This window comes from Kitasatospora aureofaciens (genome assembly GCF_001188955.3).
In the GTDB taxonomy this organism is placed as follows: Bacteria; Actinomycetota; Actinomycetes; order Streptomycetales; family Streptomycetaceae; genus Kitasatospora; species Kitasatospora aureofaciens.
The window spans coordinates 1-93,182 of sequence record NZ_JPRF03000030.1 but is presented as its reverse complement, the minus strand read 5'-3'; the positions used below and the strand labels follow the sequence as shown (position 1 = coordinate 93,182).

At 71.6% G+C, this 93,182-nt stretch carries 92 protein-coding genes and 3 pseudogenes; 46 read left to right on the top strand and 49 right to left on the bottom strand.

Going from position 1 to position 93,182, the window contains the following annotated elements; genetic code table 11:
• Window positions 1-151 (bottom strand): acyl-CoA dehydrogenase family protein (locus tag HS99_RS41415; RefSeq protein WP_141763773.1); only part of this gene is annotated, 151 nt, incomplete at its 3' end.
• 207 nt (window positions 152-358) lie between these two features.
• Between HS99_RS41415 and HS99_RS20110 the strand changes: the two genes are divergently transcribed.
• Window positions 359-1,696 (top strand): UDP-glucose dehydrogenase family protein, encoded by a 1,338-nt coding sequence (locus HS99_RS20110; protein ID WP_030290956.1) that lies wholly within the window; start codon window positions 359-361, stop codon window positions 1,694-1,696.
• A 444-nt stretch (window positions 1,697-2,140) separates the two neighbouring features.
• Here the strand turns inward: HS99_RS20110 and HS99_RS44165 are convergent, their stop codons facing one another.
• The 4 genes from HS99_RS44165 to HS99_RS20100 form a co-directional block, all read right to left on the bottom strand.
• Window positions 2,141-2,521 carry a DUF6188 family protein gene (locus tag HS99_RS44165; RefSeq protein WP_141763772.1) on the bottom strand — a complete coding sequence of 127 codons (381 nt, stop codon included), beginning with the start codon at window positions 2,519-2,521 and terminating at the stop codon, window positions 2,141-2,143.
• Window positions 2,522-2,529: 8 nt separating this feature from the next.
• On the bottom strand, window positions 2,530-3,603 hold the full coding sequence (locus HS99_RS44160; protein ID WP_141763771.1) for a putative T7SS-secreted protein: 1,074 nt from the start codon (window positions 3,601-3,603) through the stop codon (window positions 2,530-2,532).
• 6 nt (window positions 3,604-3,609) lie between these two features.
• The gene (locus tag HS99_RS44155) at window positions 3,610-3,876 is read right to left on the bottom strand and encodes a hypothetical protein (RefSeq protein WP_141763770.1); all 267 of its coding nucleotides are present in this window, start codon (window positions 3,874-3,876) and stop codon (window positions 3,610-3,612) included.
• 336 nt (window positions 3,877-4,212) lie between these two features.
• Complete coding sequence (locus HS99_RS20100) at window positions 4,213-4,638, bottom strand: CoA-binding protein (protein WP_030290958.1); 426 nt, start codon at window positions 4,636-4,638, stop codon at window positions 4,213-4,215.
• Between the two features lie 17 nt (window positions 4,639-4,655).
• Here HS99_RS20100 and HS99_RS20095 point away from each other — a divergent pair, with 17 nt between their 5' ends.
• A complete protein-coding gene (locus tag HS99_RS20095; protein ID WP_078938424.1) occupies window positions 4,656-4,901 on the top strand; it encodes a CoA-binding protein in 246 nt (81 codons plus the stop codon).
• A gap of 11 nt (window positions 4,902-4,912) precedes the next feature.
• On the opposite strand, the gene HS99_RS20090 is transcribed toward HS99_RS20095, so the two are convergent.
• The 3 genes from HS99_RS20090 to HS99_RS20080 form a co-directional block, all read right to left on the bottom strand.
• Complete coding sequence (locus tag HS99_RS20090; RefSeq protein WP_030290962.1) at window positions 4,913-6,124, bottom strand: dipeptidase; 1,212 nt, start codon at window positions 6,122-6,124, stop codon at window positions 4,913-4,915.
• Window positions 6,125-6,243: 119 nt separating this feature from the next.
• Window positions 6,244-6,768 carry a 5-(carboxyamino)imidazole ribonucleotide mutase gene (gene purE / locus HS99_RS20085; RefSeq protein WP_030290964.1) on the bottom strand — a complete coding sequence of 175 codons (525 nt, stop codon included), beginning with the start codon at window positions 6,766-6,768 and terminating at the stop codon, window positions 6,244-6,246.
• Window positions 6,765-7,904 (bottom strand): 5-(carboxyamino)imidazole ribonucleotide synthase, encoded by a 1,140-nt coding sequence (locus HS99_RS20080; RefSeq protein WP_030290965.1) that lies wholly within the window; start codon window positions 7,902-7,904, stop codon window positions 6,765-6,767. The genes purE and HS99_RS20080 overlap by 4 nt, the downstream gene beginning before the upstream one ends.
• A gap of 257 nt (window positions 7,905-8,161) precedes the next feature.
• Between HS99_RS20080 and HS99_RS20075 the strand changes: the two genes are divergently transcribed.
• Window positions 8,162-8,740, top strand: a complete 579-nt coding sequence (locus HS99_RS20075; protein ID WP_050366747.1) for a GtrA family protein — start codon at window positions 8,162-8,164, stop codon at window positions 8,738-8,740.
• 109 nt (window positions 8,741-8,849) lie between these two features.
• Window positions 8,850-9,149: pseudogene (locus HS99_RS20070) on the top strand (ester cyclase); the annotation flags it as partial.
• Window positions 9,150-9,226: 77 nt separating this feature from the next.
• Here the strand turns inward: HS99_RS20070 and HS99_RS20065 are convergent.
• Window positions 9,227-10,474, bottom strand: a complete 1,248-nt coding sequence (locus HS99_RS20065; RefSeq protein WP_030290972.1) for a sensor histidine kinase — start codon at window positions 10,472-10,474, stop codon at window positions 9,227-9,229.
• A 63-nt stretch (window positions 10,475-10,537) separates the two neighbouring features.
• Window positions 10,538-11,212, bottom strand: coding sequence for a response regulator transcription factor (locus HS99_RS20060; protein ID WP_030290974.1), 675 nt, complete (start codon window positions 11,210-11,212; stop codon window positions 10,538-10,540).
• A 328-nt stretch (window positions 11,213-11,540) separates the two neighbouring features.
• Here HS99_RS20060 and HS99_RS20055 point away from each other — a divergent pair, with 328 nt between their 5' ends.
• Window positions 11,541-13,049: a peptide MFS transporter gene (locus HS99_RS20055; RefSeq protein ID WP_030290976.1), complete on the top strand. Its 1,509-nt coding sequence runs from the start codon at window positions 11,541-11,543 to the stop codon at window positions 13,047-13,049.
• An 83-nt stretch (window positions 13,050-13,132) separates the two neighbouring features.
• Window positions 13,133-15,151 carry a S9 family peptidase gene (locus HS99_RS20050; protein WP_030553203.1) on the top strand — a complete coding sequence of 673 codons (2,019 nt, stop codon included), beginning with the start codon at window positions 13,133-13,135 and terminating at the stop codon, window positions 15,149-15,151.
• A gap of 29 nt (window positions 15,152-15,180) precedes the next feature.
• Here the strand turns inward: HS99_RS20050 and HS99_RS20045 are convergent, their stop codons facing one another.
• Complete coding sequence (locus HS99_RS20045; protein WP_232543291.1) at window positions 15,181-16,047, bottom strand: XRE family transcriptional regulator; 867 nt, start codon at window positions 16,045-16,047, stop codon at window positions 15,181-15,183.
• A 173-nt stretch (window positions 16,048-16,220) separates the two neighbouring features.
• The gene (locus HS99_RS46840; RefSeq protein ID WP_232543292.1) at window positions 16,221-16,394 is read right to left on the bottom strand and encodes a helix-turn-helix domain-containing protein; all 174 of its coding nucleotides are present in this window, start codon (window positions 16,392-16,394) and stop codon (window positions 16,221-16,223) included.
• A 255-nt stretch (window positions 16,395-16,649) separates the two neighbouring features.
• Here HS99_RS46840 and HS99_RS20040 point away from each other — a divergent pair, with 255 nt between their 5' ends.
• Window positions 16,650-16,838 carry an eL43 family ribosomal protein gene (locus HS99_RS20040; RefSeq protein ID WP_030291248.1) on the top strand — a complete coding sequence of 63 codons (189 nt, stop codon included), beginning with the start codon at window positions 16,650-16,652 and terminating at the stop codon, window positions 16,836-16,838.
• Window positions 16,839-16,854: 16 nt separating this feature from the next.
• Window positions 16,855-17,055 (top strand): hypothetical protein, encoded by a 201-nt coding sequence (locus HS99_RS44150; protein ID WP_030291246.1) that lies wholly within the window; start codon window positions 16,855-16,857, stop codon window positions 17,053-17,055.
• Here the strand turns inward: HS99_RS44150 and HS99_RS48445 are convergent.
• The 6 genes and pseudogenes from HS99_RS48445 to HS99_RS20010 form a co-directional block, all read right to left on the bottom strand.
• Window positions 16,988-17,446 (bottom strand): annotated as a pseudogene (locus tag HS99_RS48445) (hypothetical protein); the annotation flags it as partial. The gene HS99_RS44150 and the pseudogene HS99_RS48445 overlap by 68 nt on opposite strands.
• Window positions 17,447-17,675: 229 nt before the next feature.
• Window positions 17,676-17,987, bottom strand: a complete 312-nt coding sequence (locus HS99_RS20025; RefSeq protein WP_141763769.1) for a hypothetical protein — start codon at window positions 17,985-17,987, stop codon at window positions 17,676-17,678.
• Window positions 17,971-19,491, bottom strand: a complete 1,521-nt coding sequence (locus HS99_RS20020; RefSeq protein WP_046385434.1) for a WXG100-like domain-containing protein — start codon at window positions 19,489-19,491, stop codon at window positions 17,971-17,973. The genes HS99_RS20025 and HS99_RS20020 overlap by 17 nt, the downstream gene beginning before the upstream one ends.
• Window positions 19,492-19,649: 158 nt before the next feature.
• A complete protein-coding gene (locus tag HS99_RS47860) occupies window positions 19,650-19,781 on the bottom strand; it encodes a hypothetical protein (RefSeq protein WP_267885545.1) in 132 nt (43 codons plus the stop codon).
• Window positions 19,769-20,020 (bottom strand): hypothetical protein, encoded by a 252-nt coding sequence (locus tag HS99_RS20015; RefSeq protein WP_030553195.1) that lies wholly within the window; start codon window positions 20,018-20,020, stop codon window positions 19,769-19,771. The genes HS99_RS47860 and HS99_RS20015 overlap by 13 nt, the downstream gene beginning before the upstream one ends.
• Window positions 20,017-20,382: an ATP-binding protein gene (locus tag HS99_RS20010; protein WP_046385433.1), complete on the bottom strand. Its 366-nt coding sequence runs from the start codon at window positions 20,380-20,382 to the stop codon at window positions 20,017-20,019. The genes HS99_RS20015 and HS99_RS20010 overlap by 4 nt, the downstream gene beginning before the upstream one ends.
• 290 nt (window positions 20,383-20,672) lie before the next feature.
• Between HS99_RS20010 and HS99_RS20005 the strand changes: the two genes are divergently transcribed.
• From HS99_RS20005 to HS99_RS19995, 3 genes are all read left to right on the top strand, one after another.
• Window positions 20,673-21,536: a helix-turn-helix domain-containing protein gene (locus HS99_RS20005; protein WP_030553191.1), complete on the top strand. Its 864-nt coding sequence runs from the start codon at window positions 20,673-20,675 to the stop codon at window positions 21,534-21,536.
• Window positions 21,529-21,729, top strand: coding sequence for a DUF397 domain-containing protein (locus tag HS99_RS20000; RefSeq protein WP_030553189.1), 201 nt, complete (start codon window positions 21,529-21,531; stop codon window positions 21,727-21,729). The genes HS99_RS20005 and HS99_RS20000 overlap by 8 nt, the downstream gene beginning before the upstream one ends.
• A gap of 62 nt (window positions 21,730-21,791) precedes the next feature.
• Window positions 21,792-21,992, top strand: coding sequence for a DUF397 domain-containing protein (locus HS99_RS19995; RefSeq protein WP_030553187.1), 201 nt, complete (start codon window positions 21,792-21,794; stop codon window positions 21,990-21,992).
• Between the two features lie 59 nt (window positions 21,993-22,051).
• On the opposite strand, the gene hutI is transcribed toward HS99_RS19995, so the two are convergent.
• From hutI to hutU, 4 genes are read right to left on the bottom strand one after another with little or no spacing between them, the layout of a single operon-like run.
• The gene (gene hutI, locus HS99_RS19990) at window positions 22,052-23,227 is read right to left on the bottom strand and encodes an imidazolonepropionase (RefSeq protein WP_030553185.1); all 1,176 of its coding nucleotides are present in this window, start codon (window positions 23,225-23,227) and stop codon (window positions 22,052-22,054) included.
• Between the two features lie 49 nt (window positions 23,228-23,276).
• Window positions 23,277-24,638, bottom strand: a complete 1,362-nt coding sequence (locus HS99_RS19985; RefSeq protein WP_232543293.1) for a formimidoylglutamate deiminase — start codon at window positions 24,636-24,638, stop codon at window positions 23,277-23,279.
• The gene (locus HS99_RS19980; protein WP_030281058.1) at window positions 24,629-25,810 is read right to left on the bottom strand and encodes an allantoate amidohydrolase; all 1,182 of its coding nucleotides are present in this window, start codon (window positions 25,808-25,810) and stop codon (window positions 24,629-24,631) included. Before HS99_RS19980 ends, HS99_RS19985 begins: the two co-directional genes overlap by 10 nt.
• An 11-nt stretch (window positions 25,811-25,821) precedes the next feature.
• Window positions 25,822-27,492 (bottom strand): urocanate hydratase, encoded by a 1,671-nt coding sequence (gene hutU / locus HS99_RS19975; RefSeq protein WP_030281056.1) that lies wholly within the window; start codon window positions 27,490-27,492, stop codon window positions 25,822-25,824.
• 462 nt (window positions 27,493-27,954) lie between these two features.
• Here hutU and HS99_RS19970 point away from each other — a divergent pair, with 462 nt between their 5' ends.
• The 3 genes from HS99_RS19970 to HS99_RS19960 are packed head-to-tail and all read left to right on the top strand — an operon-like array spanning window position 27,955 to window position 30,932.
• A complete protein-coding gene (locus HS99_RS19970; protein ID WP_030281054.1) occupies window positions 27,955-28,620 on the top strand; it encodes a hypothetical protein in 666 nt (221 codons plus the stop codon).
• An 18-nt stretch (window positions 28,621-28,638) separates the two neighbouring features.
• On the top strand, window positions 28,639-30,297 hold the full coding sequence (locus tag HS99_RS19965; RefSeq protein WP_030281052.1) for an N-6 DNA methylase: 1,659 nt from the start codon (window positions 28,639-28,641) through the stop codon (window positions 30,295-30,297).
• A complete protein-coding gene (locus HS99_RS19960) occupies window positions 30,294-30,932 on the top strand; it encodes a restriction endonuclease subunit S (protein WP_030597239.1) in 639 nt (212 codons plus the stop codon). Before HS99_RS19965 ends, HS99_RS19960 begins: the two co-directional genes overlap by 4 nt.
• A 17-nt stretch (window positions 30,933-30,949) precedes the next feature.
• Here the strand turns inward: HS99_RS19960 and HS99_RS19955 are convergent, their stop codons facing one another.
• Both HS99_RS19955 and HS99_RS19950 read right to left on the bottom strand, forming a co-directional pair.
• Window positions 30,950-31,273 (bottom strand): hypothetical protein, encoded by a 324-nt coding sequence (locus HS99_RS19955; protein ID WP_033350007.1) that lies wholly within the window; start codon window positions 31,271-31,273, stop codon window positions 30,950-30,952.
• Between the two features lie 90 nt (window positions 31,274-31,363).
• Window positions 31,364-32,233: a MurR/RpiR family transcriptional regulator gene (locus HS99_RS19950; protein ID WP_030281045.1), complete on the bottom strand. Its 870-nt coding sequence runs from the start codon at window positions 32,231-32,233 to the stop codon at window positions 31,364-31,366.
• Between the two features lie 228 nt (window positions 32,234-32,461).
• On the opposite strand from HS99_RS19950, the gene HS99_RS19945 reads away from it, so the two are divergent.
• Window positions 32,462-32,890 carry a hypothetical protein gene (locus HS99_RS19945; protein ID WP_030553182.1) on the top strand — a complete coding sequence of 143 codons (429 nt, stop codon included), beginning with the start codon at window positions 32,462-32,464 and terminating at the stop codon, window positions 32,888-32,890.
• A 28-nt stretch (window positions 32,891-32,918) separates the two neighbouring features.
• On the opposite strand, the gene hutH is transcribed toward HS99_RS19945, so the two are convergent.
• On the bottom strand, window positions 32,919-34,502 hold the full coding sequence (gene hutH / locus HS99_RS19940; RefSeq protein WP_094742942.1) for a histidine ammonia-lyase: 1,584 nt from the start codon (window positions 34,500-34,502) through the stop codon (window positions 32,919-32,921).
• Between the two features lie 128 nt (window positions 34,503-34,630).
• Window positions 34,631-35,821, bottom strand: a complete 1,191-nt coding sequence (locus tag HS99_RS19935; RefSeq protein ID WP_030553180.1) for a macrolide family glycosyltransferase — start codon at window positions 35,819-35,821, stop codon at window positions 34,631-34,633.
• A gap of 97 nt (window positions 35,822-35,918) precedes the next feature.
• On the opposite strand from HS99_RS19935, the gene HS99_RS19930 reads away from it, so the two are divergent.
• A complete protein-coding gene (locus tag HS99_RS19930; RefSeq protein WP_030553177.1) occupies window positions 35,919-36,539 on the top strand; it encodes a TetR/AcrR family transcriptional regulator in 621 nt (206 codons plus the stop codon).
• Here HS99_RS19930 and HS99_RS19925 read toward each other — a convergent pair.
• The 4 genes and pseudogenes from HS99_RS19925 to HS99_RS19910 all read right to left on the bottom strand — a co-directional run bounded on the left by HS99_RS19925 (window position 36,502) and on the right by HS99_RS19910 (window position 41,442).
• The gene (locus tag HS99_RS19925; protein WP_030553176.1) at window positions 36,502-36,885 is read right to left on the bottom strand and encodes a hypothetical protein; all 384 of its coding nucleotides are present in this window, start codon (window positions 36,883-36,885) and stop codon (window positions 36,502-36,504) included. The two genes, HS99_RS19930 and HS99_RS19925, sit on opposite strands and share 38 nt — an antisense overlap.
• Before the next feature lie 890 nt (window positions 36,886-37,775).
• Window positions 37,776-39,026, bottom strand: a pseudogene (locus HS99_RS46835) (GGDEF domain-containing protein); the annotation flags it as partial.
• 230 nt (window positions 39,027-39,256) lie between these two features.
• Complete coding sequence (locus tag HS99_RS19915) at window positions 39,257-40,378, bottom strand: adenylate/guanylate cyclase domain-containing protein (RefSeq protein WP_046386475.1); 1,122 nt, start codon at window positions 40,376-40,378, stop codon at window positions 39,257-39,259.
• A 173-nt stretch (window positions 40,379-40,551) separates the two neighbouring features.
• Window positions 40,552-41,442: a biotin--[acetyl-CoA-carboxylase] ligase gene (locus HS99_RS19910; protein WP_030553172.1), complete on the bottom strand. Its 891-nt coding sequence runs from the start codon at window positions 41,440-41,442 to the stop codon at window positions 40,552-40,554.
• Window positions 41,443-41,677: 235 nt separating this feature from the next.
• On the opposite strand from HS99_RS19910, the gene HS99_RS19905 reads away from it, so the two are divergent.
• From HS99_RS19905 to HS99_RS19885, 6 genes are all read left to right on the top strand, one after another.
• Window positions 41,678-43,288, top strand: coding sequence for an acyl-CoA carboxylase subunit beta (locus HS99_RS19905; RefSeq protein ID WP_370863279.1), 1,611 nt, complete (start codon window positions 41,678-41,680; stop codon window positions 43,286-43,288).
• A gap of 29 nt (window positions 43,289-43,317) precedes the next feature.
• Window positions 43,318-43,539 (top strand): acyl-CoA carboxylase epsilon subunit, encoded by a 222-nt coding sequence (locus tag HS99_RS19900; RefSeq protein WP_030281019.1) that lies wholly within the window; start codon window positions 43,318-43,320, stop codon window positions 43,537-43,539.
• 154 nt (window positions 43,540-43,693) lie between these two features.
• A complete protein-coding gene (gene mmpB, locus HS99_RS45075; protein ID WP_167344906.1) occupies window positions 43,694-43,834 on the top strand; it encodes a morphogenic membrane protein MmpB in 141 nt (46 codons plus the stop codon).
• Window positions 43,835-43,881: 47 nt separating this feature from the next.
• The gene (locus HS99_RS19895; protein ID WP_030553169.1) at window positions 43,882-44,481 is read left to right on the top strand and encodes a nucleoside triphosphate pyrophosphatase; all 600 of its coding nucleotides are present in this window, start codon (window positions 43,882-43,884) and stop codon (window positions 44,479-44,481) included.
• Window positions 44,482-44,602: 121 nt separating this feature from the next.
• Window positions 44,603-45,355 (top strand): hypothetical protein, encoded by a 753-nt coding sequence (locus HS99_RS19890; RefSeq protein WP_030281015.1) that lies wholly within the window; start codon window positions 44,603-44,605, stop codon window positions 45,353-45,355.
• Between the two features lie 235 nt (window positions 45,356-45,590).
• Window positions 45,591-47,366: an acetyl/propionyl/methylcrotonyl-CoA carboxylase subunit alpha gene (locus HS99_RS19885; RefSeq protein WP_030281012.1), complete on the top strand. Its 1,776-nt coding sequence runs from the start codon at window positions 45,591-45,593 to the stop codon at window positions 47,364-47,366.
• 102 nt (window positions 47,367-47,468) lie between these two features.
• Here HS99_RS19885 and HS99_RS19880 read toward each other — a convergent pair whose 3' ends face one another.
• Complete coding sequence (locus HS99_RS19880; RefSeq protein ID WP_072655120.1) at window positions 47,469-48,461, bottom strand: DeoR/GlpR family DNA-binding transcription regulator; 993 nt, start codon at window positions 48,459-48,461, stop codon at window positions 47,469-47,471.
• A 199-nt stretch (window positions 48,462-48,660) separates the two neighbouring features.
• On the bottom strand, window positions 48,661-50,175 hold the full coding sequence (locus HS99_RS19875) for an NAD(P)H-quinone dehydrogenase (RefSeq protein WP_030281007.1): 1,515 nt from the start codon (window positions 50,173-50,175) through the stop codon (window positions 48,661-48,663).
• A 98-nt stretch (window positions 50,176-50,273) separates the two neighbouring features.
• Between HS99_RS19875 and HS99_RS19870 the strand changes: the two genes are divergently transcribed.
• The 3 genes from HS99_RS19870 to HS99_RS19860 all read left to right on the top strand — a co-directional run bounded on the left by HS99_RS19870 (window position 50,274) and on the right by HS99_RS19860 (window position 53,561).
• The gene (locus tag HS99_RS19870) at window positions 50,274-50,711 is read left to right on the top strand and encodes a gamma-glutamylcyclotransferase family protein (protein ID WP_030281005.1); all 438 of its coding nucleotides are present in this window, start codon (window positions 50,274-50,276) and stop codon (window positions 50,709-50,711) included.
• Between the two features lie 149 nt (window positions 50,712-50,860).
• On the top strand, window positions 50,861-51,682 hold the full coding sequence (locus tag HS99_RS19865) for a purine-nucleoside phosphorylase (protein WP_030281003.1): 822 nt from the start codon (window positions 50,861-50,863) through the stop codon (window positions 51,680-51,682).
• 160 nt (window positions 51,683-51,842) lie between these two features.
• On the top strand, window positions 51,843-53,561 hold the full coding sequence (locus tag HS99_RS19860) for a phospho-sugar mutase (protein WP_030553167.1): 1,719 nt from the start codon (window positions 51,843-51,845) through the stop codon (window positions 53,559-53,561).
• 66 nt (window positions 53,562-53,627) lie between these two features.
• On the opposite strand, the gene HS99_RS19855 is transcribed toward HS99_RS19860, so the two are convergent.
• A complete protein-coding gene (locus HS99_RS19855) occupies window positions 53,628-54,308 on the bottom strand; it encodes a PH domain-containing protein (protein ID WP_030280999.1) in 681 nt (226 codons plus the stop codon).
• Window positions 54,309-54,475: 167 nt separating this feature from the next.
• Here HS99_RS19855 and deoC point away from each other — a divergent pair, with 167 nt between their 5' ends.
• The 5 genes from deoC to HS99_RS19830 all read left to right on the top strand — a co-directional run bounded on the left by deoC (window position 54,476) and on the right by HS99_RS19830 (window position 59,156).
• Complete coding sequence (gene deoC, locus HS99_RS19850; RefSeq protein WP_030280997.1) at window positions 54,476-55,462, top strand: deoxyribose-phosphate aldolase; 987 nt, start codon at window positions 54,476-54,478, stop codon at window positions 55,460-55,462.
• Window positions 55,463-55,467: 5 nt separating this feature from the next.
• Window positions 55,468-56,949, top strand: a complete 1,482-nt coding sequence (locus tag HS99_RS19845) for an aldehyde dehydrogenase family protein (protein WP_046386471.1) — start codon at window positions 55,468-55,470, stop codon at window positions 56,947-56,949.
• Entirely contained in the window at window positions 56,942-57,847 is a 906-nt protein-coding gene (locus HS99_RS19840; RefSeq protein ID WP_030280994.1) for an aldehyde dehydrogenase family protein, read from the top strand. The genes HS99_RS19845 and HS99_RS19840 overlap by 8 nt, the downstream gene beginning before the upstream one ends.
• 215 nt (window positions 57,848-58,062) lie before the next feature.
• Entirely contained in the window at window positions 58,063-58,470 is a 408-nt protein-coding gene (locus HS99_RS19835) for a hypothetical protein (protein WP_030280991.1), read from the top strand.
• Window positions 58,471-58,517: 47 nt separating this feature from the next.
• Complete coding sequence (locus HS99_RS19830) at window positions 58,518-59,156, top strand: ATP-binding protein (RefSeq protein ID WP_078867159.1); 639 nt, start codon at window positions 58,518-58,520, stop codon at window positions 59,154-59,156.
• 212 nt (window positions 59,157-59,368) lie between these two features.
• Here the strand turns inward: HS99_RS19830 and HS99_RS19825 are convergent, their stop codons facing one another.
• Window positions 59,369-60,334, bottom strand: coding sequence for a SigE family RNA polymerase sigma factor (locus HS99_RS19825; RefSeq protein ID WP_370863277.1), 966 nt, complete (start codon window positions 60,332-60,334; stop codon window positions 59,369-59,371).
• A gap of 272 nt (window positions 60,335-60,606) precedes the next feature.
• Between HS99_RS19825 and HS99_RS19820 the strand changes: the two genes are divergently transcribed.
• The 4 genes from HS99_RS19820 (at window position 60,607) to HS99_RS19805 (ending at window position 63,910) form a co-directional block, all read left to right on the top strand.
• A complete protein-coding gene (locus HS99_RS19820; RefSeq protein WP_030257458.1) occupies window positions 60,607-61,284 on the top strand; it encodes a response regulator in 678 nt (225 codons plus the stop codon).
• A gap of 40 nt (window positions 61,285-61,324) precedes the next feature.
• Window positions 61,325-62,866, top strand: a complete 1,542-nt coding sequence (locus HS99_RS19815; RefSeq protein ID WP_046386472.1) for an ATP-binding protein — start codon at window positions 61,325-61,327, stop codon at window positions 62,864-62,866.
• Window positions 62,863-63,183 (top strand): hypothetical protein, encoded by a 321-nt coding sequence (locus HS99_RS19810; protein ID WP_030280982.1) that lies wholly within the window; start codon window positions 62,863-62,865, stop codon window positions 63,181-63,183. The genes HS99_RS19815 and HS99_RS19810 overlap by 4 nt, the downstream gene beginning before the upstream one ends.
• 106 nt (window positions 63,184-63,289) lie before the next feature.
• Window positions 63,290-63,910: a VanZ family protein gene (locus HS99_RS19805; RefSeq protein ID WP_050366743.1), complete on the top strand. Its 621-nt coding sequence runs from the start codon at window positions 63,290-63,292 to the stop codon at window positions 63,908-63,910.
• 159 nt (window positions 63,911-64,069) lie between these two features.
• Here the strand turns inward: HS99_RS19805 and HS99_RS19800 are convergent, their stop codons facing one another.
• Complete coding sequence (locus tag HS99_RS19800; protein WP_030280978.1) at window positions 64,070-64,717, bottom strand: PhzF family phenazine biosynthesis protein; 648 nt, start codon at window positions 64,715-64,717, stop codon at window positions 64,070-64,072.
• 154 nt (window positions 64,718-64,871) lie between these two features.
• Here HS99_RS19800 and HS99_RS19795 point away from each other — a divergent pair, with 154 nt between their 5' ends.
• Window positions 64,872-65,381: a hypothetical protein gene (locus HS99_RS19795; protein ID WP_050366742.1), complete on the top strand. Its 510-nt coding sequence runs from the start codon at window positions 64,872-64,874 to the stop codon at window positions 65,379-65,381.
• Between the two features lie 76 nt (window positions 65,382-65,457).
• On the opposite strand, the gene HS99_RS19790 is transcribed toward HS99_RS19795, so the two are convergent.
• Window positions 65,458-66,828, bottom strand: coding sequence for a hypothetical protein (locus tag HS99_RS19790; protein ID WP_051835532.1), 1,371 nt, complete (start codon window positions 66,826-66,828; stop codon window positions 65,458-65,460).
• A gap of 380 nt (window positions 66,829-67,208) precedes the next feature.
• Between HS99_RS19790 and HS99_RS19785 the strand changes: the two genes are divergently transcribed.
• Complete coding sequence (locus HS99_RS19785) at window positions 67,209-67,394, top strand: PspC domain-containing protein (protein ID WP_030280974.1); 186 nt, start codon at window positions 67,209-67,211, stop codon at window positions 67,392-67,394.
• 85 nt (window positions 67,395-67,479) lie between these two features.
• Here the strand turns inward: HS99_RS19785 and HS99_RS19780 are convergent, their stop codons facing one another.
• From HS99_RS19780 to HS99_RS19770, 3 genes are all read right to left on the bottom strand, one after another.
• A complete protein-coding gene (locus tag HS99_RS19780) occupies window positions 67,480-67,839 on the bottom strand; it encodes a hypothetical protein (RefSeq protein ID WP_030280973.1) in 360 nt (119 codons plus the stop codon).
• 212 nt (window positions 67,840-68,051) lie between these two features.
• Window positions 68,052-69,209 (bottom strand): adenosine deaminase, encoded by a 1,158-nt coding sequence (locus HS99_RS19775; RefSeq protein ID WP_030553160.1) that lies wholly within the window; start codon window positions 69,207-69,209, stop codon window positions 68,052-68,054.
• Window positions 69,210-69,314: 105 nt separating this feature from the next.
• A complete protein-coding gene (locus tag HS99_RS19770) occupies window positions 69,315-70,283 on the bottom strand; it encodes a LysR family transcriptional regulator (protein WP_078938792.1) in 969 nt (322 codons plus the stop codon).
• A 92-nt stretch (window positions 70,284-70,375) separates the two neighbouring features.
• On the opposite strand from HS99_RS19770, the gene HS99_RS19765 reads away from it, so the two are divergent.
• Together HS99_RS19765 and HS99_RS19760 are read left to right on the top strand one after the other, a co-directional pair.
• Window positions 70,376-71,668: an MFS transporter gene (locus HS99_RS19765; RefSeq protein WP_030280970.1), complete on the top strand. Its 1,293-nt coding sequence runs from the start codon at window positions 70,376-70,378 to the stop codon at window positions 71,666-71,668.
• Between the two features lie 26 nt (window positions 71,669-71,694).
• On the top strand, window positions 71,695-72,249 hold the full coding sequence (locus HS99_RS19760) for a Uma2 family endonuclease (RefSeq protein ID WP_030280969.1): 555 nt from the start codon (window positions 71,695-71,697) through the stop codon (window positions 72,247-72,249).
• Between the two features lie 30 nt (window positions 72,250-72,279).
• On the opposite strand, the gene HS99_RS19755 is transcribed toward HS99_RS19760, so the two are convergent.
• From HS99_RS19755 to HS99_RS19720, 8 genes are all read right to left on the bottom strand, one after another.
• On the bottom strand, window positions 72,280-73,557 hold the full coding sequence (locus HS99_RS19755; protein WP_030280968.1) for a thymidine phosphorylase: 1,278 nt from the start codon (window positions 73,555-73,557) through the stop codon (window positions 72,280-72,282).
• 96 nt (window positions 73,558-73,653) lie between these two features.
• A complete protein-coding gene (locus HS99_RS19750) occupies window positions 73,654-74,046 on the bottom strand; it encodes a cytidine deaminase (protein WP_030280967.1) in 393 nt (130 codons plus the stop codon).
• Window positions 74,043-75,308: an ABC transporter permease gene (locus HS99_RS19745; RefSeq protein WP_030280964.1), complete on the bottom strand. Its 1,266-nt coding sequence runs from the start codon at window positions 75,306-75,308 to the stop codon at window positions 74,043-74,045. The genes HS99_RS19750 and HS99_RS19745 overlap by 4 nt, the downstream gene beginning before the upstream one ends.
• Window positions 75,305-76,459, bottom strand: a complete 1,155-nt coding sequence (locus HS99_RS19740; protein WP_046386284.1) for an ABC transporter permease — start codon at window positions 76,457-76,459, stop codon at window positions 75,305-75,307. Before HS99_RS19740 ends, HS99_RS19745 begins: the two co-directional genes overlap by 4 nt.
• Window positions 76,460-76,462: 3 nt before the next feature.
• Complete coding sequence (locus HS99_RS19735) at window positions 76,463-77,989, bottom strand: ABC transporter ATP-binding protein (RefSeq protein WP_370863280.1); 1,527 nt, start codon at window positions 77,987-77,989, stop codon at window positions 76,463-76,465.
• Between the two features lie 346 nt (window positions 77,990-78,335).
• Entirely contained in the window at window positions 78,336-79,394 is a 1,059-nt protein-coding gene (locus HS99_RS19730; protein ID WP_030280957.1) for a BMP family lipoprotein, read from the bottom strand.
• Between the two features lie 253 nt (window positions 79,395-79,647).
• A complete protein-coding gene (locus HS99_RS19725; protein ID WP_030280956.1) occupies window positions 79,648-80,901 on the bottom strand; it encodes an amidohydrolase in 1,254 nt (417 codons plus the stop codon).
• Between the two features lie 252 nt (window positions 80,902-81,153).
• Window positions 81,154-82,734 (bottom strand): acyl-CoA mutase large subunit family protein, encoded by a 1,581-nt coding sequence (locus tag HS99_RS19720; protein ID WP_030280955.1) that lies wholly within the window; start codon window positions 82,732-82,734, stop codon window positions 81,154-81,156.
• A gap of 168 nt (window positions 82,735-82,902) precedes the next feature.
• Between HS99_RS19720 and HS99_RS19715 the strand changes: the two genes are divergently transcribed.
• The 7 genes from HS99_RS19715 to HS99_RS19685 all read left to right on the top strand — a co-directional run bounded on the left by HS99_RS19715 (window position 82,903) and on the right by HS99_RS19685 (window position 89,916).
• Window positions 82,903-83,658: an SDR family oxidoreductase gene (locus HS99_RS19715; RefSeq protein WP_030280954.1), complete on the top strand. Its 756-nt coding sequence runs from the start codon at window positions 82,903-82,905 to the stop codon at window positions 83,656-83,658.
• Window positions 83,659-83,734: 76 nt separating this feature from the next.
• On the top strand, window positions 83,735-85,381 hold the full coding sequence (locus tag HS99_RS19710; RefSeq protein WP_030553154.1) for an alpha/beta hydrolase: 1,647 nt from the start codon (window positions 83,735-83,737) through the stop codon (window positions 85,379-85,381).
• Window positions 85,382-85,663: 282 nt separating this feature from the next.
• On the top strand, window positions 85,664-86,149 hold the full coding sequence (locus HS99_RS19705; protein ID WP_030280952.1) for a 2-oxo-4-hydroxy-4-carboxy-5-ureidoimidazoline decarboxylase: 486 nt from the start codon (window positions 85,664-85,666) through the stop codon (window positions 86,147-86,149).
• 323 nt (window positions 86,150-86,472) lie between these two features.
• The gene (gene sdhC, locus HS99_RS19700; protein ID WP_033332398.1) at window positions 86,473-86,853 is read left to right on the top strand and encodes a succinate dehydrogenase, cytochrome b556 subunit; all 381 of its coding nucleotides are present in this window, start codon (window positions 86,473-86,475) and stop codon (window positions 86,851-86,853) included.
• A gap of 7 nt (window positions 86,854-86,860) precedes the next feature.
• Window positions 86,861-87,352, top strand: coding sequence for a succinate dehydrogenase, hydrophobic membrane anchor protein (gene sdhD, locus HS99_RS19695; protein WP_030280950.1), 492 nt, complete (start codon window positions 86,861-86,863; stop codon window positions 87,350-87,352).
• Between the two features lie 51 nt (window positions 87,353-87,403).
• Entirely contained in the window at window positions 87,404-89,146 is a 1,743-nt protein-coding gene (gene sdhA, locus HS99_RS19690) for a succinate dehydrogenase flavoprotein subunit (protein ID WP_030553151.1), read from the top strand.
• The gene (locus HS99_RS19685; RefSeq protein WP_030280945.1) at window positions 89,146-89,916 is read left to right on the top strand and encodes a succinate dehydrogenase iron-sulfur subunit; all 771 of its coding nucleotides are present in this window, start codon (window positions 89,146-89,148) and stop codon (window positions 89,914-89,916) included. Before sdhA ends, HS99_RS19685 begins: the two co-directional genes overlap by 1 nt.
• Before the next feature lie 66 nt (window positions 89,917-89,982).
• Here the strand turns inward: HS99_RS19685 and HS99_RS19680 are convergent, their stop codons facing one another.
• The gene (locus HS99_RS19680; protein ID WP_050366741.1) at window positions 89,983-91,614 is read right to left on the bottom strand and encodes a hypothetical protein; all 1,632 of its coding nucleotides are present in this window, start codon (window positions 91,612-91,614) and stop codon (window positions 89,983-89,985) included.
• A 112-nt stretch (window positions 91,615-91,726) separates the two neighbouring features.
• Window positions 91,727-91,984 (bottom strand): SCO4848 family membrane protein, encoded by a 258-nt coding sequence (locus HS99_RS19675; RefSeq protein WP_030280941.1) that lies wholly within the window; start codon window positions 91,982-91,984, stop codon window positions 91,727-91,729.
• A 146-nt stretch (window positions 91,985-92,130) separates the two neighbouring features.
• Here HS99_RS19675 and HS99_RS19670 point away from each other — a divergent pair.
• Window positions 92,131-93,182: D-alanyl-D-alanine carboxypeptidase family protein (locus tag HS99_RS19670; protein WP_211295898.1), on the top strand; the 1,052-nt coding region annotated here is incomplete at its 3' end.

Here is a 93,182-nt window from a genome sequence, read left to right as displayed (position 1 = left end):
CCTCCTGCGGGAAACGCCCCTGCTCGTCCACCTCCGCCGCGAACGGAGCGATCTTCGCCTCGGCCAGCGAACGCACCGCCTCACGGAGCATCTCGTGCTCCTCGGAGATACGGAAGAGATCGAAGTCAGCCGCCCCTGCGCTGCCCGCCATGATGCCTGCCTCGTGGTCCAGTGACCGACGTCCGGACGACGTCCGATCCGAGTCGAATCGCGGTTAACTACCGTTCAGTAGAGATCCTAGGGCTCCGACCTGCGGCTGCCTAGCGTCCTCGGCGTGCGGGCGAACGGTGGCCACCCGGCTCGGGCGGATAGCATCAGGGGCACCCTCTACTGGTCGAACCCGCACTAAGGGGAACCCGTGACCCTCCGCATCTCCGTGATCGGCACCGGCTACCTCGGCGCCACGCATGCCGCCGCGATGGCCGAGTTCGGCTTCGAGGTGCTGGGCCTGGACATCGACCCCGACAAGATCGCCATGCTCACCGCCGGCCGGGTGCCGATGTACGAGCCGGGCCTGTCCGAACTGCTGCTCAAGCACGTGGCCGGCCACGAGGGCTCGACCGGGCGGCTGCGCTTCACCACCTCCGCCAAGGAGGCCGCCGAGTTCGGCGACGTCCACTTCATCTGCGTCAACACCCCGCAGCGCAAGGGCGAGTTCGCCGCCGACATGTCGTACGTGGACACCGCGATCGACGACCTCGCGCCGCACCTGACCCGCCCGGCCCTGGTGGTCGGCAAGTCCACCGTGCCGGTCGGCTCGGCGGCCCGGCTGGCCGAACGGCTGGCCGCGCTGGCGCCGGTCGGCGAGGCCGCCGAACTCGCCTGGAACCCGGAGTTCCTGCGCGAGGGCTTCGCCGTCCAGGACACCCTGCGCCCGGACCGGATCGTGGTCGGCGCCCAGAGCGAGCGGGCCGAGCAGCTGCTGCGCGAGGTGTACGCGGACCCGATCGCCGCCGGGGTGCCGTTCCTGGTCACCGACTACGCGACGGCCGAGCTGGTGAAGGCCGCCGCCAACTCCTTCCTGGCCACCAAGATCTCCTTCATCAACGCGATGGCCGAGGTCTGCGAGGCCGCCGGCGCGGACGTCACCCTGCTCTCCACCGCGCTCGGGCACGACGAGCGGATCGGCCGCAAGTTCCTCAACTCCGGCCTCGGCTTCGGCGGCGGCTGCCTGCCCAAGGACATCCGGGCGTTCATGGCCCGGGCCGGCGAGCTCGGCGCCGACCAGGCGCTGACCTTCCTGCGCGAGGTCGACTCGATCAACATGCGGCGCCGCTCGCGGATGGTCGAGCTGGCCCGCGAGCAGTGCGGCGGCGGCTTCCTGGGCCGCCGGATCGCCGTCCTCGGCGCCGCCTTCAAGCCCAACTCGGACGACATCCGGGACTCCCCCGCCCTCAACGTGGCCGCGCAGATCCAGCTCCAGGGCGCCCAGGTCACCGTCTACGACCCGAAGGCCGTGGACAACGCCCGCAAGATGTTCCCGTCCCTGGCCTACGCCGACTCCGCCCTGGAGGCCGCCGAGGGCGCCCACGTCGTCCTCCACCTCACCGAGTGGGCCGAGTTCCGCGAGCTGGACCCGGCCGAGCTCGGCGCCGTCGTCGCCGAACGCCGCCTGCTCGACGGCCGCAACGTCCTCGACGCCGAAGTCTGGCGCGCCGCCGGCTGGACCTACCGCGCCCTCGGCCGCCCCAGCTGATCCCGGCCCCAGGGCCCCGACCCGCCGGCCCGCCCGGACGCAGACTCCGTCGAACGCGTTCGAACCGTATGCGAAGATCCTCTCTGAGCCGGGAATCGCCCTCCGGCGCGCACGGTTGGGACCGGCATGACGAACTACGGCGACGAAGCGACGGTCCGCGAGATCCCCGTTCGGCCGCCACGCCCTCGTAGCCGACTTCAACGACCGGGCACGCGAACTCCTCACAGCCTGACCGATGACGGAAATACCTTGGGCTCTCTCTCCTACCGAGGAGAGAGAGCCCAAGTTGTTACTGTCGGTCGGGGCCACGGCACCTTCGCGGAGGTTCGACCGGACTGTCCGTCACTGGACGCGATGCTGGAACGGGTCGCCGGATGAACCCAGGGTCCGCCCCGAAACGTCGAGGCCAAGGGCTCTCACTTGCCTCTTATGATTCCAGGCCGCTCAGGGGCGAGCGCGCTCCCACATGACGGTGTCGCCTGATCTCACCGATGCGGGAACGAACGGCCCTTCAGACTTCACATTCAGGTGCCACCCGTTGCTGAACACCACACGCAGCGCACCGCTCTTGAAGCCGACAGCCGACAGGACGCTTGCACCCGTGGTCTGCTGAACCCGTCCTTTGTCACACTGATCGAGTGCCGTGGGGCGGGCTCCTGGAGCCGTCACCGGGCCTTCTGTCCACAGGGCCCCGCAGCCAACGACAACCTCGCCGGATGGCTCAAGCAGGAAACGAAGCTCATCACCCCAGGCGATATCCACCACACGATGGCCCCGCAGCGGGAGGATCCACCGATCAGCAAGTTCACTAATTTCATTCGACATGTGCGCCGCTATTCCTCTGGCAGGTAGTCAAATACATTCCCGATACTGTCATCAGCCGGGCTTCCATCGGGAAGTTTCGGGTAGACTTCCCCGGTACTCGTATCAACGACAACGTCCGGGTTCTTGTTGCCGCCGATACCGCGCCATCCTGGCTTGTTTTTTACTGCGTGAATTGCAAGCTTGATGTCTTTCCGAGAATAGCCCAGTTCCTGGCCGATGGCACCCTCGTTTGACTTGTAGGATCGCGGAACCCCACCGCCACCACCACCGCCGCCACCGCTGTCGGAGTTCATGTTGACGCGGTCCGGGCCAGCCGCATCCTCGGCGATGTTCGACGCACCCATACCCATCAAGCCGACACCAGTTGCGATGGCCCCCGCCGAAACCACGTTCGCGGGCACTCCAATGACGGCACCGACTCCGGTGGCATCCAGTGCGACGCCGAGCACCTCGCCGCCGACACCGAGCGTGGTCAGTGCAAGACCTCCGGCCATCTCGGCAACCGACCCGGGATCGTGCACCATGGCATTGCCGACCGAGGCCAGGTCGCTCACCACTGTCTCGCCGAGGTCCTTGGCGAAATCTCCGGCATCGGAGAAGAAATCACCGATGTCGTCGCCCAGCTGCGACCAGAACCCCGGCTTCGGAGGAGCTAGGTCGCGCGCCTTACCTATGATGGCGCCAGCGGTACCGGCGGCCCCGGCGAGTTGGTTCCGGGCATTCGCCAGCTTGTCGCGAGCAGCCTGCTGGTTCGCTTCGCCGGCGCTCCATAATCTTAGAGCGTCAGTCGCCTCGCCCTGTGCCCAGTCCAGAGTGGATGCATAGCTACCCAGAGCCCCAGCCGCATCGTGGAATGCATCGCCTGCTTGCAGCCATTTCCCGGGTTGGCCGTGGAATACTTTGTGGAAAGCGTCAGCAGCTTCTCCGCTCCACCCATCACTGGTGTTGATGCGACTGAGGCCCTCGCCAGCGATATGAAGGAAATCGCCGTACTCTCGGAGCGCCGACTCAGTATGGGCTATCGATCCGCTATCCCCGGGTATCAGCGCCTTCGGATCGTTCGTTTGCCCGAGATCTGCCACGGCTACTTAACCCCCCGGATCAGTCCCGCTCTTCTGCAGGATTCCATTGAGATCGCCATGCGCCGCCTGTTCCGCATCACTATAGGCTTTCACGCTGGCCGATAGCCTTGCCGAAATCTCCTGGCCGTCCTTCGTGAGATTATCGACACCGCGCTGCCATCGGCTGAGAAAATCACCTAGCGTACCGGCCAGTTCATGATTGCCAATCGCCGACTCGTCATGCGGGATATCACTCACGCGCTGCTTGGCAGCCTTGCCGATCGTGCCGTTCACGCCTGCGGCTGCCTCCCGTAACGCATGGAGGTCAACCCGATACCCTTCAGCCATCTCCACCCCCGTGTCTGGCCGATCGAACGATCCGACTCATCAAATCATCGGCTCATCCACACGACAAGGACTCTGCGTTCGGGTTCGATAACACATCTGCCGACCACGATCTCAGAGCTGTCGTGGCTGCAGCAGGTCGAGTGACACCGCCAGCACCTGAGCGCCACATCGGGCCCTTCCGCCGCTCCCGGCCACAAGCTCCGGTATCGAAGTGCACCTGATTGAGATCAGGAGGCTTGCCAGTCGGAGCGCTGCCGCCAAACCTCCCAAGGCTCGCAAGATCTAACGGCGTTGGCGAGCCAGGCCCAACCGGGGGATCTCGATGGCGGGGCACTTGTCCATCACCATGGCAAGCCCCGCGGCCTGCGTCCGCTCGTACGCCGCCCCGTCGATCACGCCCAGCTGGAACCAGACGGCCTTGGCGCCGATGGTGGCCGCTTCATCCGCGACGTCACCGGCGAGGTCGGACCGGACGAAGACGTCCACGACGTCGACCTCGAACGGGATGTCCGCGAGGGACGCGTACCCCTTCTCGCCGTGGACCGTCTCTGCCTTCGGGTGCACCGGCACGATGCGCTTGCCGAAGCGCTGCAGGACCTCGGCCACGCCGTAGGCCGCCCGTCGCTGGTTGGACGAGAGGCCCACGACGGCCCAGGTGTCACCCAGCTCGGTGAGGATCTTCCGGACCGTCTCCGGGTCGCCGTACATGCCCTGCCTCCTCGCAGCTGAGTACCGAGAACTCACCTCACGCCAGCGCCACTGCTCACCCGGCCATTCCCGACGTGGTGGACGTGTTCGTGAACAGTTCGCTGGCCGGGGAGGTGGCCGACCAGGCGGTGGCGGTCGGGGCGAAGGCTGTCTGGTTCCAGCTCGGGGTCGTCGACGAGGCCGCGTACGGGCGGACCCGGGCCGCGGGGGTCTCGATGGTGATGGACAGGTGCCCGGCCATCGAGATCCCGCGGCTGGGCTGAGCCGTCAGGCCTCAGGCGTCGCCGTCCAGCTGGGCGATGGTGGCGATGGAGGGCCGGCGGCTCGCCCGCAGGGAGGTGGCGACCGACTCGGCGTCGTGCAGGACGCGGACGGCGTTGTGCCAGGTCAGCTTGGACAGGTCGGCCTCCGACCAGTGGCGGCCGAGGAGTTCGGCGACCAGGTTGGGGTATCCGGCCACCGAGTCGAGGCCGTCCGGCAGGAAGGCGGTGCCGTCGAAGTCGCCGCCGATCCCGATGTGGTCGATGCCCGCGACCTCGCGCATGTGGTCGAGGTGGTCGGCGACGGTGGCCGGGGTGGCGATCGGGCGCGGGTTGGCGGCCTCGAAGGCGCGCTGGCGCTCCATGGCCGGCGGGGTGGTGTCCAGCGGGTCGAAGCCGTGGGCGCGCATGTTCTCGTCGGCGGCCCGGGTCCACTCGATGGCGGCGGGCAGGATGAACTTCGGGACGAAGGTCGCCATCGCCACTCCGCCGTTGGCGGGCAGCTGGGCGAGCACGTCGTCCGGGATGTTGCGCGGGTGGTCGCAGACCGTGCGGGACGAGGAGTGCGAGAAGACCACCGGCGCCTCGGTGACCCGCAGGGCGTCCCGCATGGTGTCGGCGGAGACGTGCGAGAGGTCGACCAGCATGCCGAGCCGGTTCATCTCCCGGACGACCTCCTCGCCGAAGCGGGTCAGCCCGCCGGCCACCGGCTCGTCGGTCGCGGAGTCGGCCCACGGCACGTTGTCGTTGTGGGTGAGCGTCAGGTAGCGGACGCCCAGCTCGTACAGGGCGCGCAGGGTGGCCAGCGAGCAGTCGATCGAGTGGCCGCCCTCGGCGCCCATCAGCGAGGCGATCCGGCCCTCGGCGCGAGCGGCCTCCATGTCGGCGGCGGTACGGGCGAGGCGCAGCCGGTCCGGGTAGCGCTCGACCAGCGCGTGGACGAAGTCGATCTGCTCCAGGGTGGCGGAGACCGCGTGGTCGCCGGCCAGCGAGGCGGGGACGTAGACGGACCAGAACTGCGCGCCGACCCCGCCCTCCGCGAGGCGGGCGAGGTCGGTGTGCAGGCGGTCGCTCTGGTCGGCGGCGAGGTCGAGCGCGCCGAGGTCGTACCCGGCCTGCTCGCGCATCGCCCAGGGGAGGTCGTTGTGACCGTCCACCACGGGGGCGGTGCGCAGCAGGGCCCGGGCGGCGGCCAGCGGGGTGGCGGAGTCCGTCTGAGAAGTCATACGGGCTGTTCTACCCCACGGGTCGGCGGCTCTTGCTCGTCGAAGCCTTGCTTGCCGCAGTCCTGCTTGCCGCTGTCCTGCTTGCGCAGTCCTACTTGCGCAGTCCTACTTGCGCAGTCCTACTTGCCGAAGCCGAAGGACGAGGAGCCGGCCACCTTGGCCCGGAGCTTCTTGCCCTTCTCGGTGGCCTGGTTGTTCAGCTCGGCCTGGAAGTCGGCCATCTTCTCGGTGAGCTCGGCGTCGAAGGCGGCGAGCATCCGCACCGCGAGCAGGCCCGCGTTGCGCGCGCCGGCCACCGAGACGGTCGCGACCGGGACGCCGGCCGGCATCTGGACGATCGACAGCAGGCTGTCCATGCCGTCCAGGTAGCGCAGCGGCACCGGCACGCCGATGACCGGCAGCGGGGTGACGGAGGCCAGCATGCCCGGCAGGTGGGCCGCGCCGCCGGCGCCCGCGATGATCGCCTTCAGGCCGCGCCGGTGGGCGTTCTCGCCGTACGCGACCATCTCGCGGGGCATCCGGTGGGCGGAGACGACGTCCACCTCGTACGCGATCTCGAACTCGTCCAGGGCCTGGGCGGCGGCCTCCATGACCGGCCAGTCGGAGTCCGAGCCCATCACGATGCCAACGACAGGGTTCGTCATTCGGTGATCGTTCCTCGCAGGTAGGCGGCCGCATGGCGGGCGCGCTCGCGGACGTCGTCGAGGTCGTCCCCGAAGACGTTGACGTGGCCGACCTTGCGGCCGGGCTTCACGTCCTTCCCGTACATGTGGATCCGCAGCCCGGGGTCGCGGGCCATGCAGTGCAGGAAGGCGTGGTACATGTCCGGGTAGTCGCCGCCGAGGACGTTGACCATGACGGTCCACCTGGCGCGCGGCCGGGGGTCGCCGAGCGGGAGGTCGAGGACGGCCCGCAGGTGGTTCTCGAACTGCGAGGTGACGGCGCCGTCCTGGGTCCAGTGCCCGGAGTTGTGCGGGCGCATGGCGAGCTCGTTGACCAGGATCCGGCCGTCCCGCGTCTGGAACAGCTCGACGGCCAGGTGGCCGACGATGCCGAGGTCGCCGGCGATCCGCAGGGCGAGCTGCTGGGCCTCGTCGGAGAGGGCGGGGTCGAGGTCCGGCGCTGGGGCGGTGACCTCGGCGCAGACGCCGTTCTCCTGGACGCTCTCGACGACCGGGTAGGCGACGGCCTGGCCGCTGGGCGAGCGGACCACGTTGGCGGCCAGCTCGCGGACGAAGTCGACCTTCTCCTCGGCCAGCACCGGGACGCCGGCCAGGAACGGGGCCTGCGCCTCCTGCTCGTCGTCGACGACCCAGACGCCCTTGCCGTCGTAGCCGCCGCGAACGGTCTTCAGTACGACCGGGTAGCCGGTGCCCTCGTCGGCGAAGGCGGTGACGTCGGCCGGGTCGGCGACGATCCGGTGCCGGGGGCAGGGCACCCCGATGGAGTCGAGCTTGGCCCGCATCACGCCCTTGTCCTGGGCGTTGACCAGCGCCTCCGGGCCGGGGCGGACGGCGATGCCGTCGGCCTCCAGGGCCCGCAGGTGCTCGGTGGGGACGTGCTCGTGGTCAAAGGTGATGACGTCGCACCCGGCCGCGAAGCGGCGCAGGGTGTCGAGGTCGCGGTAGTCACCGAGGACGACGTCGGACACCACCTGTGCGGCGGAGTCCTGGGGGGTGTCGGCGAGGAGCTTGAACCGGATCCCGAGCGGGATCCCCGCCTGGTGCGCCATGCGGGCCAGCTGCCCGCCACCGATCATGCCCACCACTGGAAAATTCATGTTGCCCGGGGAAGTCACCCCGCCAGGATATCCGGGCCGGTGGGGGGCCTCGGAGCCGCGGTGGGGCCGTGAGTAGTGGACGCGCGTAGATGTCAACCCCGCACCCGGACGGCTGAGCCGTTCGGTGGGAGCGGGTAGCCTGGACGGCTAGGTCCTCGTCCGCGCGGTCGGATCATGTGCGTGCACGCAGGGCTCAAGGGGTGTCCCCGGCCCAGTGGGACGCCCTTTTTCCCGCAGGTACATGGAGGCCACCCGGTATGGCGACGACCGCAGCTTCGAAACCCCCGCTCGTGCAGAAACTGCGCGGGCTCACGGGCGAGGTAGTGAAGTTCGGCATCGTCGGCCTGAGTGGCGTGGTCATCAACTTCGCCGTCTTCTGGGTCTGCATCAACGGTCTGGGCTTGGCCTCGCTGCGGTCCAACATCGCGGCGACGGTGATCGCGATCGCCACCAACTACCTCGGCTACCGCTACTGGCTGTACCGGGACCGCGACGCCGCCTCCCGCAAGCGGGAGATCACGCTGTTCCTGGTGTTCAGCGGCATCGGCATGCTGATCGAGACCGGCGTGCTGGCCTTCACGGTCTACGTGCTCCACCTGGACTCGCACTACGAGCAGCTGGGTGCCAAGGTGATCGGCCTCGCCGTGGCCACCGTGTTCCGCTTCGTCTCCTACCGCACCTGGGTGTTCACCGCGCTCCCCGAGCCCGAGCCGGCCGCCGTCGCCTCCACCGCCGATGCCGCCCATGCCGCCCATACCGCCGACGGCCAGGAACTGGCCGCCCAGGCCGAGCTGATGCTGGTCACCGAGCAGATCCGCTACGCCAAGGCCGAGTAGGCCCCTCCCCGCCCCCCTTGCCCGGCCCGCCTCCGCGAGAGGACAGTGGTGACCGAGGGCGAGCACGGCCCGTGGACGATCGAGGCCGAGGGGGCCCAGGAGGCGCGCCATGGCGTTCGTCCAGATCATCGACTGCAGGACCGACCGGCTCGACGACCTCAACCAGCTCATGGACAGCTGGGTCGAGGCCACCAACGGCACCCGGACCGCTTCGCACGCGGTGGTCGGCACCGACCGCTCCGACAGCAGGCACGTGGTGGAGATCGTGGAGTTCCCCTCCTACGAGGAGGCGATGCGCAACTCCAGGCTTCCCCAGACCGACCGGATCTTCCGCGAGATGGTGGCACTCTGCGACGCGCCGCCCACCTTCACCGACCTCGACGTGGTCCGCGACATGCAGCTCGGCCAGGGCTCCTGATCGATCAGGCTCCTTACCGGTCAGGGCTCCTCACCGGCCAGGGCTCCCTGATCGGTCAGGCCCGCTGATCAGTCCTGGTGGCTGCGGCCGAGGAAGAGCGCGAACACCGCGGGCTTCAGCGAGAGCAGCTCCAGCCGACCGCCGTCCGCCTCCGCCAGGTCGCGGGCGACGGCCAGCCCGATCCCGGTGGAGTTGCGGCCGCTGACCGCGCGCTCGAACACCCGGTTGCCCAGGTCGGCCGGCACCCCGGCGCCCTGGTCCTGCACCTCGACCACCACCGAGGTGCCGGAGGGCCGCACCCGCAGGGTGATCGTCCCGGCGCCGTGCATCAGCGAGTTCTCGATCAGGGTGGCCAGCACCTGGGCCACCGTCCCCGGGGTGCCGACCGCGGTGACCCCGTGCAGGCCCTCCAGGGACAGCACCCGGCCCTGCTCGCGCAGCGTCGGGCCCCATTCCTCCACCTGCTGCTTGATCACCTCGTCCAGGTCGAAGGCGACGGCGGTGGGGCTGCGCGGGTCGCGCTGGGTGGTGAGCAGCCGCTGGACGACGTCGGTGAGCCGCTCGACCTGCTGAAGGGCGATGGTCGCCTCCTCCTTGACGGTCTCCGGCTCCTCGGCCAGGGCGGTGATCTCCTCCAGCCGCATCGACAGCGCGGTGAGCGGGGTGCGCAGCTGGTGCGAGGCGTCGGCAGCGAGCCGGCGTTCGGCGGTGAGCATCCGGGCGATCCGCTCGGCGCTGGTGTCCAGCACTTCGGCGATCCGGTCCAGCTCGGGCACCCCGTAGCGGCGGTCGCGCGGGCGGGGGTCGCCGGAGCCGAGCCGTTCGGCGGTCTCGGCGAGTTCGGTGAGCGGCCGGGCGAGCCGTTTGGCCTGCCAGACGGCGAGCGCCACGGCGGCCTGGACGGCCAGCAGGGCGACCACGCCGAGCAGCAGGAGGTTGTTGGCGATCTCGTGGTCGACGTCCTCGCGGGACTGCTCGACCGTGACGATCTCGCCGCTGGTGCCGTGCTCGGCGGCCCTCAGCAGGTGGTTCCCGGCCGGGCGGTCGCCGGCCGAGAGCACCGGCTGGCCGGGGATCTGCACCTCGACGTAGCTGCCCTCGGTGACCTGGCTCTCGAAGACCCGGCCTTCCTTGACGCCCTCACCCGCGGCGAGCCGGCTCTCCACCAGGGCGAGCACCCGGACGGCGGTGGCGTCCACCCGGTCCTGGGCCGAGCTGACGATGGTCCGCTTCTCGACCAGGGCGAGCGGCACGCAGAACACCACGACGACCACCAGGACGACGATCAGCAGCGAGTTGATCATCCGGCGTTTCACGCTGCTGCTCCCCGAGGTCTTCCGCTTCATCGGCCGCCGCCCGGCCACGATCTCCGTGCGGGGTTAATTCTTCTCGAACCGGAAGCCCACCCCGCGCACGGTGGCGATGTAGCGCGGGTTCGCCGCGTCGTCGCCGAGCTTCTTGCGGAGCCAGGAGATGTGCATGTCCAGGGTCTTGGTCGAGGTCCACCAGGTGGTGTCCCAGACCTGCCGCATGATCTCCTCGCGGGTGACGACCCGGCCGGCGTCGCGGACCAGGACGCGCAGCAGCTCGAACTCCTTGGCGGAGAGGGTCAGCTCCTCCTCGCCGAGCCAGGCACGGTGGGACTCGATGTCGATCTTCACCCCGTGCGCACCGGTGGTGAGCTGGTCGACGTTGCCGCGCCGGAGCAGGGCCCGGACGCGGGCGAGCAGCTCGGCCAGGCGGAAGGGCTTGGTGACGTAGTCGTCGGCGCCGGCGTCCAGGCCGACCACGGTGTCCACCTCGTCGGCGCGGGCGGTCAGCACCAGCACGGGGCAGCTCTTGCCGTCGGCGCGCAGGCGGCGGCAGACCTCCAGACCGTCCATCTCGGGCAGGCCGAGGTCCAGGACGACGAGGTCGACCTCCTCGGTGAGGCCGGCGGCGAGTGCGGTCGGACCGTCCTCGCGGACGAGCACCTCGTAGCCCTCCCGTCGCAGGGCCCGGGCGAGCGGTTCGGAGATCGCCGGATCGTCCTCGGCGAGCAGCACACAGGTCATGTGGTGATGGTAGTCCGCTCGGGTAAGGCCGTACGCCCTGTGAGGTAGTTCACAGAGCGTGATCGTTATACAAGGCTTCCCAATGGACCAACAGGGTGACACCAACCGGTCGTTCGGCGAAGAATCCCCGATTGGATCTTGAAACCGAAGGAGGACATGCCGGTCTACCATCGATCAATCGGGCAGATCTTCCTGGAACTTTGCCATTCCCATACCTAATGCGTGGCTTTTGTCATCTGATAACGCCAAATATCGCCACGTACAGTGGTTGAAGTTCGTCCGCCGCCACCCCCCTAGGCGGACGCGATCAGGCAAGGAACCACTACTCATGGCGTCTACGACCCTGGACACCGGCGTCACGTCGGCCACTCCTGGCGGCAAGACCTTCCTCGGCCACCCCCGGGGACTCGCCACTCTCTTCATGAGCGAGATGTGGGAGCGCTTCAGCTACTACGGCATGCGCGCCCTGCTGGTGCTCTACATGACCGCCTCCGTCGCGGACGGCGGCCTGGCCATGAAGACGGCCGTCGCCGCCGCCGTGTACAGCGTTTACACGGCCATGGTCTACCTGCTCGCCCTCCCGGGCGGCTGGATCGCGGACCGCTTCCTCGGCGCTCGCAAGACCGTCGCGGTCGGCGGCACGATCATCATGATCGGCCACTTCCTGCTGGCGGTCCCCTTCAGCGCGTCGTTCTTCGTCGGCCTCGCCTTCATCGCGGTCGGCTCCGGCCTGCTCAAGGCCAACATCTCGACGATGGTCGGCCACCTCTACGACGGCCCGAACGACCCGCGCCGCGACGGTGGCTTCACCGTCTTCTACATGGGCATCAACCTCGGTGCCTTCGCGGCCCCGCTGGTCATCGGCACCGTCGGCCAGAGCGTCAGCTGGCACCTGGGCTTCGCCCTCGCCGGTGTCGGCATGGCCCTCGGCCTGGGCCAGTTCCTGCTGGGCACCCGCCACCTGAGCCCGAAGAGCAACGTCGTCACCTCGCCGATCACCCCGGACGAGAAGCGGAAGATCTTCACCAAGGCGGGCATCTGGCTGGCCATCGCCGCCGTCTTCTACGGCGTCGTCGCCGCTACCGGCCACTTCACCATCAACTGGGCGATCTGGCCGCTGTCCATCGCGGGCCTGGCGATCCCGGTCCTGGTCTTCACCAAGGTGAAGCGCGACAAGGACCTCGACGCCAACGAGCAGTCCAAGATGAGCGGCTACATCTGGTTCTTCGTCGCCGCCGCCGTGTTCTGGATGATCTACGACCAGTCCGGCTCGACGCTGAACATCTTCGCCGACGAGCACACCGCGTCCACGCTGTTCGGGCTCAACTTCCCGTCCAGCTGGTTCCAGTCGCTCAACCCGCTGTACATCATGGCGCTGGCCCCGGTCTTCGCCTGGATCTGGGTCGCGCTGGCCCGCCGGTCGAAGAACCCCAGCACCACCATGAAGTTCGCCTTCGGTCTGCTGATGATCGGCGCCTCCTTCATCGTCATGATGCTGGCGATGGCCTCCGCCTCCGGCGACACCAAGGTCACCCCGCTGTGGCTGGCCATGGTCTACCTGGTCCAGACCGTCGGTGAGCTCACCCTCTCCCCGGTCGGCCTGTCCGTCACCACCAAGCTGGCGCCGACCAAGTACGCCAGCCAGATGATGGGCGTCTGGTTCCTCGCCGTCACCGCGGGTGACTGCGTCGCCGCCATCTTCCAGCTGGTGCTGGGCGACAAGATCGTCGGCGGGACCGCGTACTTCGCGGTGCAGGGCGTCATGGCGATCCTCGCGGGTGTCGCGCTGGCGATGTACCGCAAGAAGGTCGTCAAGCTCATGGGCGACGTGCACTGACGTCCGCCCGGTGAAGCTCCGGGGCCGCCGTGGATTCCTGAGATCCACGGCGGCCCCGGCCGTTTTCCGCCTACGGTGCCCGCATGGCCACCGACTCGTTTCCGCAGCAACTTGCCCGCACCAGACGGTTCACCCTGGGGGTCCCCACCCAGCCGGAGCCCTCCGCCGACGGCGCCACCGTCCTGTTCCTGCGCAGCCGGGGCGGCACCGACCCGCTCATCTGCCTGTGGGCGCTGGACACCGCGACCGGTGCGGAGCGGCTGATCGCCGACCCGGGCGTGCTCGGGTCCGCCACCGGCATCGCCTCGTACAGCACCGACGCCACCGGCTCCCTCGCGGTCTTCGCGCTGGACGGCGGGCTGTGGCTGGTCGACACCGTCACGGGTGACGTGCGCCCGATCCCCTCCGCCGGGCGGCCCCAGGAGGTACGGCTCGACCCGACCGGCCGCACGATCGCCTACGTCAGCGGCGGCGCCCTGCGGGTGGTCGGCGCGGACGGCACGGGCGACCGGCTGCTGGCCGAGCCCGAGGCCGAGGACGTCTCGTACGGCCTCGCCGAGTACGTCGCCACCGGGGAGATGTACCGCGACCGCGGCTACTGGTGGTCCCCCGACGGCGCCGCGCTCCTGGTCGCCCGGGTCGACGAGCGCGCCGTCACCCGACTCTTCCTCGCCGACCCGGCAGACCCGCAGCAGCAGCCGCGCGCCATCCGCTACCCGCTGGCCGGCACCGCCAACGCCGACGTCTCGCTCTGGCTGATCGGCCTCGACGGCAGTCGGGTCGAGGTCCGCTGGGACCGCGATGCGTTCGAGTACCTCACCGCCGCCGGCTGGGACGGCCACGGCCCGTACGCCGCCGTGCAGAGCCGCGACCAGCGCACGGTGCGTACGCTCGCGATCGAGCCGGACGGCGCCACCCGGCTGCTCGCCGAGCGGACGGACCCGCACTGGATCGAGCTGGTCCCCGGCCTTCCGGCCCGGACGGCGGGCGGGGCGCTGGTCGACACCACCGATGACGGCGGCACCCGGCGGCTCACCGTCGACGGCAAACCCGTCACGCCGGAGGGGCTGCAGCTGCGGGCGGTGGTCGGGACGGAGGGCGAGGAGGTGCTGTTCACCGCCTCCGAGGAACCTACGGAGACGCACCTGTGGGTCTACCGGCCCGATCTCGGCCTGCAGCAGTTGAGCGACGGCCCGGGCCTGCACGACGGGGTACGGCGCGGCGGCACGCTGGTGCTCACCACCCGGTCCGAGGGTGTCCGTTCCACCGTGCTCCGGGAGGGCCGCCCGCCGCTCGCCCTCACCTCGTACGCCGAACCGCCCGTCGTCACCGCCCGCCCCGAGCTGCTCCGCCTCGGCCCTCGCGAACTGCGCGCCGCGCTCTACCTGCCCACCGGGTATCGCCCCGGCGACGGCCCGCTGCCCGTACTGCTCGACCCGTACGCCGGGCCCGCGATGCAGAAGGTCACCACCGGCGGCGTCTGGCACGAGCAGGTGTCGCAGTGGTTCGCCGACCAGGGTTTCGCGGTGCTGGTCATAGACGGACGAGGCACCCCCGGCCGCGGGCCGCAGTGGGACAAGACGGTCTGGGGTGACAAGGCCGGGCCCCCGCTGGAGGACCAGATCGACGGCCTGCGGGAGACGGCCCGGCTGCGGCCCGGACTGCTCGACCTCGACCGGGTCGGCATCCGCGGCTGGTCCTTCGGCGGCTACGTGGCCGCCCTCGCGGTGCTGAGGCGGCCGGACGTCTTCCACGCCGCCTCGGCCGGGGCCACGCCCACCGACTGGCGCCTCTACGACACCCACTGGCAGGAACGCTTCCTCGGCCACCCCGACCAGTACCCCGAGCACTACGACGACGGCTCCCTCATCGCCGAGGCGCCGAACCTGAGCCGCCCGCTGCTGCTGATCCAGGGCCTGGCCGACGACAACGTCTACCCCGCCCACACCCTGCGGCTCTCCAGTGCTTTGGTCGCCGCCGGCCGCCCCCACGACGTCCTGCCCCTGCGGGCAACCGGTCACCGCCCGACCGACGAGGCCGTGCTGGCAAACCTGCTCCGGCACGAACTGACGTTCCTGCGGCGGTCCTTGGGCCTCTCATGACCGAAGGCCCTCCCGGGCCCGCCGCCCCCCTATGAGACGCCTGTGCGCGCGGCAAACTCCCGCACGCCGGCCACGGCGACCGGCGCGTACAGCAGGTCCGCTGTGAGAGCCCGCAGAGCCGGCCGACGCACCTCCTCCGGGGCGACCTGCTCGGTGAACCGCAGCGACGCGAACGTCTTGCGGTGGTCGCCGAGATGGTGCCACATGCGCGCGCAGTCTGTGCCGTACCGGGCCCGGCGCTCGGTGGTCGGCAGCTGTCCCGGCGCGATCCGCGCCGCGTACGGCACCCCCTCGTCGGGGGTGCCCAGCGCCGTGTGTACGCCAATCCAGTACAGGTCCACCTGCGTGCTGGTGGCGTCGACGGTAAACAGCGGGGTGCTCGGCCGGAACCTGGCGCTGATCACCCGGCCGACCGCATCCGCCGCGCCCGACATGAGGTCGAGGGCGTCGCTTCGGCGCTGCCCGCACGCAGCCGTGTAGGCGGACGTCATCAGCAGGGTCGCCGCCACAGCCCAAGACACGTCGTTTCGGTCCTGGGAGAGCGAGTCAGCGGTGCGACGCAGGAGATCGACGGCGGCGGCCGGGCGTCCTGAACGTCGCATCGTGATCGCCAGAACCCGAGCCGCCTCCCCGTGCACCACCGGATCGCCGCTGGCCTGGGCCGCAGCCAGAGCCCGGTCCGCTGCCGGCCACGCGACGTCGGAGTGAGCCTTCAACGCGAGTTCCGTCGCCAGCACCCAGGCACGGGCCACACACCCATGGGCCTCCTCACGGGACCGGCCGGACAGGGCCTCGCGGGTCGCCTGCGCCGAGCCCAGCAAGCCGGGCGGGAAGTCGCCGAGCTGTCGGTAGCGGGCCGCCGTGAACTGCGCGCGCGCCGATGTCAGCGATGCCATGAGCTGCCGCAACGACGTGGGTTCAGAGGGTTCGGGCTCCTACAGGGCCCCAACGATCCGGGCTGATGCATCCGGGCGCGCGGCAGCAGCGGAGGCGGATGAAAGCGCCCCAGCTGCCGCCATGCCAGCCACGAGCAGCTGCCTGCGGAGCATGGCGTCCTCCTGATCCGGGGTCACATCCTGTGCCAGCGTAGCCGGTCGACCCAGACCAATGGCGTCAAGCGGCAGGTCCAACGCCTGGCAATTCGCAGCAGCGCCTGCTCGGTTGGCCGGAGCGCGCCCGCCTCGACCCGGCTGATCGCCGACGCCGAGTAGCCACACGCGCGGCCCAGCTGGGCCTGAGTCATCCGCCGTGCACACCGAGCGGCCCTGATGAGCACCCCGAGTTGACGTTGACGTGACACGGTGTCGCCCTTCGACTGCGTGGAGTGGCAACCGTATCGACAGGACGCCATCCCCAGGCGGGGTGCGCACGAGGTGTGCGGAGCACGCACACGGCGTGCGGGAGCACCCCGACAGCATCCACATCTGGACCACAGCCGAGTTCCCTGGGTGATGCCCGGCCGGCGCATCTCTGTCACTTCATCCGGAGGGGAGACGCCATGACTACCGTCCTGCTCGACAAGCCCGTCACCGAGATCGAGCCCACCACCACCTCAACGCCCAGTACCCTGCTGGAGCGGGTCTATGAGCCGAGCGCCCGCACCTGCCCGGTCTGCGGATCGGGCGCCACATACCAGACCATGGACGGCCGATGGGGCTGCACCACGTGCGGCTCCACCTGGGCCTGACCCCGGGGAGGACGCGATGGCGGACTGCACGCAGTGCTCCGCTCCTGCGGTGATCGAGGATCTCGACGTGCAGCCGCCACAGCCCTGGTGCCTCGGATGTGCGACCACCCTCGTACGGGCGGGCGATCCGGTGCTCAACTACCGCTCACTCAGCGGCGGGAGTGAATACCAGCGCATCCTGGCCGGTGGCAGCACCCAGGTCCTGCCCTTCGGCTGATCGGCACACCGAAGCGGCCCGCTCCCTGCATGCGGGGAGCGGGCCGCTCACGAAGTCCATGGCCAGCGCTGGTGTACACGCGTCCTCGCAGCGAGGGTGCTGCGAGGACGGCAGCACCCGCCGAGGCTGCCCCGGTACCCGACGGTGGAACCATCGCCAGGATTCCGCCCGGATGGTGCCCGCGATCAGGGAGCCGCGATGCCATCGACGTGAGCGTCAACCCGTACCAGGAAGGGACGACTCCTTCGGGCACTTCGGTGACCCCCAGGCCCGGTATCCGGACCAGCTGTCCGGTCAGGTAGCGCGCGACGTCCGCCCGGCCTGCGAGGTAGCCGTCCAGGCGAGCGAGCTGGTCGTGGGCGATGGCGGCGGCGAGGGGGTGGATGCGGAACTTGAGGCCGGTGCGTAGCCCTGATCCGGGAGCTCACACCGGCTTTCAACACCTCTCGCAAGGTCGACGGCGTCCCTGAGCTCCTGGAGCGTTTGAAGGCCACCTGAGCACGTCAGCACCGGGGCCTCCGGCTCCAGCACTTCCTGGAACACAGGGCGACCCCCTATCCCGGCTGACAGTGGGCGCCCGCGAGGCCCTCGACCTGGGCGGGCGAGGGCCTTCGCGTGTTTCAGTGTTGCTCGCCGCGCTCGGTCGTTCGGCGCTGCATGTCCATCAGCATGGCCAGGGTCTCGGGGTGGACCGTGGGCCCGTCGTCGTCCAGGTCGTCCAGGTCGTCCTCGTCATCATCGTCGTCCTGGGGGTTCTCGCGTGCCTGCGGGAGCAGTTCGTCGTAGCGGGGGTCGCCGGGCTCGATCTTGTGCCAGCCGTCGTAGTAGTACCCCTCCACGGTCCTGCCGCCGTACTTCTGCCAGATGGTCACGCCGTCGGCGTCGAGCATCGGGAACGCGAGGACTTCGTAGGGCTCAGAATGCTCGCTCAAAATACTCCTTCAGGATCTTCGCGGCCTCACGGTCGCCGAATGTGAATTTGGTCAGCTTCTTGGCCGTCCAGTGATTGAAAGCCTCGGCGAAGAACTCGTGCGGCTGGCGGGTGTAGGCGTCGAGCTTCGGGTTTCCGCCGATCCGGTCCAAAACCTGCTGCTGCACATGCTGCCAGTCCGGCTGACGGCTCTTGAAACCGTAGGCCTCGTCAACCGCGTGCCCGAACTCGTGAACCGCGACACTGCTCTTCGTATTGGCGCTCGAATCGATGAGGAGCCTGCGCTCGGTGGGCAGGTACATACCGGGTACGTGTTCCGCGGGTGCGCTGCCGCCCACCGGTTTGACCCCGGCGAGGTGGAAGCCGCCCGGGAGTTCGGTGATGGGCCTGGGGCCGATGCTGATGCCGCCGCCGGGCGCGGCCTTCAGGTAGTCCCAGACGTGGTTGAAGACCTTGGGCGGCACGCGTGCCAGTTCCGTGGTCACCTTGGCGACGCTCGGGTGGGCCTCGACGTACTCGCGCGGGGGCAGCCTGCCGGGCATCGGCAGCTCGACCGGCTTGGCGTGCCTGGGCACGTACGGGGCGCTCTCGGTGGAGCGTGCGCGGGGCCCGGCGGCGCTGCCGACGGCGCCGAGGACGAGGTCGAGGGGCATGACGGGGCCGGTTTTGAAGGCGGTGTCGTAGCCGTAGGTGAGGCCGGCGCCGGTGATCATGCGGCCGGGGACGGTGTCGGCGGCGTTGGCGACCTTGGCGAGGCCCGCGAGGGCGACGGAGGCGTTCTCGGTGGTCTCGGCGGCGGTGGTCACGACGCGGGCGCCGGCGCCGAGGCCGCCCCCGGCGCCGCCCATGATGCCGCCGGTCTCGGCGGAGTCGGCGGCCTCGGTGAGGCTGTAGCCGCCGTCGCCGAACAGCTCGACGCGGATGGGCTGAGCGACCGCGAGGTCGACGGTGATGGCCTCCACCGCGCCGAAGGCGGCACCGACCAGCACGGTGGCGGCGATGGTGGCGATGGCCTCGGACACGGTGACACCGACGGCCGCGGCGGTGGCGACGATGCCCGCGGCGGTGGCGGCGGCGATGTCCGCCGAGATGCTGAAGGTGACGATGGCCAGGGCGGCGCCGACGACGAGGGTGCCGCCGACGATCGCGGCCTCCTCCTCCAGCTTCTTGATCGCCTTGTCGACCTCGTGGGCGAAGTCGCGCAGCGCCTTCGCGAGGGCGCGGCAGGCGTCGGCGGTCTCGGGCAGCCAGCCCTTGCCCTTGCCCGCACTGTCCTTGCCGCCGTAGTACCGGGCCCAGAACTTGCCGAAGGCGTCGATCGCTGGGCCGTGGTTGTTGGCGACGATGGCGGCGGCGGCCTGGTTGGTGGGGGCGGTGACGTTGTCGATGGCGGTGGCCATCGCCTCCCACGCGTCGGCCACCGTGCGCAGCTTGTCCGGGTCGGCGTCCGGCCACCACATGCCGGTGACCTTCTGCACGGCCTTCGCGGCCGCGGACTCACCCATGCGTCACCCCGTACACGTTCACGGAACTCACCACTACGGTGATGAGATCGACGAACCGGCTGACGGGGTTTCACGCGGTGGGCGTGATCCCGCTCACGCGGGGTCGTGATTGCCCGCGAGGCCCCCGGCCTGGGTGGGCGAGGGCCTGCGCGTGGGCGTCAGGACCGGTCGTCGCGGTGCTCGGGGCGGGGCATCTTGAGGGTGGCGAGGACACCGAGGGCGACGGTGGCGATCGCGAGGGCGAGCAGGGCGAGGAGGACCGCACCGACGAAGAACTTCACCGGTGCCACGGCTCGTCCCTCTCCAGGTCTCGGAGGAGGTGGAGGAGGTTGAGGAGAGTGCTCACCGGGGAGTTGCCGAAGTCGATCAGGATGCGGCCGTCGAGGGTCTTCTCGCCGGGCGCGGCGGAGCCCCAGAGGAGGCCGTGCGGGAGGCGCCGGCGGTGCAACTCGCCGAGGAGGGAGGTGATTTGAGTTTCGGTGTAGTCGCGCATCCGGGGGTCTTCCGGGGCGATGGGGTCGCGGGTCACGCGTCGGAGTCCAGCTCGTACCAGGTGGTCTTGCCGCGCTTCTGCGGGTCGACGCCCCAGCGGTCGGTGAGGCCCTCGACCAGCTGGAGGCCCCGGCCGGTCTCGGTGAGGCCGGGGGACGTTCGCGGCTGCGGGAGGGCGTCGCTCTCGTCGGAGACGGTGACGCGGAGGGTCTGGTCGAGGATGGAGAACCAGACGACGGGCGCGGGGGTCGCGCCGTGCCGCCAGGCGTTGGAGATCAGCTCGCAGAGGGCGAGTTCGGCGTTGAAGATGGCCTCGGCGTCCCAGCGGCCGCTGCGGGTCATGGCGTCCCGCAGGGCCTGACGGGAAAGGGTGAGCGAGGGAGTGTTACGGGTGCACACGGGAACCTCCGTGAGGCTGTGGCGTGGGGACAGATGGAGAGGTGATGACGGTCGTCACCGTGAGCCAGACCGGGGCGGCGGTTGCTCTTCGGTGCGCGGGCAGCAGGCGCCTACTGCCCCATACACAGGCATTACTGACGACTCGTCGGATCGAGCTGTGGACGACGATAGCCCATTGGAGCTTAAGGTTAAGCTCAATGCGCGAAGGTTCCCCCGATGGAGTCATCCCCGGATGGCCACCCCTGCGCGCGGCACGGCAGACTGGCGCCTGTACCGGCAGAGAGGACGCCATGGCCAACCGCCAGAACCCGACCCTTCGCCAGCGTCGGCTCGGCGCTGAACTGCGGAGAATGCGAGAGCAGGCCGGCTTCGCAGGCAGCCACCTCGCCCGCTTGCTCGGTGTGACTCCAGCTCTGGTGACGCAGATGGAGAACGGGAAGTCCGCCGTCAGCGTGGAGCGCCTGCACGAGATCGCGGAGGCTTGCATGTGTGCCAACGCGCCCTTGGTTGACGCGCTCGCCGGGATGGCCAGGGAGCGAGATCGGGCCTGGTGGGATGAGTACCGCAACACCCTGACAGCCGCCCCCATTGATGTGGCGGAAATGGAGGGACATGCGAAGAGGCTCAAGAGCTTCAACATCGGCTTCATCCCGGGGCTGCTTCAGACGGTCCCCTACGCCGCTGCCGTTTTCGCGAGAGGTTTCACCCCTCTTCCCGGTCGCGAGGTCGATCGCAGGGTGGGGTTCCGCCTGCGCAGGCAGCAGACTATTCGGTCCGGTGAAACGCCGTACGTGGCACTGGTCCACGAGGCAGCGCTGCGAATTCAGTATGGCGGCCCCGCAGTACTCAAGGAACAGCTCGGTTCCCTCGTCGAAGACTCCCAGCTTCCGGGAGTCTCACTGCGAGTCGTTCCGTTCGATACGGCCGACTTCCCTGGCCCCAGTGAGAACCTGATCTACGCGGAGGGACCGGTGCCGGAGCTGGATACGGTCCAGGCTGACTCGTCCCACGGCTCCCACATCTTCGACTCGCCCGCCCAGTTGGCAGGCTATCGCGCAATCTTTGAGCGCATCGAAGCCGTCGCGCTCCCGGAGAGCGAGTCGCGAGATTACATTCGCTCGATCATGAAGGAACTGAACGACAGGTATGAATAGCTCCGAGTGGCAGAAATCCAGCTTCAGCGAAGCAGCCAGCAACTGCGTCGAGGTGCGCGGACATGAAGGGGTGATCGAGCTCCGGGAGTCCGACGAGGGCGATGTCATCGTCCACACCACCCGCCCGAACTTCGCGGCCTTCCTCCAGGGCGCCAAGGCCGGCGAGTTCGACCACCTCATCACCAACGCCTGAGCGAATCGTTCCGGCGGCCTCTTGCTTCCCGCAAGAGGCCGCCGGTGGCTAGCCTGATTCTCATGACCAGCTCTGCGTGGCAGAAGTCCAGTTACTCAGGATCCAGCAACGCATGCGTTGAGGTTCGGACTGCCAACGCGGCGATTGAGCTCCGCGAGTCCGATGAGAGCGATGTCATCGTGCGCACCACGCCTCACAAGTTCGCCGACTTCCTCCAGGGCGCCAAGGCCGGCGAGTTCGACCACCTGATCGCCGACGCCTAAACAAGAAGCCCCCGCGCCCGCCACCCCGGGGGCGCGGGGGCCGTCTACAGTCCCGGGCCTCAGACCTCCCGGACGCCCTCCCGCCAGACCGCCGCCGTCAGCGGCACGCCCGGGCGGTAGGCGAGGTGGACGTGGGAGGGGGCATCAAGGAGGAGCAGGTCGGCGCGGGCACCAGCAGTGATCACACCGACGTCACTGCGGCGCAGCGCGTGCGCGCCGCCCGCAGTCGCGGCCCAGACCGCCTCGTCCGGCGTCATCCCCATCTCCCGCACCGCCACCGCGATGCAGAACGCCATCGAACTCGTGAAGCTCGATCCCGGGTTGCAGTCCGTCGACAGCGCGACCACCGCGCCAGCGTCCAACAACCTGCGCCCGCTCGGGTACTCGGCCCGGGTGGAGAACTCCGCCCCCGGCAGCAGCGTCGCGACCGTCGCCGAACCCGCCAGCGCCGCGACATCCTCATCTGTCAGGTGCGTGCAGTGGTCCGCCGACGCGGCCCCCAGCTCCACCGCCAGCTGCACGCCCGGCCCGTACGTGAGCTGGTTGGCGTGCACCCTCGGCGTCAGCCCGCGCTCGATGCCCGCCGTCAGGACGGCCCGCGCCTGGTCGCCGTCGAACGCCCCCTTCTCGCAGAACACGTCCACCCAACGGGCGTGCGGCGCACAGGCGTCCAGCATCTCGCCGGTCACCAGGTCCACGTAGCCCGCCGGGTCCTCGGCGTACTCGGGAGCGACGATGTGCGCCCCCAGGTACGTGGTCTCGGGCGTGTGCTTCGCCGCGATCCGCAGCGCTCGGGCCTCGTCCTCGACCGTCAGCCCGTAGCCGGACTTGCACTCGATCGTGGTGGTGCCCTGCCGCAGCGCCTCCCGGACGAACCCGGCCAGGTTCGCCTCCAGCTCCGCATCCGAAGCGGCCCTGGTCGCCGCCACCGTCGTGCGGATGCCGCCCGCCGAGTACGCCTGCCCGGACATCCGGGCGTTGAACTCGGCGGTGCGGTCGCCCGCGAACACCAGGTGGGCGTGCGAGTCGACGAAGCCGGGCAGCAGCGCCCGGCCCTCGGCGTCGAAGCGCTCGTCCGCCGCCGGGGCCTGCGCCGCCGGGCCGACCCAGGCGACGGTGTCGCCGTCGATCACCACGGCCGCGTCGGTGAGCAGGCCGAGCGGCCCGGTGCCGTGCCCGGGGTCATTGGTGACCAGGCTGCCGATGCCCGTGATCACAGTGGTCCTGGTGCTCAAGTCAACGCCTTCCGAAGGGAGTCGGACAAAGGGAGTCGGACAACAGGGTTCAGCAGTCCAGCGCGCCGATCGCGGAGCGCAGCGCCCCCGGCACGTCGGCCACCAGCTGGTGGACGCCGTCCCGGACGACGTGCCGCCCGCCGACCACCAGGTGCCGCACGTCCGCCGCCGAGGCCGCGAACACCGCGATCTCGGCGCCGAGCCGGGGCGGCGGCCCGGCCGTACGGACGGAGTCCAGCGTGATCGCCGTGAAGTCGGCGAGCGCCCCGGCCTCGATCCGCCCGGCCTCGGGCCAGCCCAGCGAGGCGTGCCCGTCCTCGCCACCGGCCCGCAGCAGCGCGTTCGCCGTCCAGTGCCCGCGGGTGCGGGTCCGCAGCCGCTCGTCCAGCTCCAGCGCCCGCGCCTCCTCCCACGGATCGATGATCGCGTGGCTGTCGCTGCCCAGGCTGATCGGGCTGCCCGCCGAGGCGAGCCGGCGGGCCGGGCCGATGCCGTCGGCGAGGTCCCGCTCGGTGGTGGGGCACATGCAGACGGTGGTGGAGGAGTCGGCGAGGAGCGTGACGTCCTCGTCGGTGAGGTGGGTGGCGTGCACGGCCGAGGTGCGCGGGCCGAGCGCGCCGTGGTCGGCGAGCAGCCGCGTCGGGGTGACGCCGTGCGCGGCCAGGCAGGCGTCGTTCTCGGCGGTCTGCTCGGACAGGTGGACGTGCAGCGGCGCCCCGCGCATCGCCGACCAGTGCGCGACGGTGCCCAGCTGCTCGGCCGGGACGGCCCGGACCGAGTGGATGGCAGCGCCGATCCGGGCGTGCTCGCGCGGCTTGAGCGCGTCGGCGCGGACCGCCCAGGCCTCGGCGTCGCCGTCGCTGAACCGCAGCTGCGGGTGGGTGGGTTCGGCGCCGAAACCGGAGGACAGGTAGCAGGTGTCCAGCAGGGTGATCCGGATGCCGGCCCGGGCGGCGGCCTCGATCAGCGCCTCGCCCATCGCGTTCGGGTCGGTGTAGCGGGCGCCGCCGGGCGCGTGGTGCAGGTAGTGGAACTCGCCGACGGCGCTGATCCCGGCGAGCGCCATCTCGGCGTAGACGGCGGTGGCGAGCTCCAGGTAGCTGTCCGGGTCGAGCGCGCCAGCGAAACGGTACATGGTGTCCCGCCAGGTCCAGAATGTCCCGGAGCCGACCTGGACGTGCCCGCGCAGCGCCCGGTGGAAGGCGTGCGAGTGGGCGTTGGCCTGGCCGGGCAGCAGCAGCCCGTCGAGGCGGACGGCGCCGGACGGGCAGGGCCCGCTGTCCGGCTCCACCCGGACGATCCGGCCGTCGGGGCCGGTGGTGATCAGCACGTCCTGCTCGACCACCGGCCCGTTGGGGTGCGGCAGCCAGGCGTACTGCGCCCAGTAGCTCACCGGCACGGTCAATGACACGCCAGGTCCTCCAGTACGTCGGCGAGGGCGGTGACCCCGGCCAGGCAGTCGGCCGTCTCGGCGTGCTCGGCCGGGGAGTGCGAGACGCCGGTGGGGTTGCGCACGAACAGCATGGCGGTCGGGATGGCGGACGCCAGGATCCCGGCGTCGTGTCCCGCGCCGGTGGGCAGCACCGGGGCGTCGAGCAGCTTGGCGAGCCGGTCGCGCAGCGGGCCGTCGAAGTCCACCACCGGGGTGTAGGACTCGCGGGTCAGCTCGACCCGGACGCCGTCGCGCTCGCCGCGCTCGGCGGCGGCCCGCTCGATCTCGGCGACCAGCTCGGTGAGGGTGCGCTCGTCGGCGGCCCGGGAGTCCAACCAGCCGCGCACCAGCGACGCGATCGCGTTGGTGCCGTTGGGCTCGACCGCGACCTTGCCGAAGGTGGCCAGCGCGCCCGCCAGCTTCGCCTTCTTGCGGGCGGCGAGCACCGTGTTGGCGTACGTCAGCATCGGGTCGCGGCGGTCCTCAATCCGGGTGGTGCCGGCGTGGTTGGCCTCGCCGTGGAAGTCGAAGCGCCAGCGGCCGTGCGGCCAGATCGCCCCGGCCACACCCACCGGCTGCCCCTCGGCGAGGTGGCGGCCCTGTTCGACGTGGAGTTCGACGAAGGCGCCGATCCGGGACAGCCGCTCCTCGTCCGCGCCGATCGCGGTCGGGTCGTAGCCGGCCTTCTCCATCGCGTCGGGCAGCCGCACCCCGCCGGCGTCGCGCAGCTCGTACGCGGCGTCGCGGGAGAGCACCCCGGCGGTCAGCCGGGATCCGATGCAGGCCACGCCGAACCGGGCGCCCTCCTCGTCACCGAAGTTGACGATCGCCAGGGGCTTGTCGAACTCGGCCCCGCGGGCGCGCAGTTCGTCCAGGGCGGCGAAGGAGGAGACCACCCCGAGCGGGCCGTCGAAGGCGCCGCCGTCCGGGACGGAGTCCAGGTGCGAGCCGGTGACGACCGCGCCCTCACCGTGAGGATCGCCCAGCCAGGCCCACTGGTTGCCGTTGCGGTCCAGCTCGTACGTCAGGCCGCGGCCGCGGGCCTGCTGCTCGAACCAGGCACGGCACTCGGCGTCGGCGGAGTTCCAGGCGAAGCGGCGGTAGCCGCCGGAGGCGGCGGAGCGGCCCACGGGGAGCAGCTCCGCCCACATCTCTTGGAAGGTCACAGCTCACCCATCGGGACGCGCACACCGCGCTCGGCGGCGACCTCGGTGGCGCGGTCGTACCCGGCGTCCACGTGCCGGATGACGCCCATGCCCGGGTCGTTGGTGAGCACCCGGCGGATCTTCTCGCCCGCCAGCGCCGTACCGTCGGCGACGGTGACCTGGCCGGCGTGGATCGAGCGGCCGATGCCGACGCCGCCGCCGTGGTGGATGGACACCCAGGAGGCACCGGAGGCCACGTTGACCATGGCGTTGAGCAGCGGCCAGTCGGCGATCGCGTCCGAGCCGTCCAGCATCGCCTCGGTCTCGCGGTACGGGGAGGCCACCGAGCCGCAGTCCAGGTGGTCGCGGCCGATCACGATCGGGGCGGACAGCTCGCCGGAGGCGACCATGTCGTTGAAGCGCTCACCTGCCTTGTCGCGCTCGCCGTAGCCGAGCCAGCAGATGCGCGCGGGCAGGCCCTGGAAGTGCACCTTCTCCTGGGCCATCTTGATCCAGCGGGCCAGCGACTCGTTCTCCGGGAAGAGGTCGAGGACGGCCTTGTCGGTCTTGTGGATGTCCTGCGGGTCGCCGGACAGCGCGGCCCAGCGGAACGGGCCCTTGCCCTCGCAGAACAGCGGGCGGATGTACGCCGGGACGAAGCCGGGGAAGGCGAACGCGCGGTCGTAGCCGGCCAGCTGGGCCTCGCCGCGGATCGAGTTGCCGTAGTCGAAGACCTCGGCGCCACGGTCCAGGAAGCCGACCATCGCCTCGACGTGGGCGGCCATCGACTCGCGGGCGCGCTGGGTGAACTCGGCGGGCTTGGCGGCCGCGTAGTCGGCCATGTCGTCGAAGGCGACGCCGACCGGCAGGTAGGCCAGCGGGTCGTGGGCGCTGGTCTGGTCGGTGACGATGTCGATCGGCGCGTCCATCGCGAGCAGCTGCGGGACCAGTTCGGCGGCGTTGCCCAGCACGCCGATGGAGAGCGGCTGCTTCTTGTCGCGGGCGGCGGTGGCGAGCTCCAGGGCGTGGCTGAGGTCCTTGGCCTCGACGTCCAGGTAGCGGTGCTCGATCCGGCGGGAGATCCGGGACGGGTCGCAGTCGATGCAGATCGCCACGCCGCCGTTCATGGTGACGGCCAGCGGCTGGGCGCCGCCCATCCCGCCCAGACCGGCGGTGAGGGTGATGGTGCCCTCCAGCGTGCCGTTGAAGCGCTTGTTGGCGACGGCGGCGAAGGTCTCGTAGGTGCCCTGGAGGATGCCCTGGGTGCCGATGTAGATCCAGGAGCCGGCGGTCATCTGGCCGTACATGGTGAGCCCGAGGCTCTCCAGCCGGCGGAACTCCTCCCAGTTGGCCCAGTCGCCGACCAGGTTGGAGTTGGCGATCAGCACGCGCGGCGCCCACTCGTGGGTCTGCATGACGCCGACCGGCCGCCCGGACTGGACCAGCATGGTCTCGTCCTGCTTCAGCCCCTGCAGCGTCTTCACCATGGCGTCGAAGGAGCGCCAGTCCCGCGCGGCCTTGCCGGTGCCGCCGTACACGACCAGCTTCGAGGGGTGCTCGGCCACCTCGGGGTCGAGGTTGTTCATCAGCATCCGCAGCGCAGCCTCCTGCTGCCACCCCTGCGTCGTGAGTCCCGTCCCCCGCGCCGCACGCACCTCACGCGGCCCGCTCGCCTGCTGCTGCACCATGTCCCGGCCTCTCTGCGGATGGATTCATTCAAGCTCGGTTCGACTGAATATAACTAAACAAGCCACTTTCGACCAGACCCCCGAACAATCCGATCAGCCCCGGCGGCCACCGACCTCCACCCGCGCCCCAGACCCTCGGCCACCCACCCGTTCGGCCTGGCAACGGCGGGCATCGAGCATCAGGAGCGGACACCCGCGCGCATCACGGCGAGGGGTTAACAGATTCGAGCTCACGGCAATGCGCTTGCGGCGTCAGCGACGCGACTGTAGTGTCCGGAAAGACGGGAACGGCACGCACAGGCCGGTGATCCGCCACGGCCGCGCAGTGCCTCCGAGGCGATGCGCCCGAGAAACAGCAGTGCCCCGGGCGGCATGCAGGCAGAGGCGACCCGGGGCTTACTCGACCGAGATTACCAGTCGTCTCCGGGGCTGCAAGGCCTCACCGTCCACTCGGGGGATTCCGTGAACACCGGCGAATGGCCCACCTGGGCAGAGCGCAGCCTCTCGGGAGCGCGCCTGCAGACCTACGCCACGGCGGCCGGTGGCCGGTCTGCGGCGATCCGGTTGTACTGGTGGAACATCGAAGTGTCGGCCGCCTTCTACGGTCCCCTTCACTGTCTTGAGGTGGCCCTGCGCAACGCCCTGCACGGCGCCCTCATGCACAGGTTCGGACGCCCCGACTGGTGGTCGATCGCACCGCTGGACGCTGATGGCGCCCGGCTCGTCTCGGACGCCCAGACCAAGTGCGGGCGGCGGATCAACCACCGACCGGCGACTGCCGACGACGTGGTCGCCGAACTCTCCTTCGGCTTCTGGGTGAAGCTGCTGTCCAGGAGGTACGACCGGACCTTCTGGGTCCCGGCCCTCCACCGGGCCTTCCCACGCGGATCGGGACGCCGGGACGACCTGCACCGGCAGTTCACCACCATGATGCTGTTGCGCAACCGCATCAGCCACCACGAACCGATCCACCACCGCCGTCTGGAAGCCGACCACGCGACTCTCTTCCGCCTCCTGGACCTCCTGAACGCCGACCTGTCGGCCGAGGCGAGGCAGCTGGACAGGGTCCCGACCGTACTGAAGCAGCGCCAGGACACCTGCGCCGGCCTGCGCACCCCACAGTTCTGACCGAAGGTGGTGAGCACCATGCCGGAGGGCACCGCACGATTCATCTCCCGTTCCGGCATCGCCAAGCACGCCGGGGTGAGCCGACCCGCCGTCAGCAACTGGGAAAGGCGCCACCCCGACTACCCGAAGCCGGTGCTGGTAGGGGGGGCCGAGTTGTTCGCGGTCGACGAGGTGGCCGCATGGCTGTCGCCACGTGCGATTCCGGCCAATGCACTCAACTCCGACGAGCGCCCCGGAACCACCTACGGCGACCGGTTCCGTCGATCCGCAGGCATCCGCGAAGAGACGGACGCGCCCGACCCCGCGCTGTCGCGTCGCCTGGCGACGGCGCTGCTGGGCCCACTCGGCGAGCCCTGGCGTCATTCGGGCCGGGAATCCCTGTACCTGGAACTCCTCCTGTCACTCGTCTTCGTTCGTGGGTACGCTCCGACCGAGTGGCGGACTGCCACGTATGACCTTCACCACGGGCGAAGCCCGATCTGGAGCCTGGCCCGGATCCGGGCCGACCTGCTCGGGCCGGAGGGCGACGGATGGGTCGGCGAGGCCGACGGGCCTATCACCGATCCCGAGCGATGGTCTCTGGAGAGGGCCGGCCACCTCATCGAGGAGATCACCCACGCACCCCAGGCCGCCGACCTGTTCGGCCTACTGCTCCAGACCGAGACCGAGAAACTCGGACGGCGCGGCGAACAGCTGGTGACTCCGCCGTCCCTGCGTCGGCTCATGGTCGAGTTGGCGGGCGAGCTCCCGCAGCCTTCCGACATCTACGATCCGTTCTGCCGCTCCGGCGAGCTGCTCGTGGAATTCGGCGGCAAGCCAACCGGGCGCGGCCCGACCGTGGACCTGGCCGTCGCCGAGACCCCGAACGAACGGCACCGCCGGATCGCCGCGATGAACCTGATGCTGCACGGCGTTCCGTTCCGGACCGCGATCGAGCCTTACCTGCCCAGTGAACGTGGGCGGACCGGGCCAGTCGCCTACGACCTGGTCCTGACCAATCCACCATTCAGCATGAAGGCCCGCTACGACGCACGTTTCGCCTGGGAGGACTGGCCGTTCGGCACTCCACCGGAGCGTAATGCGGACTTGGGATGGATCCAGCACGCGGTCCGGTCGTTGACCCCCGACGGGCAGGCCATCGTCGTCATGGCCAATGGTGCGGCCTTCCGCGGGGGCAGGGAGCGCGAGATTCGCGCCCGGCTCCTGTCAGCCGGCGTCGTCGAAGGAGTGGTCGCGCTCCCCCCCGGCCTCTTCAGCTCGACGACCATCGGGGTCTGTCTGTGGCTCCTGCGCCGCCCCTCCGGGGACTCCCCACCGGACGTGTGGTTCGTCGACGCCCGGGAAGCGGGAGAGATGGACACCCGCACGCTGCGCGTACTGACCGAGACGGACGTGTCGGAGCTGGTCGCCGAGTACCGGGCGTGGCGGCGAGCTCCCCACGAGTTCACCGGAACCCGCTCCCCTCGCTGGTCGAGCAGCCGCGCCACCTTCGCTGAGATCAAGGCGGCGGACTTCGTACTCGACCCGGCCAGATACATGCACCGGTCCGGCCCCCCGATCGACCTGGCCGCCACCACGGACCGGCTGCACCGGATCCGCGAGGAACTGGCTCGCCTGCACGTGCGAGCCCAGGAAGTGGACCACCAGGTCGCCCGCCTGCTGAACGGAATGCCATGACGTACAGTGCCGAGCAGCCGATCCCGGCCGACTGGACGACCACGGAACTCGGCGTGCTCTGTGAGATCCAGTCCGGCCCCGGCCACCTCACGAATCCGGCGAGCCGCAGCAACGCCGGCATCCCGTTGCTGCGCCCGATGAACATCGGCTACCGGGGGCAGATCGTCCACGCCGATCTCACTTTCCTGCCCCAGGAGGCAGAGTCGAAGGTCGATCAGTACCGCCTGCGGCCGGGCGACATCGTTTGCGCGCGCACGGGAGATCCGGGGCGGGCGGCCCGCATCACCGATGCAGAAGCAGGCTGGCTGTTCAGCGGCAACCTGCTGCGGCTGCGGCTCCGAGCCCCGGAATGGCAGGGGTACCTGCTGCACTACCTGGGCAGTCCCGTGGCCAAGAACTGGTTCGAACAGGCCAGTACGAGCACCGTCGGCATCCCGAGCGTCACGGTGGCGGCCCTCTCCAAGCTGCCGGTGAACCTGCCGCCCCACGCGCAAGCCGCCGCCATCACGGAGATCCTGGAAGGGCTGTCGGAGAAGATCGCCGTCCACGAAGAGATCGCCCGTACCACCGCAGAGCTGCGCGACCTCATCTCCCCGGCAATGTTCACCGGGGCCATGTCGCCGCACTGGAACTGAGCGCGCCGGTCCTCTCGTCACGCCGCGGCGTCGCCGCCGTCCCAGTCGATGCCGATCTCGGCGAGCCAGCGGCGGTCGGCGGCGTCGGGGGCGGGCGGGGAGGGCGGGCGGGGGATGTTCTGGACCGGACCGAGGCCGTACTTCTCGGCGGCCGCGGTGGCGCGGGCGTCGGGTTCGATGACGCCGACGTGGACGGCGGACTCGTCGCCCGGGTCGAGGACGGTCAGTTCGGGTTCGGGCAGGCGCCGCAGGGTGACGCGGCGTCCGCAGGCGGGGCAGGACCATTCGTCGGCACCCGAGGCCAGGCGGGCGACGAACTTCATCTCGTGGATCACGCGCATGGGCGGCACCCCCTGCATTAGGGGATGCCCGGGTTCGTGGCAAGTACTCCCCCGGCCTCATGTCGAGGCTGTGCTCATTCCAGGCCGCGCCTATTCCAAGAACAGCCCCCGCGCCGCCGCCGCGTGTTCGACCGCCTCCAACCGGGCCTCCGCGCCGGGGAGTTCGTCGCACATGGTCTGCAGCAGCACCCGGCCGAGCATCATCGGCGCGCAGGCGGTGTCGAAGACCAGCCCGGTGCCGACGGCGGCCGGCAGCATCAGGTCGGAGAGCTTGGCCACCGGCGAGAAGGCGCTGTCGGCCACGGTGAGCACGGTCAGCCCGCACTCCCGGGCCACCACCAGGGCGTCCATCAACTCCCGCGGGTAGCGCGGCAGGGCGAAGCACAGCAGCGCGGTGGCACCCGCCGCGGTGGCCTGTTCCAGCCGGTCGGCGAGCATGCTGCCGCCCTCGTCCAGCAGCCGGACGTCCGGGTGCACCTTGGCCGCGAAGTACGCGAAGCCGCGCGCCTGTGCCGAGGCCGCCCGCAGACCGAGCACCGGCAGCGGGCGGGAGGCGGCGAGCAGCCGGGCGGCCCGGATGATCGGCTCGGGGTCGGCGAGCAGTTCGGCGAGGTGGCGCAGGTGCTCGATCTCGGCCAGCACGGCCTGCTGGTGCTCGTTGCGCACGGCGTCGTCCGGGGTCTCCGGTGCGGCCGGCTCGCCCGCGCCGAGTTCGCGCAGCTGCTTGCGCAGCGCCGGGTAGCCGTCGTACCCGAGGGCGACCGCGAAGCGGGTGACGGAGGGCTGGCTGACCCCGGCGAGTTCGGCGACCTCGACGCTGGACAGGAACGGCGCCTCGCCGGCGTGCCGGACCAGCGAGTGGGCGATCCGCCGCTGGGTGGGCGTCAGCCGGTGCCCCTCGAACAGCTGGAGCAGCCGGGCGGAGGGGCCGACGGTACCGGCCTCGTCGGTGGCGGTCATCAGCTCTACCTCCGGATGCGAGCGTTCGGAACGACGACTGTGCAGCAGCGCGCCGCCCCTGGCAAAGACGTCTCGTACGGCGGGACGTCGCACGGACGTCCCCATGATCGGGCACCGGGCCGGGGGCCGGGCACCGGCCTCGGGGTAACCCTGATTTCTCCCTGACCCCGCCCGGATTCCCCCCGCGAACGGATGGACCGGGCCGGCCGGCGGCCCCACGCTACTGGCATGGACACTCGCCAGGACGAACTTCGGCGCGACCTCGACGCCACCCTGCAGGCCCGCAAGGAGCTCGGCAAGGAGTACGAGGAGGAGCTCGTCGACTCCTTCATGAAGCGCCTCGACGCCCGCCTGGACGCCCGGGTGGAGCGTTCGGTGGCCGCACGGCTGGACGACTACGAGCCCGACCACCGGGACAGGGACCGGAGCCGGCGCCACCACCACCGCGGCTGGGCCCCTGGCCGGGCCGGCAACCGGATGGCGGTGGTCTCGCTGGCCTTCGGCATCCCGCTGACCGCGATCGCGAGCAACCCCGGCAGCGGTGGCTTCGCCGGCCTGCTCGCCTGCTGGGCGGGCATCGTCGGGGTCAACTTCGCCGCGGCCCTGGGCAACCGCCGCGACCGGGACGAGCGCCGGACGCGGGGCGACTGGGACTGAGCCCCGGCCGCCCCGCGTCCGGGACAACTCAGGCCAGCGGGCCGGTGACCCGCTCGACCGCCCGCACCAGGTCCCCGGAGGCGACCAGCGCGGCGGCGGCCTCCAGGTCCGGCGAGAGGAAGCGGTCGCGGCCGGCGCCGCCGACCCCCGCCTCACGGGCGGCGGCCATCGCGGCCGCGGTGGCCGGGGCCAGCCCGCCCGAGGCGTCGGCCTGCTGACGGATCTCCAGCGCGCGGGCTGCGGCGGTCAGTTCGACGGCGAGGATGCGGCCGAGGTTCTCGACGGCCTGGCGCAGCTTGCGGGCGGCCGACCAGCCCATCGACACGTGGTCCTCCTGCATCGCGGAGGACGGGATCGAGTCGACCGAGGCCGGGACGGCGAGCCGCTTGTTCTCGCTGACCAGCGCCGCCTGGGTGTACTGGGCGATCATCAGGCCGGAGTCCACGCCCGGGTCGTCGGCCAGGAAGGCCGGCAGGCCGTGCGAGCGGGCCTTGTCGAGCAGCCGGTCGGTGCGGCGCTCGGAGATCGAGCCGAGGTCGGCGGCGGCGATGGCGAGGAAGTCCAGCACGTACGCCACCGGCGCACCGTGGAAGTTGCCGTTGGACTCCACCCGGCCGTCCGGCAGCACCACCGGGTTGTCCACCGAGGCGGCGAGCTCGCGCGAGGCGACCAGCTGGGCGTGCGCCAGGGTGTCCCGGCCGGCCCCGGCGACCTGCGGGGCGCAGCGGATCGAGTAGGCGTCCTGGACTCGCGGCGCGTCGTCCTGGTGGTGGCCGGTGAGGCCGGAGCCCTTGAGCACGGCGAGCATGTTGGCGGCGCTGAGCGCCTGGCCCGGGTGCGGGCGTATCGGGGCGTGCAGCTCGGGGGCGAGCACCTTGTCGGTGCCGAGCAGCGCCTCCAGGGTCATCGCGGCGGTGATGTCGGCGGTGGTGAACAGGCGCTGCAGGTCGGCGATGGCCATCACGAGCATGCCGAGCATGCCGTCGGTGCCGTTGATGAGGGCCAGGCCCTCCTTCTCCAGCAGCTCGACCGGCTCGATCCCGGCGGCGGCCAGCAGCTCGGCGACGGGCTTCTCCACACCGTCCGGGCCGGTGGCGGTGCCCTCGCCCATCAGCACCAGGGCGCAGTGCGACAGCGGCGCGAGGTCGCCGGAGCAGCCGAGCGAGCCGAACTCGCGCACCACCGGGGTGATGCCCGCGTTGAGCAGGGCGGCCATGGTCTGGGCGACCAGCGGGCGGACGCCGGTGCGGCCGGAGGCCAGCGTCTTCATCCGGAGGAACATCAGCGCGCGGACCACCTCGCGCTCGACCGCCGGGCCCATGCCGGCCGCGTGCGAGCGGACCAGCGAGCGCTGCAGCTGGGCACGCAGCTCGGGGCTGATGTGCCGGACGGCGAGCGCGCCGAAGCCGGTCGACACGCCGTAGACGGGGCGCGGCTCGGCCGCGAGGGCGTCGATCCGCGCGCGGGCGGCCGCCATCTCGGCGAGCGCGTCGGGACCGATCTCGACCCGGGCGTTGCCCCGGGCGACGGCCAGCACGTCCTCCGCACTGACGTCGGCCTTACCGACCTGGACCAGCGGAGCGTCGGGGGCCACAGCACTGTGCATATCCATATACACAATCACATCAGGTGAATGGAGATATGACAACAGCTGCCCACCATCCGATCCGGATTCTCCGATGCCCGGATCCGTGCCGCACCCCCGGGGGTCCACTCCCCCCGGGGGGCCGCTCCCAGCGACTAACCCTTCAGCTCGGCCTCGATCAGGTCCACTGCCCGCACGGTGCCACCCTCGGCCCGGCCCGCGGCGGACAGCACCGCCAGCCGCTCGGCCACCGCCGGATCGTCGACCAGCTCCAGCAGCGCGGCGCGCAGCGCCTCCGCGGTGGCCTGCTCGGTGTCCAACCGGCGCGCCACGCCGAGGCCGACCAGCGCGTCCGCGTTGGCGAACTGGTCGACAGCCTGCGGCACGGCGATCATCGGCACCGCGTGGAACAGCCCCTCGCTGGAGCCGCCCATGCCCGCGTGGGTGACGAAGGCGTCCGCCTGGGCGAGCACCGACAGCTGCGGCACCCACCGGTGCACCTCCACGGTGTCCGGCACCTCGCCCAGCGCCGCCAGGTCGGTGTGCCGGCCTATCTGCAGCACGGTGTGCCAGCCCGGCAGGTCGCCGAAGGCCTCGATGCACGCCCGGTAGAACGCGGGCTGGTTGGTGTAGGCCGAGCCCAGCGAGACCAGCAGCACCTTCTCGGCGCCCGCCGGGCGCTCCCACCGCCCCTGGTGGGCACGGTCGCCGAAGCAGGGCCCGACGAAGCTGACCCGCCGCTCGTCCACCCGGTCCGCGTTGGGCTGGAGCGCCCGCGGGACGAGCGCGATGCACCGCTCGGGGCGGTTCTTGAAGGCCTCGACGTCCCGCTGCACCGCGCCGGCCCCGGCCAGCCAGTCGGCGAACCGCCGGTGGTGCTCGGGGCCGCCGGGGCCACTGCGGATCGCCTCGAAGACCTCGGCCAGGTCCTCTTCGCCGCCGTCCCAGCCGACGAAGCTGGAGGACAGCTGCACCACCGGCACGCCCAGCCGTTCGCCGAGCGCCCGCCCGGCGAAGCCCGCGATGTCGTAGAGCACCAGGTCGGGGTGGTCGTCCTCGAAGGCCTCCAGCAGGGCGGACCACATCGACAGCGCGTCGTCCAGGAACACCTCCTGGATCGCCACCGGGTCCTCCGGCCAGCCGGCCGGGTCGTCGGTGAGCGGCAGCGCGGTCGCGTACGGGACGAAGGACGCCCCGGTGGACTCGACGATCTCGCGGAAGGACGGGTCGTTGACGTAACTGACCCGGTACCCCCGGGCGACCAGCTCGGTGATCACGGCGAGGCTGGGGTTGACGTGCCCGTGCGCCGGAACGGAGACCATCAGGATGTGTGCGGGGCGGTTCATGTGCACCTCCGGGGAAAGCGATGAAGACGAGACGTTCCGTCTCGCAGGAACAGTAAGACAATACGTCTCGTCTCGTCATCTCGCATAGACTTTTCCCATGGCCTCCAGAACCGCCCCCGACCCCGCCCGCCGCAGCGAACGCGCCCGCGCCGCCGTCCTCACCGCCGCCGCCGAGCTCGTCGCCGAAGTCGGCTACGGCAAGCTGACCATCGAGGCGATCGCCGCCCGGGCCGGCGTCGGCAAGCAGACCATCTACCGGTGGTGGCCCTCAAAGGGCGCCGTGGTCTTCGACGCCTTCCTCGCCGTCAACCAGCACGAGGGCGGCCTCGCCCTCCCCGACACCGGCGACCTCGCCGCCGACCTGCGGGCCGTCCTGCGCCCCACCAGCGACGAACTCACCGACCCGCGCGCCGACCGCACCTATCGCGCCATCATCGCCGAGCTCCTCAACGACCCGGTGCTGCACTCCGAGTACCGCACCCGCCTGCTGGACCCGCTACTGGAAGTCACCCGCGACCGCCTCCGGGCCGCCCGCGAGGCCGGCCAACTCGCCCCCGACGCCGACCTCGACCTCGCCGTCGAACTGGTCTACGGACCGCTCTACTACCGCTGGCAGTACCGGCTCGGCCCGCTCACCCACGAGCACGCGGACCGCCTGGTCGACGCCGCCCTACGGGCCCTCAACCACCCTGCCGCCAGCGGGACCTCCGACGCCTGACCGCGTACACCGCGAGTACCACCAACAGCACGACCAGCAGCACGGCGAAGGCGAGCCAGCCGAAAACCGCGTCGAGCGCCCGGCCGACCACGCTGCGCCGGGTCTTGCGCTTGTGCCGCGAGGACGCGTGGGTGATCTGATGCGCCCGCAGCCCGACCCGCGCCGTCCGCACAGCCGCCGGACCGGTCGCCCCCGCCGACGCCGTACCGACCTGCCCCGCCGCCCGCACCACCGGCACCACTCGCACCACCGGCACCGCCGACGCGGGCCCGGCCCCCGCCACCCCGCCGCCCAGCACCAGCACCCCGGTCACCGCCGCACCCACCAGCCGTCCGCCCATGGTCACCCCCTGCTCCCCGGTCCAGCCCCGACACCATCCCACCCCGCCCCCCACCAGGACACCCCGTACCCTCAACCGCGACCCAGCCGCGACACCCCGGTCACCGAACCGGCACATCCCCCTCCGTGGGCGCGCGGGCAACGCCCCGCGCGCCCACCAAGCACCCCCCACCCCTCTCACCCGACCAAGGCGAGAGGGACGCGCTGCGGGAGGGGCGGTGGAGGGGGTGGCTGCGGAAGGGGGCGTTGCGGGCGAGCGGCCACCCCCGGAACCGTCCCGGCGCCACCCACTCTCCCGAGAGCCCCCACCCCCGACAACAACCCCCGCCGTCACATCACCGGCGGCGAGGCCGCCCCCGCCAGGGCGACCGCCACCAGCGCCCGCATCGCGCAGGCCGCCTGGCCGAGCGGCAGGGTGGCGTCGTCGGCGAACAGCTCGACCAGCCAGCCGCCCGCCGGGTTCTGGCCGCCCGCCGCGACCATGCCGCGGTAGCCGGAGACGACGAGCATCGCCTCCTCCGCCGGGTCGTTGCCCGCCGCGCCCGCCCGCAGCGCGAAGGCGCCGCCGCGGACGGCGCGGCGGGTCATCGGGTAGTGGCGGAGGTCGAAGACGGCGTCGGGTGCCTCGATCTGGGCGCGCTGGGTCTCGGCGCGGGTGCTGCTGGGGCCGCTGGTCATCCGGTAGACGGCGTGCTGGGAGGTGCGCATCAGGTGGGAGCCCGGCGGGACGTACGAGACCCACCAGCCGACGGCGTCGAGCAGCCGGGCGGAGGTCTCGGCGACGACGACCAGTTTGCCGAGGGTGTCGGCGGGGTGGACGGCCCGGGCGGCCGAGGCCTGGTCGAGGGCCGAGAGCACGGCGGTGAGCAGCTGCCCCGGGTCGGCGCTGTGGGCGGCGCCGCGGAAGCGCCGCCGGTCGGCCGCACCGGCCCGGCCGCCGGGGCCGCGCCGGCCGTCGGCGCGGTGGTGGGGGTCGGCGGCGTCGGCGAGCAGCACGGTGGGATCGGGCGAGAAGCCGGGGCCGTGGCTGCGCCCGGCGACCACCGGGTGGGCGGCGCGGGCGGCCTTGGCGCGGTACTGGGCGGCGTCGGCGAGCCGGAAGAGCCGGTCGGGGGTGGTGACCGGGCCGATGGAGTCCCCGGTGGAGGCGACGCCGCAGGCGACACCCTCGCCCTCGGACAGGGCGAGCGCCCGCGCGCACAGTTCCTCGGCGACGGCGACCACCTCGTCGGCCTTCTGCCCCTCCGCGAGCAGGCAGAACTCGTCGCCGCCGAGCCGGGCGGCGAGGCTGCCGGGCAGTTTGGCGGCGGCCAGGGACAGCTGGTGGGCGAAGCGCTCCAGGAGCCGGTCGCCCATCTCGTGGCCGAGCTGGTCGTTGACCCGCTTCAGCCCGTTGACGTCGCAGACCACCAGCGAGACCACGGTGTTGTCCCGGTTGTGCGCCTCCAGCGCGCTCTCCAGCCGGGCGTCGACGGCGCGCCGGTTGGCGAGGCCGGTGAGCGGGTCGGAGAAGGCGAGTTTGCGCAGGTCGGCGAGGCGCTCGGTCTGGGCGAGCCCGGCGGAGACCTGGGCGGCGAGCAGGGTCGCGTAGTCGGCGTCGGCCTCGGTGAACCCGGGCATCCCGGTCGACCGGGCGAGGTACAGCTCTCCCCAGGCCTGTCCGTGCAGCACGATCGGCGCGACCACGCAGCAGGCCCGGCCGCGCCGGCGCAGCGCGCCGGCGCGTTCCTGGCAGTACGCGCCGGCGGTCGGGTGGATGTGCCCGGTGTACGGCTCGTCGTTCTCGGCGGTCTGCAGCCAGGCGCGCGGCAGCCGTCCGGTGCTCCAGCGCTCCTCCAGGTAGGTGACGATCTCCGGGAAGTCCGCGACCGGGTACGACTCGTCCTCGGGCAGTTCCTCCTCGCCGGGCGCGAGCTCGCCGTGGTTGACCAGCACCCGGAGCCGGCCGGACTCGCGGTCCCATACGGAGACGGCGGCCATGGTCGCGCCGAGCGCCTTGGTGGCCCGGGCGGCGGCGGCGCGGACGGCCTCCAGCGGGGTGAGCGCCCCGGCCATGTCCTGGGCGAGTTCGACCACCGACTGCAGCCGCAGGTCGGGCAGCGGGTCGGAGCGGTGCGGGCCATCGCAGTCGCAGCCGCGGTCCGTCATGATCGCCTCACTGCTCACCGGCTCGCCTCGCTCCCTGTGCTCGGTCCTGCCGGACCCCCACCGGTCGGCCGCACCCGTCCGGCCGCTTGCCCCAAGACTATGGCGATTTCGTTCGGTTATGCCCCGTTTGCCCGGATGGACCCGCACCCGACGGTACGGCTTTCAACCGTTCGGCACCCGTCCGAGGGCCCGGGAACCCGGCCGACGAAGAGCCCTGTGCGCGCCACCCGCTACTCGGCCTTCGTCCGCCGCGACAGCAGCCACGGCTCCACCAGCCCCAGCCCCCGCACCGGCCGCCGCCACATCGGCTGCAGGTGGAACCGCGCCCCCGTGTCCGGCGCGGGCACCGGCAGCCCGGAGGCGGGCATCCCGGCCGCCACCGACAGCGCCTCCGCCAGGCCGGGCCCCTCCGACTCGGCCGGACCGACGCTGCCGTGCTGCTCCAGCGCCGCGGCGAACTCCCCGTCGATCAGCACCGCGTCCTTGGGCGCGATCGAGGTGAGCCGGCTGGCCAGGTTGACCGTGGTGCCGAAGACGTCGCCCATCCGCTGGGTCACCGTCCCGAAGGCCATGCCGACCCGCAGTGCGGGGATGGTGTCGTCCTCGGCCAGCGCCTCGATCAGGCTGAGCGCGATCTCGGCGGCGGTGGACGGGTCCTCGGTGACGTAGAGGATCTCGTCGCCGAGGGTCTTGATGACCCGGCCGCCCTGTCCGGCGATCAGGTCCGAGCAGGTGTTCTCGAAGGTCTCGACCAGCTCGCCGAGCTCCTCCTCCTCCAGCCGCCGCGACAGCCGGGTGAAGCCGACCAGGTCCGCGAAGCCGACGGCGAGCCGGCCGCTGGTGATCTCGTTGTCCTCGGCGGCCTGCACCACCCGGCCGGTGACGGCGGCCAGCTGGCGCCGCCAGACGTACACCAGGAACTGCTCCAGCTCCGGCAGCAGCAGCTCGACCAGCGGGTACGCGACGTCGGCGCGGGTCAGCCCGGGTTCGGCGGACTGGGTGAGGTTCTCCAGGAAGGTGTCCATCTGCCAGCCGGCCAGCCGGGCCGTGGTCTGGCCGGTGGAGCGGGCCACCTGGATCGCCATCGACTCGCTGAGCAGCCCGGACTCGACCAGGCCGGCCAGGCGCCGCAGCGCGATCACGTCGCCGTCGGTGAGCGCCCGGGACTGGCCGATGTCGGGGAAGCCCATGGCGCGCCAGAACCGGGTGGCCAGCTCCATCGGGACGTCGGCGGCGCGCGCGGCCTGGTACGGGGTGTAACGGCGTGGCGCGTCCAGGATCAGGCGTTCCAGTTCGAGCGCGACCGTGGGGTCGTGGTTGCCCGCCGTCCCGCTGCTGCCGTCCTCTGCCACCGGTCCGTCCCCGTGCGGTTGCCGCACTTGCCTCGTGTCCTACCTGTCCGGGCGCACCGTCCGCCACCCGGGCGGACAGTGGCGCGCCTCACACCGCTGCCAGGTGGAATGTTCGCACGGAATCGCGTGATCCGGAGCATCCGCCCGAGTCAAGGAGAGGTGAAGACTGCCGTTCAGCGCGGCTCGGGGCGGACGTGCACCACGTCCCCCGCCCCGACCGCCCGGCGTGCGCCGTCGGCCGTACGGACCACCAGCCGGCCGTCCCCGTCGATCGCCACCGCCTCGCCGGCCAGCTCGTGGTCGCCGGGCAGGTGCACCCTCACCTGGCGGCCGAGCGTGCTGCAGCGGTCCACGTACGCGCGCAGCAGGTCGCTGGCGTGCGGGTCCCCGGCCGCCGCCGTCCACTCGCCGTACAGCCCGGCGAACTCGCGCAGCAGGGCGCGCAGCAGGACGGACCGGTCGGTGGTCGAGGCGCCGGCCAGAGCGAGCGAGCCGGCGGTGGGGACGGGCAGCTCGGCGGCGCGCAGCGAGACGTTCAGGCCCATCCCGACCACCACCGCACCGCCGCTGAGCTCGGTGAGGATGCCGCCGAGCTTGCGCTCCGTGCCGTCGATCACCGCCTGGAGGTCGTTGGGCCACTTCAGCCCGACCTCGACCCCCGCCACCCGGTCCAGGGTGCTGGCGGCGGCCACCCCGACCAGGATCGGCAGCCAGCCGTACCGCTCGACCGGCACCTCCTCGGGGCGCAGCAGGAAGGACAGGAACAGCCCGGAACGGGCCGGGGCGGTCCACTGCCGGTCCAGCCGGCCGCGCGCGGCGCTCTGCGCCTCGGCGACCAGCACCGCGCCCTGCGGCGCGCCGGCCCGGGCCCGCTCGGCGAGGTCGCTGTTGGTCGAGCCGGTCTCGGCGACGACGTCCAGCGAGGTCCAGAGCCCGCCCGGCACGACCAGGTCGCGGCGCAGCACCTCCTGGTCCAGCGGCGGCCGGTCCAGGTCGGTCCAGGGGGACGGTCCGGTACGGCCGAAGCCGCGCAGTCCACTGCGGCGGGGGGTCTCGGGTGTCATGGTGGCAACCCTAGGACCAGCCCGGGCCACGGGCAGGACGGACCCGCAGAGGCGCAGTCCGCACCATCGTCCCGCAGAACGCTCGTTGACACACTGTGTCGATGACCATAACGCCAGGACATGACGGATCGCCCGGCGCGCTGGCTACGCTACGCAGCGGTAGTTCGCAGCGCCGCCCTGCCCTCCTGCGCGGGCCCCGTCTCCGGCCCGCGCGCACTCGAACAGGTCGCGGCCGATGATCAGGGAGAGCCACCGGATGACCGAGGCGCCGTACGACCCCCACACCACCGCCGGCAAGCTCGCCGACCTGCGGCGCAGGCTGGACGAGGCGGTGCACTCCGGCTCCGCCAAGGCCGTGGAGAAGCAGCACGCCAAGGGCAAGCTGACCGCCCGTGAGCGGGTCGTCGAGCTGCTGGACGAGGACTCCTTCGTCGAGTTCGACGAGTTCGCCCGGCACCGCTCGACCAACTTCGGCCAGGAGAGGAACCGGCCCTACGGCGACGGCGTGGTGACCGGCTACGGCACCGTCGACGGCCGTCAGGTCGCGGTCTTCGCCCAGGACTTCACCGTCTTCGGCGGCTCGCTCGGCGAGGTCTTCGGCGAGAAGATCGTCAAGGTGATGGACTTCGCGCTGAAGACCGGCTGCCCGGTCATCGGCATCAACGACTCCGGCGGCGCCCGGATCCAGGAGGGCGTGGTCTCGCTCGGCCTGTACGGCGAGATCTTCCGCCGCAACGTGCACGCCTCGGGCGTCATCCCGCAGATCTCGCTGATCATGGGCCCCTGCGCGGGCGGCGCGGTCTACTCCCCCGCGATCACCGACTTCGTGGTGATGGCCGACCGGACCTCGCACATGTTCATCACCGGACCGGACGTGATCAAGACCGTGACCGGCGAGGACGTCGGCATGGAGGAGCTGGGCGGCGCCCGGACCCACAACACCAAGTCCGGCAACGCCCACTACCTGGCGACGGACGAGAAGGAGGCGGTCGAGTACGTCAAGAGCCTGCTCTCGTACCTGCCGTCCAACAACCTGAGCGACCCGCCGTCCTACCCCGAGCAGGCCGACCTCACCGTCACCGACGAGGACCTCGAACTCGACGTCATCGTGCCGGACTCGGCGAACCAGCCGTACGACATGCACAAGGTGATCGAGCACGTCCTCGACGACGGCGAGTTCCTGGAGACCCAGCCGCTGTTCGCGGGCAACATCATCACCGGCTTCGGCCGGGTCGAGGGCCAGTCGGTGGGCATCGTCGGCAACCAGCCGATGGACCTGGCCGGCTGCCTGGACATCAACGCCAGCGAGAAGGCCGCGCGCTTCATCCGCACCTGCGACTCCTTCAACATCCCGGTGCTGACCTTCGTCGACGTGCCCGGCTTCCTGCCCGGCACCGAGCAGGAGTGGGACGGCATCATCCGCCGCGGCGCCAAGCTGATCTACGCCTACGCCGAGGCCACCGTCCCGCTGATCACCGTGATCACCCGCAAGGCCTTCGGCGGCGCGTACGACGTCATGGGCTCCAAGCACCTGGGCGCCGACCTCAACCTGGCCTGGCCGACCGCCCAGATCGCGGTGATGGGCGCGCAGGGCGCGGTCAACATCCTGCACCGCCGGGAGATCGCCGAGGCCGAGGCGGCCGGCACCGCCGACGAGAAGCGGGCCGAGCTGATCGCCTCGTACGAGGACACCCTGCTCAACCCGTACCTGGCCGCCGAGCGCGGCTACGTCGACGCGGTGATCGCCCCGAGCGAGACCCGTCGGCACATCGTCCGGGGCCTGCGGGCGCTGCGCGGCAAGCGCGAGGTGCTGCCGCCCAAGAAGCACGGCAACATCCCCCTGTAGGCACCATCCCTCTCGGGAGAGAACCAGCCATGTCCCCGATCCACGTGCTGCACGGGCAGCCGACCCCCGAGGAGCTCGCCACCGTCCTGGCGGTGGTCCAGGCCCGGGCCGCCGCCGCGCAGGCCGCCGCCGAGGCGGCGCGCCGGGCCGGCGCCGGCCCGGCCTCCCCCTGGAACGACCGCTCCCGCCTGCTCCGCCCCGCCGTCCGCCCGGGCGTCAACGCCTGGCGGACGTCCGGCTGGGCGCACTAGCCGGCCAGGAGCCGCTCCGGCCCGGAGTGGGAAGCCGGCCCGTCCGGCTTCCCACTCCGGGCCGCTCCACGCCCCCGTCCCGCCGCCTGTTCTGCCCGAAACCTGAGTACGGATACTCAGGCGTCCGGGCCCGCCCGCACCGCACTCTGGACGGGTGCTCTGGTCAGACCCCGAGGACGGGCCCTCGCCCGAGGCCCGTCGCATGCAGCAGCGGATGCAGCGGGCCGGCAAGGTGCTCGCCGCCATCGTGCTGGTGGGCTCCGTGCTGATCATGATCTCCCGGTTCTTCATCTGAGCCGTTTCACCCGAACGGCGGATGGGGCACCCCCTACCCTGGTGGGCATGACCGACCAGCGCGCCCTCGTCCTCGCCTCCGCCTCCCCCGCCCGCCTCGGGCTGCTGCGCCAGGCGGGGCTCGACCCCCGCGTGGTGGTCAGCGGCGTCGACGAGGACGCGATCAGTGCCGCCACCCCCGGAGAGCTCGCCCTCGTCCTGGCCGAGGCCAAGGCGAAGGCCGTCGCCGCCGGGCTGACCGACGGCGAGCTGGTGATCGGCTGCGACTCCGTCCTGGAGCTGGACGGCCGGGCCCTCGGCAAGCCCGCCGACGCCGCCGAGGCGCTGGCCCGCTGGCAGTCCATGCGCGGCCGCGACGGGGTGCTGCGCACCGGCCACTGCGTAATCGACACCGCGACCGGGAAGCAGGCCTCGGCGACCGCCTCCACCACCGTCCGCTTCGGCACCCCCGACGACGAGGAGGTGGCCGCCTACGTCGTCTCCGGTGAGCCGCTGCACGTGGCCGGGGCGTTCACCCTGGACGGCCGCTCGGCGCCCTTCGTCGACGGCATCGACGGCGACCCGGGCAACGTCATCGGCCTGTCCCTGCCGCTGCTGCGCCGCCTGCTCGCCGAGCTGGACCTGCGCATCACCGATCTGTGGACCTGAGGCGCGTTCCCCGGGACCGCACGACCCGCTCCCGGCCCGATCCGTGGACCAATCAACCTGCCGCACCCGCCCGTTGGCCCTCTAAGCTGACGAGCGTTTCGAGCGGGGAGGGAACGCGGCGATGACCGACAGCGTGCTCAACGTGGTGCTGGGCCTGGTGGCCAGCGCCATCAGCGCCGGCCTCGGCTGGCTCGCGCAGGCCCTGCGGCGGAGACGGCGGCTGGAGCGGGTCCGAGCGTTCTTCGGCATGCCGCCCGGGGGCGAGTGCCTGCTGGTGGTGAACCGGCACACCGCCTCGACCAGTGGCAAGAGCGTCTCGCGCAACGATGTGTTCGCCCTCATGGAGCTGGCCGCGCTGATCAAGGAGTGCGGGGCCCAGGCCGACCTGGTCGGCCACGAGGACGTCCGCCAGGGCCTGGGCCACAGGGCCGAGTTCTGCCTCGGCGGCCCGTCCAGCAACGACCGGACGGCGGCGCACCTGGCCTCCTGGCTGCCCGGGGTGACCTTCACGGATGTGGGCGGTAGCGCCCCGGAGCTGTCGCTCGCGGTGGGCGGCGAGGAGTACCGGTACGAGCCCGGGTCCGCGCCCTCCGGCGGCCAGGCCTTCGCCCTGCTCGCCCGGCTGCACCCGTCGCCCGACGGCCGGCCCGCCTTCCTGGTGTCCGGGCAGACCGCGGTCTCCAATCACGCCGCCGTGCGCTTCCTGGTCGCCAACCACCGTCGACTCGCCCGGCAGTACGGCGGGACCGGCACCTTCGCCCTCGTCCTGCGGATCGTCAACCCGAAAGCGTACGGGCCGGACGTGGTGGAGCTCGCCGCCGACGTGACCGCCGAGGCGATGCGGCGCCCCGCGGCCGCCTCGACCGCGGCTTAAGCGGGCTGCGGGAAGGTGTGTTCCATGACACCGTCCCGCCACGCCGCCGGACGGTCACCGACCGTCGACCGCCTCGGCCGCACCGCACCGGCCGCGACCTGCGCAGTCGTCGACGGACCGTGATCGGGGCCCGATTTCTCATCACCGAGCGTGTGGGATAGTTCACAACCTGGGGCTACTCGCCGGTACTGCCCAGGAATCCATAAACTCAACGAGGTTCAAGAAGGGAGCCACAGTGCGCAAGGTGCTCATCGCCAACCGCGGGGAAATCGCCGTCCGCGTCGCCCGGGCCTGCTCGGACGCCGGTATCACCAGCGTCGCCGTCTACGCCGAGCCGGACCGGGATGCGCTGCACGTCCGCGCGGCCGACGAGGCTTACGCGCTGGGCGGTGACACCCCCGGCACCAGTTACCTGGACATCGCCAAGGTCCTCAAGGCCGCCGAGGACTCCGGCGCCGACGCCGTCCACCCCGGCTACGGGTTCCTGTCGGAGAACGCCGAATTCGCCCAGGCCGTCATCGACGCGGGCCTGACCTGGATCGGCCCGCCGCCGCAGGCCATCCGGGACCTCGGCGACAAGGTCACCGCCCGTCACGTAGCCCAGCGCGCCGGCGCCCCGCTGGTGGCCGGCACCCCGGACCCGGTCTCGGGTGCCGACGAGGTCGTCGCGTTCGCCCGGGAGCACGGCCTGCCGGTCGCCATCAAGGCGGCCTTCGGCGGCGGCGGCCGCGGCCTCAAGGTCGCCCGCACCCTGGAGGAGATCCCGGAGCTGTACGACTCCGCGGTGCGCGAGGCGGTCGCCGCCTTCGGCCGCGGCGAGTGCTTCGTCGAGCGCTACCTGGACAACCCGCGGCACGTGGAGACCCAGTGCCTCGCGGACAAGCACGGCAACGTGGTGGTCGTCTCCACCCGTGACTGCTCGCTGCAGCGCCGCCACCAGAAGCTGGTCGAGGAGGCGCCCGCGCCGTTCCTGACCGAGGCGCAGAACGCCGAGCTGTACCGCGCCTCCAAGGCCATCCTCAAGGAGGCCGGCTACGAGGGCGCCGGGACCTGCGAGTTCCTGGTCGCGCTGGACGGCACGATCTCCTTCCTGGAGGTCAACACCCGCCTGCAGGTGGAGCACCCGGTCACCGAGGAGGTCACCGGGATCGACCTGGTCCGCGAGATGTTCCGGATCGCCGACGGCGAGGAGCTCGGCTACGGCGACCCCGAGGTGCGCGGCCACTCCTTCGAGTTCCGCATCAACGGCGAGGACCCGGGCCGCAACTTCCTGCCCGCCCCCGGCACGGTGACGCTGTTCGCCCCGCCGTCCGGCCCGGGCGTGCGCCTGGACTCCGGCGTGGAGAGCGGCTCGGTCATCGGCCCGGCCTGGGACTCGCTGCTGGCCAAGCTGATCGTCTCCGGCCGCGACCGCAAGCAGGCCCTGGAGCGGGCCAGGCGCGCGCTGAACGAGTTCAAGGTCGAGGGCATGGCCACCGCCATCCCGTTCCACCAGGCGGTCGTCACCGACCCGGCGTTCGCGCCCGAGGTGCACGGCAGCGACGGACCGTTCAAGATCTACACCCGCTGGATCGAGACCGAGTTCGACAACACCATCCCGGCGTTCGTCGGCGGGGCCGGCGAGGCCGAGGAGGCCGAGACCCGGGAGACCGTGGTCGTCGAGGTCGGCGGCAAGCGGATCGAGGTCTCGCTGCCGTCCTCGCTGGGCGTCTCCACGGCCCCCGCGGCCGGTGCGACGGGTGCGGCCAAGGCCAAGCGCCGGGTGGGCGCCAAGAAGGCCGGTTCGGCCCTCAGCGGTGACACCCTGGCCTCGCCGATGCAGGGCACCATCGTCAAGGTCGCCGTCGAGGAGGGCCAGGTCGTCGCCGAGGGCGAGCTGATCGTGGTCCTGGAGGCGATGAAGATGGAGCAGCCGCTGAACGCCCACAAGGCGGGCACCGTCGTCGGCCTCAAGGCCGAGGTGGGCGGGAGCGTCAGCAGCGGCGCCGCGCTCTGCGAGATCAAGGACTGACCCGATCGGGCCGACGCGGATCAGGTCCTGACACCGCGTCCGTCAATTCTCGAACGGTCCGTACTCCCTTCGAAGGAGTACGGACCGTTCGGGTTTCCGGGCTCAACGCCCGCGCGGCAGGCCCATCTCGGCCAGCCGGACCGGCATCCCGCCCGGGCCCACCGGCCCGCCGTGGGTACCGGGACGGCGCTGGCCGGGCAGCGGGGCACCACCGGGCGGCGGGACGGGCCGACGGCCCACCGGACCGGGCTGGGTCTGGTGCACCGGGCCGCTGCCGGTGCCGTGCACCGGGGCGTCGCCGCCGGAGGCGACGCCGAGCGGGGCGAGGTCGATCTGCACCCCGCAGTCGGCGAGCGCGTCCAGCTCGCGGGCGGTGGCGTCGTCCGCGGTGGCCTGCTCGTCGGTGACCAGCCGGGTGATGGTCTCGGTGGCGACCGTCTGGAACATGCCGGCCGCGCCGAGCTTGGTGTGGTCGGCGAGGACGATGACCTCGGCGGCCGCCAGCACCATTGCCCGGTCCACGCTCGCGGACAGCATGTTCGCGGTCGACAGCCCGCGCTCGGCGGTCAGCCCGCTGCCGGAGATGAAGGCCTTGGTGACCCGCAGCCCCTGCAGCGACTGCTCGGCACCGCTGCCCACCAGGGCGTAGTTGGAGCCGCGCAGGGTACCGCCGGTCATCACCACCTCGACCCGGTTGGCGTGCGCCAGCGCCTGGGCGACCAGCAGCGAGTTGGTGACCACGGTCAGCCCGGGCACCCGGGCCAGCCGGCGGGCCAGTTCCTGGGTGGTGGTGCCGGCGCCTACCACCACCGCGTCGCCCTCCTCCACCAGTCCGGCGGCGAGGTCCGCGATGGCACTCTTCTCCGCCGCGGACAGATGGGTCTTCTGCGGGTAGCCGGGTTCGCGGCTGAAGCCGCCGGGGAGCACCGCGCCGCCGTGCCGGCGGTCGAGGAGCCCTTCTGCCTCCAGCGCCCGTACGTCGCGGCGCACGGTCACTTCGGAGGTCTGGACGACGCGGGCCAACTCCCGGAGCGAGACGGCTCCGTTGGCGCGCACCATTTCGAGGATCAATTGGCGACGTTCTGCTGCAAACACAGAACCGACGGTAACCTGCGTGACCGTCTGCTTTCAGGCGTTTGCAGCTGGTAGCGGGAATTGCTCACGCAAGAGCGGCGCGTGACCGTACAATACGCGCCGCCGACCACCCGGAACCGCGCCCGCCGTCCGGGTGATGATCATGCCTGCGCGAAGGGCGGCCACCGATCGGCGGCCGCCCCAACTGTGCGCTCCGGGCTCAGGATTCGCCGGCGGACCGCTTGCGGATGTGCAGCTGCCGGGCGGCCTCGGCGGTCGAGCCGGAGACCGACGGGTAGACGGTGAAGGCGCTGGCCACCTGTTCGACCGTCAGATTGGCGTCCACCGCCAGCGCGATCGGGTGGATCAGCTCGCTGGCCCGCGGGGCGACGACCACGCCGCCGACCACGATGCCGGTGCCCGGACGGCAGAACAGCTTCACGAAGCCGTCCCGGATGCCCTGCATCTTCGCCCGCGGGTTGCCGCGCAGCGGCAGCTTGACCACGACGGCGTCCATCTTGCCGCACTCCACGTCGGCCGCGGTGTAACCGACGGTGGCGATCTCCGGGTCGGTGAAGACGTTGGAGGCCACGGTCTTCAGGTTCAGCGGCTGCACCGCGTCACCGAGCGCGTGGTACATCGCGATCCGGCCCTGCATGGCCGCCACCGAGGCGAGCATGAAGACGCCGGTGCAGTCGCCGGCCGCGTAGACGCCCGGGGCGCTGGTGCGGGAGACCCGGTCGACCTGGATCTGGCCCCAGTCGTTGAGCTTGACCCCGGCCTCCTCCAGGCCCATGTCCGCGGTGTTGGGGATCGAACCGACCGCCATCAGGCAGTGGGTGCCCTCGATCACCGTGCCGTCGGAGAGGGTGACCTCGACCCGGTCGCCGATCCATCCCTCCTCGCCCGCCTCCGGCGAGGAGGGTCCCTGTGTGCCTTCTGCCCGTGCCGAAATCCTCTTGACCGTTTCGGCCCGCGAACGGCCCATCACGTTCATGCCGCGGCGGCGGAAGACGTCCTCCAGCACCTCGGCGGCGTCCGGGTCCTCACCGGGCAGCACCCGGTCACGGCTGGACACCAGGGTGACCTTGGAGCCGAGCGCCTGGTACGCGCCGGCGAACTCGGCGCCGGTGACGCCGGAGCCGACCACGATCAGCTCGCGCGGCAGCTCCTCCAGGTCGTACACCTGGGTCCAGGTCAGGATCCGCTCGCCGTCCGGCTGGGCGTCCGGCAGCTCGCGCGGGTGGGCGCCGGTGGCGATCAGCACCGCGTCGGCGCGCAGCGAGTGCACGGCACCGTCGGGGGCGTCCACCAGCACCTCCCGGGAGCCGTCCACGGCCTGCCCGCCGGCCCCGAGCCGCCCGCGGCCGCGCAGCACGGTGACCCCGGCGCGGGTGACGGACTGGGTGATGTCGTGGGACTGCGCGATCGCCAGGCGCTTCACACGGCGGTTGACCTTGCCCAGGTCCACGCCGATGACCTTGCTCTCGCGGTCCCCGGCGCCGTCCTGGTCGACCGTGATGCCCAGCTCCTCGTACGAGCTGTCGAAGGTGGTCATCACCTCCGCGGTCGCGATCAGGGTCTTCGACGGCACGCAGTCCGTGAGCACCGCCGATCCGCCCAGACCGTCGCGGTCGACGACGGTCACCTCCGCGCCGAGCTGAGCGGCCACCAGCGCCGCCTCGTAGCCGCCGGGTCCGCCACCGATGATCACGATCCGAGTCACGTACCCCATTGTCCCGCACACCGGGAGCGGCGCCACAACGGGGTCCGCGCTCGGTGGCTTCGTCCACTGGCCCCCGCCGCGTCCTCCGACCGGGCTACGCTGCACCCATGTCCCTTTACGCCGCGTATGCCACCAACCTCGATGCCCGGCAGATGACCCGCCGGGCCCCGCACTCCCCGCTCCGCGGCACGGGGTGGCTGGACGGCTGGCGGCTCACCTTCGGCGGCGAGCAGCTCGGCTGGGAGGGCTCGCTGGCCACCGTCGTCGAGGACGAGAAGGACCGGGTCTTCGTCTCCCTCTACGACATCGCGCCGATGGACGAGGAGGGCCTGGACCGCTGGGAGGGCGTCCAGCTCGGCATCTACCGCAAGATCAGGCTGCGCGCGCAGACCCTGGACGGCGACATCCCGGTCTGGACGTACGTGCTCAACGACTACGAGGGCGGTCTGCCCGCGGCCCGCTACCTCGGCCTGATCGCCGACGCCGCCGAGAGCGCCGGCGCCCCGGACGACTACGTGCTGGACCTGCGCCGCCGACCCTGCTGAGCGCAAGCCCTCCTTCCTGTGCGTATCGACAGAACCGGCCACCCGAAGAGCGCCGCCGAGCTGTGCCTTCGGGACAACCCGGTAACGATCCGGCATGCCGTACGCAGATCTTCTACGCGCGTAGCCGAAACCCGTCTATCCTCGTTCCCGTGAACGCTTCTCCTCAGTCGGTCGTCTCCGCCGACCCCTACGCCGCCGCCCAGGCCGCCGCCGAGCGCCTGCGCGAGCTGACCGGTGCCGAGCGGCACGACGTCGCCCTGGTGATGGGCTCCGGCTGGGTGCCGGCCGCCGACGCCCTGGGTGAGACCGTGGCCGAGTTCCCGGTCACCGACCTCCCGGGCTTCCCCGCCCCCGCCGTGGCCGGCCACGCCGGCAAGATCCGCTCGGTGAAGATCGGCGACAAGCGCGCCCTGATCTTCCTCGGCCGCAACCACTACTACGAGGGCCACGGCGTGGCCACCGTCGTCCACGGCGTGCGCACCGCCGCCGCGGCCGGCTGCGGCGTCATCGTCCTGACCAACGGCTGCGGTGGTCTGCGCCAGGGCTGGACCCCGGGCCAGCCCGTCCTGATCAGCGACCACATCAACCTGACCGCGGACTCCCCGATCGTCGGCGCCAACTTCGTCGACCTCACCGACCTGTACTCCAAGCGCCTGCGCGCGCTGTGCCGCGAGGTCGACCCGAGCCTGGACGAGGCCGTCTACGTCCAGTTCCGCGGCCCGCACTACGAGACCCCGGCCGAGGTCAACATGGCCCGGGTGATCGGCGGCGAGCTGGTCGGCATGTCCACCACCCTGGAGGCCATCGCCGCCCGCGAGGCCGGCTCCGAGGTGCTCGGCATCTCCCTGGTCACCAACCTGGCCGCCGGCATGACCGGCGAGCCGCTCAACCACGAAGAGGTCCTGGAGGCCGGCAAGGCCTCCGCCGAACGCATGGGCGAGCTGCTGGCGAAGGTCCTGGAGCGGATCTGACGCCTGCCGGGCGCAGAATCATGAGTGACGGGGCCCACGGGCGGCGTGATCCGCTGATCACGCCATCCCGCGGGCCCCGTCCGCATGTGCACACCTCTTCTTCCCTTTGCGCGGAACCCTCCGGCCGACACCCCGACGCACTTTCCGATGGAGCAGGCAAATGACGCAGGCACCCACCACCGACCTCCTCGCCCGGGCCCGTACCTGGCTGGCCGAGGACCCCGACCCGCAGACCCGTGAGGAACTGACCGCCCTGCTGGCCCGGGCCGAGGGCCCGGAGGCCGAGGAGGACTGCACCCTCGCCTGGTCCGAGCTCGCCGAGCGCTTCTCCGACCGCCTCCAGTTCGGCACCGCCGGCCTGCGCGGCGAACTCGGCGCCGGCCCGATGCGGATGAACCGCGCCGTGGTGATCCGGGCCGCCGCCGGGCTGGTCGCGTACGTGAAGGAGCAGGGCCTCGGCGACCTGGTCGTGATCGGCTACGACGCCCGGCACAAGTCGTACGACTTCGCCCGCGACACCGCCGCCGTGGTGGTCGGGGCGGGCCTGCGCGCCGCGCTGCTGCCGCGCCCGCTGCCGACCCCGGTGCTCGCCTTCGCGATCCGCCACCTGGGCGCGGCCGCCGGGGTGACCGTCACCGCCAGCCACAACCCGCCGCAGGACAACGGCTACAAGGTCTACCTGGGCGACGGCTCGCAGATCGTCCCGCCCGCCGACGCCGGGATCGCCGCCCACATCGACGCGATCGGTTCGCTGAACGACGTCCCGCGCGCCGAGGAGGGCTGGGAGGTGCTCGGCGAGGACGTCGTCGAGGCCTACCTGACCCGGGCCGTCTCCATCGTCGACGAGCACAGCCCGCGCGAGCTGGACGTGGTCTACACCCCGATGCACGGCGTCGGCCGCGACACCCTGGTCGCCGCCTTCCGCCGGGCCGGCTTCCCGGCGCCGACCGTGGTCGCCGAGCAGGCCGAGCCCGACCCGGACTTCCCGACCGTGGCCTTCCCCAACCCGGAGGAGCCGGGGGCGATGGACCTCGCCTTCCACACCGCCGCCGCGGTCGGCCCGGACATCGTGATCGCCAACGACCCGGACGCCGACCGCTGCGCAGTGGCCGTCCCGACCGGCGGCAACGCGGGGGGCAGCGGCAACGGCTCGGCCGGCTGGCGGATGCTGCGCGGCGACGAGGTCGGCGCGCTGCTCGGCTCCGCGCTGGTCGCCAAGAAGGCCGAGGGCACCTTCGCCACCACCATCGTCTCCGCCACCCTGCTCGGCCGGATCGCCGAGGCCGCGGGCCTGGCGTACGCCGAGACGCTGACCGGCTTCAAGTGGATCGCCCGCGCCGAGGGCCTGCGCTACGGCTACGAGGAGGCGCTCGGCTACTGCGTCGACCCCCAGGGCGTCCGGGACAAGGACGGCATCACCGCCGCCCTGCTCGTCACCGAGCTCGCCGCGACCCTCAAGAAGTCCGGCCGCACCCTGAGCGACCTGCTGGACGACCTCGCGCTGGAGCACGGCCTGCACGCCACCGACCAGCTGTCCGTCCGGGTGCGGGACCTCTCGCTGATCGCCGACGCCATGCGCCGCCTGCGCGAGCAGCCGCCGACCGTCCTGGCCGGCCTGACCGTCACCCGCGCCGACGACCTGTCGGCCGGCTCCGACGACCTGCCGCCCACCGACGGGCTGCGCTACTACCTGGCCGGCGACCCGGTCCGCTCGGCCCGGATCGTGGTCCGCCCGTCCGGCACCGAGCCCAAGCTCAAGTGCTACCTGGAGGTCGTCCTCCCGGTCGCCACCGCCGCCGACCTGGGCGCCACCCGCGAGCGCGCCGCCGAGCTGCTGGCGGCGGTCAAGCGCGACCTCGCCGAGGCCGCGGGCATCTGACCTTCCGGCGTGGAAGGGCCCACCCGTTCCGGGCCCTTCCACGCACCCGGGCTCACGCGTCCGGGCTCAGACGACGATCACCGTGATCAGGGCGACCAGGCCCACCAGCGAGGGGGCGATGACCCACCAGCACCAGCGGACGACCACGGGCCCGGCGGCGCCGGGGCGGGTGCCGTTGCGCTCGGCCATCTCCTGGAGGACGTCCGTCACCTGGTCGGACCAGGCGCGGGTGGGGTCGGGGGCGCCGTGGACGACCGGGTTGGTCCGGCCGGCGAGTCCCAGCCCCAGACCCGTCCGGGAGGCGTGCTCGGCGTTGCCGCGGCTCTGCGCCCGGGTGGCGCGCTTGCGCTGGCGCAGCGAGACCGGGACGGCCCACACCTGGTACTTCTTCTCGCCGGCCAGCAGCTCGACGGAGTACCCGGCGCGCAGCGCGGCGACCGAGGCCCAGGGGGCGGTGATGGTGCGCCAGGGGTTGCGGACGACCAGGCGGTCGCTGCCGGCGAACACCGCGGGGCGCAGCGTGTAGGCGATCACCGGGAAGGCGAATACGGGCACCGCGGCGAGGGCGACGTACGGGGTCTTCCCGGTTCCGGTCACCACCGCGTCGCCGATCAGCCAGGCGGCGACGGCGAGCAGGAGCACGCCGGAGATCACGCCGGGGACGGAGCGGTACACGCGGTCCGCGTACTCGGGGTCCCCGCCGGGGGCGGCCGGGCCCTGGTGGGGCTTGCCGTCGGATTCGGTCATGGCCTCGATTCTGCCCCATGCACCCCTCACCAGCGGGTCTCGGTCCGGCCACGAATGGCGGGCCGGGGCGCCGGGTGGCCGAGGTCTCGGTCCGGCCACGAAAGCCCGCCGGAAAGGTCGTCTCCCTAGCGGTCGGCTACGCGCGTAGATATGCTGGTCTGGTGACTATGTCCACTGTTGCAGCCAATGCCCCCGGCGTTGCGGGCAGCGGCCTCGCGGACGTTGCGGCGTCCGAGGCCTCGCTCCGCCGCTTCCTGCACGGCCTGCCCGGCGTCGACCAGGTCGGCCTTGAGGCGCGAGCCGCCACCCTCGGTACCCGCTCGATCAAGACCACGGCGAAGGCCTACGCCATCGACCTGGCGATCTCCATGATCGACCTGACCACGCTGGAGGGCGCGGACACGGTCGGCAAGGTGCGCGCCCTGTGCGCCAAGGGCAGGACCCCCGACCCGACCGACCCGACCACCCCGCGCGTCGCCGCCATCTGCGTCTACCCGGACATGGTCGCCACCGCCAAGGACGCCCTGCGCGGCACCGACATCCAGGTCGCCTCGGTGGCCACCGCCTTCCCGGCCGGCCGCGCCGCCCTCCCGGTCAAGCTCGCCGACACCGCCGACGCGGTGGCCGCGGGCGCCGACGAGATCGACATGGTGATCGACCGCGGCGCCTTCCTCTCCGGCCGCTACTTCGACGTCTACAACGAGATCGTGGCCGTCAAGGAGGCGTGCAAGCGCCCGGACGGCACCTACGCCCACCTCAAGGTGATCTTCGAGACCGGCGAGCTGCAGACGTACGACAACGTGCGCCGCGTCTCGTGGCTGGCGATGCTGGCCGGCGCCGACTTCATCAAGACCTCCACCGGCAAGGTCGCCGTCAACGCCACCCCGCCGGTCACCCTGCTGATGCTGGAGGCGGTCCGCGACTTCCGCGCCGCCACCGGCGTCCAGGTCGGCGTGAAGCCCGCCGGCGGCATCAAGACCACCAAGGACGCCATGAAGTACCTGGTGATGGTCAACGAGACGCTCGGCGACGACTGGCTGAGCCCGCACTGGTTCCGCTTCGGCGCCTCCAGCCTGCTCAACGACCTGCTGATGCAGCGCCAGAAGCTCGCCACCGGCCGCTACTCCGGCCCCGACTACGTGACGGTGGACTGATCACCATGGCCAAGAAGAAGAACATCGAGGAGCCCGTGGCCAAGCCGGCCGGAGGCCTCTTCGCCTACGCCCCGGCCCCGGAGTCCCCCGCGGCCGCGGGCGACATCGCCACCTCCTACGGCCACTTCATCGGCGGCGAGTTCGTCGACTCCTCCGGCAGCGAGGCCCTGAAGACGGTCAACCCGGCCACCGAGCAGGTGCTCGCCGAGTTCGCCCAGGGCACCGACGAGGACGTGGAGCGCGCCGTCGCCGCCGCCCGCAAGGCCTTCGCCGACTGGTCGTCGCTGCCCGGCAGCGAGCGCGCCAAGTACCTGTTCCGGATCGCCCGGATCATCCAGGAGCGCAGCCGCGAGCTGGCCGTGCTGGAGTCGATGGACAACGGCAAGCCGATCCGCGAGACCCGCGACTTCGACATCCCGACCGTCGCCGCGTGGTTCTTCTACTACGCGGGTTGGGCGGACAAGCTGGACTACGCGGGCTTCGGCGCCAACCCGCGCCCGCTGGGCGTGGCCGGCCAGGTCATCCCGTGGAACTTCCCGCTGATGATGCTGGCGTGGAAGATCGCGCCCGCGCTGGCGACCGGCAACACGGTCGTCCTCAAGCCGGCCGAGACCACCCCGCTGACGGCTCTGCGCTTCGCCGAGATCTGCCGCCAGGCCGGTCTGCCCAAGGGCGTCGTCAACATCGTCACCGGCGACGGCCGCACCGGCGCCGCGCTCACCGCGCACCCGGACGTCAACAAGGTCGCCTTCACCGGCTCCACCCCGGTCGGCCGGGCGATCGCCAGGCAGCTGGCCGGCAGCCGCAAGAAGCTGTCGCTGGAGCTGGGCGGCAAGGCCGCCAACATCGTCTTCGACGACGCGCCGATCGACCAGGCGGTCGAGGGCATCGTCAACGGCATCTTCTTCAACCAGGGCCACGTCTGCTGCGCGGGCTCGCGCCTGCTGGTCCAGGAGTCCGTCCAGGACGAGGTGCTGGACGCCCTGAAGCGCCGGATGGCCACCCTCCGGGTCGGCGACCCGCTGGACAAGAACACCGACATCGGCGCGATCAACTCGGCCGCCCAGCTGGCCCGGATCACCGAGCTGACCGACGCCGGCGAGGCCGAGGGCGCGGACCGCTGGTCGCCGGAGTGCGAACTCCCGGGTACCGGCTTCTGGTTCAAGCCGACCCTGTTCACCGGCGTCAGCCAGGCCCACCGGATCGCCCAGGAGGAGATCTTCGGCCCGGTGCTGTCGGTGCTGACCTTCCGCACCCCCGAAGAGGCGGTCGCGAAGGCCAACAACACCCCGTACGGCCTCTCCGCCGGCATCTGGACGGAGAAGGGCTCGCGCATCCTCTGGATGGCCAACAGGCTCAAGGCCGGTGTGGTCTGGGCCAACACCTTCAACAAGTTCGACCCGACCTCGCCGTTCGGCGGCTACAAGGAGTCGGGCTACGGCCGCGAGGGTGGCCGCCACGGTCTGGAGGCCTACCTCGATGTCTGACACGACCTTTGCGCGTCTTGACGTCCTCAAGACCTACAAGCTGTACGTCGGCGGGAAGTTCCCGCGCTCCGAGAGCGGACGGGTGTACGAGGTGACCGACTCGAAGGGCGAGTGGCTCGCCAACGCCCCGCTGGGCACCCGCAAGGACGCCCGTGACGCCGTCCTGGCCGCCCGCGCGGCGGTCAAGGGCTGGGCCGGCACCACCGCGTACAACCGCGGCCAGGTGCTGTACCGGGTGGCCGAGATGCTGCAGGGCCGGCGCGAGCAGTTCGCCGCCGAGGTGTCGCTCTCCGAGGGCGTCGGCCCGAAGAAGGCCGCCGCGCTGGTGGACGCCGCGATCGACCGCTGGGTCTGGTACGCGGGCTGGACGGACAAGGTCGCCCAGATCGCGGGCGGCGCCAACCCCGTCGCCGGGCCGTACTTCAACCTCTCCACCCCGGAGCCCACCGGCGTGGTCGGGATCGTCGCCCCACAGGCCGGGTACGGGCACTCGCTGCTCGGCCTGGTCTCGGTGATCGCCCCGGCGATCGCCACCGGCAACACGGTCGTGGTCGCGGCCGCCGCGGACGCCCCGCTGCCCGCGCTGTCGCTGGGCGAGGTGCTCGCCACCTCGGACGTCCCGGGCGGCGTGGTCAACATCATCTCGGGCCGTACCGCGGACATCGCCCCCACCCTGGCCTCGCACCAGGACGTCAACGCGCTGGACCTCACCGGGGCCATCGCCGCCGACGGCCCCGGCGCGGCGGCCGCCCTGGAGGCCGCCGCCGCCGATACCCTGAAGCGGGTGGTCCGTCCGGAGCTGGACCCGTTCGCCCAGGACTGGACCAATGCGCCCGGTACGGACCGGCTACTCTCGTTCCTGGAGACGAAGACGGTCTGGCACCCGATGGGGATCTGACCCTCCCCCGCTCCACCGCGTCACAACTCCACAGACTGGCCGTCCCCAGCGCCCTCTCCCCCCAGGGCCCGGGCGGTCATTGGACGGACCCGCGCCTCTCCCCCCTGGCGCGGGTCCGTCGACTTTCGTCACCGTTCCCGCCGACTTTCGGCGCTCGCCGTGCGCATGCGTCCGGACCACAATCCTCGGTACCGACACCGTCGAGGGGGGGCGCCGTGGGAGAGTTGATCGCCGAGCTGATGCCGCTGTTCGCGGACGGGTTCGTCCGCAGGTGGCACGTGGCCCGGGTCCGCCGCCGACTGGCCGCGGGGAAGCCGGTACGGGTGCCCTGTTCGGCCCGGTCCGAGCGGCCCGGCTGGCAACGCGTGTACGTCAACGGCAGGTTGGGCATCACCCCGGGTGCCGCGGCGGTGAGCTTCGGCTTCCGTGTCCTTGGTCACGTCGATCTGCCCACCGGGGGCACCTTCCACGAGCCCGAGCCCGACACCTGGCACTCCCAGGACTGGGCCGCCACCGCCTACCAGCCGCCCGGGGGCGGCCGCCCGGTGTACCTCCAGGTCGACAGCCGCTACCTGCCGGTGGTCCACCTCGCCTTCGCCCGTCCCGAGACGCAGAAGGTGTGAGCCGGACGGTTTCGGCAACCGGCCGGGATGCGTCAGACTGGTGTCCCGTGAGTGACTCCCCCATGAATCCCGCGCCGACGGCCCATGCCCGGGTGATCCTGCTCTCCGGGCCCTCCGGATCGGGGAAGTCCTCGCTGGCCGAGCGCAGCGGGCTGCCGGTGCTCCAGCTGGACGACTTCTACAAGGACGGGGACGACCCCACCCTGCCCCGGCTGCCCGACGGCGCCGTGGACTGGGACTCCCCGCTCGCCTGGCACCGCGACCAGGCCGTCGCCGCCATCCGCGCACTGTACGAGCAGGGGCGCACCGAGGTGCCGGTGTACTCGATCCCGGACAACGGCCGGGTCTCCACCCGCCCGCTGGACCTGGGCGGCGCGACCGCGTTCATCGCCGAGGGCATATTCGCCGCCGAGATCGTCGCCGAGTGCGCGGCCGAGGGCCTGCTCGGGGACGCCCTGTGCCTGCGCAACGGCGCGCTCACCACGGCCTGGCGTCGACTGCGCCGGGACGTCCGCGAGGGCCGCAAGTCGCTGCCGGTGCTGCTGCGCCGGGGCTTCCGGCTGATGCGGGCCGAGCGGGCCATCGTCGGCCGGCAGGTCGAACTCGGCTCGTACCCGTGCGCCGGAGCGGAGGCCGAGCGGCGGGTTCGCGCGGCGGCCGGGCCGCTGGAGCTCTCCGCGGCCTGAACGCCGGCGGCGGAAAGCCGGGCCGACGGAACGGCGGCCCGCCGACGAGAACGACGACGGGCCCGGTGCGTCTCCCCCGCACCGGGCCGTCGCCTGCCGAACGGCCTCGGCTCCCCACAGGCACCGCTCCCCCGAGCCGGCGCCCCCGAACCGTAACCGTCCGCTACCCGTCCCCCGACGGGAGTCCTGTCCCCCTGGTCCTACGCGTGGTCCTACGCGACCAGCTCGCCGAACGCCCGGACGGTGTCGCCCGACTTGTTCAGGTGCTCGTCGTCGCGAAGCCGGCGCAGCGCGCGCCAGATGCTGCTCTTGACCGTGCCGACGCTGATCCCCAGCACGTCGGCGATCTCCGGGTCGGTCTTGCCCTCGTAGTACCGCAGCACCAGCATGGTCCGCTGGTTCTCCGGCAGCTTCGCCAGCGCCTGCCAGAGCACGGTGCGCAGCTCGGTGCCGCCCATCGCGTCGGTGTCGCCGGCCGTCTCCGGCAGCTCCTCGGTCGGGTACTCGTTGACCTTGCGGCGCCGCCAGGCGGAGATGTGCAGGTTGGTCATGGTGCGGCGGAGGTAGCCCCCGACCGCGGCCTTGTCGGTGATCCGGCCCCAGGCGCGGTAGGTGCTGAAGAGCGCGCTCTGCAGCAGGTCCTCGGCCTCGTAGCGGTCACCGGTGAGGTGGTACGCCGTGGCGTACAGGGAGGCGCGGCGCTCGCGCACGTACGCGGTGAACTCAGTGATGTGGTCCTCCGCGACGGCCGAGTGCTCCCCCTGCGCGTCTCCCTGTCCCGCCTCGGCGGTGCGGGCCGGTGCGGGGTTCAGCCGCAACAGCGTCGCACCGGCGGCCTCGCGACCGGCCGGCTCCCCCGAACCGACCGCCCGCAGGCCGTTGTTCCCCCGGCTGTCCTTGCCCTCGGCGCGGACGGGGAGGATCCCCCGCAGCGTGAGGGTGTTGGCGGAGTCGACCGCACTCCCCAGTCGGCCGACCCCGTACAGCTCCCCCGTCCTGCCGCCGCCGCTCACCCGGCGGGCGACAGGGTTTCCACCGGTGCTGTGCGCGCACCCCCGTACGGTCACGGCACCGGAGTTCTCGTCGGTCCTGATCTCGTACCGGGTCCGGTGGGTGGTCGCTGACGAACGCGCGGTGCGGACAGCCGGGTTGGTCCGGGTCTGAAGCATGGCGTTCATCGTGCGCCCCCTTGGTTCGGTACGAGCGGTTCCTGTTGCCGCCCTCCAGCCGGCCCTTGCGGCCCGCTGTCCTGCGGCGACATGGAAAATCCTGCCCGCCGGTTGTGATGGCGCTGTCCGCCGACTGTCACAGGGGTGTCACAGGGGGCGGGCCCTTCGTCCCGGTCCGGCTCCCTCCGTACCGGACGCCGGCGGCCCTTCTTCCGGTTCCCGTACGGGCGGTGACCGATCCGGGGGGTGATTCGGCGCTTCCGGTAAGCCAAAATGGGCCCGTGCCTTTCCTCCTACTGATCGAGGACGACGACGCCATCCGGACCGGCCTCGAACTCGCCCTCACCCGCCAGGGCCACCGCGTGGCCACCGCCGCCTCCGGCGAGGACGGTCTGAGGCTCTTCAAGGAGCAGCGGCCCGACCTGATCGTGCTGGACGTGATGCTGCCCGGCATCGACGGCTTCGAGGTCTGCCGTCGGATCCGCCGCACCGACCAGCTGCCGATCATCCTGCTCACCGCGCGCTCCGACGACATCGACGTGGTCGTGGGCCTGGAGTCCGGCGCCGACGACTACGTGGTGAAGCCGGTGCAACCGCGCGTGCTGGACGCCCGGATCCGGGCGGTGCTGCGGCGCGGCGAGCGGGAGAGCTCGGACTCCTCCGCCTACGGCAGCGTGGTGATCGACCGGGCCGCGATGACCGTCACCAAGGACGGCCAGGACCTCCAGCTCACCCCGACCGAACTGCGACTGCTGCTGGAGCTCAGCCGCCGCCCCGGCCAGGCGCTCTCCCGCCAGCAGCTGCTGCGGCTGGTCTGGGAGCACGACTACCTCGGCGACTCCCGCCTGGTGGACGCCTGCGTGCAGCGGCTGCGGGCCAAGGTCGAGGACGTGCCGTCCGCGCCGACGCTGATCCGCACCGTGCGCGGCGTCGGCTACCGGCTGGACCCGCCGGCCTGATCCCATTCCATTCTGAACTCCCGTACGACGACAGGCTCTTGTGACTGACCATCAGCAGACTGCCCGGCGGTTCTCGTCCGGCCGGTGGCGACGGCTGCGCTCCCTGCGGGTGCGGCTGATCGCGGTGTTCGCGGCCGTCGCGCTGCTCGCCGCCGTCTCGGCCTCCGGCATCGCGTACTGGCTGAACCGCGACGCGGTGCTCAAGCGCGCCCAGGACACCGCGCTGAACGACTTCCGGGTCTCGCTCAGCCGCAACGTCTCCGACCTGCCGCTGAACGCCAGTTGTCCGGAGCTCGCCGCGCTGGCCTCCACCGTGGCGAGCTCCGGCCTGACCTACGACGTGGTCGTGGTGGACGGGGCGCACCCGGAGTGCCCGGCCTCCTCCGACCCGACGCACTTCACCCTGGCCGACGTCCCGGCGCCGCTGCAGTCCACCGTCGCCAAGCCGCGCGAGGTCACCGAGAGCAACCCGTACCCGTACCACCTGTACTGGCAGCGGCAGAACCTGCAGGGCCGCCCGTTCGTGATCGGCGGCACCAAGGTGCTGCCGAACGGTCCGACGGCGTACATGTTCAAGTCGCTGGAGAACGAGCGGGCCGATCTCAACACGCTGGGCTGGTCGCTGGCCATCGCGACGCTGCTGGCACTGATCGGCTCGGCACTGCTCGCCCAGGCCGCCTCGGCGACCGTGCTGCGGCCGGTCAAGCGGCTCGGCGAGGCCGCCAAGCGGCTCGGCGAGGGCCACCTGGACACCCGGCTGGAGGTCGAGGGCTCGGACGAACTCGCCGACCTGGCCAGGACGTTCAACCGGGCCGCGGAGTCGCTGCACGAGCAGGTCGAGGAGCTGAGCGCGCGCGAGGCGCAGAGCCGGCGGTTCGTCGCCGACATGTCGCACGAGCTGCGCACCCCGCTGACCGCGATGACCGCGGTGACCGACATCCTGGAGGACGAGGCCGAGTCGCTGGACCCGATGATCGAGCCGGCCGTCCGGCTCGTGGTCAGCGAGACCCGGCGGCTGTCCGACCTGGTGGAGAACCTGATGGAGGTCACCCGCTTCGACGCGGGCACCGCCAAGCTGGTCGCCGACGAGGTGGACGTCGCCGACCTGATCATGTCCTGCATCGACGGCCGGGCCTGGTACGACGCGGTCGAACTGGACGCCCCGCGCGGCATCCTGGCCGTGGTCGACCCGCGCCGACTCGACGTGGTCTTCGCCAACCTGATCGGCAACGCCCTCAAGCACGGCGGCTCGCCCGTGCGGGTCAAGGTCCGGCAGACCGAGGACACGGTCGTGGTCGAGGTCTCCGACAGCGGCCCCGGCATCCCCGAGGACGTGCTGCCGCACGTCTTCGACCGCTTCTACAAGGCCGACCGGGGGCGGGCCCGCTCGGAGGGCAGCGGCCTGGGCCTGTCCATCGCCATGGCCAACGCACAGATCCACGGGGGGACGATCACGGCGGCGAACGGGGAGGTCGGCGCGGTGTTCACCCTCACCCTGCCACTGACCCCACCACCGCCGCCGTCCGCGGGCGGGGCCGAAGGCGGCCCCGCCGGCGACGACGAGCACAAGGACGCCACGTGACCTCCCCCACCCGCACCACCCTGCGCCGCACCGCCGGCGTGCTGTTCCTGCTCGCCCTGGCCTCCGGCTGCGGCATCCGGCCGACCGCCGTACCGGTCGACGCCGGCGCACCCGCCAGCCGGACGGCCTGCCCGACCGCCCCGCACATACCGACCGCCCTGGCCACCCCGACCGTCCCGGCCCCGACCCCCGGCCCGGCCCGCGGCGCGGCCAAGGCGGGCGTCAGTCCGAGCCCCTCGCCGACCCCGGTGCCGCCGGGCTCGCCACCGCCGGACAACGTGTTCAGCGCGGTGCCGACGTCCGCGCCGTGCCGGTAGCGGAGTGGGAAACGGGGGCGCGCCCTGGAATGTTCACGTCCGGGGTGGAACCGGCGCGCCACCGGCTCACGTCCTTCCCGCCGTGCAGCGAGATGGGACGGGCCCCGTGACACGCGACGGGCGTTCCGGCGCGCGGCCCCAGACCGGGCCGGCGGCGGCAGTCCACCATTCCCTCCGGCTGGCCGGGCTGGCGGGCCTGGCCCTCCACCTGACGCTGGTGCTCTGGCTCGTGCTCAGACCGCTGCCGGTCGCCTGGGTGTACGACGCCAACCTCACCCCGCTGGCCTCGCTCCGCTCCTCCACCACCTGGCAGGTGGTCGGCGAGTTCCTGCTGCTCGCCCCGCTCGGCGTCCTGCTCCCGCTGACCGGCGGCCGGGTCCGGGCCCCCTGGCTGCCGTCCTTCCTGCGCACCACGGGCGTCTCCGCCCTGCTGGCGACCGGCCTGGAGTTCCTCTCCTCCTGGACGCCCGGACACGTGCTCAACGTGGACCACATACTGTTCGCCGTGCTCGGCGTGGTGATCACCCACCTCGCCCTCGTCCCCGGCCTGCGCCACCTGCTGCGGACCCACCGGCCGAAGCCGCGGGCCCCGCGGCTGCCCGTCCTGGCCGGGCCGCCGACGGCCACCACCGTCACCCCGACGGTGACGGTCGCACCCGTGGCCCGGCCGCGCGCCTACGCGGAACCGGCGGCACCCACTCGCCCGCTCGCCTCCGGTCGCTCCTGATCCGACACCGACGGTCGGCGCTCCCTCTCTCCTCCGTCGCTCCCTCGCTTCTCCCTTTCGATGTCGGCGCGTCCTTCGGCTCGGGGCGGGTCACTCGCCCGCTCGCCTCCGGTCGCTCCTGATCCGACGCCCGTCCCTGGGACGCGGGGCGGGTCGGACTCAACCCCTCGCGGACACCACCCGGCCGCCGACCTCGACCAGCCCGCCCGGGCGCGGGCCCGCCATCAGCTGGGAACCCCGGCCCTGGGTGATGGTCAGCGCCCGTCCGAGGTGCGCCGCCAGCAACAGGGCGGCCGCCCCGGTCGCCTCGTCCTCGTCGATCCCGTCGCCCCGGCCGGGGAAGGCCCGCGCCCGGACCGTACCGGCCGTCTCGTCCTGCCAGGCCCAGGCGTAGATCCACTCGCCCGGCGGCGGCACCTCCAGTGCCTCCACCTCGGCCACCGAACCGTACTGCCGCAGGGTCCGCCCCGGAGCCCACTCCGGCCGGGCCTCGATCCGGGTCAGCCCGCGCTCGTGCCGGACGGCCACCACCCCGGCGGCGGTGACCAGTTGCCCGACGCCGAGCAGCCAGGCGGTCCCCACACACGGGTGGCCCGCGAACGGCAGGCGCACGCTCGGGGTGTAGATGTCGATCTCCCCGCGCTCCGGATCGTCGACGAACACCGTCTCACTGAACCCGAGTTCACGTGCGAGCTCCTGCCGCGCCGCCCGCCCGGGCACGGCGGCGCCGTCGCGCACCACTCCGAGCTCGTTCCCGTGCTGCCCGTCCGGCCCGCAAAAGACCCGCAGCACCTCATAATCAGTCATTTCCCACCTCGTCAATTAGCTTTCCCACATGGCGCCGACGCAGCGCAACGACACCGTGACGAAAAGGCGACGACGGATGTCGGTCGCCTCCAGTACTGTGCGCTCTCGTCCCCAGGCGGTCCCGCCGCATTTCTCCTCCCACAGGAAACCCCCCTTGAGCAATCTCGACTTCAGCGCCCAGCCGCTGTTCTCCTGGTACGTCGTCCTACTGGCGCTCAGCGGCATCATCATGCTGGTTCTCGGGGTACTGCCCCTCGGCGGCCTGAAGGTCGGCCTGCGGACCTTCAACGTCCTCTTCGCCCTCGGATTCCTGGGGTATGCCTATTACCTCGTGTTCGTCTTCGAGGGCAGCGAGTACACCATCTACTACAAGGCATTCATCCTCCCGGTCGCCATGACCGTCGCGTCCGTGAAGGCCATCGTCGAGCACAGCAACGAGAAGAACCGGCCGACCCCGCCGGCCAGGGCGTACAACCCGAACGCACCGTACGCCCCCGGCGCTGCCCAGCCGGCCGCGTTCAACCCGGTCGCCCCGGTCGCCCGACAGCCCGGCCAGCCCGTGCCGCCGCAGGGTGCCTCGCCCTACCAGCCGGGCGCGCCGGCCCAGCCGGTGGCGGACAACCCGTACGCCCAGCCGCAGCCGCCGCAGCAACCGGCCGGCTGAGCCGCCGCGCGAAGGCCGAAGGCCCGTCCGTTCCCGTTCCGCAGCGGGTGACGGACGGGCCTTCGGCCGTACCCGGTCAGTTGCGGGCGCCCTGGGCGCCGTTGCGGCGGCGGGCCACGAGCAGGGTGCCGATGCCGAGGGCGATCGCGGTCGCGCCGGTGATGGCCATCGGGGCGGAGGAGGAGCCGCCGCCGGTGGAGGCGAGCCGGGTGGCGGTCACGGCGGCCGGGGCTCCGGCGGCGGACTGCGCGGTCTCGGCCGCCGGGCTCGGCGCGCCGGTGGTGACCTGCGCGGCCGGGACGGCGACGGGGGCCGTGGACGGGTCGGGGGCCGCCGGGGCCGTGTCGGCGGCGGGCGTGGTGGGGGCCGGGGTGCCGGTGGGGGCCGCCGGGCCCACGATGTTGAAGTCGGCCTTCGGGCTGGACGCCTCGGCCACGCTCTCGCCGGCACCGGGCTGGGTGCCCACGACGGCGACCAGGGACTCGGCGAGGGCCGGAGCGTCCTTGGTGAAGGCCAGCCGGAGGTTGATCGTCCTGGTCCCGCCCTTCGGCAGGGTGATGACCTCGCTGTCCTTGTCGCCCGTCCGCAGCGCCTGGTACTGCCAGGTGGGGTGGTCCGAGTCGCCTCCGGGGGTGCCCTCGACCCAGTTCCCGTTCGGACCCTGGAACTCGAACCTGACGGTCTCGGAGGGGAGGACCGTCTGCCCCTGGAACACCAGCACGGGCACGATCCGGAGGTCCTTGCCGCTGTTGTTGGTCAGCACCAGCTTGAGCGGCTTCGCCGCCGCGCCCGCCGTGAAGACGGCGGGCACCCCGCCGAGCCTGACGTCCGCCGTGGCGGCGGGCGTGGGCACCGGGGTGGGGGTGCCGCTCTCGACGGTGAAGAACGGGGTGGTGCCCCAGGCCTGGGTGATGCGCTGCTCCGGGGGGAGGGTGGGGTCCGAGACCATCGCGAGGAGGCCGGCGGAGGCCGGCCCGGGAGCGGCGTCGGCGGTGAAGCTCAGCCGCAGCCGGTAGGTGGCCTCGGCACCGGCCGCCAGGTGCAGCTGGGTCGCGAACTCGTCCAGCTCCCAGAATCCGCCGGCGTCGGTGGTGGTCGCCCTGGCGTCCTGCCACTGCGTGCTGCCGGGGCGCTGGTACTCCAGCTTGAGCTGGCTCGGCCTGGGGCCGCTGCCGCGGACCGTCGAGAGGCTGAAGGCGGTCGTCACGTCCATCTGGTGGTCGGCGGTGTTCTTGAGGGTCGAGGTGAACTCGACCGAGGTGCCCGGCTTGACCGCGGCCGGGAAGGCGCTCGTGGTGACGGTGACCGGCGAGGTGGCCTGGGTGCCCTGGGTCGTACCGGCGGGCGTCGGGGCCGCGAGGGCGGCCGGGCCCGAGGCCAGGGCGACGCCGGAGACGAGGGCGGCAGTGGCCGCCGCGGCGAGGATTCTGCGGGGCTGGTTGCGCAAGGGAACCTCACGGAGGAATTCGGGCGTAACCCGGTAAGAGTGCGAAATCGCAAGCGTGAGGGGCCTTTTGTGGCCGTACGGGCGTCGCCGAATGCCCCCCACCGCAGCGACCGCGGAATCATATCCCCCGGGTCGGACGGCTCCGTGAACTGGCCCTCCGCGCCCGCACGCTCCGGACCGGACCGCCGCCCGGGCCGACCGGCGCCCCGCCGGTCTCCGGGGCACCCCTGAGACGGACCCCGACGCGGGCCTACGCCTTCCCGGTGACCCGTCGGGGTCGGGAATCGCCTGGTGGGCGGAGGATTCCGGGCCTTCGGCGGCGGAACATGGAGGTATGCCCGCCGGACCGACCGGCCGGGCGGAAAGCCCAGGGAGCAGACATGACCGCCCGCCTCGCCCGTCCCCGCCACAACCGCGTCATCGCCGGCGTCTGCGCCGGGATCGCCGAGCGCTTCGGCCTGGCGCCGTTCACCGTCCGGCTGATCTTCCTGCTCTCCTGCCTGTTGCCCGGCCCGCAGTTCCTGATCTACCTCGCGCTGTGGGTGCTACTCCCCCAGGAGCCGTGAGGCCGTACGGGCTGGGCACGGCGACGGGCCGCCCGCCCCGGAAGACCCCGGGGCGGGCGGCCCGTCGTCGTACCGGTGGCCGGGATCAGCCGCCCAGGCCGGGCAGGACGCCGGTCAGCCCCCCGACGGGGGTCTTGTCCAGGCCGGGGATGGACGGGATGCCGGTGCGCTGCTGGGTGACACCGGCGATCGGGGTGGCGCCGGCGGGCACGGACTGGCCGGCGGTCGGGGCCAGGGTGCCGAGCGTGCCGGCGACCTTGTCCCCGCCGGGCAGCTTGGCGGCGGTGTCGGTAACCGCGCCGGTCACCGCGGGGTTCGTGACCGCGCCGGTGGGCAGCCCGAGGCCGCCGGTCGCCTGGCCGGCCGCGGAGGCGGTGCCGGCGCCGACCGCCGCGATGGCGATGCCGAGCGCCGCGGTGCCGGCGGCCTTGAGAGCCTGCTTCATGGTTCGTCCCCTTGGGTCCTCATCGGTGGCCGACGTCGCGCGGTCCGGCGAACGGGCGACCGCCGCCACGAACTGTCAGCAATGACTGGCACACCGTAGTGACAGGGTCGCGTGGGAACCAAAGGGCGTTCACTCACTCGAGTGACTAGTCGGATGAACGCCAACTCCCTTTCGAGGAAGCGGCGTTCACCCGACCGCCGGGCCGCACCGGCTCAGTTTCCGCCGGTACCCACGCTGAACAGCCACTCCGCCTTGAGCTCGGCGTAGCCCGGCTTGATCACGTCGTTGATCATCGCCAGTCGCTCGTCGAACGGCAGGAACGCGGACTTCATCGCGTTCACCGTGAACCACTCCATGTCGCCCAGCGTGTAGCCGAAGGCGTCCACCAGGTGCCCGAACTCCTGGCTCATGCTGGTGCCGCTCATCAGCCGGTTGTCGGTGTTCACGGTGACCCGGAACTTCAGCCGGCTGAGCAGCCCGATCGGGTGCTCGGCGTACGAAGTGGCGGCCGCCGTCTGGAGGTTGGAGGTCGGGCACATCTCCAGCGGGATGCGCTTGTCGCGCACGTAGGCGGCCAGCCGGCCCAGCTCGACGCTGCCGTCCTCGTTGACCGTGATGTCGTCCACGATCCGCACCCCGTGGCCGAGCCGGTCGGCGCCACAGCACTGCAGGGCCTCCCAGATCGACGGGAGACCGAAGGCCTCGCCCGCGTGGATGGTGAAGTGGTTGTTCTCGCCCTTGAGGTAGTCGAAGGCGGCCTGGTGGCGGGTGGGGGGATAGCCGGCCTCGGCACCCGCGATGTCGAAGCCGACGACGCCCTGGTCGCGGTGGCGGTTGGCCAGCTCGGCGATCTCCTGCGAGCGGGCGGCGTGCCGCATCGCGGTGATCAGGGTGCCGATGCGGATCCGGTTGCCGGCCGCGCGGGCGTTGGCCTCGCCGAGGCGGAAGCCCTCCTGGACGGCCTCGACGACCTCGTCCAGGGTCAGGCCGCCCTCCAGGTGCTGTTCGGGGGCGTAGCGGACCTCGGCGTACACGACGCCGTCGGCGGCCAGGTCCTCGGCGCAGTCGGCGGCGACCTTGGCCAGGGCCTCGCGGGTCTGCATGACGGCACAGGTGTGCGCGAAGGTCTCCAGGTAGCGCACCAGCGAGCCGGAGTCGGCGGCCTCGCGGAACCACTCGCCGAGTTCCTTGACGTCGGTGGTGGGGAGGCCTTCGTAGCCGGTCGCGGCGGCGAGCTCGACCACGGTCTCCGGGCGCAGTCCGCCGTCGAGGTGGTCGTGCAGCAGGACCTTCGGCGCGCGGCGGATCTGTTCCGGGGTGGGAATGCGCGGGCCCGTGCCCGCGGTGGTGACGGGGATCTGCTTCTCCATTGCGGAAATATAGCCCCTACGCGCGTAGATATCCTACTGCGGACACCACCGGATGGTCCAAAGTCCGCCCGGAATTCCTCCTCCCGGTCCATACGATCCGCCAAATCAGTCGTGGTGCAGCAGCCGCCCCCGCCGGGACAGCACGAAGTCCCGGAACGCCGCCACCGGCGGCGTCAGCGGCCTGCCCGTCGCCCAGGCCAGGCCGATCGCCCGCCGGGTCCGCGGCGCGGTGACCTCCAGCTCCACCACCCCCGGCCGCGGCACCAGGGCCGGCGGCAGCAGCGCCACCCCCAGCCCGGCCGCCACCAGCCCGCGCAGGGTCTCGGTCTCCTCCCCCTCGAAGGCCAGCCGGGGCACGAACCCGGCCCGGGCACAGAAACCGTCCGTGATCATGCGCAGCCCGTACCCCTGCTCCAGGCCGACGAACGGCTCCTCGGCCACCTCCGCCAGCCGGATCCGCCGCCGCCCGGCCAGCCGGTGGTCCGCCGGGACGACCAGGTGCAGCCGCTGCTCGTCCAGCGGGCGGGCGGTGAAGGCCGGGTCGTCCGGCAGCGGCGCCACCAGGCACAGGTCCAACTCGCCCGCCCGCAACCGCTCCAGCATCGCCGTGCCGTAGTCCTGCACCAGCTGGAACCGCACCTGCGGGTGCGCCGCCCGGAAGCCCCGCAGCAGCGCCGGGACGGCGTCCGGGCCCATCGTGTGCAGGAAGCCGAAGGCCACCCTCCCCGCCGCCGGGTCCGCCTCCGCCCGGGCCGCCTCCGCGCCGCGCTCCAGCTCCGCCAGCGCCCGCTCCACCGAGGCCAGCAGCAGCCGGCCCGCCCTGGTCAGCCGGACCGTCCGGCCCTGACGGGCCAGCAGGTCCACCCCCAGCTCCCCCTCCAGCCGGGCCACCGCCCGCGACAGCGTCGGCTGCGGCACCCCGAGCAGCGCCGCCGCCTGCGTCACGTGCTCCAGCCGGGCCACCGCGGCGAACTGCGCCAGCCGCGGCGCCAGCAGCACGGCGGGCTCGTCCGGCCCCAACTCGGCCGCCCGGTACCGCTGCTCCGTTCCGTCCGGCACATCCGCCACGGTCATCAGCGCCTCACCTCAACTCATACGCCAGCGCATCGATCATCCACTGTTCATGCATTGGACGCATCAACCAGGCCAGGCCTACCGTCGACGTCATGCAGCCCTCCGATACCAGGGCATCCGCGCCCGCCCCGGATGCCTCCACCGCCCGCACCCCCGGCGCCCTCGGCCTCGGCCACGACGACCGCCACCGCCCCGGCCAGCGCGACTTCCGCCGCGCCAACCTCGCCCTGTTCGCCGCCGGGATCGCGACCTTCGTCCTCCTCTACTCCACCCAGGGCCTGCTGCCGGTCCTCTCGGCCGACCTCGACCTCACCCCCGGCCAGGCCAGCTGGACGGCCTCCGCAGCCACCCTCGGACTCGCCCTCGGACTTCTCCCCGCCAGCGCGCTGTCCGACCGGTACGGCCGCACCGCGGTGATGACGGCCTCCACCCTCGCCGCCTCCGCCCTCGCCGTCGCCCTGCCCTTCGCGCCCGACCTCACCACCCTCGTCGCGCTGCGCGTCGTCCAGGGCGCCGCGCTCGCCGGCCTGCCCGCCACCGCGATGGCCTACCTCGCCGAGGAGGTCCACCCCAGCGCACTGGCCTCCGCGATGGGCCTGTACGTGGCCGGCAACAGCATCGGCGGCATGGGCGGCCGGCTGCTCTCCGGCTGGACCGCCGCCGCCCTCGGCTGGCGCTGGGGCCTGGCCGCGTCCGCCGCCCTCGCCCTGCTCGCCGCGCTCGCCTTCCGGCTGCTGATCCCCGCCGCCCGGCACTTCACCCCGGCCCCGGTGGACGCCCGCGCGCTCGCCCGTACGGTCGGCCGGCACCTGCGCAACCCGCTGCTGGTGCGGCTGTACGCGCTCGGGATGCTCTTCATGGCGGTGTTCGGAGCCGTCTACAACACCGTCGGCTACCGGCTGATCGCCGCCCCGTTCCACCTGCCGGAGTCGATCGCCGCCTCGATCTTCGTGGTCTACCTGGTGGGCACCGGCACCTCCGCCGCGGCCGGGCGCCTCTCCGCCCGCCTCGGCCGGCGCGGCGCCCTCTACGTCGCCATCGGCGTCACCGCCGCCGGCCTGCTGCTCTCGCTCGCCGACTCGCTGCCCTGCGCCCTGCTCGGCCTGGTCCTGATCACCGCGGGCTTCTTCGCCGGCCACGCCACCGCCTCCGCCGCCGTCGGCCGCACCGCCACCGAGGGACGTGCCCAGGCCTCCGCCCTCTACCTGATCGCCTACTACCTCGGCAACAGCCTCGGCGGCACCCTCGGCGCCGACGCCTACCACTCCACCGGCTGGCCCGGCGCCGCCACCGTCGGGCTCACCGCCATGACCCTGGCTGCGGCGGTCACTCTCTACGCCACCCACCAGGCCCATACCACGAGGCGAGCGGTCGCGGACGCTTGACAGCGGGCGCCGATACACTCCGGGATATGAGCGTCGATCCTGCAGTGTTCGCCCGGTTGCGTGAGATCGCGGATCAACTGCCGCAGGTGCCGGGGATAGGGAAGGTCGAGATCGCCGAGGGCAAGATCGTCATGATGATGTCGCCGGTCATGCGACACGAACTCGCTGTACTGCTCATCGCCAGACAGCTCAATGCGCAGTTGCCGACGACCCACCCGAGCCATATCGCGTACCACGGTGCGGACCTGGTGGACGTCGGCCTCGGTCAACTGCGCAATCCGGATCTGATGGTCTTCCCCGAGGCGGTCCTGGCGAGCGAGCAGTCGGCGGTTCTCCCGCACCAGGTCCTGCTCGCCGTGGAAATCGTCTCCAAGTCCAACCCTGAGAACGACTACCTCAACAAGGTCCGGGACTACTCCGCCATGGGCATTCCGTACTACCTGCTCGTGGATCCCCGCACAGGCACCGGCATCGTGCATTCGGAACCTGGCTACGAGTCCCGCGAGAAGTTCGTCTTCGGTGACAAGATCGCCGTCGGTCCCTGGACGATCGACACCAGCGGTCTGCTCACGTACGCCTGATCCGGCGTACGTGAGCAGACCTCAGGTTCCTCAGGCGATGCGGTCGAGCACGATCGGGTTCGGGGTGAACGCCGTGCCCTCCGGGCTGACCTCGATGCCGCCCGCCAGCGCCTCGATGGCGTAGTCGTAGCGCTCCGGGGTGTCGGTGTGGAGGGTCAGCAGGGGCTGGCCGGCCACCACGGTGTCGCCGGGCTTGGCGTGCATCTCGACGCCGGCGCCGGCCTGGACCGGGTCCTCCTTGCGGGCGCGGCCGGCGCCCAGGCGCCAGGCGCAGACGCCGACGGCGTAGGCGTCCAGCGCGGTGAGCACGCCGGAGGCGGGCGCGGGGATGACGTGCTGCTCGCGGGCGACCGGGAGCGGGGCGTCGACGTCGCCGCCCTGGGCGGCGATCATGCGGCGCCAGTGGTCCATCGCCGAGCCGTCGCGGAGGGCGTCGGCCGGGTCCTTGCCGTGCACGCCGGCCGCGGCGAGCATCTCGCGGGCGAGCGCGAGGGTGAGCTCGACGACGTCGGCCGGGCCGCCACCGGCCAGGACCTCGACGGACTCGCGGACCTCCAGCGCGTTGCCCGCGGTGAGGCCGAGCGGGGTGGACATGTCGGTGAGCAGGGCGACGGTGTTGACCCCGGCGGTGGTGCCCAGGCCGACCATGGTGCGGGCCAGCTCGCGGGCGTCGTCGATGTTCTTCATGAAGGCGCCGGAGCCGACCTTGACGTCCAGCACCAGGGCACCGGTGCCCTCGGCGATCTTCTTGGACATGATCGAGGAGGCGATCAGCGGGATGGCCTCGACGGTGCCGGTGACGTCGCGCAGCGCGTACAGCTTCTTGTCTGCGGGGGCGAGGCCGTCACCGGCCGCGCAGATGACCGCGCCCGCGTCGCGCAGCACGTCCATCATCTCGTCGTTGGAGAGCAGGGCGCGCCAGCCGGGGATGGACTCCAGCTTGTCCAGGGTGCCGCCGGTGTGGCCGAGGCCGCGGCCGGACAGCTGCGGGACGGCGGCGCCGCAGGCGGCGACCAGCGGGGCGAGCGGGAGGGTGATCTTGTCGCCGACGCCGCCGGTGGAGTGCTTGTCGCTGGTGGGCAGCGGCAGCGAGGAGAAGTCCATCCGGACGCCCGAGCGGATCATCGCCTCGGTCCAGCGGCTGATCTCGTGCGGCTTCATGCCGTTCAGCAGGATCGCCATGGCCAGCGCGGACATCTGCTCGTCGGCGACCTCGCCGCGGGTGTAGGCGTCGATGACCCAGTCGATCTGAGCGTCGCTCAGCTCTCCGCGGTCGCGCTTGGTCCTGATGACGGAGATGGCATCCATGCGTGCTCCAAGAGGGGGTTCAAAAGCGAAGAGTGTCGCGAGATGACCGGGTTACGGCCGACTCGCGACACTCTACGCGCGTAACAGAAAGACAGGCTAGAGCCGCTCCGGCCCGAACGCGTCGGGCAGGACCTCGCTCATCGGCCTCACGCCAGAGGGCAGCTCGATCAGCAGCCCGGGGCCGCCGTGCTCGTACAGCAGCTGGCGGCAGCGCCCGCACGGCATCAGCAGTTCGCCCGCGCCGTCGACGCAGGTGAAGGCGACCAGCCGGCCGCCGCCGGAGGCGTGCAGCGCGGACACCAGCCCGCACTCGGCGCACAGCCCGAGCCCGTACGAGGCGTTCTCCACGTTGCAGCCGCTGACCAGCCGGCCGTCGTCCACCAGCGCCGCCGCCCCGACCGGGAACTTGCTGTACGGGGCGTACGCGTGGCCCATCGCCTCGCGCGCCGCCTCGCGCAGCCGCGCCCAGTCGATCACGGGGGCCGTCACTTGCCCTGGCCCTTGCGGTAGATCTGGCCGTCGGCCTTGGGCATCCGCAGTCGCTGCGACGCCAGCGAGAGCACCACCAGGGTGATCAGGTACGGCGTGGCGACGATCAGCGGGCGCTGCACCTCGTCGGTCAGCGCGTACCACGCGCCCAGACCGCCGGCCACCACGAGGGAGACCACCGTCGCGGTGAACTTGCGGCGGTACAGCTGCCACAGGGCGAGCAGCGCCATCGCGATCGCGACGATCAGGATCAGCACGTGGACCGACTCCGGGTCGCGCAGCTGGAGGCTGTCGGTGAAGCCGAACAGGCCGGCGCCCATGGCGAGACCGCCGGGCATCCAGTTACCGAAGATCATCGCCGCGAGGCCGATGAAGCCGCGGCCCAGGGTCTGGCCGTCCTTGTAGAAGTGCGCGGCGACCAGCGAGAGGTACGCACCACCGAGGCCCGCGAAGGCACCGGAGGCGATGACCGCCATGTACTTGTACTTGTAGACGTTGACGCCCAGCGACTCGGCCGCGGTCGGGTTCTCACCGCAGGAGCGCAGCCGCAGGCCGAACACCGTGCGCCACAGCAGGAAGTAGCTGACCACGATCAGCACGGCGGCCAGCACCACGACCACCGAGAGGTTGGTGACCAGCCCGCCGAGCACACCGGCGACGTCGGAGACCAGGAACCAGTGGTGGTTCTCGATGGTCTTCAGGCCCGAGGACAGCCCCGGGACGGTGATGTACGGCAGCGGATCCGCCGGCGGGGACTGGTTCGCCCCGGCACCGGCCGAGATGTAGTCCTTGTAGTAGATCCGGTTGACGTACGCGCAGATGCCGGGGATCAGCAGGTTGATGCCGACGCCGGAGACGATGTGGTCGACGCCGAAGGTGACGGTGATGATCGCGTGCAGCAGACCGCCCAGCGCACCGCCGAGCATGCCGGCCAGCAGACCGACCCACGGGTTGACCAGGTAACCGGCCCAGGCGCCGCAGAAGGTGCCGGCGACCATCATGCCCTCGAGGCCGATGTTGACCACCCCGGCCCGCTCGGACCAGAGACCGCCCAGGCCGGCCATGCCGATCGGCACGGCGGAGCCGAGCGCGGCGGAGACCTGACCGGAGGAGGTCAGCGAGTGGTTGCCGGTGGCCATGCCCACGGCGGCGAACAGGACCAGGGCGCCCGCGATCAGGAGCAGGACGACCGGCCAGGACAGCTTGCGCTTCTTCGCGGGTGCGCCCGGCGCCTTCGGACGAGCAGCGGTGGCGGTGCTCACGCGGACACCTCCTTCTTCTCAGTGGCCGCGGCCTGGGCGGCGAGCTGGGCGCCGACCTTCTGCTGCTGGCGCTTCAGGCCGTAGCGGCGCACCAGCTCGTACGCGACGACGACGCAGATGACGATGGTGCCCTGCATGACCGCGACGATCTCGAACGGGAAGCCGCCCTTCAGCGGCAGCTGGGAGCCGGTGGAGTCCAGGAACGAGAACAGCAGCGCGGCGAAGGCCATGCCGATCGGGCTGTTCCGGCCGAGCAGGGCGATCGAGATGCCCAGGAAGCCCAGACCGGGCTGGAAGCTCTGCCCGTAGGAGTAGGAGTTCTGCAGCAGCTCGGGCAGGCCGATCAGACCGGCGATCGCGCCGGAGACCACCATCGAGATGACGACCATCTTCTTGACGTTCACGCCGGACGCGGTCGCGGCGGACTCCGAGCGGCCGGTGGCCCGCAGGTCGAAGCCGAAGCGGGTGCGGGTCAGCGTGAACTGGAACAGCACGCCCACCAGGACGGCGATGAAGAGGAAGCCCCAGAGGTCGCCACCGGCGGTGGGAATGCTGAAGAAGTGGCTGGAGTCCGAGACCGGGTCGGTCTGGATCGAGTTGCTGGTGCTGCTGGCCTTGGGCGCGAAGACGCCGGGGACGAGCAGCAGACCGACGATGGAGACCGAGATCGCGTTCAGCATGATGGTCGAGATGACCTCGCTGACACCGCGGTAGACCTTCAGCAGACCGGCGATGCTCGCGTACAGACCGCCGATCAGCATGGCGGTGACCAGCAGCAGCGGGATCTGGATGAACGCCGGCAGGTCGACCTGGGCGCCGACGAAGGCCGCGAACAGCGCCGCGACCTTGTACTGGCCCTCGACACCGATGTTGAACAGGTTCATCCGGAACCCGAACGCGGCGGCCGCGGCGGCCAGGTAGTAGGTGGTGGCCCGGTTGAGGATCAGCACCTGGCCGTCCGACTTGGTGGCGTACGTGATCATCACGTTCCACGCGTCGAACGGGTTCTTGCCCGAGGTCGCCAGCAGGACGGAGCAGATCGCGACGGACAGCACGACCGCGAGCACCGGCGCAGCCAGTGCGAGCACGATCCGCTCACCGCTGATCCGCTGCGCGAAGCTGCGCTTGGCGGCGGGGTTGGGACTGGTCATGGGTTACTCCCCCGCCTGCGGCTTGTCGGCGGTGTCGGTGTGCGGGTGCTGGTCCGCCGCCTCGGTGCCCTCCGCGGCGACGGCCTGCGCCTCGGCGACGGCCTCCGGGTCGGACTCCAGGTGGCCGGCGGCGGCACCGGTCATCGCGGTGCCGAGGTCCTCGGCGGTGACGGTGGCCGGGTCGGCGTCGGCGACCAGGCGGCCGCGGTAGATGACCCGGATGGTGTCGGAGAGGCCGATCAGCTCGTCCAGGTCGGCCGAGATCAGCAGGACGGCCAGGCCCTCCCGCTGGGCGGACCGGATGTGCTCCCAGATCTGCGCCTGCGCGCCGACGTCCACACCGCGGGTCGGGTGGGCGGCGATCAGCAGCTTGGGCTGGTGGCTCATCTCGCGGCCGATGATCAGCTTCTGCTGGTTGCCGCCGGAGAGCGAGGCCGCGGTGACCTCGATGCCGGGGGTGCGGACGTCGTAGTCCCGGACGATCCGCAGGGTGTCCTCGCGGGCCGCGGCGGGCTTGAGCAGCGGACCGCTGGAGTTGGGCTCCTCGGTGACGTGACCGAGGATCCGGTTCTCCCAGAGCGGGGCCTCCAGCAGCAGGCCGTGCTTGTGGCGGTCCTCGGGGATGTAGCCGATGCCGGCCTCACGGCGGGCCCGGGTGAGGGTGCCGGAGAGGTCCTTGCCGTCCAGGGTGACGGTGCCGCCGTCCAGCGGCAGCATGCCCATGATGGCCTCGACCAGTTCGGCCTGGCCGTTGCCCTCGACGCCGGCGATGCCGAGGATCTCGCCCTTGTGGATGCGCAGCGAGATGTCGTCCAGGACGACGCGCTCGATGCCCTCGGCGTCGGTCTTGGCGATCCGCAGGTCCTCGACCCTGAGCATCTCGGTGGTGGTGACGGTCGACTCGCGGTTCTCCGGGGAGGGCAGCTCGGCGCCGACCATCATCTCGGCCAGCTGCCGGGCGGTGACCGCCTTCGGGTCGGCGTCGCCGACCGTGGTGCCGCGCCGGATGACGCTGATCGCGTCGGCCACGGCCAGCACCTCGTGCAGCTTGTGCGAGATGAAGATGACCGTGACGCCCTCGGACTTGAGCTCGCGCAGGTTGTCGAACAGCGCGTCGACCTCCTGCGGGACGAGGACGGCCGTGGGCTCGTCGAGGATCAGGATCTTGGCGCCGCGGTACAGCACCTTGAGGATCTCGACGCGCTGGCGGTCGGCGACACCGAGGTCCTCGACCAGGGCGTCCGGGCGCACGCCCAGGCCGTACTGGTCGGAGATCTCCTTGATCTTCGCCTTCGCCCTGGCGCCGATGCCGTGGAGCTTCTCGCCGCCGAGGACGACGTTCTCCAGCACGGTCAGGTTGTCGGCGAGCATGAAGTGCTGGTGCACCATGCCGATGCCGCGGGCGATGGCGTCGCCGGGGGTGTGGAACTCGCACTGCTCGCCGTTGATCGCGATGGTGCCCTCGTCCGGCCGCTGCATGCCGTAGAGGATCTTCATCAGCGTCGACTTGCCGGCGCCGTTCTCACCCATCAGGGCGTGCACGGTGCCGGTGCGGACGGTGAGGTTGATGTCGTGGTTGGCCACGACGCCGGGGAAGCGCTTGGTGATGCCGCGCAGTTCGACGGCCGCTGTCGCCGTCCCCGCGCTGGGGGTGCCGTCCTTGCGCAGGGGGACGGGGTCTGATGCGGTGATGGCGATCTCCTGGTGGTCTGGAGGCGCGTCGTTGCGCTCGGAGGGCCAAGGGGAAACGGGAGTACGGAACGGGGCCCGGGGGTACGCGTTGAGCGCACCCTGCCGGGCCCCTCCCGTGAACTGTGTCGATCGTCGCGCTACCGGGCAGGCGGCAGGCGCAGGTCGCGTCCGAGACGCGCTGACCTCAGGAGGTCGGCGCGGTCGGGATGGTGGTGGCGCCGCTGGTGATGGCGTCGCTGGCGGCCTTCAGCTTGTCCTGGATGTCGTCGATCTTGCCGCCGGTGGTGGCGAGCGAGACGCCGTTGGCCTTCAGGTCGAAGAGCTTGATGCCGGTGAACGGCGTGTTCTTCTTGACCGAGTCGATGTACGCGTAGACCGCGTTGTCGACGTTCTTGACCATCGAGGTCAGGATGTTGTTCTTGAACTTCGCCAGGGCCGGCTGGCTGGCCTGGTCGGAGTCGACACCGATGGCCCACTTGCCCGCGGTGGCGACGGCCTCGATGGCGCCGTTGCCGGAGGAGCCGGCGGCGGAGTAGATGACGTCCGCGCCCTTGTCGAGCTGGCCCTGGGCGGCCTCCTTGCCCTTGTCGGGCGAGTTGAAGCCGGAGAAGTCCGGGGGCGTGGTGAGGTAGGTCGTCTCGATCTGGATGTTCGGGTCGACGGACTTGGCGCCCGCCTTGTAACCGGCCTCGAACTTCTTGATCAGCTCGGACTGCACACCACCGATGAAGCCGATGTGGTGGGCCTTCGACTTGTTGGCCGCGGCGACACCGGCAAGGTACGAACCCTCCTGCTCGGCGAAGAGCAGCGAGGTGACGTTGGACGGCTGGTCCTTGTCGTTCGAGTCGATGATCGCGAACTTGACGTTCGGATTGTCCTTCGCGACCTTGTCGACCGCCTGCTGGTACACGAACCCGACGGCGACGATGGTCTTGTAACCACCGTCGATCAGGTTCTTCAGGCGGGTCTCCTTGTCGGCCTCGGCCTCACCGGTCTTGGCCTCGGCCTCGGTGACGTTGACGCCCAGGTCGGCCTTGGCCTTGTCCAGACCGCGCGCGGCGGAGTCGTTGAAGGACTGGTCGCCGCGGCCGCCGATGTCGTAGGCCATACCGACCTTGAGGGCGTCGGAGGACGACCCGGAGGAGGCGTTGGTGTCAGTGCTCTTTGCGCCGCAAGCGGCGAGCGAGGCCATGCCCAGGGAACCCGAGAGCACAACCGCGGCGAGCTTCATTGAACGGCGCAAGGGAGTATCTCCTTCTCACACGCACCCGTTTAGCGTGGTCGGACGCCACCGTAACGCGCGTAGAACACGGTTGGGTTACGGGCTGCCGGAGCATTCGGGTTGTTATCAAACCGTGGTCTGAAGGCCCACCGAAGGCTCTTTTCCCGTACGCGGACGGTGATCCGAGTCTTGGTCCGCCCAGTTTACGGAACCGTGCCGCAACCCCGGATCTCCTCGACCCGGTCACGCGTCGACCACACACCCCCGGGAACGGTCAGGTGCGGTCGGCCTCCAGGGCCAGCGCCGAGAACAGCTCCACGCCGACACCGATCGCCCGCTCGTCCACGTCGAACCGGCCCTGGTGGAGGTCGCGGACGGTGCTGTCGCCGGGGGCGCGGACGCCGAGGCGGGCCAGCGCGCCCGGGGCGTGCTCCAGGTACCAGGAGAAGTCCTCGCCGCCCAGGCTCTGCTCGGTGCCCTCGACCACCTGGGCGCCGTCCTCGGCGAACCGGGCGGTCATCGCCGCCTCCAGCTGCCCGACCGAGACCGCCTCGTTGACCACCGGCGGCACCCCGCGGTGGTAGTCCAGCGTCCACTTGGCCCGGTAGGTCTCGGCGAGCTTCGCGATCAGCTCGTGCAGCAGCTCAGGCGCCTCGCGCCAGCCGTCCAGCTCCAGGCAGCGGACGGTGCCCTCCAGTTCGGCGTGCTGCGGGATGACGTTGGCCGCGGAGCCGGAGGCGATCCGCCCCCAGACCAGGCTGACGCCCCAGCGCGGGTCCATCCGGCGGGCCAGCGCGCCCGGCAGGTCGGAGGCCATCCGGGCGATCGCGGTCACCAGGTCGGTGGTCAGGTGCGGACGGGCGGTGTGCCCGCCGGGGCCGTCCAGGTGCAGCACCAGCCGGTCGCAGGCCGAGGTGATCGCCCCGACCCGCAGGGCGATCCGGCCGACCTCCACCTTCGGGTCGCAGTGCACCGCGAAGATCCGGCCGACGCCGTCCATCCCGCCCGCCTTGATGACGTCGAGCGCACCGCCCGGCATGACCTCCTCGGCCGGCTGGAACACCAGCCGGACCGGGCGGCGCAGCTCGCCGTTGCGGACGGCCTCGGCCAGCACCAGACCGGTACCGAGCACCACCGAGGTGTGCACGTCGTGACCGCAGGCGTGAGCCCGGCCGGGAACGGTCGAGCGGTACGGCACGTCGGTCTTGGCGTCGTCGATCGGCAGCGCGTCGATGTCGGCGCGGAAGGCCAGGAACTCGGCGCCGGGGGCGGTGCCGGCGGGGACGACGTCGACCAGCAGACCGGTGCCGCCGGGCAGCACCCGCGGTTCCAGGCCGGCCGCCACCAGTCGGTCGCGCAGCAGGTTGGTGGTGCGGAACTCCTGGCGGCCCAGCTCCGGGTGCCGGTGCAGGTCACGGCGGAAGGCGATCAGCTCGGGCTCCAGCCTCCGGACCCGGTCGCGCAGTTCGGCGGCGGGGCTGGCGGTGGCGAGAGTGGTGCCCGGCTGAGCGGGCTCAGGACGGTTCATCTCCCCAAGAATAGGCCCGTTGGGGGGATTTGGCCCGACTTCCGGAAAACTAGTCCCCGGATGGGTGCATACCGGTCGGACAGGTGGGTATGACATCTCGTTTCAGCCGCCTTCCCCGGATTGCTTGCCCTGTGCAACGATCGCCCGGGCCGGTGGTCACGGCCGACACCGGCTCGACGGCCGACGGAGGTTGACGGCCGGTCAGTGGCGCGCGGGAACCGCTCGGATCCACTCGGACCGGCTCGGAAGCGGTCAGAAACGCTCCACCGGAGCGTACGTGCCCCAGACCCCGCGCAGCGCGTCGCAGACCTCGCCGACGGTGGCCCGGGCGGCCAGCGCCTCCTTCATCGGATAGAGCACGTTCTCCGGCCCCTCGGCCGTACGGCGCAGCGCATCCAGTGCCCGGCCGACGGCCGTGGCGGAGCGCCCGGCCCGCAGCCGGGCCAGCCGCTCGGCCTGCTGCCGCTCGATCGCCGGGTCCACCCGCAGCGGCTGGTACGGCTCCTCCTCGTCCAGCCGGAAGCGGTTCACCCCGACCACGGTGCGCTCACCGGAGTCCGTCTCCTGCTGGAGGCGGTAGGCGGTGCGCTCGATCTCGCCCTTCTGGAAGCCCTGCTCGATCGCCGCCACCGCCCCGCCCTGCTCCTCCACCCGGGCCATCAGTGCCAGCGCGGCGGCCTCGACGGCGTCGGTCAGCGACTCCACCGCGTAGGAGCCGGCGAAGGGGTCGACGGTGGCCGTCACGTCGGTCTCGTGGGCGAGCACCTGCTGGGTGCGCAGGGCGAGCCGGGCGGCCTTCTCGGTGGGCAGCGCGATCGCCTCGTCGAAACTGTTGGTGTGCAGCGACTGGGTGCCGCCGAGCACGGCGGCCAGCGCCTGGACCGAGACCCGGACCAGGTTCACCTCGGGCTGCTGGGCGGTCAGCTGCACCCCGGCGGTCTGGGTGTGGAAGCGCAGCATCTGCGAGCGGGGGTCCCGCGCGCCGAACTCCTCGCGCATGATCCTGGCCCAGATCCGACGGGCGGCGCGGAACTTGGCGACCTCCTCCAGCAGCGTCGTGCGGGCCACGAAGAAGAAGGAGAGCCGGGGTGCGAAGTCGTCCACGGCCATTCCGGCGGCGAGCGCGGTCCGGACGTAGGCGATCCCGTTGGCCAGGGTGAAGGCGATCTCCTGCGCGGGATCGGCCCCCGCCTCGGCCATGTGGTAGCCGGAGATCGAGATGGTGTTCCAGCGCGGGATCTCGGCCCGGCAGTACCGGAACACGTCCGCGACCAGCCGCAGCGAGGGCTGCGGCGGGAAGATGTAGGTGCCGCGGGCGATGTACTCCTTCAGCACGTCGTTCTGCACCGTGCCGGTGAGCGCCGAGGGCGGCACGCCCTGGGCCTCGCCGACCAGTTGGTAGAGCAGCAGGAGCAGGGCGGCGGGCGCGTTGATGGTCATCGAGGTGGACACCTCGCCGAGCGGGATGCCGTCGAAGAGCACCGCCATGTCCTCGACGCCGTCCACGGCCACGCCCACCTTGCCGACCTCCCCGGCGGCGAGCGGCGCGTCCGAGTCGTAGCCCATCTGGGTGGGCAGGTCGAAGGCCACCGAGAGGCCGGTGCCGCCACCCGCGATCAGCTGGCGGTACCGGGCGTTGGACTCGGCGGCGGTGCCGAAGCCCGCGTACTGGCGCATCGTCCACGGCCTGCCGGTGTACATCGTCGGGTAGACGCCCCGGGTGTACGGGTACTCCCCCGGCCGCCCCAGCCGGGTGTCCGGATCCCAGCCGGCCAGCGCCTCGGGGCCGTACAGCTGATCGATCGGGAAGCCTGACTCGGAGCGGCGCGGCATCGGTCCTCCACGGGGGCGCGGGGTCGGCCCTCCCAACCTAGGGCCCGGCCGCACGCCCGGCCCGCCCCGCGCCGCAGGGCGCGCCGGGGCAGGAGCGCCCGGAGGCGACCGTCGAGAACGCGGTTGAGATGATCGGGTGAACGACCGGATGAGCCCCAGGGAGTGGCAATGACCGAGCAGAAGGTGGCCGTGGTCACCGGTGCCAGCAGCGGAATCGGGGCGGCGACCGCCCGCCGGCTGGCCGACGAGGGCTTCGAGGTGGTGCTGACCGCCCGCCGGACCGAGCGGATCGAGGCACTGGCCAAGGAGATCGGCGAGCGCGGCGGTTCGGCCAGGGCGGTCACCCTGGACGTCACCGACCGGGCCGCCGTGGACGCCTTCGCGGCCGAGGTCGGCCGGGTGGACGTGCTGGTGAACAACGCGGGCGGCGCGATCGGCGCGGAGAGCGTCGAGCACGGCGACCCGGCCGACTGGCGGGCCATGTACGAGGTGAACGTGCTCGGCGTGCTGCACGTGACCCAGGCGCTGCTGCCCGCCCTGCGCGCCACCGGCGACGGCACCGTGCTGGTGCTCTCGTCGACCGCCGCGCTGGCCGCGTACGAGGGCGGCGGCGGCTACGTCGCGGCCAAGCACGCCGCGCACACCATCGCGGCGACGCTGCGGCTGGAGCTGTGCGGGGAGCCGATCCGGGTGATCGAGATCGCTCCCGGCATGGTGAAGTCCGAGGGCTTCGCGGTCACCCGCTTCCGCGGCGACGAGGAGAAGGCCGCCGCCGTGTACGCGGGCGTGGCCGAGCCGCTGACCTCGGAGGACATCGCGGACACCGTGGCATGGGCGGTCACCCGGCCCTCGCACGTCAACATCGACCTGCTGGTGGTCCGCCCGCGGGCGCAGGCCGCCAACCACAAGGTCCACCGCGGCTGACCCGGGCCCGTGCGCGGCGGAGCGGCCCGGCACCCCCAGTCGAACACGTGTCGTACACGAGTGGTACACACATGTGATGACGATCTTCCGGGCCGCCCGCCCACGGGTACTGCTGACCGCCGTGGCGGCAGGCACCCTCCTGCTCACCTCCGCCTGCAACGACTCGGCCACCACGGCCCAGGACAAGGCCTCCGGCACCGCAGCCCCCTCGGCCGGCCCCACCGCCAGTCCGGCTGCGACCCCGAAGCCCAAGGGCGAGGCGGACCCGGCGCTCAAGCCGTTCTACGGCCAGCAGATCACCTGGGCGGACTGTCCGGCCGACCCCAGGGCCGAACGGGCGAAGATCGACATCTCCGGCATGCAGTGCGGCAGGCTGCACGTCCCGCTCGACTACGCCAACCCCGCCTCCGACGCGATCGACCTCGCGCTGATCAGGTACCCGGCGACCGCCAAGGACCAGCGGATCGGCTCCCTGATGGTCAACCCGGGCGGCCCCGGCGCCTCCGGCGTCGAGATGGTCAAGTACGGCGCCAAGGACTTCGACGGCACCCTGCACACTCGCTTCGACGTGATCGGCTTCGACCCGCGCGGCACCGGCGACAGTTCACCGGTGGTCTGCTACGACGACGAGCAGCTCGACGCCGTCAACCAGACGGACACCCCGGACGACCCCGCCGAGCGCAAGGCGGCCCACGTCAAGCAGTCCACCGACCACGCCGCCGCCTGCCAAGCCAAGTCCGGCAAGCTGCTGCCCTTCGTCGGCACCCGCAACACCGCCCGCGACCTGGACGTGCTGCGCGCCGCCGTCGGCGACCGGAAGCTCAACTACCTCGGCATCTCCTACGGCACCTACCTCGGCGCCCTGTACGCCGAGGAGTTCCCGCAGAACACCGGCCGGCTGATCCTCGACGGCGCCGTCGACCCGGCCCAGGACACCATGGACCACGGCGTCGACCAGCAGATCGGCTTCGAGAAGTCCTTCCAGCGCTTCGCCGACGACTGCGTGGACAACCACGCCGCCGAGTGCCCGCTCGGCACGGACCGGACCAAGGCCGCCAGAAAGGCCGCCGACTTCCTGGACGGCCTCCACGACCACCCGCTGACCGCCAAGGACGGCCGCAAGCTCGGCCGCGACATGGCCTGGACCGGCGTCATCTCCCTCCTCTACGGCGACGAGAAGACCTCCTGGAAGTACCTGCGGAACAGCCTCGGCTGGGCGATGATGCGCGACAAGGGCGACTACCTGATGGCCGCCGCCGACGACTACGACGGTCGCGACGGGAACGGCCACTACAGCCCGATGGACGAGGCCAACGGCGCGATCAGCTGCGCCGACGCCGCCCGCCCCGCGCCGACCCGCGAGCACGCCCAGCAGGCGGTCGACCGGCTGCTCGCCGAGGCGCCACTGCTGTCCAAGGGCGTCACGGTGGACGACTACCTGGAGCCCGGCTGCGCCTACTGGCCGTTCAAGACCCAGGAGAAGCCGCACACCATCCGGGCCGAGGGCGCCGCTCCGATCCTGGTCGTCGGTACCACCGGCGACCCGGCCACCCCGTACGCCTCGGCCGAGAAGCTGGCCAAGGGCTTCGCCCGGGCCACCCTGCTCACCCGGGTCGGCGAGGGCCACGGCGCCTTCGGCAAGGGCAGCGCCTGCATCGACCTGGCCATGGCCGCCTACCTGACCGACGGCACCATGCCGGCCGAGGGCACCCGCTGCGGCTGAGCCGGAGGCGGAGGCGGACGGGGAGGGCGGTGACGTGCAGGTGTCAACGTCACAACTTGATAGCTCGTCCGGATGAATTCCGCGCGCGCCCTCCCCAACTGATGACCACTCAACTACCGTTGAGGAGCTGCCGGGACGGCGTCGAACGCACCCCAGCAGCCCCCATCCTCCAGCTGCTCCACCACCCCACCGGCCCCTTCCCGCCCTCACGAGGAGGACCCGCTGGCCAGCGACATCCCGTCACAGCGGCCCGACGCCAGCACCGAGCCGACCCTCCTCGGCTTGCACCGCTTCAACGAAGCGGACGCCGGGGCCGCCGAGGAGGCCCTGCTGGCCTGCTGCGGCAGCCACCGCTGGGCCCTGCGGCTCACCGCACACCGCCCCTACCCCGACATAGAGTCCCTGCTGGCCGCCGCCAGCGAGGCCTCCTACGACCTGCGCCCGGCCGACCTCGCCGAGGCCCTGGCCGACGAGAGCTGGATGCCGCAGCCGCTGCTGGGCATGCGCGCGCCGGGCAGCCAGGCCGCGCACACCGCGCTGCGGGCGGCCCACGCCGCGTACGAGGCCCGGTTCGGCCACGTCTTCGTGGTCTGCCTGGACCGCGTCGACCCGGAGGAGATGCTCGACACCGTGCTCTCCTCGATCCGCACCCGGCTGGCCAACGACCCGGACGAGGAGCGGCTGATCGCGGCGGACGAGCTCCGGCGGATCGCCCTCACCCGGCTGGAGCACCTGGTCGCCACCCATTCGGAGGCCGGGGCGCACTGAGCCCCGCCGACGCCGAAGCCGCCGGACGAGCGGGCCGTCCGGCGGCTTCGGCGTCGGACGGGGGCGTCGGCGGGCGGCGTCAGCGGGTGCCGAGGACCGGAATCCGCTATCTCTCGGTGACCGAACAGCCACCAGAAGTGATGAACCGGGGTTTGGTTCCCGCCCCACTAGGCCAGAAGTGCCTGATTGATCACACATAGGGGCCCCGGAGGCGGTTCCCGACAAGGCGTCGATAGGATGCTGGCGGCCGGTGGACCGTACCCGGCCGGGCTGACCGACACCGAAGCCGGCCGAGCCCCCAATCGCTTCCGGAGGGTTTTTCCGTGCCGGCTGGAACGCTGTACCGCGGCCGGGAAGGCATGTGGAGCTGGGTGGCTCATCGAGTCACCGGCGTCCTCATCTTCTTCTTCCTGTTCGCCCACGTCCTGGACACCGCCCTGGTGCGAGTGTCGCCGGAGTCCTACGACACCGTCATTCAGACGTACAAGACTCCGCTCGTGAACCTGATGGAGTACGGCCTGGTGGCCGCCATCCTGTTCCACGCGCTCAACGGCCTGCGCGTCGTCGCGGTGGACTTCTGGTCCAAGGGCCCGAAGTACCAGAAGCAGATGCTCTGGACCGTCGTCGGAGTCTGGGTCGTCCTGATGGCCGGCTCCTTCTACGGGATCCTGCAGCACACGCTGATCTCCTGGTTCGGGAAGTGAGCTGACCATGTCCACGGAAATCTCCGACGCGCTCGTCGTCCCCTCGAAGCACGCGCACACCGGCAAGGGCCTCGGCACCGGCAACCCGGCCGACGCCTTCGTCATCGAGCCGCCGCGCAAGCGGACCGCGAAGACCCCGCGCCGCACCCGCACCAACTTCGAGATGCTGGCCTGGCTCTTCATGCGCCTGTCCGGTGTCGTCCTGGTCGTGCTGATCCTCGGCCACCTGCTGATCATGCTGGTCCTCGACGGGGGCGTCTCCAAGATCGGCTTCGCCTTCGTGGCCGGCCGCTGGGCCTCGCCGTTCTGGCAGGGCTGGGACCTCCTCATGCTCTGGCTCGCCATGCTCCACGGCGCCAACGGCATGCGTCAGGTCATCAACGACTACGCCGAGAAGGACTCGACCCGGCTCTGGCTCAAGGGGCTCATGGGTACCGCCACGGTCTTCACCGTGCTGCTCGGCACCCTGGTGATCTTCACCTTCGACCCCAACATCTGAGCCGCGAGCACCATCGACCATCGGCAGAGGCCAGAGGCGAGTTAACCCCCCATGCAGATTCACCAGTACGACACCGTCATCGTCGGCGCCGGCGGCGCCGGCATGCGCGCGGCCATCGAGTCGACGCAGCGCAGCCGCACCGCCGTCCTGACCAAGCTCTACCCGACCCGCTCCCACACCGGCGCGGCCCAGGGCGGCATGTGCGCCGCCCTGGCGAACGTCGAGGAGGACAACTGGGAGTGGCACACCTTCGACACGGTCAAGGGCGGTGACTACCTGGTCGACCAGGACGCCGCCGAGATCATGTGCAAGGAGGCCATCGACGCCGTCCTCGACCTGGAGAAGATGGGCCTGCCCTTCTCCCGCACCGAGGCGGGCCGGATCGACCAGCGCCGCTTCGGCGGTCACTCCCGCAACCACGGCGAGGCCCCGGTCCGCCGCTCGTGCTACGCGGCCGACCGCACCGGCCACATGATCCTCCAGACGCTGTTCCAGAACTGCGTCAAGCACGGCGTCGAGTTCTTCAACGAGTTCTACGTCCTCGACCTGCTGATCAACGAGGGCAAGACGGCCGGCGTCGTCGCCTACGAGCTGGCCACCGGCGAGATCCACGTCTTCCAGGCCAAGGCCGTCGTGTTCGCCTCCGGCGGCACCGGCAAGATGTTCAAGGTCTCCTCGAACGCCCACACCCTCACCGGTGACGGCCAGGCCGTGGCCTACCGCCGTGGCCTGCCGCTGGAGGACATGGAGTTCTTCCAGTTCCACCCGACGGGCATCTGGCGCATGGGCATCCTGCTCACCGAGGGCGCCCGCGGCGAGGGCGGCATCCTGCGCAACAAGGACGGCGAGCGCTTCATGGAGCGCTACGCCCCGGTCATGAAGGACCTCGCGTCCCGTGACGTCTGCTCCCGCGCGATCTACACCGAGATCCGCGAGGGCCGCGGCTGCGGTCCGGAAGGCGACCACGTCTACCTGGACCTGACCCACCTCCCGCCGGAGCAGCTCGACGCCAAGCTGCCGGACATCACCGAGTTCGCGCGCACCTACCTCGGCATCGAGCCCTACACGGACCCGATCCCGATCCAGCCCACCGCGCACTACGCCATGGGCGGCATCCCGACCAACGTCGAGGGTGAGGTCCTGCGCAACAACACCGACATCGTCCCCGGCCTGTACGCGGCCGGCGAGGTCGCCTGCGTGTCCGTGCACGGCGCCAACCGCCTGGGCACCAACTCGCTGCTGGACATCAACGTGTTCGGCCGTCGCGCGGGCATCGCCGCCGCCGACTACGCCAACGCGAACGAGTTCGTCCCGCTGCCGGAGAACCCGGAAGAGCTGGTCCAGACCATGGTCGAGCAGCTGCGCGAGTCGACCGGCACCGAGTCCGTGGGGCAGATCCGCAAGGAGCTGCAGGAGACCATGGACACCAACGCGATGGTGTACCGCACCGGCGACACCCTGAAGCAGGCGGTCGAGGACATCGCCGCGCTGAAGGAGCGCTTCAAGAACGTCTCCATCCAGGACAAGGGCTACCGGTACAACACGGACCTCCTGGAGGCCATCGAGCTGGGCAACCTGCTCGACCTGGCCGAGGTGCTGGCCGTCTCCGCGCTGGCCCGCGAGGAGTCCCGCGGCGGTCACTACCGCGAGGACTTCCCGACCCGTGACGACGTGAAGTTCATGCAGCACACCATGGCGTACCAGGAGGTCGCCGCCGACGGCAGCACCTCCATCCGCCTCGACTACAAGCCGGTCGTCACGACCCGCTACCAGCCGATGGAGCGTAAGTACTGATGAGCACTCCGACTGTGGAGCACTCGGCCGCTCTGGACGCGGCCGAGGCCGGCGGTATCCAGCTGATCACCGTCACCTTCCGGATCCGCCGGTTCAACCCGGAGGAGCACCCGGACCCGGTGTGGGTCGACTACCAGCTGACGCTGGACCCGAAGGAGCGTGTCCTGGACGCGCTCAACAAGATCAAGTGGGAGCAGGACGGCACCCTCACCTACCGCCGTTCCTGCGCGCACGGCATCTGCGGCTCCGACGCCATGCGGATCAACGGCCGCAACCGGCTGGCGTGCAAGACCCTGATCAAGGACGTCAACCCGGAGAAGCCGATCACGATCGAGGCCATCAAGGGCCTGACGGTCCTCAAGGACCTGGTCGTGGACATGGACCCGTTCTTCCAGGCGTACAAGGACGTCATGCCGTTCCTCATCACCAAGGGGAACGAGCCGACGCGCGAGCGCCTGCAGTCCGCCGAGGACCGCGAGCGCTTCGACGACACCACCAAGTGCATCCTGTGCGCCGCGTGCACGTCGTCCTGCCCGGTGTTCTGGAACGACGGCCAGTACTTCGGCCCGGCCGCCATCGTCAACGCGCACCGCTTCATCTTCGACTCGCGCGACGAGGGTGCCGAGCAGCGCCTGGAGATCCTCAACGACCGTGAGGGCGTGTGGCGCTGCCGCACCACCTTCAACTGCTCGGAGGCCTGCCCGCGTGGCATCGAGGTCACCAAGGCGATCCAGGAAGTGAAGCGGGCGCTGGTCACCCGCCGCTTCTGATCCCGCCCTGAGGCAGGCCGAAGGCCCCGTCCGATCGACCGATCGGACGGGGCCTTCGCCGTTCTCCTAGCGCAGCGCGCCCAGGTCCTTCGGCGCGGACCAGCCGCTGAAGGTCACAAGGTGGCGGTCGGGCGTGACGGCCCACAGGTCGGGCTTGCCGTCGCCGTCACCGTCGCCGGAGCTGCCCAGGGTCGGGTAGGCGGCGGTGGTGAAGCCGGTGGCGACCACATTCGCCGAGGGGTCGGCGAGGGCGGAGAAGTCCAGCAGGTTGTAGGCCTGCTTGGCGATCGGGTAGGCGTGCAGGGCGCCGTTGGCACGCTCGCGGGCCCACAGGGTGAGGTTGCCGGAGGCGTCCGCGCCGGGGGCGATCAGGTCGTAGCCGCTCCAGTCACCAGTGGTGGCGATGAGCTGGGCGTCCGCGTAGCCGCGGAAGCTCGGGTGGTAGACGTACAGCTTGCCGTGCTCGACCGAGAGCAGCACCGGGGCGGACGGCACGTCGGCGGATCCGAGGGCGACCAGCTGGTCGGAGGAGGACCAGTCGGCGGCGTAGTCCGGCGGGCAGGGGGTCGCGGCCCCGGCCGCGTCGACGCACCGGTTCGACGCGGGCTTGCGGACCAGGGTCGGGTACTGCTGACCGAAGTCACCCTGGTGGTTGTTCGCGTAGGAGTAGAGGAAGCCCGGGTTGCCCTTCGGGTGCACCAGCAGGTCGTCGCCGGGGGCGTGGACCGGGGCCCAGCCGCGGTGCAGCACCTGGTCGTCCTGCCAGCCGGCGTGCAGCGGCGCGAGCGCGGCCGGGAGGGTCGAGGACGGGGTGGTGTCGGTCGCGCCGGCGCTGATCACCTGGAGGTTGCCCTGCGCGTCCGGGAGCAGGATGTCCGGCACGCCGTCACCGTCGACGTCGCCCGGGACGGCCGGCTTCGGGCGCGGATCCCACGGCGCGTAGAAGGTGTACGTGACCGGCTGGCCGACGTTGCCGGCGTTGTCCATGGCCTGGACGGTCAGGGTGTTGGTGCCCCAGTCCTTGGGCTTGAGGGTCAGCTGGGCGGTGCCGTCGGCCCCGGCCTTCACGGTGTGGCCGGAGGCGCAGTCCCAGCCGACGCCGAGCGTGCCGTTCAGCGCGTACTGGTAGCAGGCCACGCCGGAGCCCGCATCGGTGCCGGTGAGGGTGAAGACGCCGTTCTCGCCCGCGTACTTGCCGGGGGTGCTGCCGGAACCGCTCGCCGGGAAGTCGGTGGAGGAGACGGACAGGCCCGGCCGGGTGAGGTCGACCTTGACGTGGCAGGCCGGAGCGGGCTTGCCGCTCCCCGGGGAGTACTCGGGCCAGGCCTGCCAGGTGTAGCTGTGGCCGTCCAGCAGGTCGGCGGTGGTCAGCGCGGCCGCTCCGGCGGTGACGTCCGCGGTGCTGTCGACGATCTTGTCGTGCGCCGGGGTCGAGTCGTCCCAGACCTTGAAGCGCACCTGGGGTGAGGTGGCGGCGACGGTCAGGACGGGGTTGGCCACGCCCAGCCAGCCGGGGGTGGTGGAGTCGTCGCAGGCGTCCGTGTGCAGACCGCTGGCGGCGAAGCCCGGGGCGGGCACGGCCTTCGGGTCGGTGACCGCCGTCCCGGGGACGGCCGAGGCGACGGGCGCGGTGAGTAGTCCGGCCGCGAGGACTGCCACGGTGACCCCGCCGAGTCTGCGGGCACGCGAAAGTGTCATGGAGATTCCCACCCCTTGTGAGCAGCGCGTCCGGTACGCGCGTGCGAGCGGTGAGGATCTTGCCAGTGGGGGCCGCCGGCGGCAACGGGGATTAGGACGGGGCCTCGAGCGGTCAGTCCGTGGCCGGGCCGCGGCGGGCGGCGCGCAGGCCGCGGAGGCCGACGGTGCCGACGGCGATTCCGAGGACGAAGGACGTGATCGCCAGCAGCAGGTGGATCCAGAAGAAGGCGGTCGGCTGGGAGTGGTCGCCGTTCACGAAGGCCTGGCCGCCGGAGTCCTTCCAGAGGTTCTTGACGAAGGTCGTCCAGATCATGATCGACCAGACGCCGAAGGCGGTCAGGAACCAGGAGGTGCGGCGGCTGAGCTTCATCGGGTGGTCCTCGGCGGGGTGGATGTGGGGGCGGGGTGCCTCCCCAGTATGCGCGGGCCGCCGATCGGCCCAAGGGCGGGCCCCTCGTGCGAGGGACCCGTACGGTGTGGCGCACGCCGCAGCGCCGCAGTGGGTACGGTCACCCCGTGCTCACATCCCGTCACAACCTCGCGCAGCTGTGCGCCGCGGTCGCCGCGGCCCTCCCGGTTCTGCTCGTCGCCCCGGCGGCGGTCGCGGCCCCGCAGGTGCCGCCCCCGTCGACCGCGGTCGGCGGGGAGCGGCTCGGACTCCCCGGGGTCCAGGTCAACCCGCTGGCGGGTGCCCCGGCCCTGCCGAGGGACCTCACCGGCCAGTCCTGGATGGTCTCCGACGCCGCCTCGGGGGAGGTCCTGGCGGCATACAACCCGCACCTGCGACTGCCTCCGGCGAGCACCCTGAAGATCCTCTTCGCGGACACCGTGCTGCCGAAGTTCGACCGCAACACGGTGCACCGGGTCGCCGACGAGGAGATCCAGAACATCGGCCCCGGCAGCAGCCTGGTCGGCATCAAGGAGAACCTGGACTACCGGGTCGAGGACCTGTGGCGGGGGGTGTTCCTGAGCTCGGGCAACGACGCCGTGCACGTCCTGTCGTTCATGAACGGGGGCATCCGGCGGACCGTCAACGAGATGCAGGACCGGGCCGAGGCCCTCCAGGCCTGGGACACCAGGGTGATATCCCCGGACGGCTACGACATGGACGGCCAGGTGTCCTCGGCCTACGACCTGTCGCTGTTCGCCCGGGCCGGCCTGCGCAACCCGGACTTCCGCATGTACTGCGCGACCCGCGAGGCGATGTTCCCGGGCGCCCTCGACAAGAACACCGGCCGGCGCGGCAGCTTCGGGATCGCCAACACCGACCGGCTGCTGGGCAAGTACCCCGGTCTGATCGGGGTGAAGAACGGCACCACCACCAACGCGGGCTCGACCTTCGTCGGCGCCGCCGAGCGGAACGGGCGCACCCTGCTGGTGACGGTGATGCACCCGGCCAGCTACCAGCGGGTGTACGACGAGACTGCCGAGCTGCTGGACTGGGGCTTCGCCGCAGCGGGCAAGGTCCAGCCGGTCGGCCGGCTGGTCGAGGAGAAGCAGGCCGGCGGCGGGGAGCCGACCGGTCAGGCGGGCGGCGCCACCGGCACCCCCGCCCCGCAGGCCCCCCT

Bases quoted from the DNA above. Each gene is read 5' to 3' on its own strand.
- HS99_RS20080 (WP_030290965.1), bottom strand. From the start codon at position 7,904: ATGAATTTTCCAGTGGTGGGCATGATCGGTGGCGGGCAGCTGGCCCGC.
- HS99_RS19995 (WP_030553187.1), top strand. From the start codon at position 21,792: ATGACCAGCTCTGCGTGGCAGAAGTCCAGTTACTCAGGATCCAGCAAC.
- HS99_RS44150 (WP_030291246.1), top strand. From the start codon at position 16,855: ATGGCGGACTGCACGCAGTGCTCCGCTCCTGCGGTGATCGAGGATCTC.
- HS99_RS19780 (WP_030280973.1), bottom strand. From the start codon at position 67,839: ATGAAGCAGGCTCTCAAGGCCGCCGGCACCGCGGCGCTCGGCATCGCC.
- HS99_RS20100 (WP_030290958.1), bottom strand. From the start codon at position 4,638: ATGTACGGCGACCCGGAGACGGTCCGGAAGATCCTCACCGAGCTGGGT.
- HS99_RS19740 (WP_046386284.1), bottom strand. From the start codon at position 76,459: ATGACCAGTCCCAACCCCGCCGCCAAGCGCAGCTTCGCGCAGCGGATC.
- HS99_RS20040 (WP_030291248.1), top strand. From the start codon at position 16,650: ATGACTACCGTCCTGCTCGACAAGCCCGTCACCGAGATCGAGCCCACC.
- HS99_RS19860 (WP_030553167.1), top strand. From the start codon at position 51,843: ATGACGCAGGCACCCACCACCGACCTCCTCGCCCGGGCCCGTACCTGG.
- HS99_RS19675 (WP_030280941.1), bottom strand. From the start codon at position 91,984: ATGAAGCTCAGCCGCCGCACCTCCTGGTTCCTGACCGCCTTCGGCGTC.
- HS99_RS19765 (WP_030280970.1), top strand. From the start codon at position 70,376: ATGCAGCCCTCCGATACCAGGGCATCCGCGCCCGCCCCGGATGCCTCC.
- HS99_RS19960 (WP_030597239.1), top strand. From the start codon at position 30,294: ATGACGTACAGTGCCGAGCAGCCGATCCCGGCCGACTGGACGACCACG.
- HS99_RS20050 (WP_030553203.1), top strand. From the start codon at position 13,133: ATGGCCACCGACTCGTTTCCGCAGCAACTTGCCCGCACCAGACGGTTC.
- HS99_RS20045 (WP_232543291.1), bottom strand. From the start codon at position 16,047: ATGGCATCGCTGACATCGGCGCGCGCGCAGTTCACGGCGGCCCGCTAC.
- HS99_RS19685 (WP_030280945.1), top strand. From the start codon at position 89,146: ATGAGCACTCCGACTGTGGAGCACTCGGCCGCTCTGGACGCGGCCGAG.
- HS99_RS19825 (WP_370863277.1), bottom strand. From the start codon at position 60,334: ATGAACGCCATGCTTCAGACCCGGACCAACCCGGCTGTCCGCACCGCG.
- HS99_RS19785 (WP_030280974.1), top strand. From the start codon at position 67,209: ATGACCGCCCGCCTCGCCCGTCCCCGCCACAACCGCGTCATCGCCGGC.
- deoC (WP_030280997.1), top strand. From the start codon at position 54,476: ATGTCCACTGTTGCAGCCAATGCCCCCGGCGTTGCGGGCAGCGGCCTC.
- HS99_RS19735 (WP_370863280.1), bottom strand. From the start codon at position 77,989: ATGGGTGAGAACGGCGCCGGCAAGTCGACGCTGATGAAGATCCTCTAC.
- HS99_RS19770 (WP_078938792.1), bottom strand. From the start codon at position 70,283: ATGACCGTGGCGGATGTGCCGGACGGAACGGAGCAGCGGTACCGGGCG.
- HS99_RS19980 (WP_030281058.1), bottom strand. From the start codon at position 25,810: ATGTGGGCGGAGCTGCTCCCCGTGGGCCGCTCCGCCGCCTCCGGCGGC.
- HS99_RS20075 (WP_050366747.1), top strand. From the start codon at position 8,162: ATGGCGACGACCGCAGCTTCGAAACCCCCGCTCGTGCAGAAACTGCGC.
- sdhD (WP_030280950.1), top strand. From the start codon at position 86,861: ATGTCCACGGAAATCTCCGACGCGCTCGTCGTCCCCTCGAAGCACGCG.
- HS99_RS19840 (WP_030280994.1), top strand. From the start codon at position 56,942: ATGTCTGACACGACCTTTGCGCGTCTTGACGTCCTCAAGACCTACAAG.
- HS99_RS20090 (WP_030290962.1), bottom strand. From the start codon at position 6,124: ATGACTTCTCAGACGGACTCCGCCACCCCGCTGGCCGCCGCCCGGGCC.
- HS99_RS20060 (WP_030290974.1), bottom strand. From the start codon at position 11,212: ATGACCTGTGTGCTGCTCGCCGAGGACGATCCGGCGATCTCCGAACCG.
- HS99_RS19945 (WP_030553182.1), top strand. From the start codon at position 32,462: ATGGACACTCGCCAGGACGAACTTCGGCGCGACCTCGACGCCACCCTG.
- HS99_RS19755 (WP_030280968.1), bottom strand. From the start codon at position 73,557: ATGGATGCCATCTCCGTCATCAGGACCAAGCGCGACCGCGGAGAGCTG.
- HS99_RS19955 (WP_033350007.1), bottom strand. From the start codon at position 31,273: ATGCGCGTGATCCACGAGATGAAGTTCGTCGCCCGCCTGGCCTCGGGT.
- HS99_RS19720 (WP_030280955.1), bottom strand. From the start codon at position 82,734: ATGCCGCGCCGCTCCGAGTCAGGCTTCCCGATCGATCAGCTGTACGGC.
- HS99_RS19775 (WP_030553160.1), bottom strand. From the start codon at position 69,209: ATGGAGAAGCAGATCCCCGTCACCACCGCGGGCACGGGCCCGCGCATT.
- HS99_RS19935 (WP_030553180.1), bottom strand. From the start codon at position 35,821: ATGAACCGCCCCGCACACATCCTGATGGTCTCCGTTCCGGCGCACGGG.
- hutU (WP_030281056.1), bottom strand. From the start codon at position 27,492: ATGGTGCAGCAGCAGGCGAGCGGGCCGCGTGAGGTGCGTGCGGCGCGG.
- HS99_RS19965 (WP_030281052.1), top strand. From the start codon at position 28,639: ATGCCGGAGGGCACCGCACGATTCATCTCCCGTTCCGGCATCGCCAAG.
- HS99_RS19710 (WP_030553154.1), top strand. From the start codon at position 83,735: ATGACGATCTTCCGGGCCGCCCGCCCACGGGTACTGCTGACCGCCGTG.
- purE (WP_030290964.1), bottom strand. From the start codon at position 6,768: ATGACGAACCCTGTCGTTGGCATCGTGATGGGCTCGGACTCCGACTGG.
- HS99_RS20005 (WP_030553191.1), top strand. From the start codon at position 20,673: ATGGCCAACCGCCAGAACCCGACCCTTCGCCAGCGTCGGCTCGGCGCT.
- HS99_RS19855 (WP_030280999.1), bottom strand. From the start codon at position 54,308: ATGACCGAATCCGACGGCAAGCCCCACCAGGGCCCGGCCGCCCCCGGC.
- HS99_RS19715 (WP_030280954.1), top strand. From the start codon at position 82,903: ATGACCGAGCAGAAGGTGGCCGTGGTCACCGGTGCCAGCAGCGGAATC.
- HS99_RS19900 (WP_030281019.1), top strand. From the start codon at position 43,318: ATGTCCCCGATCCACGTGCTGCACGGGCAGCCGACCCCCGAGGAGCTC.
- HS99_RS19950 (WP_030281045.1), bottom strand. From the start codon at position 32,233: ATGACCGCCACCGACGAGGCCGGTACCGTCGGCCCCTCCGCCCGGCTG.
- HS99_RS19680 (WP_050366741.1), bottom strand. From the start codon at position 91,614: ATGACACTTTCGCGTGCCCGCAGACTCGGCGGGGTCACCGTGGCAGTC.
- HS99_RS19890 (WP_030281015.1), top strand. From the start codon at position 44,603: ATGACCGACAGCGTGCTCAACGTGGTGCTGGGCCTGGTGGCCAGCGCC.
- HS99_RS19910 (WP_030553172.1), bottom strand. From the start codon at position 41,442: ATGACACCCGAGACCCCCCGCCGCAGTGGACTGCGCGGCTTCGGCCGT.
- HS99_RS19930 (WP_030553177.1), top strand. From the start codon at position 35,919: ATGGCCTCCAGAACCGCCCCCGACCCCGCCCGCCGCAGCGAACGCGCC.
- HS99_RS19905 (WP_370863279.1), top strand. From the start codon at position 41,678: ATGATCAGGGAGAGCCACCGGATGACCGAGGCGCCGTACGACCCCCAC.
- sdhA (WP_030553151.1), top strand. From the start codon at position 87,404: ATGCAGATTCACCAGTACGACACCGTCATCGTCGGCGCCGGCGGCGCC.
- HS99_RS19725 (WP_030280956.1), bottom strand. From the start codon at position 80,901: ATGAACCGTCCTGAGCCCGCTCAGCCGGGCACCACTCTCGCCACCGCC.
- HS99_RS44165 (WP_141763772.1), bottom strand. From the start codon at position 2,521: ATGTCGAATGAAATTAGTGAACTTGCTGATCGGTGGATCCTCCCGCTG.
- HS99_RS20000 (WP_030553189.1), top strand. From the start codon at position 21,529: ATGAATAGCTCCGAGTGGCAGAAATCCAGCTTCAGCGAAGCAGCCAGC.
- HS99_RS20055 (WP_030290976.1), top strand. From the start codon at position 11,541: ATGGCGTCTACGACCCTGGACACCGGCGTCACGTCGGCCACTCCTGGC.
- HS99_RS19760 (WP_030280969.1), top strand. From the start codon at position 71,695: ATGAGCGTCGATCCTGCAGTGTTCGCCCGGTTGCGTGAGATCGCGGAT.
- HS99_RS19895 (WP_030553169.1), top strand. From the start codon at position 43,882: ATGACCGACCAGCGCGCCCTCGTCCTCGCCTCCGCCTCCCCCGCCCGC.
- HS99_RS20020 (WP_046385434.1), bottom strand. From the start codon at position 19,491: ATGGGTGAGTCCGCGGCCGCGAAGGCCGTGCAGAAGGTCACCGGCATG.
- HS99_RS19800 (WP_030280978.1), bottom strand. From the start codon at position 64,717: ATGACTGATTATGAGGTGCTGCGGGTCTTTTGCGGGCCGGACGGGCAG.
- HS99_RS46840 (WP_232543292.1), bottom strand. From the start codon at position 16,394: ATGACTCAGGCCCAGCTGGGCCGCGCGTGTGGCTACTCGGCGTCGGCG.
- HS99_RS19875 (WP_030281007.1), bottom strand. From the start codon at position 50,175: ATGGGGTACGTGACTCGGATCGTGATCATCGGTGGCGGACCCGGCGGC.
- HS99_RS19845 (WP_046386471.1), top strand. From the start codon at position 55,468: ATGGCCAAGAAGAAGAACATCGAGGAGCCCGTGGCCAAGCCGGCCGGA.
- HS99_RS19870 (WP_030281005.1), top strand. From the start codon at position 50,274: ATGTCCCTTTACGCCGCGTATGCCACCAACCTCGATGCCCGGCAGATG.
- hutH (WP_094742942.1), bottom strand. From the start codon at position 34,502: ATGGATATGCACAGTGCTGTGGCCCCCGACGCTCCGCTGGTCCAGGTC.